Origin of the sequence: Streptomyces sp. HPF1205 (assembly GCF_020400825.1) — a bacterium.
GTDB lineage: Bacteria > Actinomycetota > Actinomycetes > Streptomycetales > Streptomycetaceae > Actinacidiphila.
In genome coordinates this window covers 1-112,820 of record NZ_JAINVH010000021.1, presented here as the reverse complement: position 1 = coordinate 112,820, position 112,820 = coordinate 1, and the positions used below count along the sequence as shown (strand labels likewise).

Here is a 112,820-nt window from a genome sequence, read left to right as displayed (position 1 = left end):
TGACGACCTCGGCCTTGCCGTCGCCGTCGTAGTCGTAGACCTGGAACTGCGTGTAGTGCGCGCCGGAGCGGATGTTGCGGCCCAGGTCGATGCGCCACAGCCGGGTGCCGTCGAGCTTGTAGGCGTCGATGTAGGTGTCACCGGTGTAGCCGGACTGGGAGTTGTCCTTGGAGTTGGTCGGGTCCCATTTGAGGACGAACTCGTAACTCCCGTCGCCGTCCAGGTCGCCGACGCTCGCGTCGTTGGCCGCGTAGGTGTACGAGACGCCGTCCGGCGTGGTGCCCCCGGCCGGCGGGGTGATCGGCACGTCGTGGTAGCCGTTCGCGAAGGAGACCGACGCCGGGGAGTCCGCCTGCTCGGTGCCGTTCACCACGGCCCGTACGGTGTACGAGGCGCCGGCGGGGGCGCCGCTGTCCGTGTAGTCGGTGGCGCCGGTCAGCGGCGAGGAGTTCAGCTTCACGCCGCCGCGGTAGACGTTGAACGCCACGTCGTCCGGGTCGGTGGCCAGCCACCTCCACGACACCAGGTTCCCGCTGCCGCTGCGCACCGAGATCACGCCCCGGTCCAGTTTCTCCACCTGCCGGCCCTGTCCTGGCGTGGGCGTCCCGGTGCCACCGGACGTCGTGCCGGAGGTGGACCCGCCGCTCGTCGACCCACTCGTCGACCCACTCGTCGACCCGGTCGTGGTGCCGGACGTGGAACCCGAAGTGGTGCCGGAGGTGGATCCGGACGTGGTGCCGGACGTCCCGCCGCTCGTCGTGGCGCTGCCCGTGCACAGCGTGCCGTTGAACGTGAACGACGACGGCACGACCGGCTGCCCGGAGCCGGGCACCGAGCCGTTGAAGCCGAAGGTCACCGAGGCGCCGGAGGCCACCGAGCCGTTGTAGCTCAGGCTCTTGGCCGTGACCTGGGTGCTGCCCGTCGTCACGTCCGCGTTCCACGCCTGCGTGACGGTCTCCCCGTCGCCGAAGGCCCACTGCAGCGTCCAGCTCGACACGGCGTCACCGAGGTTGGTGACCTGCACGTTGGCGCCGAAGCCGCCGGACCAGGTGCTGGTGATCGAGTAGTCGACCCTGCAGCCCGCCGCCGCGGCGCCGGCCTGCTCCTGGACGGCCCAGGTCGCGCCGACCGCGATGAGCCCGCCGATCGCCAGCCCCGCCACCGGGCGCAGGGACCGCCTTCTGCGGTGTTGCATCGTCATGTAGGTCCTCCAGAGGTGGGGGGAAGTGACCTCACAGTGGTGACACACAGTAATGGGAGCGCTCCCACCACTGGTGCACCATGAATTCAGATTTCCACCGGCACCGTCAACCGCTGTGCCGCGGTCGGCTCGGCGATTTTCGGCGGCGCCCGGCGTCTCCGGGGTCCCCGGCGTCCCCGGCGTCCGCGGCGTCCCCGGCGTCCGCGACGGAGGGGTGGGCGAGGACGGCACGCGTGGCCTGCGTGACCGGCCGCTCAAGCTCCCCGACGGCACGCACCGCGCAAGGGGGTAACGGGAGCGACCCCGGGAGCGGGAACAATTCCGGCGATTTTCCGGCTTTGGGCCGGTATGGCGGTATGTGGTGAGGAACGCGAGGAAGCGCACCGGCCCCCACGACGCGCGGGACGGGCGGGACGGCGCATCGGCCGCCGGGCCCTGCCGCCGGCGTGGCGGGAGCCCTCGGGGCGCGCCCGGCTGGGTGTCTTCCTGTTCTCGGCCGCGCTGATCGCCGGTGTTCCGGTGGCGGACGCCTTCCTGCCGGGCGACATCCACCTCGCCCACATGCTCGTGGTGCCGGTCGCGCTGGTGGCCGCGTTCACGGGTCCGCGCACCGGCGCGGTGACGGCCCTGCTGGCGGTGCTCGCCCTGACCGCCGCCGGGCTCGAACGCCACACGCTGGGCACCGAGAGCGTGCTCGTGGAACTGGGATCCCTGGTGCTGCTGTCCGTACTCCTGGTGATCTTCGGCCGGCTGCTCGCGCGACTGCGGCGGGTGTCCGACGTCACGCAGGGCGTCGTCCTGCGTCCCCTGCCCGCGCGGGCGGGCCACGTGTCCATCGCCGCCGAGTACCTGGCGGCGGAGAGCGCCGCGCGGCTGGGCGGCGACCTGTACGCGGTGGCACGTACCTCGAACGCCACCCGCCTGCTGATCGGCGACGTGCGCGGCCACGGCCTCGGTTCCCTCGGCGACACCGAAACGGTGCTGGGGGCGTTCCGGGCCGCCGCCCACCGGCAGGAGCCGCTGCCCGAGCTCGTGGCGTGGCTGGAGAGCAGCGTCCGCTGGGGGCTGGCCGAGCACCGCGGGGACGCCGGGGACGCGGAGGACGCCGGGGAGCGCTTCGCCACCGCCGCGATCGTCGAGATCCCGGACGGCGAACCGTACGTACACCTGATCAACTGCGGCCACCTCCCGCCGCTGCTGCTGCGCGGCGGCGACGCGCGGTACCTCGACACCGAGGATTCCGCTCCTCCGCTCGGCCTGGGCGGGCTGGTCGACACCGCGTACACGGTCAGCTCCTTCGACTTCCGCCCCGGGGACCGGTTGCTGCTCTACACCGACGGCGTCACCGAGGCCCGCGACCGGCACGGCGCGTTCTACCCGCTGCTGGAGCGGGCGCGTGTGTGGGCCGCCGACCACTGCCCGGAGCCCCTGCTCAAGGCGTTGACGGCCGACCTGCTCACCCACGCGGCCGGGCGGCTGCGCGACGACGTGGCCGTGGTGGCCCTGCGGCGCGAGGCGGCGGCCGTGACCGGCTGACCGGGCCGCCGGGCGCGTACGCGCGCGGCCGGGCCGACGTCCGGCGAGTATGACCCCCCGCTCCCGGCCGGTACGGGGGCGCGGCACGCGGTCGGCGGGTACGGCCACGCCGCCCCGCCCCGCCGCCGCTTGGCGGGACCGAGCCGGGGCAGACGTCGACCATGGACCACAGTCCGAGTGACGCGCGCGACCCGGCGTTCGTGCTGGGCGGCGGCGGCGCCTTGGGGGCGTACGAGGTGGGGATGCTGAAGGCACTGTTCGCGGCCGGGGTGCGGCCCGGCCTGGTGCTGGGCACGTCCGTCGGGGCGATCAACGGGGCGGCGGTGGCGGCCGAGCCCTCGCAGGCCGCGGTCGGCCGGCTCATCGACCTGTGGACCGGGCTGGGCCGGGCCGGAGTGTTCGCGGGGTCCTTCGTGGGACGGGTGTCCACCGCCGTGCGCACCCGCACCCACCTCTACGCCCCCACCCCCCTGCGGGACCTGCTGGAGACGCATGTGCCGGTCGCCCTCATCGACGATCTGACCGTCCCCTTCCAATGCGTGGCGGCGAGCATCGAGCACGCCGCCGAGCACTGGTTCGACAGCGGTCCGCTGGCCGACGCCGTGCTCGCCTCGTCCGCCGTGCCCGGCCTGCTGCCGCCGGTCGGCCTGGACGGCGAGCACTTCGTGGACGGCGGCCTGGTCAACAGCATCCCCGTGGGGCGGGCCGTCGCGCTGGGGGCCAGCGAGATCTTCGTCCTCCAGGTGGGCCGCATCGAACGGCCGCTCAGCCCGCCGCGGCGGCCGTGGGAGGTGGCCACCGTGGCGTTCGAGATCGCCCGCAGGCACCGGTTCGCCCGCGACATGGCCGACCTGCCGGCGCACGTCACGGTGCACGTCCTGCCCAGCGGCGCGGCCGCCGCGGAGACCAGTGGCACCCTCAGCCAGTTGCGCCACCGCGCCTTCGGCCAGACCGCGCAGCGCATCGAACGCGCCTACACCGCCTCCTCCCGCTACCTCGACAGCGCCCTGGACCTCGCGGACGGCCCGGCGTGAGCGGCCCGGCGGGGAGCGGGCCGCCCGAGGGAGGCCCGGCGGAGAGCGGCCCGGCCGCCCCGGGCGGTGCGGGCGGCGTCGCGGGGCGGCCCGGCCCGAATGGCGGGCCGGCCCGGCCCGGCGGCGTCGCGGACCCGGAGCGGCGGGGACGTACCTGGCGCACGGCGGCGGCCTCGGTGGGGAGCGCGCTCGTCACGACGGCCCGGCGGACGGCCACCACCGCGCTGGTCGTCGCGCTGCTCCCGGTCACGGCGGCCCTCCTGCTCCTGGCCGCCGTCGTCGGCGCGCCCGTCCTCCTGGTGTCGGGCAGGCCCCCGCGGCCGGTGCGCATCGCCTGCTTCCTGCTCGTGTACGTCACGGTGGAGATCGCGGGGCTGGCGGCGGCGGCCGCGCAGTACCTGCGTGATCCTTTCGGCGGGCCCCGCGCCCGGCAGCGGCGGGCGGAGCGGGCGTACGGACTGCTCGCGTCGCTGCTGGGCGTGCTGCGCCGCGCCGCGGAGCGGCTGTTCGGCCTCGAGACCGAGGTGACGCCCGCGCTGCCGGCGGCGGACCGGCGGCCGGACGTCCCGTTGGTGGTCCTCGTCCGGCACGCGGGCCTCGGCGATTCCTTCCTGCTCCTGCAGTTGCTGCTCACCGAGGCCGGGCTTTTGCCGCACACCGTCCTGAAGGGCGCGCTGCGCGTCGATCCGTGCCTGGACGTCCTGCTGAGCCGGGTGCCGCACTGCTTCCTGCCGCCCGCCCGGGGCACCGCGAAGGGGGCCGTGGCCGCGCTCGCCGCCGGGCTGCGGGCGGGAGACGCGCTGGTGCTGTTCCCCGAGGGCGGCAACTTCACCCCGCGCCGCCACCACCGCGCCGTCGCCCTGCTCTACCGCCGCGGCCAGTACCGGCGTGCCGCGCGGGCGGCGCGGCTGCGCTACGTGCTGCCGCCGCGGGACAGCGGAAGCCTCGCGGCCCTGGCCGCGGCCCCCACCGCCGACGTGCTGTTCGTCGCCCACTCCGGTCTTGACATGATCACTTCGGCGCGTGCGGCCTGGACGAGTCTCCCGTTGCGGCAGCCGGTCCGGGTCCACTGGTGGCGGGTCGGGGCCGCGGACATCCCGCGGGGCGACGAGGCCCGCGGCGAGTGGCTGATGAGCCAGTGGGAACGGGTGGACCGGTGGGCGGCCGCGCACGCCGCCGCGGACACCCCCCACGTATGACGGCAGGCGGCCGGCAGCCGGGCGGCGCGCGACGCGGACCGGAGGACGGCACTCGCGGGACGGCGCTCCAGGGACGGCGCCGGGACGGGACCGCTCGGGCGAACTCGCGCCGGGCGCGGCGCCGACGCCGGCGTCAGCCGGCGGCGGGGAGGCGGGAGAACCAGTCGATGGTCATCGCCAGCCCCTTGTCGACGTCGACGACCGGCTGCCAGCCCAGTGCCGAGCGGGCCAGCCCGATGTCGGGCCGGCGCAGGCCGGGATCGTCGGCGGGCCGGTCCACGAAGGCGATGGGCGACGCCGAACCGCACAAGGCGCGGATCCGGCGCGCCACGTCGAGGACGCTCAGCTCGACCGGGTTGCCGATGTTGACCGGCCCCGGATGCCCGCTCGCGGCCGCGGCGAGGATGCCGCTGACGGTGTCGTCGACGTAGCACAGGGACCGGGTCTGGCTGCCGTCCCCCGCCACCGTGAGCGGTTCGCCGGCGAGTGCCTGGGTGATGAAGGTCGGCACCGCCCGCCCGTCCTTGGGCCGCATCCGCGGACCGTAGGTGTTGAAGAGCCGGACGATGACGGTGTCGACGCCCAGTGCCGCGCGGTAGGCCGTGGTGAGCGCCTCGGCGTAGCGCTTGGCCTCGTCGTACTGGCTGCGCGGGCCGACCGGGTTGACGTTGCCCCAGTACGTCTCGGGCTGCGGGTGGACCAGCGGGTCCCCGTAGACCTCCGAGGTGGAGGCGAGCAGGAAGCGGGCGCCCTTTCGGTGGGCGAGGTCCAGGGCGTTCGCCGTGCCGTGGGAGCCCGCCCTGAGCGTCTCCAGGGGATGGCGGGCGTAGTCGTGCGGCGAGGCGGGCGAGGCGAGGTGGAAGACCAGGTCCACCGGCCCCGGCACGTCGAACGGCTCGCTGACGTCCCTCAGGTCCAGTTGGAAGCCCGCGTCGCCGGACCGTGCGGCTATGTTGCCGATGCTGCCGGTGAGCAGGTTGTCGACGCACACCACCTCCGTGCCCTCTTCCCGCAGCCGGTCGCACAGGTGCGACCCGACGAAGCCGGCGCCGCCGGTGACCACCGCGCGGCGTGCTCTCCAGTCGCCGTCCATGTCCGCCTCCTCCGTGTCCGTCTCCGCCGTGTCCGTCTCCGCCGTGCCCTTCTCCCCCGTGCCCTTCTCCCCCGTGCCCTTCTCCCCCGTGGTCGCGCCGCGCATGTGGTCAGGACTCCCGCAGCGAACGGCCGGTCCTGCTCAGGAACACGTCGTCGAGCGTCGGGCGGTGCAGCTCGATGGTCTGCGGCTCGATGCCGACGTCGGCCAGCGCCCGCATGATCTGCGGTATGGCGGTCTCCCCTGCGTCCACCGACAGCCGCAAGCCCCCGTCCTCGCGTACGTCGGCCGACCGCACACAACGCTGCTCGGCCAGCACCCGGGCCGCCTTGTCGGTGTCGCCGGTGACGCCGACGGTGACCACCTCGCCCGCGATCTCCCGCTTCAGGCCGGTGGGAGTGCCCTCCGCCACGATGCCGCCGCCGTCGATGATGGCGATCCGGTCGCACAGCGCGTCGGCCTCGTCGAGGTAGTGCGTGGTCAGGAAGACGGTCAGGCCCTCGGCCCGCAGCCGGCGGATCTCGTCCCACATGTGCGCGCGGCTCTGCGGGTCCAGGCCCGCGGTGGGCTCGTCGAGGAAGAGGACCTTGGGGCGGTGGACGACGCCGAGGGCGATGTCCACCCGCCGCCGCTGGCCGCCGGAGTACGTACGGCAGTGGCGGTCGCCGTACGCGGTCAGGTCGAAGGCGTCCAGCGCCTCGGCGGCCCGGCGCAGCGCCTCCGCCTTGCCGATGCCGTACATCCTGGCCTGCATGACCAGCTCCTCACGGGCCGTCACGTCGTCCCAGGTGCCGCCGCCCTGGGCGACGTAGCCGATGTTCCGGCGGACCGCCGCCTGCTCGCTGCGCAGGTCGGCCCCGGCGACGACGGCGTCGCCGCCGTCGGGCGGGAGCAGGGTGGCGAGCATCCGCAGGGTCGTGGTCTTGCCCGCGCCGTTCGGGCCCAGGAACCCGAAGATCTCGCCGCCGGCGACGGCCAGGTCGAGGCCGTTCACCGCGTCGACGGTGGCGGCCTTGCGGCCGCGCCCGGTCCTGAAGGACTTCCGCAGTCCGCGGGTCTCGATCATCAGGGCGTCCTTGTCGCGTAGGGGGAATCGCCGGTCACGGGTCAGCGCACCGAGCGGGCGAACAGGCGGGCGGACCAGGCCAGTGCGAGCAGGGCCACGGCGGCCATCAGCCCGAGGCCCTGCCAGACCGAGTCGTCGGCGGCGTGGCCCGCGAACAGCGCGCGCATGCCGGTGACGGCGCGGCTGTAGGGGTTGCCGTCGGAGGCCCGGCGCAGCCAGACCGGCGCCAGGGCCAGCGGCAGCAGCGTCCCGGACAGCAGCATCAGCGGCTGCGCCACGTTGTTCACCACCTGGCCGAGCGTGTTGGGGTCGGTCACCTTGAGCGCGATGCCGTACGACAGGGCGGCGCTGCTGAGGGTGACCAGGGCGAGCAACGCGTAGGCGAGCAGCAGGTCCTGGATCCGGACGAACACCCCGAGCGGCATCGCCAGCAGGGTGAGGATGGCCGCCTGGACGACCAGGACCAGCACGTCGCGCAGTGCCCGGCCGAGCAGCAGCGCCACCCTGCTGACCGGGGTCACCCGGGCCCGCTCGATGACGCCCGAGCCGAGTTCGGCGAGCAGGCCGAACCCGACGTACAGACCGCCGCCGAGGGCCAGGGCGACCAGCATCCCGGGCACGTAGACGCGGTAGGCGTCGGTCATCGAGTCCGCGCCCATGGAGGCGAGCGCGGGCTTGAGCAGCGGCGCGAACAGCGCCAGGTACACGACCGGCTGGGCCACGCCCAGCACGATCGACAGCGGTGACCTGGCCATCAGCAGGATGTGCCGCTGGAGCACCAGCCAGGTGTCGCGGAGGGTCTTCACTGTCATCCCATTCCTTCGAGGTGCCGGGCCGCGGCCGCCGCGCCGCCCGCGGCGGCGAACGACTCGCGGATGCGGTGCGCCGCGCCGCGGTAGGACGGGTCGTCGAGCACGGCCAGCAGGTCCTCGCGCAGCGGCTTCGGCCGCACGCTCGCGAAGCGGACCCGGCGGCCTGCGCCGGCCGCCACCACCTGGGCGGCGTTGATGGGCTGGTCGCCCTTGATCGGCGCGACGACGAGCGGCACGCCGTGGGCCAGCGCCTCGCAGACGGTGTTGAGTCCGCCGTGGGTGACGACCGCGTCCAGACGGGGCATCAGTTCCAGTACGGGCACGCGGGACCGGACCAGGATGTCGCGGGCGGGCGGCTCCGGGATCGCGCCGTCGGGTGCCACCACGATCGCCTGGACGCTGTCGCGCAGCGGGCGCAGCGCCTCGACGACCCGCGCGTAGAACTCGCCGGCCAGGTCCATCGACAGGGTTCCCACGGTGACCAGGACATGACGGCGGGCGGGGTCGAGCCAGTCCCACGGGAACGAGGTGTCCGCGGGCCGCGGGGCCAGCGCGGGGCCGACCAGGACGGCGTTGTCCGGCCATTCCAGCGGACCGGTCAGGGCGCTGCCGGTGAACGCGATCAGCAGGTGCGGGGAGAACCGCAGGTCGTGCGGCGGCTGCCCCGGCATGCCCGCCGCGGTCCACATCATCGCCATCCGCTCGTGGATCCACGCCTCCACCTTGGGCAGCGCGCGGTAGGGGCGGGTGAGTTCCATGGTGGTCGGCGCCATGCTCGCCCAGGGCAGCCCGGCCCGGTGCGCGGCGATCGCGCCCGCGACCGCGTGCTGGTCCACCGCCATGACGTCGGGCCGGAAGGCGGCGACCGCGCGCTCGATGCCCGGCAGCGTGACCTTCGCGTGCGGAACGATGTAGCCGTCCCACCGCGACTTCGCCGCGGCCATCCCGCGGTCGGCCTGGCCGCGGTGCGCCCGCAGCGGGATCGGGGCGATCGCGGCGCCGGGGCCGAGCACCGGCCGCAGGAACGACTCCGAGCCCGCCCACAGCACCTCGTGTCCGCGCCGCACGAGTTCCGCGGACACCGCGGCGAGCGGGTGCACATGGCCGGTCAGCGGGAGGCTGACGAAGAGGTAGCGGGTCATCGGGCACCGTCCGCGGCCGGCGTCGCGCCGTCGCCGCGGGCCGCCACGTAGGCGGCCACCTCGCCGACGGTCAGGGCGATGATCCGGTCGATGTCGAGTCCCGCCACGTACGCGACCAGGTCGATCCGCTCCCCGTACCGCCCGCGCAGCGCCAGGCTCCAGGCGGCCAGCTCGTGGCTCTCCACCAGCAGGTCGCCGTCGACGCGCGTACCGGCGTCGACGCGGTCCAGCCAGGCGTCGTCCTCGCCCACGACCTCCCGCAGCAGGTCGGCGACCGGACGGATCAGCGCGGCGGCGGGCGGTACAGGCGATACGGGTGCGGCGGGCGCGGCGCCGGGCGCGGTCGAGGCGGGCGCTGCGGGACCCCCGGGGGCGCCCCGGCCCCCTGGCGCGGCCGCGCCGGCGATCACGGCGTCCGGTCCGCTCGCGGCGCGCCGCCCCGGCCCGGCCCGGGCGCCGGCTTGACGGCCCGCAGCGCGCCGTAGGTGATGACGCCGGTGTCGAAGCCCTTCTTCATCAGCGGACCGGCGTGGAAGAAGCCCAGGACGTCCACCCCGCGCTCGCGGGCCAGGTCCCGCATCACGGACCTGCCCTGTTCGTACCGCCGGATCTGCGCGAAGGCCGGGTCCCAGGAGTTGGCGACGGCGCCGCTCCAGTCCACCGAGGCGACGTCGGCGAACCCTGCGGCGCGGGCCAGTTGTTCGTGCTCGTCGAGGGAGGAGAAGCCCGGCATCACCTGGTGGCGCAGGATCTGCTCGACCAAATCCCGCTCCGCTTCGTCCAGTTCGCCCGTGCGGACCGACCAGGTGGCCACGGCCAGGATCCCGCCGGGTGCCAGCAGGCGCAGCGCCTCGGCGAAGAAGGCCGCCCGGTCGGGGATGTGCATCAGGCTCTCCAGCGCCCAGACCACGTCGAACGCCTCGTCCGGGTAGCCGGTGGCGAGCGCGTCGAGGCGGTGGAAGCGGGCCCGGTCGGCGACGCCGGCGTCCCGCGCCTTCTCGTTGGCGCGGGCCGCCTGCCGGGCGCTCAGGGTGATGCCCTCCACCGCGCAGCCCATCGGCCCGGCCAGGTGCAGTGCCGGGCCGCCGATCCCGCAGCCGACGTCGAGGACCCTGGATCCGGAGGGAACGCCGGCGAAGGCGACCAGTTCGCGCACCAGCCGGTCGGTGGCGGCGTGCCGGTCCGCCCCGTTGACGCCGGGAACCTCGCCCGGATCCCAGAAACCGTGGTGGACGTGCTCTCCCCACAGGTCCTCGTACAGGTCAAGGGTGATGTCGTAATAGCGTGCCACGGCCGTATTCAGGCCGGATTCGGTCCCCGATTCCACTGACAGCCAATCTCCTCGAAATTGGGCATGCAAAAGAAGGCATGAATGCGCGATACGAATGCAGCACAAACCGAGCCCGCGGCCCGGCGGGCTCCATACATGACTGGCCTGTTCCACACGAGGGCATGCCGGCGCAAAACTGTCACCGGGGAAGTACACGGAAGAGCCGGCCGCGCACGCGGCCGTGGAGAAAAGGGAGCCGGCGGGCCGAGGAGGCGGCGAGGGAGGGCACCGGCAGGTGGTTCCGTGCTTCGGAAAGACAACTCACAGCCGGGTCACGGCAGTTGCCATTCGCCGACATGCTAGCGAGAGAACTGATCCGGCGTCAATCCGAGAAAATGTGAGGCGCGTGTGACCAGTCGATACCCGTGGGATTCAGGAGAAGTATCGAACCGCGTTCCCTGCAGGACTTGACAGCAGGCAATTAAGCGCTGAAAGCTCGGCATCGGGAATTCAGCCCGGCTCTTTTGATCACACCCCCGAGGAAGAGGGTCCTGATTCTTCATGAAGGCTGCCTCCGCAACATCGCGAAATGGCCCGGGACCGCCGCCCGTCGACCCCTCCTGGGTCGACGAGGTACTCCTCGGGGGCGCCGGCGCCGAGCCCTGCCTGTTCTTCGACGAACCCGTCACCAGGGACGGATTACGCCGGCTGGTGGCACGCCGCCAGGACGAGCTGGCCGACGCCGGCCTGCGCCGGGGCGGATCGGCCGCGCTGTGCCTGGCCCCCTCGCTCGCGCTGGTCGCCAACCTGCTGGCGGTGTGGCGCATCGGGGCGCGGGCCGCGCTGCTCGACCACCGGCTCACCCCGTTCGAGACCGACCGGGCACTGAGCCGGCTCGCGCCCCAGGTCGTGGTGTCGGCCCCGCCCGTCGGCGGCGGGCCGGCCCGCGGTTTCCACGACCAGCGGGAGAGCGTGCGCCGCCACCCCGGCGGCCGGCCCGCCGAGACCGCGCACGCGCTCGTGCAGCTCAGCTCCGGCTCGACCGGCCCCGCGAAGATCATCGGGCGTACGGCGGCCGACCTGATCGCCGAGATCGACAGGTACGCGCGGATCGACGGGGTGCCCCGGGCCGGCGAACGCATCGTCTCGATGGCCTCGACGGTCCACGTCCTGGGCCTCGTCGGCGGGCTGCTGCACAGCCTGCACGCCGGCGTGCGGCTCGCCTTCCCGCGGCGCGTGACCGGCGAGGGCATCCTGTCCACCGTGGCGGCCGGTCCGGAACCGACCACCCTGCTCGGCGTCCCGTTCCACATCGAACTGCTCACCTGGGTCGCGGACCCGCCGCGCCTGCCGCAGCTCACCGGCATGACCACCGGCGGCGAGCTGGTCAGGACGCAGGTGCACGAGGCCTTCACGGACCGCTACGGCGTCCGGCTGGGCAGCATGTACGGGATGACCGAGGTCGGCGTGATCGCCACCGACCTGTTCGGCGAGCACCGGCCCGCACTCGCCCCGGCGCCCGGCATCACCGTGACGGAAGTCGGCGGTGAGCTGCGGATCGCCAGGGAGCAGTCGCCCTACCTCGGCGCCGGCGACCCCTCGCGCTGGGCCGACGGCTGGCTGCGCACCAAGGACGGCGGCACCGTCGACCCCGACACCGGGCTGGTCCGCGTCCTCGGCCGACTGGACTCGCAGGTGTCGATCGGCGGCCTGAAGGTCGACCTCACCGAGGTCGAGCACACCATCGCCGCCCTGCCCGAGGTGGCGGACGCGGTCGTGGTCTTCGGCACGTCGATCGAGGCGTACGTCGTACCGCGCGAGGGCGCCGGCCCGGCCGCGATCGAGGAGCGGCTGGCGGAGCGGCTGGCGGCCTGGAAGCGGCCCCGCCTGCTGCACCTGGTCGACCGCCTGCCGCGCACCGCCACCGGAAAACTGGTCCGTGACCCGGCCGTCCTGCGGGACGCCGGCCAGGGGCCGCACCGACCGTCCGATCAGGAACCGGCCCACCTGAAGGGGAGCCCCCGAGATGTCCACTGACGAGATCCGCGCGTTCGTCCTGGAGTCGCTGACCGAGATGAACTACAGCGTGGCCGATGTCACCGACGACACGCCGCTCGGCCCGGCCGGCGTCGACCTGGAGTCGCTGGCGCTGGCCGAGCTCGGCGTCCGGGCCGAGGAGCGCTTCGGCGTCCGGTTCGACGACGACGAGGCCGAACTGCTGGGCACCATGACCGTGGGCGAGTTCACCGCGGCGCTCGCCGCGCGCATCGCGTCCGCGCCGGCCGCGGGCCACTGAGCATGCGGCCCGTACCCGACCGCGCGGAGATCGTCGCGATCCTCGCCGACTTCGGCGGCCGCCCGCCCGAGCAGGTCCCCGAGGGCATCGACTCGATGGAACTGGCCTGGCTCGTCCACCGGATCGAGCAGCGGTACGGCGGCCGCGTGGACGACGAGGCCATGGAGCGGATGACCACGGTGACCGGCGTGCTGGAGGTCCTGGCCGAACTCCCCGCGCAGCCGGACGTCTCCGGTCCGCGGGCGCCCGGGTCCGGCGTGCCGGCCCCGCCGTCCGGCGCGGACGGCGGACCACACGACCATGCGTGAACGACCCCCCGAGGAGGGGAGCGGGATGGCGTCGACCGCCCGCCGCGGGCCCGGCTCCGTCGTCGTCACCGGGGCCGCCGTGCTCAGCGCGTTCGGCGAGGGCGTCGGCCCGCTGCTGTCCGCCGCGCTGGACGGCCGGCCCGCCTTCGCGCCGGTGCGGCGGTTCGCCGTCCCCGGCGGGCGGACCGGCTGGGCGGCGACGCACCCCGGCGCGCCCGTGCTGGCCGACGAGCTGACCCGGGCGATCGGCCACGCCTGCGACCAGGCGGGCCTGTCCGCGGCGCGGCTCGCGGACTGCCCGCTCCACCTGGCGGTGCACGGCGACCCCGCCCTGCCCCGCGTACCGGAGGGGGAACGGCGGGCGCACGGCGCGGACGCGTTCGCCCGCTCGGTCGCCCGGCGCGGCGGCCTGGCCGAGGCGGCGCGCGTCTACACCTCGGCGTGCGTGGCGTCAAGCACGGCGGTGGCCGACGCGGCCGCCGCGATCGCCCGCGGACGGGCCGACCGGGTCGTGGTGGCGGCCGGCTACCTGGTCGACGCCGACCAGTTCGCGGTCTTCGACGCCGGCCGCGCGCTCGCCCGCGACGGGCGGGTGCGCCCGTTCAGCGCCGGCCGCAGCGGGCTGCTGCTGGGCGACGCGGTGGTCGCCGTGGTGGTGGAGTCGGCGACGGCCGCCCGGGAACGGCGGGCCCGGCCGCTGGCCCTGCTGGCCGGCTGGGGCCGGGCGGGCGACGCCCACCACGTCGTCAGGCCGCGGCCCGACGGGGACGGGCTGGCCCGCGCGATCACGGACGCCCTGCACCGCGCGGGGCTGCGGCCGCGGCGGATCGGCTACGTCAACGCGCACGGCTCGGGTTCCGCGGCCGGCGACGCGGCGGAGTGCGCCGCCCTGTACCGGGCCCTGGGAGAGACGGCCGCCACCGTACCGGTGAGCTCCACCAAGTCCGTGCACGGCCAGGCCCTGGAGGCCGGAGCCCTGCTGGAACTGGTCGTCACCATGTCGGCACTGCGGGCCGGCAGGCTCCCCGTCAACGCCGGCTGGCTGGGCCCCGACCCGGACTGCCCGCTCGACCTGGTCCTGGACCGGCGCGCGGACACCGCGGCCGAGTACGGCCTGAGTCTGACCACGGCCTTCGGCGGGGCGAACACCGCGCTCGTGGTCGGCACGCCATGACCCGGACGGCGCCGGCGGGACCGGGCCCGCGCACCGCCACCTCCACGTCACCGTCGACGGCCGCACCCGCGAGCCCGTCGACGTCCCCGTCGGCCGCAACGTCCCCGTCCCCGGCGGCCGCACCGTCCCCGCCCCCGGCGACGTCGCCGCCCCTGCCCGCGTCCCCTCCCCCGTCCGTCTCCTTGACCGGACAGGCCGAGGCCGCGGGGCTGCGGGCCGTCTGCGCCGCGGCGTGGCCCGAGTCGGATGCGGACCGTGTGCCGCCGCCGATCGCCGGGTTCGTGGTGTCCTCCTTCAGCCCGCTCGCCGCGGAGACGGCCCGCCGCTGCCTGGAGCGCCGGCCCGTACCCCTGCCCGGCGCGGCGGCGGACTCCGCGGTCACCGCCGTGGTCGTGGTCAGCGCGCTGGGCGACCTCGCGGGCGCGGTGCACGTGGCCGAGGTCACCGACAGCGGCGGCCGGCCGGGACCGCTGCTGTTCTTCCAGGCCGTGCCCAACGCCGTCGCCGGGCACGTGGCCGCCCGCTGGGGGCTGACCGGACCGGTGGTGTGCGTCGGCGACACCGGCGCCGGGCTTGAGGTCGCGGCGCTGCTGATCGAGGACGGCGACGCCGACGAGGCGCTGCTGGTCCGCGTCGACCAGGCCGCGACCGCCGCCGGGCGCGACCGCGCCGCCGCCGTACTGCTGCGTGCCCCGACGCCGGCGGACGGGCCGCCGCGGCGCGGCCCACGACCACACGACCACGAGGGAGGACAGCCGTGACCGGTACGCGGACGGCGCACGCGGGACGAGCGGACGTCGTCATCACCGGGATGGGCATGGTGACGCCGGTGGGCACCAGCGCCGCCGACGTGATGACGGCGGTGTGCGAGGGCCGGTCGGGGCTGAGCCGCCCCCCGGCCGGCGGCCCGCTGGACGGCTGCCTGGAGGTGGCCGCCTTCGCCCCGCCGATCGACCCCGCTTCCGTCCTGGCCGGCCCCGAAGCCCGCGTGGTGGACCGCTACATCGTCATGGCGTTGCGGGCCGCGGCCGACGCGCTGGCCGACGCTGGGCTGGAGGTGGGCCGGGACGTCGACCCGTACCGGATCGGGGTGATCCTGTCCGGGACCGGCGGCCTGGCCACCCTGGAGGACCAGGTCGTCACCAGGACGCGGCGCGGGCGGCTGGGGGTCAGCCCCTACCTGCTGCCGGGGATGCTGCCCAACATGGGGGCGGCCCGCGTCGCCATCCGGCACGGCATCCGCGGGTACAGCTCCTCGATCGGCACCGCCTGCGCGGCCGGGGCCCAGTCCGTGGGGGAGGGACTGCGGCTGCTGCGCGCGGGCGAGGCCGACGTGGTGGTGTGCGGGTGCAGCGAGGCACCGCTGTTCCCGACGCTGGCGGACACGTTCGGCAACGCGCGGGTGATGGCCCGCGGCTGGGCCGACGACCCGGCGGGCGCCAGCCGCCCGTTCGACCGCCGCCGCAACGGCCTGGTGCTGGGCGAGGGCGCCGGGGTGCTCGTGCTGGAGCGCGCCGAGCACGCCGACGCGCGCGGCGCCGCCGGGTACGCCGGGGTGCTCGGCTGGGGCGCGACGAACGACGCCCACCATCCCACCACCCCGCACCCCGACGGCGAGGGCGCGGCCGCGTGCATGCGCCGGGCCCTGGCCGACGCGGGGCTGGAGCCGGCGGACATCGGCTACGTCAACGCGCACGCCACCGGCACCAAGGCGGGCGACCGCGCCGAGGCCCTCGCCATCCGCCGGGTCTTCGGTGACCGCTGCCCGCCGGTCAGCGCCACCAAGGCGGTCACCGGGCACATGCTCGGCGCCTCGGGGGTGGTCGAGTCGGCGGTCTGCGCGCTGGCGCTGCGGCGCGAACTGCTGCCGCCGACCCACAACCTGGACGATCCCGACCCCGCCTGCGACCTGGACCACATCCGCAAGAGCCCGCGCCCGGCGCCCGGGATCAGCCACGCCCTGTCGAACTCGTTCGGGTTCGGCGGCCACAACGTCAGCGTCGTCTACGGCCTGCCGGGCACGCGGCTGTCCCGCGCGGTCTGACAGCACCGAGTCATCGACAAAGGAGCGGCAATGGACTACCTCGGCATCGATCATGTCGAGTTCTACGTGGGTGACGCGCGCCAGGCGGCTTTCGTCCTGTGCTCCGCGTTCGGGTTCCGGCTGCTGGGGCAGGGCGGCCCCGAGACGGGCCTGCCCCGGCAGCGCAGTCTGCTGGTGGGCCAGGGCGAGTGCCGGGTGCTGCTGACCTCGGGCCTGGTGCCGGACCATCCGGCCGTGGAGTACGTGTCCCGGCACGGCGACGGCGTGGCCGCGATCGCGCTGGGCACCCGCGACGCGCGGGCGGCCTACGCCGCGTCGGTGGCCGGCGGCGCGACCGGGATCGAGGCACCGCGGGTGTACGCGGGCGGCGGCGCCACCGTGGTGCGGGCCACCGTGTCCGCGTTCGGCGACGTGGTGCACCGCCTGGTCGAACGGGACGGCGACGGTGGGGAGTTCCTGCCCGGCGTCATCGCGATGCTCGACGTGCCGCCGCCGGCGCAGCCGGAGCCGCTGCTGGCCGTCGACCACGTGGCGGTCTGCCTGGAGGCCGGGACCCTGGACGCCACGGCGAAGCACTACCGCACGGCGTTCGGCTTCGACGTGATCTTCGAGGAGTACATCGAGGTCGCCGACCAGGGCATGTTCTCCCAGGTGGTGCAGAGCCCGGGCGGCGGCGCCACACTCACCCTGATCGAGCCGGACGCGAGCCGCTCCCCCGGCCAGATCGACGACTTCCTGGCCTGGCACGCCGGTCCCGGGGTCCAGCACGTGGCCCTGAGCTGCCGGGACATCGTCTCGGCGGTGGACGACCTCACCGCCAGGGGTGTCGGGTTCGCGCCCACCCCGGAGAGCTACTACACCCTGCTGGACGGGCGGCTGGGCGTACCGGACCTGCCGGTCGGCCGGCTCAGGCCGCGGGGCATCCTCGCCGACCGCGACCACTGGGGCCTGATGTACCAGATCTTCGCCCGCTCCCTGCACGTGCGGCGCACGTTCTTCTGGGAGCTGATAGAGCGTCACGGCTCGCGCACCTTCGGCACCAGCAACATCCCCGCGCTCTACGAGGCCAAGGAGAGGGAGCTCGCCGCCGCGCGCGCGACCAGTGAGGCGGGATTGCGATGACCACGGCCCCGACCCTGCGGTTCACCCTCACCGAGGACGAACTCGCCCTCCTGCCGGACGACGACGAGGTGGCGTTCTACGCCGAGCACGGCTGGTACCTGACGAAGAAGCTGCTCACCGACGCGGAGGTCGACGCGCTCACCGCCGCGAGCGACCGGTACTACGCGGGTGAGCGCAGCCGTACGCTCCCGGTCCGCCCGCCGCGGCTGGCCGCCTGGCAGCCCTCGGACGGTCCGGTCCAGCGGCACAACGACTACGTCCACTACGAGAGCGACCCGATCGCCCAGGTGCTGCGCAAGCCCCTGATCGGCGCGGTGGCCGCCCGGCTGGCCGGCGCGCAGGAGATCCGGGTGTTCCAGTCGACGCTGATCCTCAAGCCGCCGGTCGCCGCGGAGCCCAGCAACATCGTGCCCTGGCACTTCGACAAGCACTACTGGGCCACGTCCACCTCCGAGCGGATGCTGACCGCGTTCATCCCCTTCCACGACTGCGACGAGGAGATGGGCACGCTCACCGTCGTCGACGGCAGCCACCGCTGGCAGGAGACCGGCCGCGACGACTCGATGACCAGGCACTTCGCCGAGCGCGACAAGGACGAACTGGAGCGGGTCCTGGCCGCGAACGCCGCGTACAACAACGCCGCCATCCGCAAGGTGCCGCTGGTCATCCCCAAGGGGCACATGAGCTTCCACCACTGCCTGACCTACCACGGCAGCGGCCCCAACCGCAGCGACCGGCCCCGCCGGGCGATCTCGTTCCACCTGCAGGACGGCGGCAACGAGTACCGGGCGTACACCCTGCGCGGCGGCGGCCGGGCGGAGTACAACCACGACGTCCTGGTCCGGCGGCTCCCGGACGGCAGGCCGGACTACGCGGACCCCGCGTTCTGCCCCGTGCTGTGGCGTACGGACCCGGCGGGCGGCCGTGGCTGAGGCGGCCGCCGACGCGGTCGGCCTGTACCGGACCGTCGCACTGATCCGCGAGTTCGAGCGTCGGGCGGTCGAACTGGTGCGCGCCGGAGTGATCCCCGGCGGCATCCATCCCTGCACCGGCCAGGAGGCGGTCGCCGCGGGAACCTGCGCGGCGCTGCGGTCCGACGACGTGATCACCAGCACGCACCGGGGGCACGGGCACGTCCTCGCCAAGGGCGCCGACCCGGCGCGGATGATGGCCGAGCTGGCGGGGCGCACCACCGGGCTGAACCGGGGCCGCGGCGGCTCGATGCACGCGGCCGACTTCGGTGCGGGGGTCCTGGGGGCCGACGCGATCGTCGGCGCGGCCGTGCCGATCGCCGCCGGCGCTGCCTGGGCGCTGCGCCGGGCGGGCTCCGACCGGGTCGCGCTGACCTATTTCGGCGACGGCGCGGTCAGCCAGGGCGTGGTGCTGGAGACCTTCAACCTGGCCGCGCTGTGGCGGGTCCCGGTCGTCCTGGTGTGCGAGAACAACGGCTTCGCGACCTCTATGCGCACCGCCGACGCGGTGGCCGGCTCGATCCTGGGCCGGGCCGAGGCGTTCGGCATCCCGGCCGCCTCCGTGGACGGGATGGACCCGCAGGCGGTGTTCGCCGCGACCGCCGAGGCCGTCGCGCGGGCCAGGTCGGGGGCGGGCCCCTCCCTGCTGGAGTGCGTCACCTACCGCTTCGACGCCCACCACACCTGGGAGCACACCGCGCGCCCCCGCTACCGCACGGACGAGGAGGTGGCCGCGGGGCGGTCCCGCGACCCGCTGGAGATCCAGGGGGCGCGGATCGCGGCGGCCACCCGCGCCGCGGTCGACGCGCGAACCGCGGCCCTGGTCGAGGAGGCGGTACGGTTCGCCCTCGCCGGCCCGCGGCCCGACCCGGAGACCGCCCTTGACCACCTGTACGCCACGGGCACGCGTCCCAGGGCGGGGGCTCTGTGATGCCGAACCTCTCCTACCTCAAGGCGCTGAACCGCGCCATCGGCGACGAGATGGAACGCGATCCGGCCGTGTGCGTGCTCGGCGAGGACGTCGGGGTGGCCGTGACGAACGCCACCGCCGGCCTGCTGCGCCGCTTCGGCCGGGACCGGGTGCTGGACACGCCCATCTCCGAGCAGGCGTTCACCGGGTTCGCCACGGGCGCGGCGATGGCCGGGATGCGCCCGATCATCGAGTTCCAGATCCCGGCGCTGCTCTTCCTGGCGTTCGAGCAGATCGCCAACCAGGCGCACAAGCTGTCGCTCATGACGGGCGGCCAGACCCGGGTGCCCGTGACCTACCTGCTGCCTGGCTCCGGCTCGCGGGAGAGCTGGGCGGGCCAGCACTCCGACCACCCGTACAGCCTGTTCGCGCACGTCGGGGTGAAGACCGTGGTCCCGGCCACCGCCTCGGACGCGTACGGGCTGCTGGTGACGGCGATCCGGGAGGACGACCCGGTCGTGGTCTTCGCGCCGGCCGCGGCCCTCGGATACCGCGAGGACGTCGACTTCGCGGCTCTGGCCCCGGTGCCCCTGGGAGTGGGGCGGGTGCACCGCGCCGGGACGGACGTGACCGTCGTGGCGGTCGGGCACCTCGTGCACGACGCTCTGGCGGTCGCCGAGGAGCTGGCCGGATCGGTCTCCGTCGAGGTCTTCGACCCGCGTTCGCTGCACCCCTTCGACTGGCGGGGGCTGGCCGCCTCGCTGGAGCGCACCGGGCGCCTGGTCGTCGTCGACGACTCCAACCGGTCGTGCGGCATCGGCGCGGAGATCGTCGCCACGGCGGCGGAGGAGATGCGCCTGACCGCGCCGCCCCGGCGGGTCACCCGCCCGGACGGGGCCGTGCTGCCCTTCGCCCGGGAGCTCGACCTGGCCTGCCAGCCCACCCGGTCCCAGCTGCGCGCGGCGGTCGAGAAGGCGGCCGGCCGCGGATGACGACTCTTCCCCACCCGGACGGCAAGGCGATACGAAGGAGGACCGCGTTGAGCGGCACCAACATCAGGGCGCGGCTGGCCGCCGACCCGCAACTGGGCGCGGGCAACGTCCTGTCCAGGCTCTTCGAGCACGGCGCCGATCCGGCGGGACCCGGCGCCACCTTCGACGTCCCGGTCGACGGGTATCCGGCGTGGCGGGACCTGACCCTGGGCGAGCTGCGCGAGCGCGTGACGGCCAGGGCGGCCTGGTGGCACGACCAAGGCATCGTCCCGCGCGACCCGGTCGCCGTGTACGTGTCGGGCTCCGCCGACTGCATGCTGAACTTCATGGCGCTGACCTGGCTCGGCGCGATCCCGGCGCTGATGAACCAGTACCTTCCCGGCGACGTCGCCGCCGACTACATCCGGCGGCTGCGGGCCGTCGCCCTGGTGACCGACCCCGAGCACCGCGGCCGCCTGGCTGGCCAGGACCTGGGCCTGGCCGTCCACGCGGACGCGGCGGAGGTCGGCACCGCGGACCCGCTGCGGGCCCCCGCGGCCTACCGCCACCACGCCGACGACCCGATCGCCATCACCCACTCCTCCGGCACCACCCGGATCCCCACCGCGGTCGTGCACTCCAGCGCGAGCCTGTTCGCGGCCACCCGGCTGTTCCGGCTGTCGGCGCCGCGCGCCCGGGGCACCGAGCGGATACTCAGCGCGCTGCCCGCCGCCCACGCCGCGGGCATCTCGGCGCTGAACATGGCGCTGTGCTTCCGCAGCGACCTGCTGTTCCTGTCCACCCAGAACGACGCGGCCGCCGTGCTGGACGGCATCGAGCGCTGGAAACCGACGGGCGTCTTCGGCTTCGCCGCCACGTGGGCCCAGTTGGCCCGCCACGACCTGGACGCACGCGACCTGGACTCGGTGGCGCTCTGGTTCAACACCGGCGACTGCGCGCACGAGCCGCACATCCGCCGCCTCGTCGCGGTCGGCTCGCACGAGACGGTCACCCGCGAGGGCGTCCGGCGGACCCCCGGCTCCCGCTTCGTCGACGGCCTCGGGTCGACCGAGATGGGCCACTCCGCGTTCCACATCACGCACAGCGCCGGCACCGAGCGGTACGGGCGGTGCGTCGGGGTGCCGCACGGCTTCGCCGAGGTGGCGCTGCTCGACACCGCCACCGGCCGCGAGGTCCCGGTCGGCGAGGTCGGCCACCTGGGGCTGAAGGCGCCGACACTCGCCCCCGGGTACTGGAACGACTCGGGCGCCACCTACCGCGCGCGGTTCAACGGCTACTACCTCACCGGCGACCTGATGTACCGGGACGAGGAGGGCTACTACTTCCACGTCGACCGGGCGGTCGACGCCGTCGACCTGGGCGGCGAGTGGCTGTACACGGCGATGTCGGAGGAGCGCGTCCTGGCCCGCTGCCCCGACGTGCACGACTGCACCGTGGTGTCGGTGCAAGTCCACGGCCGGGTGGTCACCGACGTCCTGCTGGCGCTGTACCCGCAGGCCGATCCGGCGGCCGACCGCACCGACGCGGTCCGCGCCGCGCTGACCGAGGCCGCGGCGGCGACCCTGCGCAGGGTCGTCGTCGTCTCCGAGGCCGACCTGATCCTCGGCCCGACCGGCAAGGTCCGCAAGTTCCTGATGCGGCAGCGGCACCGCGCCCAAGCGGCGGTGGTCTGAATGAGCGTGCGTGACGAGCGGCCGGTCGCCGTACCGCCGGTCACCGAGCGGGTGCCGGTCGACTTCGCCGGGGACGGCTCGGGCGTGGACGAGATGTCCTGGGGGATGTGGGAGATCTGGCACGCGATGCGGGCCCAGCGCAGCTCGCTGCCGCTGGGCGGTGTGGCGCCGCTGGCCCCGGGCACGAGTGTCGCGGACGTGGCGGAGGAACTGCGCTATCTGATGAGCCGCTTCCCCTCGATGCGCACCCGGCTGCGGTTCGACGCCTCGGGGCGGCCCACGCAGGAGCTCTTCTCCGGCGGCCGGACCGCCCTGGACGTCTACGACGCCGGGGACGCCGATCCGGCGGAGGTCGCCGCGGCAGTCGAACAGCGCTACCGGGAGGTCGAGTTCGACTACGCCGGCGAGTGGCCGGTACGGATGGCCGTGGTGCGGGGCGGCGACGGCCGGCCCACCCACCTGGTCAGCATCATGAGCCATCTGATCGGCGACGCGGCGGGCGGGGCGATCATGCTGCGGGAGGTGAAGGCCCGCCGGACCGCGCCGGTCACCGGCATGCAGCAGCTCGAACAGGCCCGCTGGCAGCGCTCGCCGGCGGGGCAGCGGCAGAACGACCGGGCCCTGCGCCACTGGGAGGCGGTGCTGCGAGCGGTCCCGGCCCGGCAGCTGCCCGGTCCCGTGGACCCGCGCAGCCCGCGGTACTGGGAGGCCGAATTCCGTTCGCCGGCGCTGAACGCGGCCCTGCCGGTGATCGCGGCGCGAACGGGCGCCGACATGTCCACGGTGCTGCTGGCGCTGTTCGCGCTGGGGCTGAACCGGGCCACGGGGATCAACCCCGTGGCCATCCGGCCGATCGTCAACAACCGTTTCCGGCCCGGCCTGGCGGACGTGGTGTGCATGGTGGCCCAGGCCGGGGTCTGCGTCCTCGACGTCGCGGGCGCCACCGTCGACCAGGCGGTCGAACGGGCCGGGCGCGGCGCCCTGTCCGCGTACAAGTACGCCTACTTCCATCCCGAGGGGCTGCGCGAACTGATCGCGCGCGTCTCGCGGGAGCGCGGCGAGGACGTCACCGTCGGCTGCTTCTTCAACGACCGCAGCACCCACGAGCGGCCACCGGACGGGGCGGGGCCGGGCGGGGCGGTGTCAGGCGGGCCGGTACCGGACGGGCCGGGAGACGCCGGGCAGGACGGGGCCGGGCAGCATGAGGCCGGGCTGGAGGAGCCCGGGGAGCAGGGGCAGGAGGACGCCGGGCAGGACGGGCCCGGGCAGGCGCGCACGGTGGGCGGCGCCGCCGGCTTCCGCTGGACCGTCCGGCACGACGGCCCGGGCGACCGGCTGTTCGTCACCGTCGTCGACGAGCCCGGCGGCCCGCGGTTCGAGGTGCGCGTCGACACCCATTACCTGCCTCCCGCCGACGCCGAGGCCTTCGCCCACGCCATGGAGGCGGCCGCCGTCGAGGCCGTCCGGCCCGCCCGGCCACCCGTACAGCCGCCCGTGGAATCACCCGACCGGCCTCCCGTCCTGCCCGCCGCCGCGCCGCCGAGCCCGGTCCGGTGACCGCGCTGATGGCCGTGGCCGCCTACCTGCCGGACGACGGCGTGCCGATCGAGGAGCCGGCCGGGCAACTCGGGCTGACCGCGATGCAGGTCAAGGTGTTCCGCCGCTACCACGGGCTCGCCCGGGTCGCCCGCGACCCTGGCGGCGGCCTGCTCGACCTGCTGCGCGGCGCCGTCGCGGCCCTCGAACCCCTGCGCGGGCTCGAACACCGGGTCCGGTACGTGCTGCACGCCCGGACGTTCCCCACCGTCGTGCCCCACCCGCACCAGCCGGTCCTGCGGCTGTGCGAGGAGTACGGGCTCGGCCACGCGGACGTGTTCGCCGTCGGACACCACGCCTGCGCCTCCGGGCTGCTGGCCGTCGACGCCGCAGGGCGCCTGCTCGACGCCGACGGCGACCCGGACGGCCTCGCCCTGGTCCTGGCCGGTGAGAAGGCGTTCACCGGCGAGGCGCGGATGGTCGCGGACACCTCGTTCTTCGGCGAGGGCGCCTCGGCCTGCCTGGTCGCCGCCTCGGGGGAACGCGACCGGCTGCTCTCCTACGCCACCGACCTGCGCGGCGAGTTCGACACCGACGCGCACGACGTCGCGCTGGAGTTCCAGCGGGTGTACGCCGACGCGCTGGCCGCGGCGATCCGGTCCGCCGTCGCGCGGGCCGGGCTGACGATGGAGGCGATCGGCCTGATCCTGCCGCACAACGTCAACCGCCCGGCGTGGCGCCAGGTCTGCCGCACCCTCGGCTACCCGCTCGAACGCGTCGTCCTGGACAACGTGGCGAGCGCCGGCCACGTGTTCTGCGCCGACACGTTCCTCAACTACCGCACGGCCCGGCAGCGGGGACTGCTGCGGCGGGGCGAGCCCTACGTGATGGCGGCCGCGGGCGCCGGGCGCGGCGCCGCCTTCTCGGCCATGGTCCTCGCCCACTGACCCGGTCCGCGCCGACCGGCGCCAAGCCACCGCACCGAAAGGATCGACGAATGACGGACCAGTACACCGCCCCGCCCGCGGCGGACCCCGCTGCGCGCGAACGGCTGGTGGAGGCCATCAGCGAGCTGCTCCCGCGGGTCCTGGGACGCGAGGTGACGGGGACCACGGCCGACACCGGCCTGATGGACGCCCTCGGCCTGAGCTCGACCACCGGCCTGGAACTCGTCCTGGAGCTGGAGGAGCGCCTCGACGTGGAGATCAGCGTCGAGGACCTCGGCCGCGACGACTTCCGCACGGTCGGCACGCTCGCCGACTACGTCGCGGGCAACCTGCTCACGGAAGAGTGACGATGCGCACCTTCGTGCCGCACCACCCCGGCGGCGACGTGCCCGCCGGCTGGGGACTGCGCCGCGCCGCGCGCCTGGACTTCCCCGAGCCCGCGGCCCTGTCCCGCGACCCGGAGCACGGCGAGCGGCTGCGCGTCTACCTCACCGACCTGCTGCGCCCGTACGGACTGGGACTGGACGACGGCGCGCCGGCGCGCGGCGGCCACTCGTACGCCGACATGGCCGAGGAGCTGATCCGCCTGGCCGTCCCCGCGGGCGAGTCGGTGGACCTGCTCGTCCTGGCGTACCGCGTCCCCGACATCACCCCGGGCCGCGCCACGGCGACCTACCTGAGCCATGTCTGCCCCGGCGTGCCGATGGCGTTCGCCGTCAGCGACCAGGGCAACGCCGCCGCGTTCACGGCGCTGCGGCTGATCCGCGCGTACGCCCGCGACGCCGGAACGCGGCGCGCCCTGCTGCTGGTGGTCGAACAGCCCGCGCTGCCCTACGATCCCGGCGTCCCGGTCGCGGTGCCCGCCGTGGCCTGCGGCGTGGCGCTGCTGTTCGGCGAGCGGCGACCGGGCGAACGGCCGGTCGGGCTCGGCCCGGTGACCACGCGCGCCGGCGCGGGGCCGCGGGTACTCGCCGCCGGAGCCGGCGAGCTGATCGGCGGCGGCCCCGCCCCGGTCACGGTGGTCCTCGCGGCGGCGCCGGCCGCGCGGGTTCCGGCGTTCCCCGGTGTGCGCAGGCTGCGGACCGCCGACGCCGGGCGCCCCTTCACGGGCGTGTGGTGGGAACTGGCCGGCGAGCTGGCCCGGCCGGACAAGGCGCCGCGGCGCCTTGTCCTGGCCGATCACGACGCGCGGCCGCGGCACCTGTGCCTGGCGGTGTTCGACGCGGGCGCGCAGGAAGGTGCCGACGCGGGCGCGGACACGGGGGTCGACGCCGGGGTCGGTACGGCCGCGGGCCGGAGCGCGCGGTGAACGCCCCCGTACCCCCGGCTCCCCCGGCTCCCCCGGCTCCCCCGCTGAGCGTCGAGGACTACCGGCGCTCGGCGCGGGCCCGGCTCGACGACCGGGTCTGGGACTTCGTCGAGGGCGGCGCCGAGAGCGAGCGGACGGTCCGCGCCAACCGGCGCGCGTTCGGCCGGGTGACGCTGCGTCCCAGGGTGCTGGTCGATGTCTCGCACTGCGACACCGGCACCGAGCTCCTCGGGGCCCGGCTGCGCACACCGGTCGCGGTGGCGCCCACCGCCTACCACCGGCTGGCGCATCCCGACGGGGAGGCGGCCACCGCCCGCGGCGCCGGCGCGGCCGGGGCGCTGTACGTGGTGAGCATGTACGCCAGCCGCACGCTGGAGGACATCGCCGCCGAGGCCGCGGGACCGCTGTGGATCCAGCTCTACTGGCTGCGCCGCCGCGAGGTGCTGGCCGCTCTGGTCGACCGGGCGGCGGCGGCCGGCTGCCGCGCTGTCGTGCTGACCGTGGACGCGCCCCGGCTGGGCCGCCGCCACCGGGACGCGCGCAACGCCTTCGCGATCGGTCCCGGGGTCCGCGCCGCCAACCTCGACCCGGCCCTGATGGCCTCGGCCCACCGGCCCGACACCGGGCGCTCGGCCCTCGCGGCGCACGCCGCGCAGGCCGTCGACCCGTCGGTGACCTGGTCCGACCTGGCCTGGCTGCGCGAGCGCAGCGGCCTGCCGCTGGTACTCAAGGGCGTGCTCACCGCGCAGGACGCCGTCCTCGCGGTGCGGCACGGCGCGGACGCGATCGTGGTGTCCAACCACGGCGGCCGGCAACTGGACGGCGCCCCGGCGAGCCTGGACGCGCTGGCCGAAGTGGTGGACGCCGTCGCGGGCGCCTGCCCGGTGCTGGTGGACGGCGGGGTCCGCGGCGGCACCGACGTGTTCGCCGCCCTCGCGCTGGGCGCCCGCGCGGTCCTGCTGGGCCGCCCGGTCCTGTGGGGGCTGGCCGCGGACGGCGCCGAGGGCGTGGCAGGGGTGCTGAGGCTCACGACCGAGGAACTCGAACACACCATGGCGCTCGCGGGGCGGCCCGACCTGGCGTCGATCGACGGGTCGGCGGCGGTCCTCAGGGCGGACGGATGAGGGCGGACGGATGAGGGCGGGAGGACGGGGCGCATGACGACGGTCCGGCTGGCACGCGAGGACCTGCACGTATCGGTGTCCGACCCGGAGTCGGCGTCGATGAACTTCCTCAACGAGATCGCCGCCCGCTTCCCCGACGCCATCGCGCTCGCGGCGGGACGGCCGTACGACGGCTTCCACACCACCGACGACCTCGACAGGTACCTGCGGACCTACCTGGCCCACCTGGAGGGCCTCGGCCTCACCCACGAGCAGCGGCAGCGCCAGTTGCTGCAGTACGGGCGGACCAACGGGTACCTCGGCGACCTGATCGCCCGGATGCTGCTCGTGGACGAGGGCATCGAGGTGCCCGAGCGCGCGGTGATGGTCACCACCGGGTGCCAGGAGGCCATGGTGATCGCGCTGCGCGGCCTGTGCGCCGGGCCGCGGGACGTGGTCCTGGCCGTCGAGCCCTGCTACGTGGGGCTCACCGGGGCGGCCCGGCTGCTGGGCATCGACGTCGTGCCGGTGCCGGAGTCGGCCGACGGGCTCGACCCGGGGACGGTGGCGGCCGTCGCGGACGCGGTACGGGCCGGCGGACGGCGGCCCCGGGCGCTCTACCTGGTGCCCAGCTTCGCCAACCCGTCCGGGACCTCCATGCCGGTGGCCGCCCGCCGCCGCCTGCTCGACGTGGCGGAACGGGCCGGCCTGCTGATCCTGGAGGACGATCCGTACGGGCTGTTCGGGCTGGACGACGAGCGCCGCCCCACGCTGAAGGCCCTGGACACCGGGCAGCGGGTCGTCTACCTCGGCTCGTTCGCCAAGTCCTGCTTCCCCGGCGCGCGGGTGGGCTTCCTCGTCGCGGACCAGACGGTGGTGGGCCCCGGGGGCGGGCGCACGCTCCTCGCGGAGGAGCTGTCGACGGTCAAGAGCCTGCTGACCGTGAACACCTCACCGGTGGCGCAGGCGCTCGTCGGCGGGTTCCTCGTCGAGGCCGGATGCAGCCTGCGGGCCGCCGGCAAGGAGAAGACCGCGTTCTACCGCCACAACATGCGCACCCTGCTGGACGCGCTGGACAGGTGGTTCGGCGCGGACCCGGGGGTCCGCTGGAACACGCCCGCCGGCGGATTCTTCGTCGTGGCCGACGTCCCGCTGACCGCCGACGAGCGGATGCTGGAGACCTCCGCGCGCGACTACGGCGTGCTGTGGACCCCGATGAGCTTCTTCTACGGCGGCGGTACCGGCGACAGGGGCCGCCGCTCGATCCGGCTGTCGTGCAGCGCCCTGGAACCCGCGCTCGTCGAGGAGGGCGTGCGCCGCCTCGCCGCGTTCGTCGCGGACCGGTCCGAGCCCGGACGGCCGGGTCCGGGGGGTCCGCGGTGAGCGGGGCGCCGTGGCCGGACGGGCCGGCGGACTCGGTCCAGGTGTGGCTGGTGCCGGACCAGCGGTCGGAAAGGGTGCTGGCGGAGCTGCTCGCCGTACTCGACGCCGGTGAACGGCTGCGTGCCGACGCGTGCCGGTCGGCCGACGCGCGGCGCAGGTTCGTGGTCGCGCACGGCGCCCTGCGCCACATCGTCGCCGGACACCTCGGGATCCCGGCGGCGCGGATCCGCTGGCGGCGCGGGCCGCACGGCAAGCCGCACCTGGCCGGCCGCTGGAGCGGGACACAGGTCAACCTCTCCCACTCCGGCGAGGTCGCCATGGTCGCGGTCACGGCGTCGCGCCGGGTGGGCGTGGACATCCAGCGCGTACTGCCGCACGTGGACGGCGCCGCGATGGCGCGGCGCTACTTCCCGCCCGAGGAGGCCCTGCTCGTCCGCGCGGCGCTCGACCCGGCGGAACGCGCCGACCGGTTCGCCCGGCTGTGGGCCCGCAAGGAAGCCCTGGTCAAGGCACACGGCTGCCGGCTGACGCAGGGGCTGCGCATCCCGGTGACCGGTCCGGGATGCGCGGTGGCCGAGCCCGCCGGGGCGGTTGCCGGCCCGCCCACGACGGACCGGGGCACGACGGACCGGGGCACGACGGACCGGGGCACGACGGCGCCGGGCGACGGCACGACGGCCCGCGCCCCGGGCACGGCGGCCGGCCCGCTCGCGACGGCCCTCGGGCCCGGCGTCACGGCGGACGGGCGGACGGCGAGTCCCCGTACGGAGGACGCCTGGTCGCGGGACTACCACCTCACCGACGTCGACGCACCGCCCGGTTACCGCGCGGCCGTCGCGCTGGCCGGCCCGGCCGGCTACCGGGTCACGTGGCACCGGTGGACCTGGCCGGGCCCGGCACCCGCCGATCCGGCGCCCTGACTCCCGGCACCGACACCGACACCGACCCGACGCGACCCGACGCGACCCGACCACGACCCGACCCGGCCCGACACGCCCCGGCCCCGACGACCTGCGTCCGCGCCATCGCCAGAAGAGGAACCGCATGCCCCTCGACCCACAGATCCAGGCCCTGCGCGAGCAGCGCGCCCGCGGCGGCGACGCCCCCCTGTACACCCTCTCGGTGGAGGAGGCCCGCGCGGCCGACCTGGCCTCGATCCGGGCATCGGCCGGCAAGCCGCGCCCCCTGTACGAGGTCACCGACGGCCGGCTGCCGGGGCCCGGCGGCGACCTGCCGGTCCGCGTCTACCGGCCCGGCCCCGAGCGGCCGCTTCCCGCGCTGCTGTACCACTTCGGCGGCGGGTGGACCCTGGGCGGCATCGACACCTCCGACGCCTTGTGCCGGACCCTGGCCGAGGAGATCGGCTGCCTCGTCGTCGTCGTCGGGTACCGGCTCGCTCCCGAGCACCCGTTCCCGGCAGCGGTGCACGACTGCTACGCGGCCCTGCGGTGGGTCGCCGGGCACGCCCGGGAACTCGGCGCCGATCCGGCCAGGCTGGCCGTCGGCGGCGACAGCGCGGGAGGCAACCTGGCCGCCGCGGTCACCCTTCTCGCCCGCGCCGACGGCGACATCCGCCTGGCCGGCCAGCTCCTGGTGTACCCGAACACCGACCAGTCGGCGGACGACGCCTCGATGCGGGAGAACGCCGACCCCTTGCTGTTCAACCACCGTTCGGTGGCGTGGTACGCGGGTCACTACCTGGCCGCGCCCGAGGACGCGGCCGATCCGCTGGCCTCACCGCTGCGGGAGCCCGACCTGAGCCGGCTGCCGCCGGCGCTGGTCATCACGGCGGAGTACGACCCGCTGCGCGACCAGGGCGAGGCGTACGCCCGGCGGCTCGCCGAGGCCGGGGTGCCGGTCGAGCTGAGCCGCTACCCGGGGATGGCGCACGGCTTCTTCACCATGGCGGGCGAGGTCGACGCCGCCAGGACCGCCAACCTCCAGGCGGCGGACCACCTGCGGCGGTGCTTCCGGCTGCCGTGACGGGGCCGGGTGCGGGCCGGGCGGCCGGCGGCCCGCTCAGGCGACGTCGATCACGACCTTGCCGCGGGCGGAGCCGCTCTCCACGACCGCGTAGGCGTCGGCGACGTCGCCGACACCCGCGTCGTTCACGTTGCCTGCGAGGGTGAAACGCCTGGCGTCCAGCAGCGGCTTGAGCGCGCCCGCGTCGGCGAGGGCGGCGGCCTCCCGCATGATCTCGCCGTGGTGTTCGCGTCCGCGTCCGGTCAGCAGCGGCAGCAGGGTGAAGACACCGGAGTAGGTCGCGCCGCGGAAGGACAGCGGCGCGAGGCCGTGGGTGCCCCAGCCCAGGGCGCTGACGACGTGTCCGGTGTAGGTGCGCACCGCCTTGAAGGAGTCGTCGAGGACGGAGCCGCCGACGGTGTCGAAGACGACGTCGAAGCCCTCGCCGCCGGTGTGCCGGGCGACGTACTCCTCCACCGGGGTCGTGGTGTAGTCGATCACGGTGGCCCCGAAGCGCTCGACCGTCTCCCGCCGCGCGGGCGACGAGGTGGCGAAGACCTCCGCGCCTCGGGCCAGGGCGATCTGCACGGCCACGTGGCCGATGCCGCCGGCCCCGCCGTGCACGAGGACCTTCTGCCCGGCACCGACCCGCGCCCGGTCCACCAGCCCCTCCCACGCCGTGATGACGACCAGCGGCAGGGCCGCGGCCTCGCGCGCGGTGAGCGAGGCCGGCTTGCGGGCGAGCAGGCGGGCGTCGACGGCCGCGTACTCGGCGAGCGAGCCCTGCACGTCGCCGACACCGCCCGTCATGCCGAAGACCTCGTCGCCGGGCGCGAAGCCGTCGACGCCGGGACCGGTCTCCTCGACGACGCCGGCCAGGTCCAGGCCCGGGACGGCCGGCAGCACGCGCCGGGCGTGGGCGGCCCGGCCGGCCCGGATCTTGGTGTCCAGCGGGTTGACGCCACTGGCCACGACCTTGACCAGCACCTGGCCAGGACCCGCGGTGGGTTTGTCGATCTCGCGAAGGACGAGCGGGGTGCCGAACTCCTCAAGGATCACTGCGCGCATGACACGCCTCTTTCTTTCCGTCGTTCAGGGTTTCTCAGGGTTTCTCAGGCTTGTCAGATTTGTCAGGCTTATCAGGTTTGCCGGGTCTCCCGGGCGGTCGCGGGGGTCGGCAAACGGCCGGAACGAGGCCGCGGGTCGCGGGCGCGGGTCCTGGAGCGCGGGCCCCGGGCCGCGGGCCCTCGTGCGTGCTCCCTTCGCGGTCAGGTGTGAGCGGCGACCATCCGGCGGGCCGCCGACTTCGCCCCTTCCACCACGGCGCGGTCCTGGAGCAGGCGCCCCGAGGCCAGGGCGCCGTCGATCAGGAGCCCGAGGTCGCGGGCCAGCCCGCCGGGGTCCGCGGCGCCGGCCCGCTCGGCCAGTTCGGCCAGCCACGCCTGACGGCGCTCCACGTGCCGCACGGTGAGGGCCCGGGCCCGCGAGTCGAGGTCCGCCTCGACCGCCGCGCTGACGAACGGGCAGCCGAAGAAGCCGTGCCGGTCGAAGGCGTCCGCCAGCGCGTCGAAGAGTCCGACGAGCTGCTCGGCCGGGCCGCTCCCGGCGCGCGCCGCGGCCTCCCGCAGTTGCGCCGTCCAGGAGTCGTCGGTCCGGCTCAGGTAGGCCGCGACCAGGTCCTCCTTGGTGCGGAAGTGCGCGTAGAGCGTCGACTTCGCCACGCCCGACGCGGCGATGACCTGATCCATGCCGACACCGCGCAGACCGTTCGCGTAGAACAGCTCGGCCGCGGCGGCGAGGATCCTCTCCTCGGACCGCGTCCTCCTCACTCGCGTGACCATGCTCCACCTCCTTAATCGAACAGACTAGTCCGTTTGATTAAGGAGGGCAAACACGCTCGGCGGTCGCTCGGCCGAACGAGGCGGGGCGGGACGGGACGCCGCAGAACCGGCCGGGCCGGGCGGGCCGGGCGGGGCCATCGGCGGCGGCACCGCTGGAAGGCGGCGCGCCCGCCGATAACCGGTCACATTTGCCAGGTCGGATTCCGTTTGTGAGGGAGCCGGGGAGCGGCACGGGAGGGGGCCCTGTGACGGGCGGGGCGCCGTTGCTCCCGTCCACGTGCCCCGATGTGCGTCAGGCACGCTCCCGGGCCGGTCCCGCGCAGGCCCGGCCGGGGCTTCGCGCGTGTCCGAAACCGTTGCCGGGCGGACGCCCGGCCCGCCCGCGCGGACACGCCCCCTTGCTGGTGCCGGGCACCGGCGTCAGCATGAGGGCAGCTCGGCTGTGTGGTCCGAGAGACCGTGTGGTCCGAGAGGGAATGCCGTCGCTGCCGGTGGAGCGGGGCCGTCGCTTCCGGGTCCCGAGGCGGACGCCGCCGGCACCGTCAGGGGTTGTTCTCTGCGCGTGCCCGGCCCGCCATCACCGACTGTGCGCGAACGCACGGCGCGAGGACCCCGCGCCGCCGTGGACCCCGTTCACCCCCAGGACGCCGACGTCCGGCACACGACCCAGGAGGCATACATGACCTTTGACGCCCTTGCCGCGCTGCGGCAGGCGGGGAACCCGGTCGATCTGCTGACAGCCGAGCAGCAGGACGTCCTCGCCCAGCTCACCGAGGAGGAGGTCGCGGTCCTCAACTCCGTCAGACTGCGGCTGGACGCCGTCTCGGACGCCGATGTGGAAGGGCACTCCACGGCCATCAAGTTGGCGTGAGATGGGCATCGGTCTCGGTATCCTCGGCCCGCTGCGGGTGCTGGAGGACGGTCGCCCGCTGGACCTCGGATCGCGGAAGCAGCGGATCCTGCTGGCCGCCCTGCTGTGCCACGCGAACGCGCGGGTGTCCTTCGACGCGCTGGTCGAGGCGCTGTGGGACGACGCGCCGCCGCGGACGGCGCGCAAGAACCTCCAGGTGTACGTCTCCGCGCTGCGCCGGCTGGTCAGCGCCGACCCCGGCTGGCGGATCAGCCACCAAAGCGGCGGGTACGTGCTGCACACCGGGGTCGGCGAGCTGGACTCGCTCGCCTTCGAGCGGCTGGCGCGATCCGGCTCGCTCTCCGAGGCCCTGGCGCTGTGGCGCGGCCCGGCGCTCGACGGCTACCGGGACATCCCGCTGATCGACGGCGCCGCCCAGCGCCTGGACCGGCGGTTCCTCGGGGTCTTCGAGGACTGGCTGGAGGCGGAGATCGCGGTCGGCGGCGGACCCGCCGCGATCGAGCGGATCACCGACATCGCCCAGCAGCACCCGTTCCGTGAGCGGTTGCGGATGCTGCAGATGACCGCGCTGTGCCAGGCCGGGCGCCGCTCCGAGGCGCTGGCGGTGTACGACGAGCTGCGCCGGGCGCTGGCCCGGGAACTCGGGCTTCCGCCGAGCCCGGTGCTGGCCCGGTTCTACCGCTCGCTGCTGCACGAGCCGCCGGCCGCCGAGCCGCGGCCCGCGGCTGCCGGCCCGCGGCGCGAGGCGGCACCGAACCTGCTGCCCTGCGACCCGCACGCCTTCACCGGACGGGCGGCGGCCACCAGGCACCTGGCGGACGCGCTGGCCCGGGGCGGCAACCGGCTGGCCGTGGTGACCGGCCCGCTCGGTACGGGCAAGACCGCCCTGGCGGTCCACGTCGCGCACCGGCTCGGCGACCACTTCCCCGACGGCCGATTATTCGTACGGCTGCGGGGAGAGGACGGAAGGCCCCGGCCCCTGGAGGACGTGCTGCGCCAACTGCTCGCCGCGGCCTCGCCCGGCCGGTCGCAGCCGCCGCACGGAGCCGACCCGCGGTGGGCCTGGCAGCTGTGGCTGACCGGCCGGCGGGCACTGGTCGTGGTGGACGACGCACGGCGGGAGTCCGAGGTGCGGCCGCTGCTGCCGGAGGTCGGGGAGAGCGCGGTCGTCGTGACCGCGCGGCCCCGGCTCATCGGTCTGGAGGGCGCCTACCGGCTCTGCCTGCCGTCCTTCACCGAGCAGGAGGCGGTGGAGTTCCTGGCCCGGGTGATCGGCGCCGACCGGGTCGGCTCGGACCGCGAGTCCGCCGGCCGCGTGGTGACGGCCGCCGGCCTGCTGCCCCTGGGGGTACGCCTGGTGGCGGACCGGCTGGCGTTCCTGCGCCACGTGCCCCTGCGCGAGTACGGCGCGCGGGTGGCCGACACCCGGGCGCTGCTGGACGAGTTGTGCGGGGGCGACCCGGCGGTCCGCGCCCGGCTCGCCCACTCGCTGGGCGACCTGCCCGAAGCGGCGCGCCTGGCGGTGCTCCGGCTGGGGATGCTGGCGCAGCCGGTGTTCACCCTCGCCCAGGCCGCCGGCGTCCTGCGCTCCGACCCTGACGCGGTGGTACGGGTGCTGGAGAACCTCCTGGAGGCCGGCCAGCTCACCGTCCCGCACGTGGAGCGGGTCGCGGACACCGTCCGCTACGAGATGCCGGCGCTGTCCTACGCGTACGCCAGGGAAATGGCGTTCGGCGCTCCCGAACACGCGACCGGCCACCCGGCGCACGGCCTCACCGGCCTCGTCGACGCGCCCGTGCCGGACCGCGTACCGGTACCGAACCGCTGACCCCGGAGGGCCGCGCACCCCGGCGGGCCGCGCACCCCGGCGGGCCGCCGACCGCACGGTGCCCGAGCGTCGCGCCCGCCCCGGCCCGTCGTACCGCCATGCCCCGCGGCGCCGGGCCGGCGCCTTCCGCTTCCGCGCCCGGAAGGTCGCACAACGCCCGGAACGCCCCGGGGCGCCGTGGGCGGCGCTCACCCGGGGGCGGCCGGTCGTCATACCGATATCAAACCGGCGGCCAGTCGGCGCCATACCGGGAATTCCCAGTATTTCCCCTGGACCGGCGTAGCAGGCGCCGCCACCCGAAGGAGGACACCATGCCCGAGGACATCAACCCGGAGACCGAGCCCGAGACCTCGGAAGAGGACGTCGAGGTCGTCGCGCACGGCGAGGGCGAAGAAGCGGTCGAGTCCGGCTGTGTCATCAACAACAGCAAGGCACTGTGATCGGGCGCGTCCAGCCATGACCGACCGGGCCGTCCGGCCGCCGGCACATGTCGCCGGGGGACGGACGGCCCGCTCGCCGCGGCCCGTCGGGGGCCGCGGCCGCAACCCGCCAGGAGGGAGCGCCGGGTGACCGCCGCCGAGCCGTCGCACCGCACGGACCCGCCCGGCCCCTCCGACCCCTCCCGCCCCTCCGACCGCCCCGCCCCGGAGGGACCGTGAACATCCTGCTGTGCCCGCTCAGCGACGGCGGCTACCTCTATCCGGCGATCGCGGCGGGGCTCGAACTGCGCGCCCGCGGCCACCGGGTCCACGTGCTCGGCCGGTCCACCGCCGCGCCCGTCGCGGCCGAGGCGGGCCTGCCGTTCGCGGCCGCGGAGGACTTCGGAGGACGGCGGGCCTTCTCCGCCACCTGGTGGGGTGTCACGGGAGCGGCGCAGTACCGGGCGGTGCTGCGCGCCGCCCGTGAGGTACGGGCCGACCTGCTGGTGACCTCCGTGCTCTGCAACGGGGCGCTGCTCGCGGCCGAAACGCTCGACATCCCCGTGGCGGTCATCGGGCTGTCGGTCCACCTGTGGACCTACCGGGCCGGCGGGGCCGGTGAACCGCCCCTCGGCCGGAGCCGGGAGAACCGGACCCACGAGTCCCTGAAGCTGTACGCGGCGGTGCGCGAGCAGGCCGGTCTGGCGGGACGGCCCGCCCGGTGGCCGGACGATCCGCTGCTGGGCGACGCCCTGCTGCTGCGCGGCGACCGGGAACTGGAGTACCCGAGTGCGGTGCTGCCCGCGCGGGCGCACCAGGTCGGGCCGCTGGCGTGGGAGCCCGCGGCCGACCCGGGCGAACTGGCGGCGATAGGTGCGCGCCTGGCCCGCTCCGGAAAGCCCCTCGTCTACGTGCACCTGGGCCGCTTCTTCGGCGGCGGCACGCCCTGGCCGCGGCTGAACGCCACGTTCACCGGCGGCCCGTTCCAGGCCGTGGTCGAGCAGGGGCGGTCGACCGATCCGCGGCCGGATCCCGGCGCCGACATCGTGCTGGTGCGCAAAGCCTGGCTGGGGCCGCTGGTCGACGCGGCCGGTCTGGTGCTGACCAACGGCACGTCCGCGCCGGTACTGGCCGCGCTGCTGCGCGGCCGTCCGCTCGGGGTCTCGCCCAACGGCTCCGAGCAGCCGCTGCTGTCCGGGGCGTGTCTGCGGGCCGAAGTGGCCGTGCGGGTCCCGGCGACGGCGGGGCCGGACCCCGCCGGGCTGCTGCGATCGGCCTGGCAGGACGAGCGGCTGCGGCGGCGCGCCCGCGAACTGGGCCGCCGGCTCGCCGCGGCCGGCGGGGCTGCCCGCGCGGCCGATGTCATCGAGCGGGTGGCCCAGCCGCCGGCAATCTCGAGGGAGGACCATGAGTACTCGATCGGCCGACTCTGACACGGCGCTCGTGGACGGGCTTTCGGCGGGCGCGCTGCGGTGGATCCGCTCGCGTTCGCCCTACCTCGACTCCCCGTCGGGTCACGCGGAGCTGCCGGCGGTGCCGCGGGCCAAGGCGCTGCTGCAACTGGCCCTGCTCCTGCGCTGCTGGGAGAGGACCGGGCACGCGGACCCCGGTCCCGACGAGGTGCGCGCGACCGTCGAACGCGTGTGGCGCAGCCCCCGGTACCCGCGCCGGCTCGGCCTCGATCCGCGCTACGCGCAGCCGTTCCAGCTCATGTACGCGGCGCTGGCCCCCGCCGGGATCACCGGCAGCCCGTACCCGGCGGTCCTCGCCCGGCTCGCGGCCGACGGCTTCCTGACCCCGCGCCGCAAGTCCCCGTACCTGCACCTGGAGACCAGGTACTACGCCGATCTCGCGGGGGTCGCCCACCAACTGCACTCCTACCGCGAGCTGTACGAGGCCAGTGTGCTCGCCCGGCACGACGGCGACGGGCCGGTGGCGGACCTGGACGTGTGCGAGGTGACGCACACCGTCTTCTACCTCAGCGACTTCGGTTTCCGTGATCCCGGCCTCGCGGGCGAGGAGCTGAAGCGGGCCCGCCGGCTCGTGCACCGGCTCACCGACCTGTGCGTGGGCCGCGGCGAATGGGACCTGACCGGCAAGCTCGTGCTCGCGCAGCTCTGCCTGGGCGCCGATCCGCTGCGTACGCCCTCCGGTGCGGCGGGCCTGCGGTTGCTCGCCGGGGCCCAGTCGCCCGGCGGCGCGATCCCCGGACGGTCCGCCGGACGGCGGGCCGCCGCGGCGGAGGACACCGTGGAGTTCTTCCGGGAGGCCTACCAGGCGACGCTGGTGGCGGCGCTGACGGCGGTGATGGTCTCGTACGCGCGGACGGGCGCGGGAACGGACGGCGCGGTGGGCGCCGATGGGCGGCACCTGACGGTACGGGGGGCGCGGTGAACCGGGTGGCGGACGACATCGCCGCGGGCGCGCGGATCCTGCGGGGCGAGCGCAACTGGTGGTTCCTGGGTCCCGGCGGTGGTGTGGCGCGGCTGCGCGCCGGACACGTGAGCGCGGACGGGACGCTGCGGCCGGACGCCGAGCGGCGGCTGCGCGAGCACGGGCTGCTGTCCGCCGCGCCGCCGAGCACGTACTCCCTGACGGTGCTCACCAGCACCCACTGCAACCTGGGGTGCGGTTACTGCTTCCAGAACACCGGGCAGGACGCGGCGGACGGCAGCCGCCCGCCGCGGATCCCCCGGATCCGCCTGACCTCCCGAACCATCACCTCCATCCTCGACTTCACCGACCGGCAGATGGCGGCCGCCGGCCTGGACAAGCTGCGTGTCCTGCTGTTCGGCGGGGAGCCGCTGCTCAACCCCCGCGGCTGCGTCGAACTGCTGGAGCGGGCCGCCGACCACGGCATGACGTCCGCCTGGATGATCTCCAACGCCACGCTGCTCACCCCGGCGCTGGCCGCCCGGCTGGCGGGCCTCGGGCTGGAGTCCGTCCAGGTCACCTTCGACGGAGACCGGCCGGACCACGACCGGATCCGGGTCGTGCGCGCGGACGGCGGCGGCACCTTCGACACCATCGTCGGCAACATCGTGCGGGCCTCGCAGGCGGCCCCGCTGCGGTGGATCCTGCGGGTGAACGTCTCCCAGGAGACGTACCAGGGGGTCGACGCGCTCATCGACCGCCTCGCCGGGGCGCTCGACCCCGGCCGGTGCGCGCTGTACTTCGCGCAGGTCGGGGACGTCGGCGTCGGGTACGGCAACGACCTGCCGCACTCCGGTGACGTGTCGGCCCGCTTCTCCCGGTGGCAGCGCCGGGCGCTCGACCTCGGCTTCACCGTGACCCGGCCGCAGGCCCACCGGCCGTGCGCCACCTGCGGGTACGGCGACGGCCGCTACGGCGCGGTGGTCAGCGCCGACGGGACGCTGTCGAGCTGCTGGGAGACCGCGGGCAAGGACGACTGGCAGGTCGGCACGGTCACCGGCGGGTACCTGCCGGACACGCCGGACCGGCAGCGGCGGTGGATCGGCTGCGAGGACCTGTACCGGCGCGGCGAGGACGCCCGGACGCTCGCGGCGTTCCACGACACCGTCGACGCGGCACTGCTCGACTACCTGGACGAGACGGGGCGCCTGTAGATGGGATCGGACCTGGACCGGTTGTCCACCGGCACGCTCGACTGGCTCGGGCGCCACCTCGACTACTTCGACCCGTACGCGGCCGGCGGCCGGTCGTCCGCGCACGGGAAGGCGAAGGCGGCTCTCGAACTGGCGCTGCTGCGCCATTGCTGGGCCCGGCTGGACGCCGGGGACGATCCGCGTCTGGGCGAGGCGACCGCCCTGGTCCGCGACGTCTGGCGGCACCCGGACTTCACGCGGCTGATCACCGCGGACCCCGAGTACGCCGCCCAGTACGCCCTGGTCTGCGCCGCGCTCGCGCCCGAGGGGACGCAGGACGCCCCGTACCGGGCCGTGCTCGCCGGGCTGACCGGCGACGACCTGTCACCGCACGGCAAGTCGCCGTACCAGCGGCTTGAGACCCGCTACTACGCGGACAAGGCGGGAGTGCCCCACACCATCGAGCCCTACGGGGAGCTCGTCGAGCGGAACGTCCTCGTGACGCTGCCCGCCGCGCTCGCGCGGCGCGCGCGGGAACAGCCCGGCGACGGGCACGGCGGCGACGACGGGAGCGCTGCCCCGGTCAGCATCCCGGAGGCGTACGCCGTCACGCACTCCAGCTTCTACCTCAGCGACTTCGGCAGGACCGCGCCCGGCCTGTCCGACGACGCCCTCGCGGCCGCGGCCGGGCTGGTCCGCCGGATGCTGGAGCACTGCGTACGGCGCCACTGGTGGGATCTGGCCGCCGAACTCGTCATGACGCAGGTCTGCCTGGGGATCGAGCCGCTGCGCACGCCGTGGGGCGCCGCCGCCGTCGCGTGCCTGGCCGGGGCCCAGCTGCCCGACGGGGCGATCCCCGGGCGATCGCCCGCCACCAGCGCGACGGCGGCCGACCCGGCCGGGGTGTTCTTCGCGAAGGCGTACCACACCACCTTGGTGACCGCGCTGATGTCGCTCCTTCTCGTCTCCTCGGCGCGTGCCTCATGACGCGCCGGCTGGTCCTCATCAACCCCGCCTACACGCGGCTGTGGTTCGGGCAGGCCGTCTCGTTCGTCGGGGACGCCGTGTTCAGCACCACCCTGGTGCTGTGGGTGGCCACCGAGCTGGCCAAGGGCAGGCCGTGGGCGCCGCAGGCGGTCAGCGGCGTCGTGCTGTCGACCGGCGCCGCCGTGCTGCTGGTGGGCCCGATAGCGGGGGTCTTCGTCGACCGCTGGGACAAGCGCCGGACCATGCTGCGCACCGAGGTGCTGCGCGGCGGGCTGGTGACGGCGCTGGCCGCGGTCTCCTTCCTCCCGGCCCACGACCTGGCCATCGGGGTGTGGCTCGCCCTGATCTACCTGACGGTGCTGGTGCTCAACGCGGCGAGCCAGTTCTTCTCCCCCGCGCGTTTCTCGGTCATCGCCGAACTCGTCACCGGCGAGGCCGACCGCGCGCGGGCGGCCGGCATCGCCCAGGCGACCGCCCAGACCGCCTGGATCATCGGGCCGCCGCTCGCCGCGCCGCTGCTGTTCGCCGTCGGCCTGCAGTGGGCGCTGCTGTTCAACGCCTTCTCCTACCTGGTGTCGTACCTCGCGATCCGCTCGGTGGACGTGCGCACGCCGGCTCCGCCCGTCCACGAGGACCGGCCCGGCGCCCGGCGGCCCGGCCTGGTGCACGACTTCGTAGAGGGGCTGCGCTTCTTCCGCGGCAACCGGTTCCTGGTCGCGCTGCTGCTGCTCGCCGTGATCGGCCAGCTCGGCATGGGCGCCCTGAGCACCCTGAACGTCTTCTTCGCCACCAGGAACCTGCACGCGTCCGCCCACTTGTACGGGTACCTGGGCATGGCGATGGGCATCGGCGGCATCGCGGGAGCGCTGGCGGCGGGCCGGGTGGTGCAGTGGATCGGCGCCCGCCGGACCACCTGGATCGGCCTGCTGGTGAGCGGCGGCCTGCTGGTCCTGTACTCCCGTCAGGGCGACTTCCCGGTCGCCCTGGCGCTGCTGTTCGTCTTCGCCGTCCCGCTCACCATGCTCAACACCGCGATGTCGCCGCTGCTGCTCGCCGCGACCCCCAGCCAGTTCCGGGGCCGGGTGGTCGCCGTGTTCTACCCGGTCACCGAGCTGGCGTCGATGCTCGCCGCGGTGGCCTCCGGCTGGCTCGCCGGCAGCGGCCTGCGCGACCTCACGGGCTCGGTGGCCGGGGTGCGGTTCGGTCCGATCGACACGATCTTCACGGCGTCCGGGCTCGTCGTCGTACTCGCCGGCGTCTACGCGCGCCTCGCCCTCCCCGACCCCGACGCCGAGCCGCCGGCCGCCGCCGCGCCCGGCCCGGCGCCGGCCGAACCCACCCTGGAGGGCACCCAGTGAGCTGTTCCGCGTGCGGCCGGCGGACCGCGGCGTCGGACCGGTTCTGCGCCGGCTGCGGCGCCCCGCTGTCCGCCGGCGCCGCGCCGCGCGAGACCCGCAAGAAGGTGTCCATGCTGTTCCTGGACATCGTCGGGTCGACCGCGCTGGCCGAACGCCTCGACCCGGAACCGCTGCGGCAGGTGATGGACCGCTACTTCGCGAGCTGCGGGGCCCGTATCGCCGAGCACGGCGGGGCGGTGGAGAAGTTCATCGGCGACGCCATCCTCGCCGCCTTCGGCGCCACCGTGGCCCACGAGGACGACGCGGTGCGCGCCGTGCGCGCCGCCACCGGGGCACTCGCGGCCCTTGCCGAACTGACCGCGGAACTCAGCGCGGAGTACCAGGTCAGGCTGGAGGCGCGGGCCGGCATCTGCACCGGTGACGTCGTGGTGATCACCGGTCCGGGGGACGACTTCCGGGTGATCGGCGACTCCGTCAACACCGCCAGCAGGCTGCAGACGGCCGCCGGGCCGGGCGAGGTGCTGCTGTGCGCCGACACCGCGGCGATGGTGCGCTGGCGGGTCGGCGTCGAACCCGTCGCGCCGCTGCGGCTGAGGGGCAAGGCGCGGCCGGTGGCGGCCTGGCGGGTCACCGCCCCCGAACCGGCCGCCGACACCCCGGAGCCGACCCCCTTCATCGGCCGCGGCGACGAACTGGAGGAACTGCGGCGCAGCCTGCGCAGGACCCGGCAGCGGCGGCAGGTCTGCCTGGCCACGGTGCTCGGCGTGCCGGGGATCGGCAAGTCGCGTCTGGTGCGGGAGTTCCTGTCCGCGCTGCCGGACGAGGAGGTGACCGTACTGAGCGGGCGCTGCTCCGCCTACGGCCGGGGGATCACCTACCGGCCGCTGGCGGAGATGCTCGGCTCGCTCCCGGGGGGCCGGCCGGCCCTGTCCCGGCTCCTGGCGGAGGACGCCGGGCCGGACGGCGGGACCGGCCCGGCCCACGGCCTGGCCGCGCGCACCCTCGGCACCGTCGTGGACCGCGACGGCGACGCCGCCCAGGTCGGTGTCGAGGACATCGCCTGGGCCACGCGGTACCTCCTGGAGGTCCTGGGACGCTCCCGGGCCGTGGTCATGGTCTGGGAGGACCTGCACTGGTCGGAGCAGACGCTGCTGGACCTCATCGACGACATCGCGACCTGGCTGCACGACGTTCCCGTCCTGCTGCTGTGCGTCGCCCGCCCCGAACTGCTGGACGCGCGCGCCGCCTGGGGCGGCGGGAAACCCTGCGCGATGACGCTGGAGCTGGGCCCGATGACCGCCGAGCAGACCGCGGAGCTGGTCGCCCAGCTGGCGCTGCGGGGCGACGTGTACCCGCAAGGTCAGGACCACGCGGACCAGCAGGACCGGCAGGAGGTCAGCGGCTGGGTGGCCACGCTGTGCGACGGGAACCCGCTGTTCGCCGAGCAACTCATGGACGTCGTCGCCGAGTCCGCCCCCGGCGCCCAGATCCCGCCCACCATCCAGGCCATGCTGGGCGCCCGCCTCGACCAGTTGCCCGGGACCGAACGCACCTTGCTGGAACTGGCCGCCGTGATCGGCCGGGAGTTCACCCGGGACCTGCTGCGGGTGATGGCCGAGGCGGACGGCATCGGCCGCGCCGCGGCCGACGAGGCGACGGCCCGGCTGGCCCGGCGGCGCGTCTTCGAACGCGACCCGGCCGGCACGTACCGCTTCGCGCAGGCCCTGCTGCGCGACACCGCCTACGAGTTCACCCCGAAGGCGCGCCGCGAGCGGTGGCACGACTTCCTGGCCGCGTGGTTCGTCCGGGAGCAGCCGCGGGACGGGATGTCCGTGGCGTACCACGTCGAGGCCGCCTTCCGCCTGCGCCGCGAGCTGCGGCCGGGTGACCCGCGGCTCCCGGCGCTGGCCGGCACCGCGGCCGACACCCTGATCGCCGAGGGGATGGGCGCGCTGGCCCGCAAGGACCTGCCTGCGGCCGTCCAGTTACTGGAGCGCGGACGCGAATTGCTGCCCGGCGGCGACGCCCGCCACACCGCTCTGGCGCTGCACCTGTGCGACGCCGGGCTGTGGCTCCAGGACGGCGACCGGTGCCGCGCCGCGCTCGCCGCGGCGGAGGCCGCGCTGCCCGGTGACGTCCGCAACGCGGCCACGTGCGCGGTCCAGCGCGGGATCGTCTCGCTGCGGCTCGGCCTGGCCTCCCCCGACGCCGTGGCCGCGGACGCGGCGGCGCTGACCGAGCGGCTGGAGCGCGACCCCGGCGACGACCTGAGCTGGTGCCGGCTGCACCAGCTGCGGGCCCATCTGGAGCTGGCCCAGGAGCGGGCGGCGGTCGCGGAGTCCTCGCTGCGGCTCGCGCTGTCCAGGGCCGGGGCGATGTCCGACTCCTACGAGGAGGACCGGCTGCTGTGCGCCATCAGCGAACTGGCGCAGTGGGGGCCGACGCGCGTGGCCGACGGGCTGGAGCTGTGCGCCATGCTCGGCCACCGGTTCGCCGCCGACCGGGTCCTGCTCATCCCGGTGCTGGTGGCCCGGGCGCACCTGGAGGCCCTCGGCGGGGACGTCGAGGGCGCGCGGCGCACCCTGTCGGGCGCGCTGACGTACTCCCGCGACATGCACGCCGACCTGGCCGACGCGGTGGTGCTGGACGCCTCCGGGTTCGTGGAGTCGCTGGCCGGCGCCCACGACGCGGCCGAGACGCGGTACCGGCAGAGCCTGGGCGTGCTGCGCACCGCGGCGCACGCCCCGGACACCCGCAGCACGGAAGTCGCCATCGCCAGGGAGCTGTTCCTGCAGGGCCGGGTGGCGGCCGCCGCCGCCGAACTGGACCGGATCGGCCGGGACGACGGGACGACGGGCCCGCGGGCGCGGCTGGGAGCGGCGGCGCTGCGCGGCCGTATCGCGTCCGCGCGCGGGCACCACGACGAGGCGGTCGCGGCGGCCACGGCGGCGCGCGCGCTGTGCGACTCCTCCGACGACCTGTGCCTGACCGGCGAGGCGGTCTTCGACCTGGCGATCGTGCTCAGGGCGGCCGGGATGACGCGGCGGGCCGCCACCGAGGGGAGCGAGGCGCTGCGCAGGTTCGAGGCCAAGGGCGCCGCGCTGCCGGCCGAACGGGTCCGCTCCTGGCTCGCGGCGGGCGGGCGGACGCGGGCCGGTGGCGCCGGTGACTGACGCCCCGCCCTGGCGCAGGCCGCCGCGCGACCACTTCCCGGGGGTGCCCGCGTGGAGCATGCCGGTGTCCGCGATGCCGCGCGAGCCCTTCGGTGTCAGCGGGACCGGCCCGGTCACGCCCGAGTGGGCCTGGGGCGGCGCGGACGGTTCCGGCGTGCGCGTCTGCCTGCTCGACAGCGGTGTGGAGGCCGGGCATCCGCTGGTGGGCGACGTCGACCGCGCCATGGACGTGACCAAGGGCGAGGACGGCGAGTTCGCCGTCACCCCCATGGAGCCGGGTGACACGGCGGGCCACGGCACGGCCTGCGCGAGCGTGATCCACTCGGTCGCCCCGGGTGTGTCGCTGACCTCGGTCCGCGTGCTGTCCGGCGGCAAGTACGGCAGCGGCGGCGCCCTGCTGGCCGGACTGGCCTGGGCGATCGAGGAGGGCTACGACGTCGTCAACATGAGCCTGTCGACGACGAAGGCGGCGTTCCGGGAGGGCCTGCGGGACCTCGCCGACGCCGCGTACTTCCGGCGCTGCGTCATCGTCGCCTCCGCCCACAACATGCCGGTGCGCAGCTACCCGTGGCCGTTCGCCTCCGTCATCTCGGTGGCCAGCCACGACAGTCCCGACCCGATGACCTATTACTACAACCCGTCGCCGCCGGTGGAGTTCTACGCGCGCGGTGTGCGGGTGCCGGTGGCCGGGCCGGGCGGCCGCACGCTGCTCAGCACCGGCAACAGCTTCGCCACCCCGCACATCTCCGGCATCTGCGCGCTCATCCTGAGCAAGCACCGCTGGCTCACGCCGTTCCAGCTCAAGTCCGTGCTGTACCTGACCGCGCGGAACGTGGCCGCGGGCGGGGTGCCCGACGTGCCGCCGGTGGACGGGGCGCCACCGGGGGACGGGGCGCCGCCCGGGCCCGGCGTACCGCCCGTGTCCGGCCTGCCACCCGTATCCGACGTACCCGATGGAGGTGTTCGTGCCGACTGACGCGGCGCACAGTGCCGACAACCCCAGCAGCAGACTGCTGCAGTCGATCGTCGAGGTCGCGCGCAGCGTCTTCGGCGCGGCCGCCACGTCCGTGCTCCTGGTGGACCGGGCGAACGGCGACCTGGTCTTCGAGGCGGTCGCGGGCGAGGGCGAACAGCACCTCGTGGGAACGCGCTTCCCCGCCGGGACCGGGATCGCCGGCTGGGCGATGGCGTCCGGCCAGCCGCTGGTGATCGACGACGTGGCCGGAAGTCCCCGGTTCGCGCGGGACGCGGCCGAGTCCACCGGCTACGTACCGCGCAGCATCATGGCCGCCCCGCTCATCTGCGACGGCGACTGCGTCGGCGTGCTGGAGGTGCTGGACCGCGACAGCCGGCCGCGGTCCGACCTCGGCGACATGGCCTCGCTCGGGTTGCTGGCCACCGAGATGGCGGCGGTGCTGGAACTCATCGTCCAGCTCCGCTCGCGGGAGGCCGCCGCCGGGGACGGCACCGGCGCCGGGGGCGGCGCCGGTCGCCCGGGCGCGCCGGACCGTTCCCCGCGGGTCGACCCGTCCCTGCTGGGACGCGTGGCCGAACGCCTGCCCACGGCCTCCGCGCAGGTCGGCGCGACGGTGACCAAGCTCCTGGTGATGGCCGACGAGCTACTGGCCGCCGGCGACGGCTGACGGCGGCGGGTACGGGTGACGGGTGACGGATGACGGCGATGGCTGACCGCGATGGATGACCTCGACGCTGACGGAGCCGCGAACGGGGACGACGACAGGGACGGCGACGCGGACGGCGACGGCCGGGACTTCCTGGCCCAGCTCTCCGACCCCGCCCGGTCGTTCGACGTCCGGCCCCGGCCCGTCCCCTGCGTCCTGCTGCTCACCCGCACGAGCGACGCCGACGTGGACCCGGTACGGCACCTGCTCGCCGGCGAGGGCATCCGGTCGGTCCGGCTGAACGCCGACGAGATCGTGGCCACCACCGGCCTGTCCGTCGCCCCGGACGGCCGGACGGTCCGGCTGGGCGGCCGCCGGCTCTCCCCCACCGTGACCTGGATCAGGCACTTCTCGCCGGCCGCGATCGAGGGCGGCGCGGACGCCGCCCGCGCCGCGTTCCAGCGGGAGTCGTGGCAGGCCGCGGCCGTCCAGTTGGCCGCGGCCTCCGGCACGGCGATACACCTGCCCCGCCCGGACCCGCTCTCCCAACTGCGCCTGGCCCGCCGTCACGGGGTCGCGGTGCCGCGCACGATGCTGACCACCGACCCGTACGACGCCGTGGCGCGGTTCGACTGCCCGCGGCTGGTGGTCAAGGCGGCCCACCACCATTTCGTCGAGCCGGCGCCGGGCCGGCTCGGCGGCGTCTTCCCGGTGGTGGTCGACCGGGACCGGCTGTCCGCCGCCGGTCCGTGCCCGGGGCCGCCCGTCGTCGTGCAGGAGTACGTCGAGCACGAGGCGGAGCTGCGCGTCTACCACGTGGCGGGGCGGATCCACACCTTCCGGATCGGCAAGGAGTCGCCCGCGTCCCTGTGGACCGATCCCGACGGGGTCGAGGTCCGCGCGCTGGCGACACCGCCGCGGGTGGCCGCGGCCACCAGGACCCTGGCCGCCGCCATGTCCCTGCGCTACGCGGCGTTCGACTTCCTGGTACGGCGCGGCGCCCCGGTGTTCCTGGAGGCCAACGCGGACGGCGACTGGCGCTGGGTCGAGCGCAAGGCCCGTACCACCCGCGTCACCGCCGCGGTCGCCGGCATGCTGGCAGGCCTGCACCGCATGGCGCTCGCCGGGCCCGGCCGGGTCGAGCTGCTCGGCTTCCTCCTCAAGGGAGCGGGTCGGACGGACCGAGACCGTGGACCGTCGTGAGCTCGGTCAGTCCGCAGACGGTCAGCACCGGGCCGAGCAGGGCGGTGGCGACGACCTCGATCCGGTCGGCCCGCAGGAGCAGCACGCTCAGCCCGGCGCTGTCGAGGTACTCCACGCGGCTGAGGTCGACGACCAGGCGGCCGGGGGCGCCGTTCAGCGCCTCGTCGGCCGCGGTGGCGAGCGCGCCGCAGTTGGTCATGTCGACCTCGCCGACGGCGGTCAGGAGGGGGGAGCCGTCCGGGCGGTGATGGGTGGTCAGGGTCAGCGGTGTGGTCATGGCGTAATCCTGGTGCGCATCGCGACGGTGGTGCCGTCGGGTCCGGGGGTGACGGTGACGCTGTCCATCAGGGCGCGCATGAGCGCGATCCCGCGGCCGCGGTGCGGGCTGGCACCGGGCAGCGGGGGCTTCCAGCGGCCGGTGTCGGCGACGGTCAGGCTCAGGCCGTCCGCCAGCAGTTCGGCTCGCAGCCGGATCGTGTCGCCGGGGGTGTCGCGGTGGCCGTGTTCCACGGAGTTGGCGCAGGCCTCGCCGGCGGCGACCAGCACGTTCTGCACGGTCTGCGGCGGCAGGGCGCACTGGTTCAGCCAGGTGCGCAGGGCCTTGCGGACCGGCGCGAGCCGGTGCGCCTCGGCGGGGAAGGCGACCCGCAGGGGCGCCGGGTGCCGGTAGAGCAGCAGCGCGACGTCGTCGTCGTATCCGCCCGGCGGGCTCATGCGCTCCATCAACCCCGTGGCCAGCTCCTCCACCGGGGCGTCGCGGCCCTCCAGCACGGCGGCGACGGCCTGGCCGATGCCTTCGCTCAGCGGCCGCCTGCGGCGTTCGACCAGGCCGTCGGTGTAGAGGAGCAGGGTCGCCAGCGGCGGCACGGTGTGCTCCGCGCACGGGCGCGAGTCGCCGTCGCGCACCGCGAGGGGGGTGGAGCGTCCCTGGTCGAGCAGCGCGGCCGTGCCGTCGGGGGCGACCAGCACGCCGGGCGGGTGGCCGGCGCTGGAGTACAGCAGGTGGCCGGAGCCGGGGTCGAGGACACCGCAGAAGACGGTGGTGCACACCGCGCCCGGCACGCCGGCGGCGAAGCGGTCCAGGGCGACCAGGACCCGGTCGGGGCTGGGGTCCTGGAGCAGCAGCGCGCGGCAGGCGCTGCGCAGTTGGCCCATCACGGTGGCGGCCCGCAGGCCGCGGCCGACGCAGTCGCCGACGACGATGCCGATGCGCCCGTCGGGCAGGGCGACGGTGTCGTACCAGTCGCCGCCGACCTCCAGCGGCCGGGCGGCCGGCTCGTACCGGACGGCGAACCCTTCCGGCAGGTCCGCCGGGCCCAGGATGGCGCGCTGCAGGGCCAGGGCCGTCTCACGCTGCTGGTCGATCTGGTGGGCGCGGGACAGGCCCTGCGCGAGATGGCCGGCCAGCAGCGACAGCAGGGTCAGGTCCTGCTCGGTGAACGGGCGCCGCCCGCCGAGGTCGAGCCACAGCGCCATCGGGCCCCGGGGGTGCTCCAGGGTGACCGCGGTGCCCCCGGCCACGTCGGTGGCGGGTGTCAGCGAGGGGCCCTCGCACAGCGCGGTCAGCGCGGCCCGGCGCTCCTCGGGCAGGGCGTCCCAGGTGCCGCCGGGATCGGTGCCGGTGACTTCCGGCGGGCCGCTTGCCGGGAAGACGACGGCCGTGCAGCACCGGGCGTCCCACAGCGCCCGCAGTTCCTCCACCGCGCCGTCGAGGGATTCGGCCGTGCTGGCGGCCCGGGTCAGGCGGACGCTGAGCGCCGCCACCGCCGTCTCGCGCCGGATGGCGTGGTGCTCGGCCGTCACGTCGCGCAGCGTGCCCACCACCATCCGCCGCCCGGTGTCCGGGTCGCGGACCTCGGCGAGGCTGGCGGACACCCGCAGCCGGTGGCCGTCGCGGTGGATCGCGGGCAGCGTGCGGCCGGCCTTGCCGTGCTCCCGCACCTCGGCGAAGACCTCCGCCACCTGCCGGCGCGCCTCCGGGTCGCCGGCCGCGTCCGGCCACCAGGGCTGCGCCGGGGCGTACGGCAGGCCTTCCGGCCCGAAGCCGAGGATCTCGGCGAACGCGGCGTTGACCTCGACGACGGCGCCGTGCTCGTCGCAGACGAAGAACGCCTCCTGCAAGGAGTCCACCAGGGCGCCGCGCCAGCGGGCCTGGTGCGTGCGCAGCCGGGCGAGTTCCACGGTGGCCCGTACCCGGGCCAGGAGTTCGGCGGCGGAGAACGGCTTGACCAGGTAGTCGTCCGCGCCGGCGTCCAGGCCCTCGATGGCCGCCTCCTGGCCGGCCCGCGCCGACAGCAGCAGGGCCGGCACGCTGGCCGTGCGCGGGTCGGCGCGCAGGGCGGCCACCGTCCGCAGGCCGTCGAGCCGCGGCATCATCACGTCGGCCACGAGCAGGTCCGGGGTGTGGTCGCGCACCGCGTCCAGCGCGGCCCGGCCGTCGCCCACGGCGCGGACCCGGTGGCCGGCGCCCTCCAGCAGGCGGGTGAGGTAGTCGCGCATGTCGGCGTTGTCGTCGGCGACGAGCACGTCGATCGGGCCGCCGCGGACGGCCGCCCCGGCCGGCGGTCCGGCGGCGGGGTCCTCGTCGCTGCCCGCGGCGCCCTCGCCGCCGTTGGACGTGCCGGGCAGCGCGCGCAGGGCCTCCTCGACGAACGGATCGGCGACGGACGAGACCACCCGCGCGCCGTCGCCGGGACCGGGGGCGCCGGACGCCGGTTCCGCGGGGCCGTAGGGCAGGCGCACGGTGAAGACGGTGCCCTCGCCCTCGCGGCTGTCGGCGGTGATCGTGCCGCCGTGCAGGGCGACGAGCTCCTTGACCAGTGCCAGGCCGATACCGCTGCCCTCGTTGGAGCGCGCGCGGGCCGTCTCGACCCGGTGGAACCGCTCGAACAGCCGCGGGATCTCCTCCTTCGGCACCCCGACGCCGGTGTCGGCGACGGTGACGACCGCGTGTTCGGCCTCGCCGCGCACGGCCACGCGTATGCGTCCGTCGAAGGTGAACTTGAGCGCGTTGCTCAGCAGGTTGAGGACGACCTTCTCCCACATCTCGCAGTCGAGGCGGACCGGCCGCGGCAGCGGGGGGCAGTCCACCTCGTACGCCAGGCCCGCCCGGTCGACGGCCGAGCGGAAGACACCGGCGAGTTCGGCGGTGACCGCCGACAGGTCGACCCGCTCGTAGCGGGTCCGCATCCGGCCGGCCTCGATGCGGGAGAAGTCCAGCAGGGTGTTGACGAGTTTGCCCAGGCGCAGCGCGTTGCGGCGGATCGTCTCCAGGTCCTCGCGCACCCGCGGGTCGGGGTCCGGCAGCCGGCCGAGCAGTTCCTCCGCGGGGCCCATGATCAAGGTGAGCGGGGTACGGAACTCGTGGCTGATGTTGGAGAAGAAGGCGGTCTTGGCGCGGTCGAGTTCGGCCAGTTCCTCGGCACGCCGCTGCTGCGCCCGGTAGCTGCGGCTGCTGCCGATGCCCGCGGCGAGGTGGGCGGCGACGAGTTCCACGAACCCGCGGCAGCCGTCGTCCAGCGGCCGGTAGCGGTTCACGGCCGCGACGAGGAACCCGTACGGCGTGCCGCCCTGCTGCGACAGCGGTACCACCAGGGCATGTGTCGGCGGCTGCCGCCTGCCGCCCGCCGGCAGCGCGGTGAAGGGCGGGCCGTCCAGCGCCACGACCGCGGACTCGCCCCTGGCCAGCTTCCCCACCGGCCAGACCGCGCCGGCCGCCCCGGCACGCAGCCGGGCCGGGGCCGCGGGGTGGCCGGGCGGGAGGGCCGTGGTGCCGGCGAGCCGGGCGCCGCCGTCCTCGTCGAACAGGTACGTCAGCGTGAAGGGCAGGTCCCAGGGGTTGCGTTCGAGCTGCCGGCAGGCGAACGCGAGCAGCTGCCGCTCGGTGCGTACCACGCTGGGGTCGGATCCCAGATCCCGCAGCGTGGCCATCCGGCGTTCGCCGACCACCCGCTCGGTGTCCTCGCTGACCACGCACAGCATGCCGACGACCGCGTCCGTCTCGTCGCGCAGCGGGCTGTACGAGAAGGTGTGGTAGGTCTCCTCCAGGTAGCCCGAGCGCTCCAGGAACAGCAGCAGGCCCTCGTCCCAGGTCGCCTGCCCCGTGCCGAGGACGGTCGCGACGCGGGTCTCCACGTCGTTCCAGACCTCGGCCCACACCTCGGCCGCCGGGCGGCCCAGCGCCCACGGGTACTTGCGGCCGAGGGTGTCCCGCCGGTAGGAGGAGTTGCAGAAGAAGGTCAGCTCCGGACCCCAGGCCATCCACATGGGGAACCGGGACGAGAGCAGGATGCTCACCGCCGTGCGCAGGCTCTGCGGCCACGTCCGCGGCGGCCCCAGCGGGGTCGCCGCCCAGTCGACCGCCGCGAGGTCCCGGCCGACCTCGTCGTCGGCGGCGAACACCTCCGAACCGTCCCCGGACACCCCGGAACCGTCCCCGGCCGCCCGCCGGCCCCGCCCCTCCTCGTTCCCCGCCACTCGTGCCCCTCCTCGACGCCCGCGACCGTGCTCACCGAACTGCTCCGCGGCACCCCGCGCGTGCCGCGCCCGCGGTACGCCCGCCGCTGCCGCCCGGATGACCGCTTCGTCCGCCGATGCCGGGAAGTGACGCGCGTAGGATACGTCTGCCCAGCGTTCGGCGGACAAACGTCGGCGGGCACGAGGCGGGAGGCTCCACGGTGACGGACAGCGGACGGCGGGCGGACCGGTGAACGACCCCGTACTGAGCGTCACCTCGGCGACGCATCCGGCCGGCCCCGCGCTCATCACGGCGGCGGGCGAACTGGACTACTCCAACGCTACCGACCTGGGCGAGGTGATCCGGGAGACGCCCTTCCCGCCGGCGGGGGTGGTGATCGACCTCACCGGGCTGCTGTACTGCGACTCGACGGGCATCACCGTTCTCGTCGCCGCCTACCAGCAGGCCAGGTCGGCGGGCGTCCCGCTGGCGCTGGCGGGCCTGAGCGGCGACCTCCAGCGGGTGTTCGGCATCGCCGGCCTGCACGAGATCTTCGACTCCTACCCGACGGTGGAGCAGGCCGTCGGAGCGCTCTGAGCCGCCTTCTCCACCGCCGGGTCCGGACCCGTGGGCGGCGCGCGCCATGCCGTAGAGTCTCCACTTCGGACGACGGAGACGACAGAGATGAGATCGAGGGGTGCACTGATGGCGCACGACGAGACGGACCGGCTGCTGAGCCTGTTGTCGGACAGCAAGGACGATTTCGTCGCGCAGTGGGTGCGCACCGTGACGTCCACGCTGGCCGGCCGCGTCACGCCGGCCGAGATCCAGCAGGACCTCGGTGAACTGTACGAGGCCCTGATGCGGGCACTGCGGGAGGGCGGCCTGGCCACCAGGAACGAGGCGTACGGGGAGGTCCGCAGCATGCTGACGGAGCTGTCCCGCACCCGCGCCCGGCAGGGGTTCAGCCCCACCGAGACCGCCATCGGCGTCTTCGCGCTCAAGGAGGTGCTGGAGCCGGCCCTGTCCGGCACCGCGGAGGTCACGGCGTACCTGCAGTTCGCGCGGGTGCTCGACGACCTCGGGCTCTACACCGTCGAGGCGCACGCCAAGACCCGCGAGGAGATCATCTCCGCGCAGGCCGAGCAGTTGCTGGAGCTGTCGACCCCGGTGGTGAAGCTGTGGAACGGCGTCGTGGGCGTGCCCCTGGTCGGCACACTGGACTCGGCCCGCACCCAGGTGGTGATGGAGAAGCTGCTGCAGTCGCTGCTGGACCAGAACGCCACCCACGCGATCGTGGACATCACCGGCGTCCCCTCGGTGGACACCCAGGTCGCCCAGCACCTGCTGAAGACGGTGGTGGCGGCCAGGATGATGGGCGCGGAGTGCACGATCTCCGGCATACGGCCCCAGATAGCCCAGACCATCGTGGCGCTGGGCATCGAGTTCGGTGACATCACCACGAAGGCGACCCTCGCGGACGCGCTGCGCCACGCGCTGCAGCAGATCGAGCAGAACAACGCGGCCGAAGCCGGGATCGGCGGGCCCGCGTGACCGACCGGGTACCGATCCTGAAGATCGGGGACGTGCTGCTGGTGTCCATCCAGGTCGACCTGGAGGACCAGATGGTGATGGACCTCCAGGAGGACCTGTCGCAGCGGATCGTCGACACGGGGGCCAACGGCGTCGTGATCGACATCTCCGCCCTGGAGATCGTGGACTCCTTCGTGGGCAGGATGCTGGCCACCATCGCCGCCATCTCCCGGGTCCTCGACGCGGAGACCGTCGTGGTGGGCATGCGGCCCGCCGTGGCCATGACGCTGGTCGAGCTGGGCCTGTCGCTGGGCGGCGTGCGCACCGCGCTCAACCTGGAGCAGGGCCTCGGAGCGCTCCGCCGTGCCCGGGCCGAGGGTCCGGTACGCCGGTGAGCACCGGCGTCGAGCCGGTCGAGGAGTCGACGGCAGAGGAATCGCCCATCGCCGCCAACGCCGACGTGGTCAGGGCGCGCCAGACCGTCCGGGCGCTCGCGCAGCAGGCCCGGCTGTCCCTGGTGGACCAGACGAAACTGGTCACCGCGGCCAGCGAGCTGGCACGCAACACCCTGACCTACGGCGGCGGCGGCACGATGCGGGTGAGCGTCGTCACCAGGGGCGTCAAGACCGGGGTGAAGGTGCTGTTCCGGGACGATGGCCCGGGCATCGCCGACCTCGACCTGGCGCTGACCGACGGCTGGTCGTCCGGCAAGGGCATGGGCCTGGGCCTCAGCGGCGCCCGTCGGCTGGCGGACGAGTTCGACATCGTCTCGGCGCCCGGCGAGGGCACCCAGGTCGTGGTCGTCAAGTGGGCACGATGACCCCGGCCTCGCCCGTCGAAGCGGGCGAAGTGCTGTGGCTGCGCAGCGGCGACGGACTGGCGGCGGCGGGACGGCGCGAGGCCGCCGTGCTCGCTCACCGGGCGGGACTGACCGACGGCCGCGCCGCCGACCTGGCGCTGGCGGTCACCGAGGCGGCCACCAACCTGCAGCGGCACGCGATCGACGGGGCACTGGCCCTGCGGGTGACCACCCAAGGCGCCCAGGCGGCAGTCGAACTGCTGGCGCTGGACAGCGGTCCCGGCATCGCCGACCTCGGTTCCGCGCTGCGCGACGGCTCGTCCACGGCCGGCACGCTGGGGGTCGGACTCGGCGCCATCCGCCGGCTCGCCGACACCTTCGCCATCCACACCCTGCCCGGCCGCGGCACCGGCCTGTACGCGCGCTTCGCGGCCCCGCCGGGCGGCGGCCCGGAGCCGGTCCCGGCCGCCGAGGTCAGCGGCCTCACCCGGCCGATCAACGGCGAGACGAGTTGCGGCGACACCTGGGCGGTACGGGAGCAACCGGCCGGTGAGGGCCCGCCCCGCCTGCTGGTCATGATGTGCGACGGCCTCGGCCACGGTCCGCTCGCGGCCCGGGCCGGCGACGAGGCCCGGGTGGCATTCCGGGAGAGCCGGGCCGCCGAGCCGTCGCGGATCCTCGCCGACATCCATGCCGGGCTCAAGGGCACCCGGGGCGCCGCCGTCGCGGTGGCGCGGGTCGATCCGCGCGCCCGTACGGTGGCGCTGTGCGGGGCGGGCAACATCTCCGCCTTCGTCCTCGGCCCCGACTCCCGGCAGACCCTGATGTCCACGCCGGGCATCGCCGGGCACAACATCGGCCGCCCGCAGACCTACACCGCCGACCTGCCGCCCGGCCACGCCCTCGTACTGCACTCCGACGGACTCAGCGGGCGCTGGCTTCCCAAGCAGTTCCCCGGGCTGACGGCGCAGACACCGGCGCTGGTCGCGGCCCAGTTGCTGTGGCAGGCCGGCACCCGCCGTGACGACGCGGGCATCGTCGTGGTGAAGGTGCCGTCGTGAACCCCGCCCCGCGGGTCCCCGGCGACGACCCGCTGTCCGTCCTGTCGCTGGCGGTCGCCGGCGAGCGGGAGCTGCTGGCCCTGCGCAGGGACTGCCAGGTGGCCTGCCGGCTGCTGGGCATGTCGGAGCCGGAGACCGTGCGGCTGGCCACGGTGGTCGGCGAGATCGGCCGGGACCTGCTGGGCGCGCGCGGGCTGACCGGCCGCCTCGTGCTGGTCGACGGGGAACGGCCGCGGATCACCGCCGTGTTCGGCTGGTCGGGCGGCAGGCGTCCGGCGAAGGGGGCGGTCGAGGCGGCGCGCCGGCTGCTCCACACCGTCCATTTCGACGAGGAGCCGTTTCCCCGCGTGATTCTTGGGCAGCCGCTTCCCGGGACGACTCGGCCGCTCCCGGAACGGGCCGCGGGAGTACGTGAGGAGTTGATGGGACTGGGCGGCGTGAGCATGGGCGAGGAACTTCGGAGCCAGAACCACGATCTGCTCGCCGCCCTCCAGGAGGCCCGTGCCCAGCAGGAGGAGCTCCAGCGGCTCAACCAGGAGCTGGAACAGACCAATCAGGGCGTCATGGCCCTGTACGCGGAGCTGTCGAGCGAGCTGGAGGCCACCAACAGCGGCGTCGTGGCGCTGTACGCCGAGCTGGAGGAGAAGACCCGGCAGCTGAGCCTGCTCAACGAGGCCAAGACGCGCTTTTGGGCGAACGTGAGCCACGAGCTGCGTTCCCCGGTCAATGGCGTCATCGGGCTGACCCGGCTGCTGCTCGCTCCGGACGCCGACCCCCTCACCGAGGAGCAGCGGCAGCAGATCCAGATGATCGCGTCGTCGGGCAGCACCATGCTCGCCCTGGTCGAGGAGCTCCTGGACGTCGCCAAGGCCGAGTCGGGGCGGCTGGAACCCGAGCTGGTGCCGGTCGACCTGCGGATGCTGCTCCACCAGTTGCGCGGCACGCTGCGCGCCACCACCGGGCCCGGTGTGGCGCTGGTCATCCCCGACGACCACGACCGGGCGCCGATCGTCACCGACGAGGTGATGCTCACCCGGATCCTGCGCAACGTCCTGTCCAACAGCCTGAAGTTCACCGAGAGCGGCGAGGTCCGCCTCACGGTCGAGCACAGCGAGGAGGCGGGCCGCCCGTGGTGCGCCTTCACAGTCTCCGACACCGGCATCGGCATTCCGCTCGACGAACAGGTGCGGGTCTTCGAGGAGTTCTACCAGGTGCGCGGCTCCCACCAGAAAGCGCGCTCCGGCACCGGGCTCGGGCTGCCGTACGCGCGCCGGCTGACCGAGCTCCTCGGCGGCCGGATGACGCTGGACAGCGAGCCCGGCGAGGGCACCCGGGTCGTGATCCGGATACCCGCGGGACCGCCCGACTCGCGGTCCGCCGGCGAGGAGGCTCCCGTTCCGCTCCACGTGGAGCGCCTGGTGGTCGTCGACGACGACCCGGCCTTCCTGGTGTCGGTCCGGCCGGTGCTGGCGCAACTGGCCCGGGAGGTCACCGACGTCGGCGACAGCTCCGAGGCCATGGCCACGATCCGGCGCAGCCGCCCCGACGCCGTCCTGCTGGACCTTTCCATGCCACCGCCCGACGGGTACCAGTTGCTGGCCCTGCTGGCCGAGGACCAGGAGCTGAACCGCGTGCCCGTGATCGTGCTCTCCGCCGACAGCGGCCCCGGCCTGGACGCCTCACGGCTGGGTCACGCCCAGGCCGTCCTGGGCAAGACGCATCTGTCGGCGGCGCGGCTGGCCGACATCCTGTCACCGGTGCTCGGCACCTCCCCCTCGCCGCGGCTGCACGGCGCGGAGGAGCGGTGACGCCCGGGCGGGCCGGCTCCGACGCCGGCGCGCGTGTGCTCCTGGTCGACGACAATCCCACCAACCGCTACGTCCTGGGCACGTATCTGCGCCGGGCCGGGCACGAGGTGCTGGAGGCGGAGGACGGCGGCGGCGCCCTCGCGCTGCTGCGCGAGGCGTCCGAGCTGCCCGAGGTGGCGGTGATAGACGTCCGGCTGCCCGACATGACGGGCTTCGAGGTCTGCGAGGTCATCAAGGCCGACGAGAAGACGGCTGCGCTGCCGGTCATCCACGTCTCGGCCTCGGCGATCAGCGTCACCGACCGGGCGCAGGGCCTCAACCGCGGCGCCGACGCCTACCTGACGGAGCCCGTCGCCCCGAACGAGCTGGTGGCGACGGTGGCGGCGGCGCTGCGCTACGCGCGGGCCCGGCAGCGGGCCGAGACGCTCGCCGCCCGGCTGACCGAACTCAACCGCGCCACGCTGGACTTCTACCACGCCGAGGACGTGGCGGAGTTGGCCGCCAGGGCGGCGTCCGGCGCCGGCCGCATCTTCGGTACGCCGGCGCTCGTGGTGGTCCGCACCGCCGAGGACGGGCTGGTGCAGGTCGTCGGCACGCGGGACGGCGGAGCGCGTCGCCTGCCCGGTCCGCCGACGCGGTTCGCCCGCGAGGTGATGCGCCTGCAGGGACGTGACGAGGCCGGTGTGCGGATGGAGGTGGTGCCGGCCGGGCGCCTGGCCGGCGAGGACCCGCTGACCGGCGGCACCCAGGCGCTGGCCGTCGCCTCGGCGCGGGTGAAGGGCACCGGGTCGGCGGCGGGTGTCGTCCTTCCGCAGGAGGCGCTCGGCGGCGACGACCACGAGGTGCTGACGCAGCTGGCGCACGCCTGCGCGCTGTCGCTGGAGGCCCTGCGCTCGTACCGGGAGGAACACGCCCTCGCGCTCACCTTGCAGCGCACCTTCCTGCCCGTCTCGCTGCCCTCCACTCCGCTCGCCGAGCTGGCCGTGCGGTACCTGCCCGCGAGCCAGACCGCGGAGATCGGCGGCGATTTCTACGAGGCGCTGCCCGTGGACGGCGGGCTGCTGCTCGCGGTGGGCGACGTGGCCGGTCACTCGCTGGACGCCGCCGTGGTCATGGGGGAGCTGCGGCACGCGCTGCGCGCCTACGCACTCGAAGGGCACGCCCCGCACGACATCCTGTCCCGCCTGGAGCACCTGCTGCTCCAGGTCGACTCCCCGGTCGGGGCGACGCTGTGCGTGGCCCTGGTCGAGGAGTCGGGGCGGGCCCTGCAGGTGGCCAACGCCGGCCACCTGCCGCTGGCCGTGCGGGACGGCGGCGGGCAGACGCGTTTCGTGCGCGAACACGGTCCGATGCTGGGCCTCGGGCTGTCCCATCCGCCGTCGGTGCGTGTCCCCGTCGGTCCCGGCACGCACCTGGTCATGGTGACCGACGGCCTGCTGGAACGGCGCGGGGGCGACCTGGACGAGGCGATGGACCGGATGGCCCGGGTGCTGACCGGCGCGCCGCCGGACCTGGGGGACGTGGAGGACGTGTGCGAGCTGCTGCTGAACCACTTCCCGCCGGACGGCAACGACGACATCGCCCTGCTGACCGCGCGCCTGCGGTGACGGTGCGCGGCGCCGCCCGCCCGCGGTCTCAGCGGATCCGCTGGACTGCGACCATGGCCACGTCGTCGCCGCGCGGGGCCACCAGGTGCCGGTCGAGGTCCTCCGTGATCGCGGACAGCAGGTTCTCGCCCTCGCGCGAGGTCCACTGCCGCAGCCGCTCGGCGAGCGGGTAGAACTCCCCCGCCGCGTTGCGCGCCTCGATGACGCCGTCGGTGTAGAGCAGCAGGATGTCGCCGACGTCCATGTGGTACGTGCCGACGGTGTGGGTTTCCCGGGCCAGGTCGCCCAGGCCCGGCGGCAGGGCCGGTTCCTGCTGGTCCAGCGCCCTCACCTCGCCGTCGTGGACGAGCAGCGGCACCGGGTGGCCGAGGTCGACGATCCGGAGCGTTCCGCCGTCCGGCGAGATCTCGGCCGTGACGGCGGTGGCGAATCCCTCCAGGCCCGTCGGCGCCGGTGCCGCCTCGTGCGTGCCGTTCGCCGGCCGGGAGCTCGCCAGCGCGATGTCGCCGATGTCCTCGCGCAGGCTCCTGTCCAGCCAGCCCGGCAGCCCGGCAACGGGCACACCTGTGCGGGTGGCCCGCCGGAACGCCCGGACCAGGGAACTGCCCAGCTCGATGGCCGACAGCCCCTTGCCTTCCGCGTCCCCGACGAGGATCCGGGCGCCGCCGTCGGCGGTGGGCAGCGCCGCGTACACGTCGCCGCCGACGGCCGACTCCTTGTCGGCGGCCAGGTACGTCGAGCACACACGTACCGGCCCCACCCGGTCGGGCAGGGGCTTGAGCAGGGTCCGCTGGGTGGTGGCGGTGACCCATCTGGACTGGGCCAGCTCCTTCTCGCGCCGCTGGCGGACCATCGCCGCCGCGACCGAGGTGGCGCTGATCACCACCACGGTGGTGATCTGGACGGGGAAGTTCTCCGTACCCAGCTGCCGGTTCTCCTGGGCTGCCAGGACCACCCCCGCGACGGTGACGACGGCGACGACCAGCACCTGGCCGGGGCCGAGGAACACCGCGCACAGCGCGGGCACGCCGACCATGAGCCCTCCGATGCGGATCCCCGGGCCGCTGGCCACGTCGATCACCAGCAGCAGGGCCACCGCCACCAGGGCGGCCACCATGCCGCCGCGTTGGGACCGCATCCGCAGCGACGATGGGAGACGTCCCCGGAGCCGACCCGTCCGCATAACCTCAAACGTACCGCCGGGTGCGCCGCCCCACCCTTCGGCCGCCCCGCGGCCGGCACCGCCGGCCCGGCCGTCACCGCTCGGGAACCAGGCTCCGGGAATCAGTCTTCGGGAAAGACGAGTCCGGCGTCCACGCCCTCGGCGAGCAGGAAATACCCCAGGAAGGTCACGCCGTCCTCCCCCGCGTCGAAGCGCGCGATGCGCACGCCCTCCGGCTCGTAGAACACGTCGCCCGGCCCGAGCAGGGTCTCCGGTTCGCCCTCGATCCGGTAGACGGCGGAGCCCGTCTCGATGCTGCCGAAGACCGGGCCGTTGTGGACGTGCAGGCCGGAGGCGTGGCCGGGCGCGATGGTGATCCGCCGGATCTCGACGCGCCGGGTGGCCAGCGGCCGGGGCAGCGCCTGGTCCATGACGATCACCCGGCTGATCGGCGCCCCGTCCGCCGGTGGCTGCGGCTGCGGCTGCGCGGCCTCGTGGCCGGCGTGCTCGGTGCGGACGTCGCCGGTGGCCGGCTCGGAGGGGGCGGCGCCGTGAGGAGCGCGGGATGTGGACATGGCTGCGTGGTTCCTTCGATCTCGTGGGCGGGCCTGCGGTCGGCGGAAGGCACGGCACCGATCGGGACGGGCCGGCGGCGGCCCGGGGCCCTGTCTGCCGGCGCTCGTGCCCGTGCTCGTGCTCACGCTTCCGCGGCTCCGGCGACGACGCGCCGAGGCGTCCGGCCGTTGCGCGAGGCCACCGTACACACTAGTAGGTACAGAACCGGAAGGAAAGCCCCCGCCGGCGGCCGCCCGCCCGCGTGGACCGGGACCCGGACCGGCGCCGGTCAGCGACGAGCGCCGCCGCCCGGCGGCGGCTGCTTCGCGGACATCGCCGTGAGCACGCGAAGGGCGGCCGTGCCGGTGTACGCCAGCAGGTCGATCGGCGGGCGCGCCCAGCGCTCCACCGTGCGGCGCACGGCGGGATCGACCTCGATGGTGATCCGCACGTACCTGCTGCTCAGCGTCGCCGTCCTGGGAGCGTGGGGCTGGGGGGCGGCCTGGTCCCGCCTCAGGGCCGCGCGGTAGGTGTCCCTGCGCTGGTTCATGCGCTTTCCTGACGTTTGACGAGTTCGTATCCGAGGTCCATGTACGCCGTTCCCCGCACGCGGACGGGACCGCCGAACGACTGGGAGTACAGGTCCAGGCGCGCGATCTGTGTGTCGAGGACGTCGAATCCGCGTTCCGCGAGCACCTCCCGCGCGTCGGAGTCGGGGCCGGTACGGGTGGCGTCGGGGCGGTTGGTGCGGTTGAGCAGCACCGCCGTGCGGGCCGGCCGGGCTCGCAGTGACTGCACGTCGCTCATGTCGTTGCGGATGGGGGCCATCCGGTCCAGTTCGATCGGGGCCGGGGTGACCGGCACGACCCACTCGTCGGCGTGCCGCATGACGCTGCGGGCGATGCGCGCGTGGTCTTCGAGTTGCGGGGCGTCGAGGACGACGGCCTGCCGCTCGCCGAGGAAGTCGTCGATGCGCCGGTGCGCGTCCCCGACGGGGAGCGCGACCACGGGGAAGGGGAAGCCGCCGGCCAGTTCGCTCCAGCGCAGCGCGGAGCCGGCGGGGTCGGCGTCGACCAGCAGCGGGGGCAGCCCCAGTTCGTGCAGCGCGTGGGCCAGCCAGACCGCGCTCGTGGTCTTCCCCACGCCGGGCTTCAGATTGACGAACGCGCAGCTCAGCAACACGGCGCCACCGTACGCGGCGCGGGGCGCGCGACGCCGTCGGCGCGCGCGGGAACCGCCCGGTCGGGGTCGGAGGATGACCCGTGTGGCCGCTCACCGGCGGCGAGGACCCGGCTCCCGTCCGGCCGGAGCCGTACGGGAGCCGGGTTCGCACGTGCCGTCAGCAGTACACGTAACTGCGGTGGCTGTTGCTGTACGCGCACACGTCGACCCGCGTGCCCGTCGAGCGGCGCAGGGTCGCGGTGTCCTTGTCGTTGTTCCACACGTACCAGGAACGGCCCTGGTAGCGGTTCAGGGCGGTGTTCCCGCCGCGGCCGGTGTGGACGTACACGCTCTTCCCGGCGCCGAGCCGGTACGAGCCGAACCTGTAGGTGTGGCGGCTCGCGTCCGTGAGCGTCCAGCCCGTGAGGTCCGCCGACCGGGTGGTCGAGTTGGTGATCTTCACCCATTCGGCGTTCAGGCTCGCGTTGGAGCCGGTGTCGGATCCCGGGCTGTTGTAGTAGATCTCCGACAGGTGCACGGATCCCGCGGCCTGCGCGGGCCCGGCGGTGGCCAGACCCAGTGCGGCGACGGCCGTGGTCAGACATGCGGCAGCGACTGCCGTGAAGCGATGCAAGGTACCCCCCTGGCATGAACCGGACCGTCTTCGTCCGGCGAGAGCGTCATCCTATGGGAGCGCACGCCACCCGTCCGGGAAAAGTCGGATAAAAGCAGTCCGGTTCGTGGGAAGGGCGCCGCCGCGGGGTTTACCGCTCCAGCAGGGCGTCGACGAGGCGCCCGAAGACGAAGCGGCCGGCGAGGGCGGTCACCCGGTCCAGTGCCCGCGGCACACCCCGCACCCGTACGTCCTCGCGCCAGCGCACGAGCGATCCGGGTCCCCCGTCCCGGTTCGGCAGTACGTCGATCTCGGCCCAGCCGGTCACCGCGCGTCCGGTCTTCTCCAGCCGGCAGTGCGTGCCCGGCCGCCAGGCGGTGACCCGCATCGGATCCTCGAACCCCAGCCGCCCGAGGCCGGTGCGGGCGACGACGACCGTGCCCGTGCCGGACGGCGGCGCGCCGCGCACGGTGATCCGGGTCAGCGGCACCGCCTCGGCGTGCCGCTGCCAGTCGGTCAGCCGCCGCCACGCCTCGGGGGGCGGCAGCGGCGTCGAACGCTCGATCACGAACAGGCCCACGCCGCCACCATAGGCCCGCGCTCGTCGCCCGGCCCACCGCGCCGCCCGGCCCGGCCGTGTCCGCCCGTGTTCGGGCCGACCGCCCCCGTCCCGGCCTCCTCAGTGCAGGATCTTCTCCTTCGCCCGCTCGAACTCGCTGTCCGAGAGGGCTCCCCTGTCGTGGATCTCGCTGAGCCGGGCCAGTTCGTCGACGTGGCTGCGCTCCTCGGGGCCGCCGGCCGCGGTCCGCCGGACGTAGGCGTCGAACTCCTCCCGCTGCTCCCTCGCGTGGCGTGTCTCGCGGGCGCCCATGTCCTTGCCGCGTACCACCAGGTAGACGAAGACGCCCAGGAAGGGCAGCAGGATGACGAACAGCAGCCAGCCCGTCTTGGCCCCGCCGCCGAGCGTGTCGTCGCGGAACAGGTCCGCGATCACCCTGAAGAGCAGGAACAGCCACAGCACCCACAGGAAGACCCACATGACCGTCCAGAAGGCGCCGAGCACCGGGTAGCTGTAGGCGAGGGGGACCGGCGTGGACATGGTGTCTCCTTTCTCCCCACGGCCGGGCCGGGAGCCGGTGGCCGCCGGTCCGGCCGTGGACCATCCATCCCCCACCAGCCAAGGCCCCGGCGCCCTGACGGGGTAGAGCCATCAGGCCCAGCCGTTCGTCCCCTCCGGCCCGCCGCGGCCGGGGAATCGGGCGGGCCCACGACCGGCCGCGGCGAAGCCGCCGTTCACGTCCCCGCGACCTGCTCGATGTCCACGTCGAGGAAGTGGGCCGAGCAGGAGATGCACGGGTCGTGGTTGCGGATGGCGCGCTCGCACAGCGGCGCCAGGTCGGCCTCGGACGGTGTTCCGCCGGCCAGAGCGGTCTCCACGAGGACCCGCAGGTCCTCCTCGATCGCGCCCTGGTTCTGCGCGGTCGGCGGGACGAGGCGGGCGTCGGTGATGCGGCCCTCGCCGTCGAGGGTATAGCGGTGGTAGAGCAGGCCGCGCGGTGCCTCGGTGGCCCCGTGCCCCGTCCCGGCCCGGGGCGGTACCTCCACGGCCGGGCGCGCCGGGGGCTCGTACGTGTCGATGATCCGCAGGGCCTCCTCGACGGCGTACAGGACCTCGACGGCCCGGACGACGATGCTCCGGTACGGGTTCGCGCACACCTCCCCCAGCGTCCCGTCCCCCGCGGCGAGCGGCGGGTCGCTCAGCCCGGCCTCCCGCGCCGCCTGCAGGGCGAGGGGGGAGAGCAGGTGGCCGCTGACGGCGTAGCGGGCGAGGGAGCCGGTGAGGTGCCTGCGGCCGTCCAGCCGCGAGTGCAGGGCCGTGGAGTGCGGGACCTGCTCCTCGGTGACGTGGTCGCAGAAGTCGCGCACGGGGAAGCGGTACGGCGGCAGGCCGCGGTCGGCGGGGATGACGGTGGGTTCGCCCGACTCGATGGCGTAGGTCCCGGGGGCCGCCAGGGCGAGCAGGTCGGCGTCGCAGCGGGCGTCGGGGAAGTCGAAGCCGGCGACCCAGCGCACGGTGTCCCAGGCGTCGTCGAGGGCGGTGCGCAGGAGTTCGGCGAGGGGCCGCAGCTCGGACCGCGCGGGTGCGCGGTGGAAGCCGCCGAGACGGACGTTGACCGGGTGGATGGACCGGCCGCCGAGCAGTTCCATGACGGCGTTCCCGGCCCGTTTCAGCCGCAGCCCTCGTTCGACGTGCTCGCGGTGGGCGCGGGCCATGCCGATGACGTCGTCGTGGCCGAGGAAGTCCGGGGCGTGCAGGAGGTGGATGTGCAGCGTCTGGCTCTCGATCCACTCACCGCAGTACAGCAGCCGGCGCAAGGCGGCGACCGGGCCGTCCACGACGGCTGCGCACGCGTCCTCGACGGCCCGGCAGGCGGTCGTCTGGTAGGCGACCGGGCAGATCCCGCACACGCGGGAGGTGATGTCGACCGCCTCGCCGTGGGCGCGGCCGCGCAGCAGGGCCTCGAAGAACCGCGGGGCCTCGTAGATCCTCAGGTGCGCCTCGGTGACGGCGCCGTCGTGGATCCGCAGCCGCAGCGCGGCCTCGCCCTCGACGCGGGTGAGCGCGGGCATCGGCACGACGCGGGAGACGGTGGAGGACGGGGTGGGCCCGGTCACGTCCGGTCCTCCTTCGCCGCCGCCTGAGCCGCCTCCACCGCGCTGAACGCGGTCACGTTGAAAGTGTGCAGGAACCGCCCGACGTCCTGGTCGCTCATGCCGTCCTCGCGCAGGACCGGGACGAGGGCCCCCAGGTTGGTGGTCGCGGCGGGGCCGAAGCAGCCGTAGCAGCCGCGCCCGTAGGTGGGGCACAGGGCGCCGCACCCGGCGTGGGTGACCGGCCCGAGGCAGGGGGTGCCGTGTGCGACCAGGACGCAGACGTTGCCGCGCCGCTTGCAGGAGAAGCACACGCTGTGGTCGGGGATGCCGGGCCTGCGGCCGGCGAGGAAGGCGGTGATCACCTCCAGCAACTGGCCCCGGTCGATGGGGCAGCCGCGCAGCTCGAAGTCGACCGGTACGTGCGCGGAGATCGCCGTGGAGGTCGCCAGTGTCTCGATGTAGTCGGGGCGGGCGTACACCGTCTCCAGGTACTCCCGCGCGTCCGCGTGGTTCCTGAGGGCCTGGATGCCGCCGGCCGTGGCGCAGGCGCCGATGGTCACGAGGTGCCGGGACCGCTCCCTGACCCGCCGGATGCGCTCCGCCTGCTCGGGCGTGGAGACGGAGCCCTCGACGAGCGCGAGGTCGTACGGGCCGGGTTCGACGTCGCTGGAGGCCTCAAGGAAGTGGGCGATCCGCACCTCCCCGGCGAGGGCGAGCAGTTCGTCCTCGCAGTCGAGCAGGGTGAGCTGGCAGCCGTCGCAGGAGGCGAACTTGAACACGCCGAGCCGGGGCCGGGCGTGCCCCGTGGAGGCGGCGGTGTCGGTCATCTCACAGCTCCCGTACGGTGAGCAGCGGTTCGGCCAGGTCGTAGCCGACGACGGGTCCGTCGCGGCACAGCAGGAGGGGCCCGAGCTGGCAGTGGCCGCAGTGGCCGGTCGCGCAGCGCATGTTCCGCTCCAGCGAGATACGGACGCGGTCCGCGCGCACCCCCCGGTGGGTCAGCTGGCGGGCGGTCGCGCGGATCATGACCTCGGGGCCGCAGACGAACGCGGTCGTGCGGTCGGGGGCGAACCGCGCCTCGCCGAGCAGAGCGGTGACGACGCCGACCCGCCCGGTCCAGCCGTCACGCGGCCGGTCGACGGTGACGGCGCCGAACGGCCGCCGCCAGGTGGGCGACTCGGCGCCGTACAGCAGGTCGTCCGGTGTCCGGGCGCCGGCCAGGACGTTCAGGCGGCCGTACGCGGCCGGCTCGGCCAGGACGGCGTCGATGACCGGGCGCAGCGGGGCGAGCCCGATGCCTCCGGCGACGACGAGCAGGTCGTGGCCGCGTGCGGCCGGAAGGTCCCAGCCGGTGCCGAACGGGCCGCGTACGCCGACCGACGCGCCCACCGGCAGGCCGCACAGCGCGCGGGAGACGGCGCCGGCCGCCCGGACGGTGTGGGTGAGCCGGCCGTCCGCGGCCGTGCGGGACACCGAGAGGGGGATCTCGCCGACGCCGAACGCGTACACCATGGCGAACTGGCCGGGCGCGAAGGGCGGCAGGGGCGCCCCGGCGGGCTCCAGCTCGATCGTGACGGTGTCGGCGGTCTCGCGGTGCCGGCGCACGACGCGGTACGGGCCGGGGACGAGGGTCATGAACGGGGTCCGACCGTCTTGGGCCCGTAGAGGTCGAGCAGCCGGGTCCGGGTCGCGCGCAGGCGGTGCCCGATCGTCTCGGCGACGAGGCCGACGAGCGCCAGACCGAACGGCGGCTCGGCCGCGCACAGGTCGAGGACCGGCCCGGCCTCGAACTCCCAGGCGCTCACCGGGCCGCGGGTCTCGGCCCCGAGGTGCCACTGGTGCGGCGGGCACAGCCACGACCAGCCGACGAGGCCGCCCGGGCCGACGGTCTCGACGACGACGGGGCCGCGGCCGGGGATGTGGATGTCGAGCGCGACCTCGCCCGTGCGGATGATCCAGAACCGGTCGGCCGCCCCGCCCTCCTCGAACAGGCGGACGGACCCGGGACGGTGCACCTCGTGTGCGAGGCCCATCAGCCGCTCCCGGTGCTCCGCCGGCAGCGACGGGAGGATGCCGGGACCGTGCTCGGTGCCGCCGCGGGCGGTCATCGCGCGGTGCCCTTCGCCGTCGCCTCCCGGTGCAGGGCGTGGGCCTCCTCGGTGAGGTCGATGCCGGTGGGGCACCAGACGATGCACCGGCCGCAGCCGACGCAGCCGGAGCTCCCGAACTGGTCGTGCCAGGTGCCGATCTTGTGGGTGAGCCACTGGCGGTAGCGGCTGCGGGCACTCGCGCGGACGGATCCGCCGTTCAGGAGGGTGAAGTCCAGGTCGTAGCAGGAGTCCCAGCGGCGCCAGCGCTCGGCGTGGTCGCCGGTCAGGTCGGTCACGTCCTCGGTGGTGGTGCAGAAGCAGGTGGGGCAGACCATGGTGCAGTTGCCGCAGCTCAGGCAGCGGGCGGTGACGTCGTCCCAGCGGTCGGCCTCCAGGGTGTCGCGCATCAGGGCGCGCAGGTCGACCGGCGGCATGGACCGGCCCATGTGCTCGGCGGCCCCGCGGACGGCCGCGGCCGCCGCGGTACGGGTGGCGTCATCGGCGTCGCCGCGCGGGAGTTCGGCGAGGACGGCGGCGCCCTCCTCGCTCCCGCTGCGGCACAGGAAGCGGTGGCCCGCCTCGTCCAGCACCTCGGTGAGGGCGAGGTCGTATCCGCCGTCGACGGCCGGGCCGGCGTCCATGGAGACGCAGAAGCAGGTGGCGCCCGGCTCCGTGCATTCGGCGGCGACGATGAAGGCGCCCGTGCGGCGGGAGCCGTAGGCGGGGTCCGGGAAGCGACCGCCGGTCATCACCCGGTCCAGGACGCGGATCGCCCGCAGGTCGCAGGCCCGCACCCCGAGGAACGCGTACGACACGGCGGGCGGCTCCTCCTCGCGTACGGTCAGCTCTCCGGAGGCGTCCCGGTCGGCCGTCCACTGCCGGACGCGCTGGGGGTGCAGGAACGACTTCCAGGACTGCGGTCCCGCGCTGTGCGCGAAGACGGCGCCGTCGCGGCGCCGGCGGATCCGGTACCGGCCCGCCTCCAGATCGACTCCCCAGCCGTGCGGCAGGTCGTCGGCCGACTCCAGTTCGGCGAGGACGATGGCGCGGTCCCGTACCGTGGGGCCGATCACCGTACGTCCGCGCTCGCGCAGGACACGGACCAGGGCGTGCAGACCGTCGCGGTCCAGTACCGCCTCGCTCCGCCCGTTCGGGGGTGTCCCGGCGTCCCCGGGGTGCGTCATGCTCGTTCCCTCCGCCCGGCCTGGTGGCAGCTACGGACCAGTTGTGGGCCGGCACGGGCCGGCTACGGACAAGCTCTCAGGTGAGGGCGCGTCAGCTCGGGTGGCCGTCCGGCGTGTCCCCCGAGGGGAACCGGATCGGCCGCCCCGTCGCCTCTGTGCCGGGCGGTGCCGTGCCGGTGAGGTCGTCCTCGACGCGCCCGGCCAGGGCCCGCGCCGCGTCGGCCACCGCGGGCGTCAGGCCGGTGCCCAGGGACCGGTCGGCGCCCTCGACCGCGTAGACGACGAGACGGCGGGGGCCGCGCCCGAGGACGTGGGCGAGGCGCACCGCCTCGGCCAGGCCGAGGCCGTGGGTGCTGTGCCGCGCCGCGAGCCGGGGCACGGCGTCCGGGAGCGGGCACCAGCGGTGGACGCGCCCCGGACGCGGGGAAGGGGGGAAGCAGGCGTCGACGACGACCGCCAGAGCGGCGTTCTCCCACAGCCCGATCAGCCGGCCCGGATCCCCGTCGCACGTGTGCACCGCGGTCCCCGCGGGCAGCGGGAGGGTGGCGGACCGCTCCCGCACCAGTTCCGCCACGACCGGTCCGACGCCGTCGTCGCGCCGGAACCCGTTGCCGATCCCGATGACAACCGCACCGGCGGACGCCGTCACCCCTGCCCCTCTCCAGGACCCGCACGTCTCCGGCACGGGCAGCACGCGGCTCGTCGAGGCGCGGCGGACCGTACGGCGGGGAACGGACCGAACGGAACGAGCGGACCGAACGGACCGAACGGACCGAACGGACCCGTACGGCAGGACCGCGGCCTGCGCCCGTTCGTCCCCTCAGTGTCGGCGGGAGTGCGGGGAGAGCCGCCGGCGACACGCGACCGCACCCTCCGGGCGGCCCAGTGCGGCCCAGTGCGGCCCGGTGCGGGCCCGCGCGGCCCGGTGGTGCGGCTCAGCCCGCGCGGGCCGGGGCCAGAGGGCGTGCGGTGCGGGCCTCGGGGGCCTGCTCCGGGTGGCCGGCCGCCGCCGGCTCGGGCCGGGCGTCGGCGGATTCCAGCCGCAGCATGGCTTCCTCGTCCGCGGTGCCGGGGACCGCCTGGTAGACCACCATCCGCTGGCCTCCGGTCCTGGCCAGGCGCATGACCTCGTAGGTCAGCGTCATCCGCCCGACCGCCGGGTGCCGGAAGGTCTTCTGCCCGCCACCGCGCTCGCAGACGTCGTACCGCTCCCACAGCCGTGCGAACTGCGGTGATTTCAGGGCAAGTTCGTCGACGAGCGCGGCCAGTTCGGGGTCGGCCTGGTCCGCCCCCGCGACCGCCCGCAGGTGGGCCACCGAGTTCGCGACCGTCTCCTCCCACGGTTCGTAGAGCACCCGGCCCACCGGGTGCAGGAAGAGATAGCGCGTCAGGTTGCGCTGCCGCTCGGGCCAGTCCCAGATGCCGGGCAGCAGCCGCTCGGCGGGCGGGTTCGCGGCCAGCAGGTGGTTGTAGCGGCTGACCACGTACGCGGGGAGCGGGCGGACCGACTCCAGCATCCGCAGCACCGAGTCGCGGACGGTGTGGTCGGCGCAGGCCGGCAGCTCGGAGAGCCGGCCGGAGGCCAGCTCCGCCAGCTCGTGGAGGCGTTCGTACCCGTCACCGCGCAGCCGCAGCGCGCGGCCGAGGGCGTCGAGGACGGCGGGCGAGGGGTTGGTCTCCCTGCCGCGCTCCAGGCGGATGTAGTAGTCGACGCTCACCCCGGCCAGCGCGGCCAGCTCCTCCCGGCGCAGCCCTGGCGTGCGGCGCAGCCCCGCCCCGGCCGGCAGGCCCACGTCCTGGGGGCGCACCTGCGCCCTGCGCGCCTTGAGGTATCTGCCGAGTTCGGTGCCCCGCCCGTCCGCTGCCGCCATCCACCCATTGTGGCAGGCGGGCCGGGAACGGTGGGGGGCCGTGTCAGGGCCTGGAACGCGGCACCCGGGTACGGCGCGGTCTGCCGGGCGGCCGCGCGCCGCGGAAGAGTCTGCCGTGCGGCGGGAGGCGTGCCCGCCGGAGCCCAGGGGGTGCTGGACACCGGGCCGCGGCTCCGGTCGGCACGCCGCCCGCCCGGTTCCACCGAACACCGTCAGACGTACCCGCTTCCCTCGGAGGTCACCGTGCCCGTCGCCCCTTCCCCGTCAACGTCCGCGGCCCCTGGCGGCGTCCGGGCCCGTGACCGTACCCACGCAACGCGGGCCCGCATACGTGGGACGCGGGCTCGTGCCCTCGGGACGCGGGCCCGGCCCGACGCACCGCCCGCGGGGGCGCCGCCGCGGCACACGGGCGTCGCCCTGGTGGCCTCGCTGCTCGGCTTCACGGTGATCACCATCGACGTCTCGGCGGTGAACATCGCGCTGCCCTCGATCCGTGACTCCCTGAGCGGGGGGATGGCCGGGCTGCAGTGGGTCGTGGACGCCTACACCCTGATGTTCGCGGCCCTGATGCTCTCCGCCGGCGCCCTCGCCGACCGCGCCGGCGCCCGCCGCGCCTACGCCTGGGGGGTGTGCGCCTTCACCCTGGCCTCGCTCGGCTGCGCGCTCGCCCCCGGCATCGGTGTGCTGGTCGCCGCGCGGGTGGCGCAGGGCGGAGCCGCCGCGGTCGTCATGCCCGCCTCGCTGGCGCTGATCCGGCAGGCGTACGACGACGCGCGGGCGCGCGCCCGGGCCATCGCGCTGTGGACGGTCGGCGGGTCGGTGGCGATGGCGGCGGGGCCGGTGCTGGGCGGACTGCTCACGGACACGGCCGGCTGGCGGGCGGTCTTCCTGCTCAACCTCCCGGTGGGGGTGCTGATCACCGCCCTGCTGGTCCGGGTGCCGCGGTCACCGCGTCGGCCCGCGGCGCTGGACGGCGGCGGCCAGGTCACTGCCGTACTGGCGCTGGCCGGACCGGCGTTCGCGGTGATCGAGGGCGGGCACCTGGGCTGGACCAGCGGCCCCGTACTGACCGCGGCCGCGATCGCCGTCGCGTCCGGTTGCGCCTTCTTCCTGGTGGAGGCCCGGCACCCGCGGCCCATGGTCCCGCCGGGCATGCCGGCGAACCGCGCGGTGAGCGTCCCGCTCGTGGTCGGTTTCGCCCTCAACGCCGCCTTCTACGGCGGGATCTTCCTGCTCGGGCTGTACTACCAGCAGCTTCGCGGCATGTCGGCGATCGGGGCGGGGCTGATGTTCGTCCCGATGTCGGCGGTGGTGACGGCGACCAACCTGGTCTCGCCCCGGCTGGCGGAGCGGATCGGGCGGCGGCGGGTCATCGTGACCGGGCAGGTGATCTTCAGCGCGGCGATGCTGACCATGCTGCCGCTGGCCGCGCACACCGCGCTGTGGCTCGTGCTCGTCCTGCTGCTGCCGCTCAGCGTCGGCGGGGCGCTCACCGTGCCCGCGCTGACCGCGCTGCTGATGGACGCCGTGCCGGCGGAGCGCACGGGCACCGCCTCGGGCCTGCTCAACTCGCTGCGCCAGACGGGCGGCGCGCTGTCCGTCGCCGTCTTCGGCAGTCTCCTCAACGGCCCCGGCGGCGCCTTCAGCCTGCCGGGCATGCGCGTGGGCCTGCTCGCGGCCGCCGCGCTCCTGCTCTGCACGGCCGTCCTGTCCCGCCTGCTGCTGCCGGCCCGGTGACGATCCGTCCGGGCCGGCGTCCGGCCGTCCGCGGTGACGCGCGCGGTGGCCTGCGGGGCTGCCCGCGTCAGGTACCGGGCGGTCCGCCGCGGGGGTACTTGGCGAGTATGTCCCGCAGATGGGCCACGAACGTGAGGGACTCGTCGTGCTCACGCTGCCAGACGTTGCGTCCGAAGATCAGCCCGGTCGCGCCCGCCTCCATCGACTGGCGTGCCTTCTCCAGCATGGCCTCGTCGCCCGCCTTCTCCCCGCCGGAGACCAGCACCAGGGTGCGGTTGGCCGACCGCACCACCGCGTCGATGGCCTGCTGGGGGGAGAACTCGTGGCGGTAGGCCTCCTTGACCCCGGACATCTTCTCCGGGTGGGGGAAGTTCACCTTGACCATGTCCGCGCCGAGTTCGCCGGCCGTGCGCGCCGCGTAGTCGACGGCGTAGAAGGAGTCCTTGCCGCCCTTCGCCTCGATCGCGGCGCCGCGGGGATAGGCCCACACGATCAGCGGCATCCCCAGCCGCTGGGCGTCCTCCCGCACCTGCCGCAGCTGCCGGAAGTCCGTCTCCTGGGCGGGGCTGCCGACGTACAGCGTGTAGCCGACGGCGTCGGCGCCGAGCCGGACCGCGTCGGCCACCGACGCGTGCAGCGGCGACAGAGCCTCGGCGTCGGAAGGGATGTCGGTCTTCCCGTTGAGCTTCAGGACGAGCGGCACCTCGCCTGCGAAGTCCCAGTAGAACTTCTCGGCCAGCCCGATCTGCAGGACGATGCCGTTGAACTGCCCCTCCAGCGCGAGCCTGATGATGTACGCGGGGTCGCTCACCGCGGGGTTGGCGGCGAAGTCGCGGGGGCCGTGCTCCAGCCCGTGGTCGTACGGCAGGAAGATCGCGGTGCCGTTGCCCAGGCCGTGCTGGTGGAGGATCCGGTTGAGGCGGGTCTTCTTCCCCGTGCCGAGCCCGGCGCCGCTGATGCCTTTGCCTGGTTGCCTCGTCATGCCGCAAGCGTCACACAGGGCGCGAAGCTCACAGCAGGGTCCATTGGGCCCCATTCCGGGACCGAACGGGATGTTCGGGACACCTCCGGCCGCCCGTCCCGGGTGGTGGCGCCGAGTGGGGGATTCCACAATGGTCACCGGGGGTGACCGCGCCCGGTGGCAGTGCCGCCGGAGGGCCGGGCGCCGTCGGGAGGCCGGCAGGACCGTTCGGCCGCCGGCCCGGACGCGGCGCGGCGACGGCGACGGCGACGGCGGGAAGGAGCGCACGATGACCCGCAGCGTCGTGGCCGGGATCGACGGATCCCACGAGAGCCTCGTCGCCGCCGAGTGGGCCGCCCGGGAAGCGGCCCTTCGCGGCCTCGGACTGCGCCTGGTGCACGCCGCGCCGCCCGCCCCGGACCACGACCGCGCCGAAGCGGCGGCCGCGTTCTCCTGGGCGCGGTCGGGCCAGGACCTGCTCGACCGCGCCGAGGCCCGCCTGGCCGTGCTCCATCCCCATGTGGCGGTCACCGGCGCACAGGTCGCCGGGCCGGCCGCGGCCGGCCTGCTCGCGGCCTGCGAGGGCGCCGCGCTGCTCGTCGTGGGGGCACGAGGGGACGGCGGGTTCGACGGCCTCGTGGTGGGCGCGACGGCGCTGGCCGCGGCGAGCGGCGCCTCCTGCCCCGTCGTGGTGGTGCCGGCGGAGGCCGCCGTGCCCGAGCCGGAGGTCGTCGTGGGCGTCGGCGCGCGGCACGCGGCGGGGCCGGCCGTGGACTTCGCCTTCCGCGCCGCCCGGACGAGCGGCGCCGCGGTGCGTGCCGTGCGCGCGTGGACCCCGCCCGGCGTCTCGCCGCAGGCCGTCCTCGGGGTGCCGGAAGAGGACCGGGGCACGTGGGAGGACGAGGAGGTCCAGCGGCTGTCCGACGTGCTGCGGACGTGGCGGGAGACGTACCCGCACGTCGCGGCCCGGCCGGACGTCGTGCTCCTGCATCCGGCGTACGCGCTGGTCCGCGCCTCGCGGCGAGCCGATCTGCTGGTCCTCGGCCGCGGCCCGGGCCCGCGCCCGCACACCCCTCGGCTCGGCCCGGTCGCCCACGCCGTCCTGCACCACGCGGGCTGCCCGGTGGCCGTCGTGCCCGGCGCGTACGCCTGAGGCGTCACGTACGCGTACGGCGTCGCGTACGCGCGCGAGGCGTCAGGTGCCGAAGAACACGTCGAACTCCGCGTACAGGTCCTCCGGGACGCGTTTGGTCGCCTTCGTCGCCTCCGCGAGGGGGACGCGTGTGATGTCCGTGCCGCGCAGGGCCGTCATCGTGCCGAAGTCGCCGTCCTTGACCGCGTCCACGGCGTGCAGGCCGAAGCGGGTGGCCAGCCACCGGTCGTAGGCGCTGGGTGTGCCGCCGCGCTGGATGTGGCCGAGGACGGTCGTGCGGGCGTCCTTCTCGGTGCGGCTCTCGATCTCCCGGGCCAGCCAGTCGCCGATCCCGGACAGGCGGACGTGCCCGAAGGCGTCGCGCGACTCGTCCTTGACGACCATCTGCCCGGCTTTGGGGACCGCTCCCTCCGCCACCACCACGATCGGCGCGTAGTTGATCTCGAAGCGGTTCTCCACCCAGGAGCAGACGCGGTCGACGTCGAACTCCACTTCCGGGACGAGGATGACGTTCGCGCCACCGGCGACGCCCGAGTGCAGCGCGATCCATCCGGAGTGGCGCCCCATCACCTCGACCACCAGCGTGCGCTTGTGGGACTCGGCGGTGGTGTGCAGGCGGTCGATGGCCTCGGTCGCGATGCCCACGGCCGTGTCGAAGCCGAAGGTGTAGTCGGTGCCGCCCACGTCGTTGTCGATGGTCTTGGGCACGCCGACCAGGGCGACCCCCGTGTCGGCGAGGGCGGCGGCGACGCTGAGGGTGTCCTCACCGCCGATGACGACGAGCGCGTCGACCCTGTGCGCCGCGAGGGTGTCCTTGATGCGCTCGACCCCGTTGTCGAGCCGGAGGGGGTTGGTGCGCGAGGAGCCGAGGATCGTGCCGCCGAGCGGGAGGATGCCGCGCACGGCCGGGACGTCCAGGGGCACCGTGACGTCGTTGACCGCGCCGCTCCAGCCGTCGACGAATCCGACGAACTTCCAGGCGTACTCCTGCGCGCCCTTGCGTACGACGCTGCGGATCACCGCGTTGAGACCGGGGCAGTCACCGCCTCCGGTCAGCACTCCTACCCGCATGGCTGCTCTCCCTCGGATGGGATCCCCTTTCAGCTTGGACCCATATGACGCGCGGCGCACGGCCTCCTGACCTCCCCTGAGGTGCGGCCCCGCGCCGCCGCGGCGATGGTGGGAGGAGGGGGCCGAGCGTGACCGGGCAGGTGGGTGATGAGCGAGGAAGCGACGTCCGCCCCGCGGATCGTGGTGGGGGTCGACGGCTCCGGACAGTCCAAGGCGGCCCTGCGCTGGGCGGTCGCCCAGGGGAAGCTGACCAGGGCGGTGGTCGAGGCGGTCATCGCCTGGGACTTCCCGACCTCCTGGTACGGGCTGGCCCCGCCGACCGGCACGGGCCCCGGCGACTACGAGACGCAGGCGCGCCGGATCCTGGACCGGGCCGTCGACGAGGCACTCGGCCCCGGTCCGGGGCGGCCGGTCGACCTGCGCCCCGTCGCGGTCCAGGGGCACCCGGCCCGCGTCCTGATCGACGCCGCCGCGGGAGCGCGGCTGCTGGTCGTGGGGAACCGGGGCCACGGCGGGTTCGCCGAGGCCCTGCTGGGCTCGGTCGGCCAGCACTGCGTGCAGCACGCCCCCTGCCCCGTCGTCGTCATCCGCGGCTCCGGCGAGGTCACGTGACCGGGGACCGTCCCGTGCCGTACGCGCCGCGGGAAGCCAAGGGCAACAGCGGTCAGGAGGGACGCCATGAAGCGACGGACACCACAGCAGGCTCCTGAGATCGAGGTGCGGACCAGGGGGCAGATGCCGCCGGGCACCGAGGACTACGCGCTCGACAAGGTGGGCGCGTTGTTCGACCGGACCCGCGAGCCGGTGCTGTTCGCCCGTGTGCGGCTGACCCACCAGGCCGATCCGGCGGTGGACCGGCCGGTGATCGCCCAGGCCAATCTGGACGTCAACGGCCGCCCGGTCCGCGCGCACGTCGCCGCCGCCACCGTCACGGAGGCGGTCGACGTGCTCCGGGACCGGCTCGCGGCGCGGCTGGAGAGCCTGGCGGAGCACGACGAGGCACGCCGCGAGAGAGGACCGGGTGGGGGGCCGCACGAGTGGCGGCACGGCGACGAGCCCGCCCGGCGTCCCGACTGGTTCCCGCGCCCGCCGGAGGAACGCAGGGTGGTACGGCACAAGTCCTTCTCCCTGGCCCGCGAGACGCCCGACGAGGCGGCCTTCGAGATGGAACTGATGGACTACGGGTTCCACCTGTTCACCGACCTGGACACCGGCGAGGACAGCGTGCTGTACCGGTCCGGCCCGACCGGCTACCGCCTGGCCCGCACGCACCCGGGCGAGGAGAGCGTGAGCGGCACGGCCGTACCGATCACGGTCAGCGACCTGCCCGCTCCCCGGATGACCGTGGCGCAGGCCAAACGGCGGCTGGACCTCACCGGATACCCGTTCGTCTTCTTCGCCGAGGACACCACCGGACGGGGGAACGTCCTCTACCACCGATACGACGGCCACTACGGCCTCATCACCCCCGCCGACTGACGGCCGCGCCCCGTGAGGAGGAGGGACCGACCATGATCACCGGGGTGGCGCCCCGCGGCCGGTGCGTGCCGCGCGGCGTGTCCGAACGAGCGCGGTGACGGCCGCCCGCCGTCGCGACGGCCGGGCGGGACGGCGCGGCCCGAGGGGTCCGCGGCCGGCGGGACGGCGTACGAGGGGTGGCGCGGCGCCGGCGGGGCGCGCCCCGGAGCGCTTCCTTCCCGTCGTCCTGGGCCTCGCCATCGCCTTCGCGATCACGACGGTCGACCCGCTGGTGCTCAGCTTGAACCTGCCGGACATCACCCGCTCCCTGCACGTGCCGCCCGACCTCGTCGGCCTGCTCAGCGGCGCGTCCACGCTGGTCGTGGCCGCCGCCGTCCTCGCGGTGGGCGGCCTCGCGGACGCCTACGGCCTCAAGCGGCTGCTGGTGATCGGGCTCGTGGCGAACGCGGTCGTCAACCTGCTCGCCGCCCTCTCCCCCGGATACCGGTTCCTGCTGGCGACGCGCCTGCTCGACGGTCTGGCGCTGGCCGTCCTGATCGGGGTCAGCCTGGCGCTGCTGAAGGCGTCCGTGCCGGAGCGCAGGCGGCCGCTGGCGATCGGCGTCTTCATGGCCGCGGAAATGGTGCTGTGCGGGGTGACCCCGACCGTCGGCGGGTGGGTGGTTGAGACGGTCGGCTGGCGGTGGCTGATGCTGCTGGCCCCGGTCATGTCGCTGACCGCCCTCGCGCTGACGTCCCGGTACGTGCGCGAGCCGCCGGTCGGGAGCCGTCACCGGCTCGACGTGGCGGGCGTCTGCCTGGTCGGCGTCACCCTTCTCGCGCTCGTGGTCGGCGTCGCCCATCTGCAGAACGGTGCCGGGCGGGCCGCGGCCTGGCTGCCGCTGGTGGTCTGCGCGGCGGCGGCCGCCTTGTTCGTCCGGCGCGAGCGGCGCGCCCCGGAGCCCGCCGTGGACCTCGCGCTGTTCCGCGGCGCCGCCTTCACCGTCGCGCTGCTGGCCGGATGGGTGCTCAACTTCCTGTGCTCCGGCTTCAGCGTCGTGCTGGCGCAGTTCGGCAGCGTGGTGCTGTCGCTGTCCCCGCGCGCGATCGGCCTCCTGTACCTGCCCGGGACACTGGCGGTCGCGGGGGCGGTCGTCCTGGCCGGCCGGCTGGTCGGCACCCGTACGCCCGAGCCCGTCATGATCACGGGCCTGCTGGTGATGGCCGCCAGCGGTGTGCTGATGGCGTGCACCGCGAAGCCCTCGATGGCGCTGTGGCTCCTGGTGCTGGCCACCTGGCTGCTCAACCTGGGATCACTGGTGACGGCCACCGCGGTCTCCGAGACCGTGCTGGCGCACGCTCCGCCCGGCAGGTCCGGCGCCGTGGCCTCCCTGCAGCCCGCGGTCGGGATGACCGGCTACGCGCTGGGGCCCTCGGTCCACCTCCTGCTGCTGAACCTCTTCTTCCAGCGGCGGTGGCTCGACGACGCCAGGGACCGCGGGGTGTCGGTCGCCACGGCCCAGCAGGCCGTGGACGCCGAGCGCAGCGCCATGGCGCACAGTCCGGGCGCCGCCGGGTACGACCCGAACCTGCTCCGCCAGGCTTCCGGGCTGCGTCTCGACCTCGACTTCAGCGACGCCCTGCGGCTGACCATGGCGACGGTCAGCGTCCTGCCGCTCGCCCTGGCGGCGGGCGCGTACCTGCTCGCCCGCCGCCGCCCGCGTACCGCGCCCTGACGCGCCCGTGCCCTGGCCCGGGTCCGGGGACGGCTCCCGGGCCCGGGTCAGGCGCCGGCCGCGCCGCGGACGACGGCCACGGGGCAGTGCGCGTGGTGCAGGACGGCCTGGCTCACCGATCCCAGCAGCAGCCCGGCGAACCCGCCGCGTCCTCTGGCGCCGACCACGAGGAGCTGGGCGTCGCGGCTCGCGTCGATGAGCGCCGGCCGGGTGGCGGCGCGCAGCGGCCGGCGCTCGACCCGCACATGCGGGTAGCGCTCCGCGCAGCCGGCGACCGCCTCGGCGAGCAGGCGCTCCTCGTCCTGCGCGAGCATCCCTGACCCGTAGGCGTAGGGCGCCGCGGGATCCTCCGGCGGCTGGGGCACCGGCACGTTCCAGGTCGTCCACGCGTGCAGCGCCACGAGGCCGGTCCCGCGCAGGGACGCCTCGTCGAAGGCGAAGGCGACCGCGTCCTGGGCGGCCGGGGAGCCGTCGACGCCCAGGAGTACCGGTCCCGTGCCGTCCTGCCGTCCCCGCACCACCAGCACCGGGCAGCGGGCGTGGGCCGCGAGGGCGACCCCGGTCGATCCCACCAGCAGCCCGGTGAAGGCACCCGTTCCCCGCGACCCGACGACCACCAGTTGCGCGGCCCGGGACTGCCCGGCCAGCACGGTCAGCGCGTCGCCCGCCACCACGGCCCGCGAGACCTCCACGTGCGGCGCGGCGGTACGGGCGCGGTCCACCGCACGCGCCATCAGAGGACCGGTCAGGGCGTGCATGTCGGCGTCGGAGAGGGGCGGCAGCGGCCCGCCGACCGGGTAGTGCAGCACCGGCCAGGTGAAGGCGTGCACCACCCGCAGACCCGTGCGGCGCCGCCGGGCCTCGACGGCCGCCGCCGCCACGGCGTCCAGACTCGACGCGGAACCGTCCGTACCGACGACGACAAGGCTGCCCACGGTTGCCTCCCGCCTGCGCGCTCACCCTCAGGCTCCCTTCGCCGCCGCCCGCGCGCCACTTGGAGGGCGTTACGGCGGGCCCGTCTAGGGCGAGGGGCGCGGGACGGTGACGACGGGGCAGCGGGCGTGCAGGACCGCGCCCTGGCTGACGGACCCCAGCAGCATGCCGGGGAAGCCGCCGCGGCCGCGGGACCCCACGATCAGGCCGAGGGCGTGCTCGGACTCCTTGGTGAGGACCTCGACCGGGTGACCCGTCACGACCTCGTGGCGCACGTCCACGTCCGGATACGCGGCGGTGCGCCCGGCCAGCGCCTCGGACAGCAGCCGCCGGCTCTCCCGGAAGTCCGCGGCGTCGTCGCAGCCGGGTACCGGCGGCAGCCGCACGTACAGGGCCCGCAGGCGCGCGCCGCGCACCGCGGCCTCCTCGAAGGCCCAGTCGACGGCGGCCGCCGAGTGCGCGCTGCCGTCGACGCCGACCACGAGGAACGCGGGCCGCTCGCTGACGTGCTCCGGTTCGGGGACGACGACGACGGGGCAGCGGGCGTGGGCCATGAGCGGCAGGGCCACGGCGGCCGAGGTGAACCGCTCCTGGAAGGCGCTCAGGTGCCATGAGCCGAGCACGACCAGGGAGGCGTCGCGCGCCCGCTCGTGCAGGACCCACTCCGGATGCCCTTCGGCCAGCACCGCGGACACCCGCGCCCCGGGGCGTCGGGACGCGACGAAGGCCACCGCCTCCTCCAGCAGGAGGTTCCCCGCGGCGCGCAGGCCCTCCTGCCACCGGTCCCAGGCCGGCTGCCCGGTGGCCGGGCGGTAGCCGGGGGGTACCTCCATGGCCAGGACCAGCAGCAGCGGCAGGTGCCGCCGGTCCGCCTCGTCGGCGGCCCAGGCCAGTGCCGCGCGCCTGCCCGGGTCGGGGTCGACGCCGACGACGATGGGTGGGCGTCCTTCCGCACGCGTCATAGCCGGCTCCATGGTGTCGATGGACCGCCGCAACTCCTCGTGGCGCCCACCGGACACCGGTCTTCGTGCCCGGCGCCGCGGGACGGGCGGGATCCGCCGGGCAGGGCTACAGGCCCTTGGCGAGCAGGATCTCGTGGGCCAGGCGCGCGCCGCGCGCCGGCTCCTGCGGCGACGTCTCCTGCGAGGGGACGGCCTCCAGCCCGCGGGCCAGCGCGCGTACGGCCTCGGCCAGCGTCGCCACCTGTGCTTCGAGCCGGCTGAGCCGGGTGTCCACACCGGATACGGCGGCGGGTCCGGGGGTGTCGTTGTCAGCCATGTGCGGATCCTTGCGGTGCGTGACGGAGTGACGCTACGCGGCTCGGTAGCCGTCGGCGGTAGGCGCGGACGCGCCTTTTCCACACATATCGCCTGCGGCGTGCCCGCGCATGTCCGGCGGCCGGGGCCCGGCGGAGGGCGCCCGGCGGCGGGCGGGACCCGGCAGGGGGCTCGGGCACGCGCGTATCCTCGGGAAGTGGCACCGGCGGTCGCGCGCCGTCCCGGCGACCGCGTCGTCGCGGAGGGCGAGCACCCGGCCGTCGTGCGGCAGTCGGAGGGAGAAGCCGATGCGCGCACACGTCGGAGACTGGATCGTGGTGGAGTCGCGTCACCTGGACGGACCCCGCCGCCGGGGTCGGATCATGCGGCTGGAGCATCCGGACGGCACGCCGCCTTACGTGGTGCGCTGGATCGAGAACGACCGGGAGACGGTGTTCTTCCCCGGCCCCGAGACGCACCTGGAGACCGGCCACGGGCGCGACGCGCGCGGGCACGCCTCCGCGTAGGGCGCCGTCCGGCGTGGTCCCGTCGCCCCCGCGCCTCGTACTCCCGTGCCCCGAATTGCGGGCCGGTGCGCGGCGGAGGAGCGTGAAGACGAGGAGAGAGGTGAGCCCTCATGGCCAACGACGTCACGCGCAGGCGTCCCCGGTGGCTGCCGGAGCTGCTGGAGGACTTTCCGTGGGAGATCCACCTGCCCGGCGGTGAGCACGTGATCCGGGTGGAGGAGTCCACCGAGGAGGGGGCGTACGTGGTGCGGGCCGAGCTGCCCGGCCTCGACCCCGCGGAGGACGTGGAGATCACCGTGCAGGACAGGGTGCTGACCGTGCACGCCGAGCGCTCGGAGGAGGAGCGTACGAAGCACCACTCGGAGTTCCGCTACGGCTCCTTCACCCGCTCCGTCCAACTGCCGGCCGGTGCCCGGGAGGACGACATCACCGCCGCCTACGACAAGGGCATCCTCACGGTGACGGTGCCCCTGGCCGAGGCCGGGAAGGAACCCCGCAAGATCCGCGTCGGCGCGGGCGGCTGACGCCGGCCGCCCCGCGTCCCGGCGGGCGCGGACCGGGGGACGCGGAGCCCCGGCGTCCCCGGCGGCGTGGAGCCCGGCGGCCGACCGCCCGGGTCGCGACCGGCACGGGAGGCCGCCAAGGATGGGAGTCACCGGTGCCTGGATCCGACACCCTTCAGTACGCCAAGCCGGAAACGCTGTTCGACCGGGACGCGGAATGGGACGCGCTGGCGGCGTTCGCCGGCGACAGACGGCCGGAACCCGGCCTCGGGGTGGTGTCGGGCCGCCTCCGCCAGGGCAAGACGTACCTGCTGCAGAAGCTCACCGCCGAGACCGGCGGCTTCTACTTCGCCGCCCAGGAGGCCGCCCCGGTCGAGTCCCTGCGGCGGCTCGGGGAGGAGTTCGCCCGCTACAGCGGCGACGGCCCGCCGTCCCACTGGCGCGGCTGGGAGGACGCTGTCGACGCGCTGCTCGCGCTGGGCGGGCAGCGGCCGCTGCCCGTGGTGATCGACGAGTTCCCCCACCTGGTACGGCAGAGCCCGGAGCTGCCCTCGGCCATCCACCGCGCCTTCCAGCGGATACGCGCGCGCGGCACGGACGGCGGCAGCCGCACCCGGCTGCTGCTGTGCGGGAGTCCCCGTCCGATCATGAGCAGGCTGTTCGGCGCCTCCTCGCCGCTGCGGGCCCTGGCCGACCTGGATCTGACGGTGCGGCCGCTGGACTTCCGGCAGGCCGCGCGGTTCTGGGGCACGGCCGACCCCCGCCTGGCGCTGCTTGTGCACGCCGTGGTGGGCGGCAGCCCCGCGTACCGGTGCGCCTACGTGGGGGACGACACCCCGGGTGACGAGCGCGACTTCGACGCCTGGGTGTGCCGCACCGCCCTGAACCCCGGCCTGCCGCTGTACCACGAGGCGGATCACCTGCTGGACGACGAGGCGGGGCACAACGGTCACGACCTGTGCCATTCGGTGCTGGGGGCCGTCGCCCTGGGATTCCCGACGGAAGGCGCGGTCGCGAAATACCTCGACACCCCGCTGGGCGACCTGTCGCGCTGCGTCGAGGCGCTGCGGGAGTCGGAGCTGCTGGAGGTCGGGCCCGACGCGTTCCGGCCGAAGGTGCACCGCCTGCAGATCGGCGAGCCGCTGCTGGCCTTCGAGCACGCGGTCACCCGGCCGCACCGCTCGGCGCTGGAGCAGGGTACGGCCGCGGACGTCTGGCGCAGGGCCCGTACCGTGTTCCACCAGGCCGTCATGGAGCCGCACTTCGCCCTCGCCTGCCGGGAGTGGGCGGCGCGGTTCGCCTCCGCGGCGACCTTCGGGGCGCCGCCGGCGTCGGCGGCCCACGGCTGCCTCGACCGGCCCGGGCGGCGGGCCGCGCTGGACGCCGAGGTCGTGGTGCGGGGTCAGGGGGAACCCGGGAGGGCGCCGCTGCTGTCGGTGGGCGTGGCCCGCTGGAACGAGGTCATGGACCTGCACCACCTGGAACGGATCCGGCACCTGCTGACCCTGCTCGCCACGCGCGGGGAGGACATCACGCACGCCCGCCCGGCCTGCTACAGCGGAACCGGCTTCAGTCCCGGGCTGCGCGCCGCCGAGGAGCAGGGCGACGTGGTCCTGGTGGACCTGGACCGCCTGTACCGCGGTCGATGAGCCTCGCGGCCGGCCGGTGGTCCGGGCGCCGTGCGTTCCGCCTCAGGCGGTCGGCTCCGCGGGCCGTCCCGGCTCCGCCTCCTGATCCCCGGCCGACGGCGGGTAGTGGCGGGCCGCGTTGACGACCCTGGCGAGTTCGGCGAGCTGGACGACGAGGTAGCAGAACAGGTCGTCGAAGGAGACCATGCCCACCAGCCGCCCGTCCTGGGTGACGGGCAGGTGCCGCGTGTCGATCGAGCGCATGGCCATCAGCGCCTCGGGAACCGTGAGGTCGGCCTCGACGGTGACGGGGTCGCCGGACATGACGGCCGCGACCCACTCCTGCGGCGGCAGCCCGCGGCCCATTCCGCGTACGGCCAGGTCGCGGTCGGTGACCACGCCCACCACGCGATCGTCGTCCACCACGGGCAGCGCTCCCACACCGGCGCCGGCCATGTGCCGTGCCGCCGTCTCCAGCGTGGCTTCCGGCGGGACGCTGACCGGGGGTGCGCTCATGGCGTCTCGTATCCGCATGTCGTGCCTGCCTTCCTGTTCGGCATCGGTACGGTGCGGCGGAGGCCGGGGGCGGCCCGCCGGTCCGCCGCCGTCACGTCCGGCCCGCCGGCGGGGCGCGCCGCACGAGCAGGTCCGCGCCGGCGCCGAGGGTGGTGAGACTCGGGTAGTCGTCCTCGTCGAGCCGGCAGCCCGAGCGCGCCGAGAGCTCCTCGACGAAGGACAGGAAGTCCAGCGAGTCCATGTCGAGGGCCTGCCGGAAGTCCGTGTCCGGCCCGATGGCGCCGAAGTCGGCGTCGGGAACGATGCCGGTGAGCACGTCCTTGAGCAGTGCCGTCGCCTGTTCGGGGTTCACAGTTCCTCCGGTTTCTGCGCCCACGCGTCCAGGGCCGTGAGGAAGCGGGCGCCGGTGGCGCCGTCGCTGGCCCTGTGGTCGGCCGACAAGGTGGCGGTGACCACCGGCCGGACGCCGAGCAGGCCGTTCACCGCCCAGGGACGTTCGACCACGCGGCCCAGGCCCACCAGCGCCACCTGCGGCGGGTGGATCACTCCGAACACGGCCTCGACGCCCTGGTCGCCGAGGTTGGTCACGGTGATGGTCGCCGACGTGCTCTCCGATGCCCTCAAGCGGCCGCCGCGGGCCCGCGCGACCACGTCCCGCAGCCGCGCCATCAGGTCGGGCAGCGGCAGCTCGGCGGCGTCAAGGATGGCCGCGGAGACCAGTCCCCCGCCGCGCAGGGACACCGCGACGCCGAGGTGGACCGAGGGAGCCGCGTCGAAGCCGTCATCGGTCCAGAAGCCGTTGAGTTCGGGCACCTGGCGGGCGGCCAGCGCCGTGGCCTTGAGCAGCACCGCCGTGGTCAGCAGCCGCCGGCCCACGGGGAGTTCGCGGTTGCGCTCGCGCAGCCACGCGACGGCCGTGCCGAGGTCCACGGTGGTGGACAGGTAGTAGTGCGGGATCTCCCGCTTGGCCCGTGCCATCAGGTCGGCGGTGGTGCGGCGCATGTCCGCGTACCGCTCGGGACCTTCCCTCCCGCCGCCCTCGCCCCCTGCGGCGGCTTCGCCCGCACCCTCTGCCGCGCCTTGTGCGGCGGCTTCCCCCGCACCCTCTGCGGCGCCCTCGCCCGCGCCCTTTCCCGCGCCTTCGCCGCCGCCCGCGGCCCCGCCCTCACCCGCGGCCGCGGCGCGCACGTCGCCGGCGCGTACCGCCCCCTCCCGGCCGCTGCCTGTGAGGGAGGCCAGGTCGATCCCCTCCTCCTCCGCGAGCCTCCTGGCCAGGGGGGTGGCTCGCACCCGGCCCGTGCGGCCCTCCTGCCGATCTCTCCGCCCTTCCCGCCCTTCGCGCCCTTCCCGCCCCCGCCGCCCCGGCTTTCCGGTGCCGGACAGGGCGACCGCCTCGCGCTCGACGTCGGCGCGGGTGACCCGCCCGCCGGAGCCGGTCCCGTGGACGGCGGCGAGGTCCACCCCGGCGTCTTCCGCCAGGTGGCGTACGAGCGGTGTCGAGGTCACGGCCCGCTCCCCCGCGGCGGGTTCCGCCGGGGCCGGCGGCGGCCCGGCGGGTCCGGGTTCCGGGGCCGCAGGAGCCGCAGGAGCCGGTTCGGCCGGCGGCCGTGCGGGGCGGCCGGCGGGCGTCTCGGGCGCCCCCTTCGCGGAGATCACGGCCAGCGGAGCCCCGACCGGCACGGTCGTGCCCGCGTCGACCAGCAGCCGGTCCACGGTCCCGGTCTCGAAGCACTCCACCTCGATCGCCGACTTGGTGGTGTCCACGACGGCGACGATGTCGCCCTTGCGCACTTGGTCGCCGGGGCCGACGAGCCACTCGACGAGCGTGCCCTCGGTCATGTCGGCGCCCAGCGCGGGCATGGTGAACTCGCCCATGTCACCCCACCGCCTCGCGTGCCGCCTCGGCGATGCCGTCGGGCTGCGGCAGCGCCGCCTCTTCGAGTTGCGCCGCGTACGGGGTCGGCACTTCCGCTCCGCACACCCGTGCCACGGGGGCGTCGAGGTCGTAGAAGGCCTGCTCGGTGATCCGGGCGGCCACTTCCGCCGACAGCCCGGCGGTCCGCCAGCCCTCGTCGACCACGACGGCCCGGTGAGTGCGCCGCACCGACTCCATGACCGTGGCGTCGTCCAGCGGGCGCAGCGTCCGCAGGTCGACGACCTCGGCGTCGACGCCCTCCTCGGCCAGCCGGTCCGCCGCCTGGAGGGTCTTGCCCAGCGAGCCGCCGTGGGTGACGAGGCTGACGTCGGTGCCGGACCGCCGGACCGCGGCCGTGTCGAGGTCCACAGGACCGCTCGCGGGTTCCACCTCGCCGGAGACGTTGTAGAGGGAGCCGTGCTCGAAGATCACCACCGGGTCGGGGTCGGCGAGGGCGGGGGCGAGCATCCAGCGGGCGTCGCCGAGCGTCGCGGGCGCCAGTACGCGGATGCCGGGGATGTGGGCGTACCAGCCCTCCAGGCTGTGCGAGTGCTGGGCCGCGAGCCTGCGGCCCGCGCCGGTGCTCATCCTGATCACCAGCGGTACGGACACCTGGCCGCCGGACATGTGCAGCAAGGTCGCCGCGTTGTTCAGGATCTGGTCCAGGGCGAGCAGGCTGAAGTTGACGGTCATGATCTCCACGATCGGCCGCAGCCCGGCCATGGCCGCTCCGATGCCCGCGCCGGTGAACGCCGACTCCGACAGCGGGGTGTCGCGCACCCGCTCCGGGCCGAACTGGTCGAGGAGGCCCAGGCTGACGCCGAAGGCGCCCCCGTAGCGGCCGACGTCCTCGCCCATGAGGAGGACGCGGTCGTCCGCGGCCATCGCCTCCCGCATCGCCTCCCTGAGCGCCTCGCGGTAGGTCGTGCGGGCCGGGCCGGCCGCGGTCGTCGCGCCGGCCGCCGTCATGAGGCCGGCTCCGCCGGGGTGGTGACGTACGTCAGCAGGTCGGACACCGGTTCCACGCCGCCTTCCTCCGCCGCCGCGAGGGCCTCGTCGAGTTCCGCGGCGACCTCGTCCTCCAGCCGTTCGAGGTCCGCGTCGGTGAACCCGTCCCGCGCGCGCAGCACGTCGGTGAACAGGGTGATCGGATCGCGCTGCCGCCAGCGTTCGATCTCGGCCTTGTCGCGGTACAGGTCCGGGTCGTACATCGAGTGCGCGCGGAAACGGTACGTGCGCAGCTCCAGGAACACCGGCCCACCCGTGTCGCGGACGGCCCGGGCGGCCTTGCCCGCGGCCCGCTCGACGGCGAGGACGTCCATGCCGTCCACCGCCCAGGCGGGCATGCCGTAGGAGGCGGCCCTGGCGGCCAGGTCGACGTGGGCGTGCTCGCGGGTGAGCGGGGTGCCCATGGCGTAGAGGTTGTTCTCGCAGACCAGCAGCAGCGGGAGGTCCCACAGGGCGGCGAGGTTGGCGGTCTCGTGGAACTCGCCCTCGGCGAAGGCGCCGTCGCCGAACATGCAGCACGTCAGCGCGTCCTCGCCGCGCAGGCGCTGGGCCAGGGCCAGTCCCGCGGCGACGGGCAGGCCGCCGGCGACGATGCCGTGGCCGCCGTAGAACCGGCGTGAGGTGTCGAACAGGTGCATGGACCCGCCGCGGCCCCTGCTGCAGCCGGTGACCCGGCCCAGCATCTCGGCGAGCACCGAGGCGGCGGGCAGGCCGCGGGCCAGGGCGTGGCCGTGCTCCCGGTACGAGGTCACCACCGCGTCGTCGGCGGTCAGGGCGGCGAACACCCCGGCCGACACGGCCTCCTCGCCGACGCACAGGTGCACGAAGCCGCGGATCCGGCCGGCGCTGTACAGCTCCACGCAGCGTTCCTCGAAGCGGCGGATGCGCAGCATCTCGCGCAGCAGGCCGCGGCGGTGGTCGGTGCCGGCGTCCGCCGCGCGTGCCCCGCCGGCCCGCGTGCCCGCCTCGGGCGCCCGCGGCCCGGGGCGCGCCTTGGTGGCGGGCGTGGCGCGTCCGCCGCGGTCGGCGGCGCGGTGCGGCCGCTCGGTGCGCGTGCTCATCGGGCCTCCTCAAGAGCGGAGACGTCACCTTCCGGCAGGCCCAGTTCGCGGGCGCGCAGCAGCCTGCGCATCACCTTGCCGCTGCGGGTCTTGGGAAGGTGCTGGTCGAAGACCACCTCACGCGGCGCCATGGCCGGGCCGAGCCGGCGCCGCGCGAAGGCGGTGATGTCACGGGCGAGAGCGGTGTCCGCCGTGAAGCCGGGCCCCAGGCTGACGAACGCCTTCACCACCTCGCCGGCCACCGGGTCGGGACGCCCGATGACGCCGGCCTCCACGACGGCGGGGTGCTCCATGAGGGCGCTCTCCACCTCGAACGGGCCGATCAGGTGGCCGGCGGACTTGATGACGTCGTCGGCCCGGCCGACGAACCAGAACCAGCCGTCGGCGTCGCGCCGGGCGATGTCGCCGCTGAGGTACCAGCCGTCGGCGAAGCACCGCCGGTAGCGCTCCTCGGCGTCGAGGTAGCCGCGGAACATGGAGGGCCATCCGGCGCGCAGCGCGAGTTCCCCTTCCGCGTCCGGGTCGTCCAGCACGCGCACCCTGCCCGAGGTGACGCGGGCCCGCCCGTCCGGGCCGCGCTCCAGGACCGCGGCCTCCACCCCGGGCAGGGGCCGCCCCATGGAACCCGGCCTGATCGGCGCACCCTCGACGTTGGCGATCATGACGCAGCCCGTCTCGGTCTGCCACCAGTTGTCGTGGACGGGGAGTCCGAGGACCTCCTCGCCCCAGCGGACCGCCTCGGGGTTCAGCGGCTCGCCCACGCTCGCGACGAAGCGCAGCGCCGACAGATCGTAGGACCTCGGCAGGTCCGGCGGGCTGCCCCGCGGGCTGGCGCGCATGAGCATGCGGATCGCGGTGGGGGCGGTGTACCAGACGTCGACCCGGTTGCGCGCGAGGATGCCGTACCAGCGGCGGGCGTCGTACTCGCCGGCGTCCACCACGGTGGTCACGCCGTGCGCCAGCGGAGCGCTGATCCCGTACGAGGTCCCGGTCACCCAGCCGGGGTCGGCGGTGCACCAGTAGACGTCGTCGGGGCGCAGGCCCAGCGCGGACGCGCCCGTCGCGTAGTGCGCCACCACCGCCTCGTGGACGTGGACGGCGCCCTTGGGCGTGCCGGTGGTGCCGCTGGTGAAGTGCAGCAGGGCCATGTCCTCGGGCGAGGTCGCGGGGATCACGAAGCCGTCCGCGGCCCGCTCCAGCAGCGCCTCGAACGGCGAGGTGCCCGGGGGGCGGCCCTCGCCCACCGTCAGCACGTGCCGCAGGTCGGGCAGCCGGTCCCGCTGGGCCGCCACCTTCCGCTCGTACAGCTCGTCCGTCGTCACCAGGACGCTCACCCGGCCCAGCCGCAGCCGCTCGGCCACCGGCTCGGGGCCGAACGCGGCGAACAGCGGGCACAGGACGGAGGTGTTCTTCAGCGTGCCCAGCACCGTGACGTACAGCTCGGGGCAGCGGCCGAGCAGCGTCGCCACCCGGTCCCCCCTGCCGACGCCGAGGGCGCGCAGCCCCGAGGCGAACCGGCCGCTGAGGCGGGCCAGCTCCGCGTACGTGACCGTCGTCACCGACAGGTCGGCGGCCACGCAGCGCAGGGCGGCCTTGTCGCCCCGGCCCGCCGCGACATGCCGGTCGACGGCCTCGTACGCGATGTTGAGACCGCGGCCGTCCGGCAGGCCGTCCAGACGCTCCCGCGCCCACTGCCACGAGTGGGGGCCGGCCGGTGTGCTCTGCGCGGGGCCGGGTTCCGGGCGCACGGCCCCGCCGGACACCTTGTTCACAGCGATCCCCTCTTGGTCGGTTCTCGGTCGGTCCTTGGTAGGTGCTGGATCCGGGAGGCCGTCCGGGGGGCCCGGCGGCCGGACCGCGGCCGGCGTTCGTCACCGCTCACCGGTGGCCGCGGGGGGACTTGGCGGGCGGCACGGGCGCGGAAACGTCCTCCGGGCGTTCCCGGCCCGACGGCGGCGGCGCCGTCCGTCCCCGGGGGCACCCGCCGTCCCGGTCACCGCGGAACCGCTGATTCCGCTGATTCCGCGTCCTTTCCATGCTGCGTCCGCGGGCGCGGTCCTGCGAATCGGTCGCCGCCGTGCCGCGCGGCCCTGCGGCGACGAGGGGGTCGGCCGTACCGGTGGCCCGGGTCGCACGGCCCTACCGCCGGGCCGGCTTCCGGACGAACGTGGGCAGCGTCGGCAGGCCGGCGTGGACGATGCGGCAGGTGACCCGCGATGGCATCTCACGAAGGACACTCCCACCGCGCGTGGACCCGCTCCGTGCCGACGGGCGCGGCGGAGGGTGACAATCCATTGCGCCGGGGAGTCGACCGGACGCAGACCTGGGCGGGGCGCGCCCTGGCGGTCCTGGCCATCCTGCTGCTCCCGCTGGCCGCCCTCGCGGCGGGAACGGCCACCCATCAGGCGTCGATGCACACGGTGCGGGTCCAGGCGGCGACCCGTCACCACGCGGTGGCGACGACGACGGCGGCCGCCCCGCGGACGTTCGACGCCATCCGCGTCCATGTGCCGGTACGGGTGGCCGGCACACCGCAACCCGCGCCCCCGGCCACCGCCCTGGTCGCGCCGGGCACCCCGGCCGGCGCCCCGGTCGCGGTGTGGGTCGACAACCGCAGCGGCCGGGTCGTGCCCCCTCCGAAGTCGCCGTCGGCGAGCACCCACGAGGCGGTCTGGGCCGCCACCGGGGCCGCGGTCGCGGCCGGCGGCCTGGTCTGGCTGCTGTGGCTGGTCGTGCGCCGGGTGGCCGGCTGGTGGCGGGTCGCCCGGTGGCAGGCGGAGTGGAGGCGCGTGGAACCCCGCTGGTCGGCCCGCTTCGACCGCGGCCCGTGACCGGCCCGGCCCAGCGCGGGGCCGGCCCGGTCACGCATCCCGCGCGCCGGAAGACCGACCGGTCCGGCCCACACGCGGGAACGGCCGGTCATCCTGGCTGGTCAGGGGCAGGTCCGCGCCGCCCGGCCCGGGGACGACCCGACCGTCACGCATCCCGCGCGCCGGAAGACCGACCGGTCCGGCCCACGCGCGGGTGGCCGTGGCGGCGGTGGTCCCGGCGCCGGGTCACCGACGGTGGGCGCCCGCCCGGCGGCGGCGTACGGCGTCCTCGTGTTCCGCCTGCTCCAGGGCGAGTTCGGCGTCGGCGAGCCGGGCCGTCAGCCGGGGGATCCAGTGGTGGTCCAGGGCGCGCAGGCGGTGCCGGGTGCGGTCCAGTTCGGCTCCCACCAGGTGCGCCGCCGTCCGTGCGACCGCGCAGGCGGCCGCGGCGCGCACCGCCGTCCGGAAGGCGGCCTCGGCGTGGGCCAGCGCGGTGTTGGCGGGGTCCGCCTCGTGCGCGCCGCGCGGCGCGTCCCGGACGCCGGCGTCCGCGGGGTGCCGTACGCCCATGGACGTCGTCCAGGTCACGGTCACCTCGGCGCGCGCGGCGACGGCGGCCTTCTCCAGGGCGCGTTCGCCGCCCAGCAGGAGACCGCGCAGCAGCCAGGACTCGGCCTCGGCGAGGGCCTCGCGCCAGGCGTCGCGCGCCGCCTCCTCCCGGGCCGTCAGCCGTTCGTGATGGTCGCGCAGGACGTGCAGTTTGCGTTCCAGCAGGGCCGCTCCGCGGGTGGCCACGTCCAGGCTGTGCCGCAGCCGCAGCCGCCCGGCGCGGCCCGGCTGGGCGTCCTGGCGCGCCGTCATGCCGCGCCTCGGGCGTCGAGCAGGTCGGCCGGCAGCATGGACAGTTCGCCGCGGGGCAGGCCGAGCAGGAGGTCCCAGGCCAGGTCGAGGGCCGCGGCCAGGGGGCGGTTCTCGTCGGGGCGCTGGTCCAGGAACCGGCGGGCGAAGGCCGCGTCGAGCTCCAGGTAGCGGTGTTCCGTGGCGCCCAGCGACGACTCGCCGATCAGGTCGGCCAGTTCGCGCACCTGCCGGGCCCGGGCCAGGGCGGCCAGCAGCTGGGCGGCGACGTCGAGGTGGTCGGCGCGGGTGCGGCCGGGGCCGGCGCCCTTGCGCATCAGCCGGGACAGGGAGGACAGCGGGTCCACCGGCGGGTACACCCCGCGGGCGTGCACCTCCCGGGACAGGACGATCTGCCCCTCCGTGATGTAGCCCGTCAGGTCGGGCACCGGGTGGGTGATGTCGCCCGCGGGCATGGTCAGCACCGGCACGACCGTGACGGAGCCGGGCCGGCCGCTGATCCGCCCGCAGCGCTCGTAGAGCGAGGCGAGGTCGCTGTAGAGGTATCCGGGGTAGGCCCGCCGGGCGGGGACCTCGCCGCGCGCCGCGGACACCTCGCGCAGTGCCTCGGCGTACGCCGTCATGTCCGTCATGATCACCAGGACGTGCCGGCCACCGCCGAAGGCGAGGTCCTCGGCGACGGTGAGCGCGATGCGCGGGGTGAGGATGCGTTCGATGACCGGGTCGTCCGCGGTGTTGAGCAGCAGCACCAGTTCCCCGGCCTCCGCCCGCTCGGCCAGGGCCTCGCGTACGAACGCGGCGTCGGCGTGGGTCAGCCCCATGCCGGCGAACACCACGCTGAACGGCTCGCCGCCGCTGGTCGCCTGCGCCGCCATCTGGACGGCCAGCTCCAGGTGGGGCAGGCCCGCGGCGGAGAACACGGGCAGTTTCTGGCCCCGGACCAGGGTGGTGAGCACGTCGACCGCTCCCACCCCGGTGAGCACCGGCTCGGCCGGGGGGTCGCGCCGTACCGGGTTGATCGGGGCCCCGGCCACGGGGGCGGTCGACGCGCCGAACACCGGCGGGCCGCCGTCGATCGGCTCGCCCCTGCCGTTGCAGGTCCGGCCCAGCCAGCCGGGGCCGACCGGGACGCGCAGCGGGCTCCCGGCGAAGGCCACCCGTGAACCGGTCAGTTCCATTCCGGCGGTCCCCTCCAGCACCTGCACCACGGCCAGGTCGCGGTCGACCTCCAGCACCAGGCCGTGGCGCCGCTCACCCGAGCCGAGCGTGAGGCGGACGAACTCGTCCCAGCCCACCCCGGACACCGGGCCCACCACGGCGAGCGGACCGCGCAGCTCCCGCAGGCCGGTGTACTCGATCTCGCCGAAGGCCGTCATCGCAGCTCCCGCAGTACGGCGTCCCGGCCGGCGGCCACTGCGGCGGTGTCCTGCGGGCCCGCGCTCTCCCGGGCCCTGGTCAGCGGCGTGAAGTCGGCGGCCTCCAGCCGGTCGGCCGGTGTGCCCGCGTCGGCCAGTTCCCGGCAGCGCGCCACGACGTCCAGTACCGCTTCGGCCAGCGCCGCCGACTTCCGCGCGGAGCAGTAGGCGTCGTGGGGCGAGAGCGCGCTCTGCTGGAGGAACCCCTCGCGGACCAGCCGGCCGCCGAGTACGGTGACGCGCTCCTGGGCGGGCAGGGCGGTGACCCCGACGAGTTCCACCAGGTCCGCGAGCCGGTCGGCCTCGGCCAGCAGCGCGGTGACCCGCTCCCGGCGGCCGGCCCAGTCCGGGTCGCCGGCCCGGGCGTGGGCGGCGCCGAGCACGCCGGCGTCCCTGGAGAAGGAGCCCGACCAGGACACGGCCGGGTAGTGGCGGGCGTAGGCCAGGTCGCGGTCGAGCGACCACAGGCAGCGCACGAACCGCTCGGTGTGCGCCGTCACCGGTTCGGCCAGGTCGCCGCCCGGCGGGGACACCGCGCCGAGGATCGTCACCGAGCCGGTGTCCCCGCCCAGGGTGGTCACCGCCCCCGCCCTCTCGTAGAAGGCGGCCAGCTGCGAGGCGAGCCCGGCCGGGTAGCCCTCCTCGGCGGGCAGTTCGCCCATCCGGGAGGAGAACTCGCGCAGCGCCTCGGCCCAGCGGGACGTGGAGTCTGCGATGACCACGGCGTGCAGTCCCATGTCCCGGAAGTACTCGGCGACCGTGACGCCGGTGTGAATGCTCGCCTCGCGGCCCATCATCGGCATGTTCGAGGTGTTGGCGATCACCACGGTCCGCTCCAGCAGCCGCCCGCCGGTCCGCGGGTCGTCCAGCCGCGCGAAGTCGGCGATGACGTCGGCCATCTCGTTGCCGCGCTCCCCGCACCCCACGTAGACGATGACGTCGGCGTCGCACCATTTGGCGATCTGCTGGAGCAGCATGGTCTTGCCGGTGCCGAAGCCGCCGGGCACGGCGACGGTGCTGCCGCGCGCGACCGGGAAGAGCAGGTCGATGGCGCGCTGGCCGGTGTGCAGCGGGTCGCGGGCGTCGAGGCGCGCGCGGGTTGGGCGGACCCCGCGCACCGGCCAGTCCTGGCCCATGCGGACCTCGGTCCCGCCGACCACCGCCAGGACCGCGCCGGCCGGGTAGCGCCCTTGCGGCGCCAGCTCGCGGACCGGCCCCGAGCACCCCGGCGGCACGAGGACCCGCAGGTTCACGGAGAGGTCCACGATCCGGCCGAGGCTCGCGCCCGGCTCCGCCCGGCCGCCTTCCGCCGCCTCGGGCACGAAGCGCCACTCGCGCCGTTCGCGGCCTGCCATGGGGGCACCGGAGCGTTCGCCTTGACCGTGGGCGGACAAGCGGTCGCCGGCCGCCGCCAGCGGCCTGAGCAGCCCGTCGAACACGCCGCCCAGCAGCCACGGCCCGAGCGCCGCGTGCAGCGGACCGCCCGGCACGCCCACCGGGTCGCCGGGCGCCAGACCTCCGGTGTATTCGTACGCCTGCGCCGTCACCACGTCGCCGTCGATCGCCAGCGCCTCCCCCGGCAGGGCGGACGGGCCGAGGAGGACCAGGTCGTTCATGGCGACACCCGCCGGGCGGGTCAGCGCCACCAGGGGACCGGCCACCCGCAGGACGCGGCCGCCGTCCGGCACCTCCCGGCCCGGCACCCGCACGTCGTCGGGAGCCACCCCGCCCGTCACCTGCCCGCCGTCCGGCGCCTCCCCGCCCGGCACCTCCCGGCCCGGCGCCCGCACGTCGTCGGGACCATCTCCGTCCGCCACCCGCCCGCCGTCCGGCGTCTCCCCGCCCGGCACCCGCCCGCCGTCCGGCGCGCCCCCGTTCCGCGCCTCCCCGTTCAGGGCCGCCACAGCCGCTCCACCCCGGCGCCGAAGGCGTCCAGCGCCCTGGCCGCCAGGGCCGGGACGCCGAGGTCGACCTCCCGCCCGGGCGCGACCGCCCTCACCCCTCCCGCGGGGTGCTCGCTCGTACGGGCCTCCGGGCCGAGCAGCGCCCCGGCCCTGGCGGCCAGCCGGGCCCGCGCCGAGGGGTCCGCGGCGTACAGCTCCCCCACCCGGACGGTCACCAGCCGGGCGAAATCGGCGTGGATGCCGCCCATGGCGGCGAGCCGGGCCGCCGCGGCCTCGCGGCGGGCCTGTCCGACCCGCGCGGCGAAGTCCGCCTTCCCGTCCTCTGCGCCTTGGCGGCGGGCCAGGTCCGTAACGGCCTCGGCCTCCTCCCGCGCGGCCCGCAGGGTCCGGTCGGCTTCCTCACGGGCCCGGGCGAGCAGCGCCTCGGCGTCGGCCCGGGCGGCGCGCAGCAGCTCGTCCCGGGCGGGTTCCAGGGCGGCGTCCGCTCCGGTCTCCTGGGCGCTCACGGGGGCATCACCACGACCAGCGGCGATTCCCGGTCCGGCGCGGGCGCGCCGAGCGCCGCCGCGGCGGCCGGTGTGACGATGACCAGGCCGACGCCGGCCGGCAGCCCGTCCCAGGCCTGCCGTACGGCCTCCGGGCGCTCGGCCACGAGCACCTCGACGCCGGCGAGGGCGAAGCCGGACACCCGGGTCCGCTCGCCGATGGCGACCACCGCGCCGCCGGTCATGACTTGCCGATCAGCAGGATCGCGACCACCAGGCCGTACACGGCGATCCCTTCCGCCAGGCCCACGATGACCAGCGCCCGGCCGAAGAGCTCGGGGCGTTCGCTGAGCGCCGCGATGGCCGCGGCGCCGGTGTAGGCGACCGCGATCGCGGCGCCGATCGACGCCCCCGCCACGGCGATGCTCGCCCCGATCAGGGCGGAGCCGGAGTTCGATCCGCTCGCCGCCGCCGCGGGCGCCGCCGCCCGCGCCGGACTGTCCAGCGCCGTCACCAGCAGGGCGAGGGCCGCGCCGAGCAGCACCGCGTTGGCGCCGAGCAGCCAGCGCAGCGGGGCCCGGCCGCTCCGCCGCGCGAGCAGGCGCACGCCGCCGATCACGGCGGACAGGGCGGGCAGTGCGATCAGCCAGGCGGTCAACGCGTCACCTCCAGGTGCCGGACGGGCAGTGACCAGGGCCGGAACGGGCGGCCGAGCGTCACGAAGAGCCGGGAGAAGAGCTCGTAGTACTCCAGGCGCAGGGCCTGCACGCCCGCCGTCAGCGCTTCGAGGGCGAACGTCAGCGCGTTGCCGATCACGAACAGCGCCACCGCGGCGGCCGCCGCGGCCGCGCCGCGTCCCCACAGCGCGGTCGTGCCGTGCCAGACGACCTGGCCGAGCGCCGCGTGCGTCAGGCCGAAGGCGGCGAGGCGGGCGAAGGAGACGGTGTTGGCGAAGACCCTCACCACCGCGTCGAACAGCTGCACCCCGGTCTGGGCCGCCCCGGCGGGTCCGCGCGCCCCGAGGGTGTACGTACCGGTGCCGATCAGGGCGAGACCGGCGGCGCAGAGCACCAGGCCGGCCACGACGAGCGCGGGAAGGCGCAGGTACCCGCCGCCCACGGCCAGGCCGAGCCCGGCCCACAGCGCCAGCCCGGCGACACCCGACACCGCGTACAGCGCCGTGGCCGGGCCGCCCTCGCGCCGCCGGTTGACCGCGCCCGCCAGGTAGGCCAGGCAGATCAGGACGGCTCCCACTCCCACCGCCGCCGCCAGCAGCCGCCCGGGGCTGTCGAGGGGATCGAGCCACAGCACCGGGAGCACTCCGGTCGGCCCGAAGAACTCCCCGTAGGCGAGTCCCGCCAGCGTGGCCGCCGCCCCGGCCGCGGCCACGAACGGCCACAGCGGCCGCAGGCGCGCGAGGACGCGGGGCCGCCCGGAGCGGATCAGCAGCGCGGCGAGCAGCAGTACGGCGCCGTGGCCCGCGTCGCCGAACATCATGCCGAACATGACGACGTAGGCGACGCCGACCGGCCAGGTCGGGTCGAGATCCGCGTAGGGCACGGTCCCGTAGGTGGACACCAGGGGGGTGAACGCCCGGTGCACGGGGCCGGTGTCCCGCAGCCGGGTCGGCGGACCGACCCCGCGGGGGGCGGCGAGGGGCACGACCGAGCCTCCGGCGGCCGCGAGGCGCCCGCTCAGGTCCCGTACCTCGTCGGCCGGACACCAGCCGGCCACCGCCGCCAGGTCGCCGCGTCGCACGGCGCCGGCGACGCGCTGTTCCAGCTGTGCCTCGCCGGCCAGCAGGTCGAGGTCGCGGGCCCGCGCGAGGGCGCCCGGGTCCGGCCGCTCGGCGGCCAGGGCCGGCCCGCCGTCCTCGCGGTCCGCCATGTTCCGCAGGAGGCGCGTCGCCGGCCCGGGGGGCGCCTCCTCGTCCAGGTCGACTTCGACGCAACCGGCCTCCGCCACCCGTACGAGCACGTCACGCAGGGTCCGCTCGGGGGCCACGATCGCCACTCGCCGCATGCGGACCGGGGTGAGCCGGTCAGAGGGCCGCATCGAGCACCTCCAGAGGGGCCTCACCGTGCCCGGCCGCCTGCAGCGCGGCCCGGACCCGCCAGGCGTCGGCCGACAGCGCCGCCACCGCCCCCACGACGGGCGCCGGGCCGTATCCGGTCGACCCGGTCGCCCGCAGCAGGTCGCGGCCCTCCCGGTCGACCGTCGCCCACCAGCGTGCCTCGGCACGCCACAGGCCGACCGGGTCGGCGACGCCGTCCAGTGCCCAGCGTGCGGCCGGGCGCAGAGCGGACCGGAAGCCGTCGAAGGAGTCCGCCGCCACGGACCGCGGCCCCAGCAGCGCGTCGGCCCGCCGCAGGGCCGGCGCCGGCAGCGTCCGCCGTGAGACGAAGCGCACCCGGGCAACGAGCAGGGCGGCCCGGCCCGCCGCCCACCCCTCGGCGGGGGCGGCCGCGGCGGCGACCTGCGCGCAGGCGGCGAGCCGCAAGGAGACGGCCAGGGACGCCGGGTCCTCGCCGCCCGGGTCGCCCCAGGCCGAGGCTGCCAGGGCCGCTCGCAGCTCCCCCGGGCCGCGGGCGGCGCCCAGCCGGCCCCAGGCGGTGGCCAGCGCGCCCAGCCGGTACGGGTGCGGTGCCGGCTCGCCGCCGTACGACCGCAGCAGGTCCTCGGTGTTGGAGATCTCGAATCCGGCCGCCAGCGCCCGTAGCGCCCTCGCGCCCTGCCGGGGCAGCCAGCCCGCCAGCACCCGCAGGTGCCACAGCAGTGTCGCCGACACGGCGCGCTGCGCCTGCGCGAGGGACGCGTCGGGGAGCAGGAACCGCCGGTACGCGGTCGTGGACAGCCGCCGCAGGGCGGCGTCGAGGGACCGCGACGCCGCCAGGTCCCGCGCCTCCGGCGCGCCCAGGCACCGGGACAGCAGGGCCTTGGAGCGGCTGACCCCGGCGACCCATGCGGCGCCCACGGCTACGTCACCGCCCCGTCGGCCGCTCCTTCGGCCGCTCCTTCGGCCGCCCCGTCGGCCGCGGGCAGGGCGCGGCGCGCGACCTCGTCGACCATGCCGGGCATCCGGGCGGCCGCGCGCGCCCGCGTCTCGCGCACCTCGTCCTCGGCGGCCTGCCGCACCCTGGCGGCTTCCGCGGCGGCGGCCCGGCGTCCATCGGCCGCCGCCTCCTCCCGGATGCCGGGGGCGCGGGCGTGCGCGTCGGCGACGAGGTCCCGCGCACGGGCCGCGGCGTCCTGCCGGATCCGCTCCGCCTCCTGTTCCGCGGCCTTCCGCAGCCCGGCCGCCTCCTCCTGCGCCGGGGCCAGCCGGTCGAGGGAAGGGCCCAGTTCGGCGGCCAGTTCCGCGGCGCGGTCGGCGGGCACGCCGCCCGCGGCGGCACCCGGGGTGCCGGTGGGACGGAACCGCGCCAGGAAGTTCCGGAAGCTGGGCATGGAGGTCTCTTCCGCCGTCGGCCCCCGCGGTTCCCAGTGTCCACACGGCGCGACGGCTGTCACCCGGTGACGGGCCGTCCGCCGGATTCCGCAGGGCCATTCGGCACATGCGCCGGCCCGCCCGAGGGCGGACGATGAACAAAGGCGCGTCCCACGCCGGGCGGTCCTGGCCGGGGCTGTCCGGGAATGGCTGTCGGGGAGTGGCTGCCCGGGAGTGGCTGTCGGGGACAGGCCGGCCGGAGGGGGACGCGGGGACGAACCGCGGCGGGGCGCCGCGCCGCAAGGGCATACCGTCACAGGGGCAGGAGGCCGCCATGACCGACCGCGAATCCTTCTCCGCGGGCCGCGAGGCCCGCCGTGCCGCTCCCTCCACGCCATGGCGGCCGGACGAGGAGCACCGGCAGCGCATGCTGCAGCGCTACATCGGTGCGCTGGCCGTCCACTCGTCGAGCGGGACGGACACCAGGCGGCCGGCCGGGCCCGGCCGCACCGAGGGCGAGCTGCCCGAGCGCGGTCACGCCGAGCAGGCGCCCGCCGGGCCGCCGGCCGCCGCCCCCGCCCCGCCGCCGCCCCCCGTGCGCGTCCGGGACGTCATGGACGTACCCGCGGTGTCGGTACGGGACGAGCTACCGTTCCTCGACGTCACGCACGTCCTGGCCCGGGAGGACCTGGGCGCGGTGCCCGTCGTGGACGCCGAGGACCAGGTGCTGGGGGTGGTGTCGGTGTCCGACCTCCTGGCCAAGGCCGCCGTCGAGGCCGAGGAGCCACCCGCGGGACCCGTCGGCCGGCTCAGGGACCGCCGGGTGCGGGCGAAGTCCGGCGGCGAGAGCGCCGGGACCCTGATGACGTCGCCCGCGGTCACGGTGCGGCCGGGGACGACCGTCGCGGACGCCGCCTGGCTCGCCGCCCGCTCGCGGCTGAAGCGGATGCCCGTGACGGACCACGCGGGGCGCCTGGTCGGAGTGGTGCGCAGGGCGGCGCTCCTGCAGGCACTCGTACGCGACGACGACCGCATCCGCGAGGAGATCGAGACCCGCGTCATCGGGGACGAGTTCCGGCAGGTGCGGGACTCGGTCGAGGTCGACGTCCACGACGGCGTGGTCGACGTCCGGGGGCGGATGAGCGCCGACGGCATCCCCGAACTGCTTCGGGCCATCGGTGACGTGGACGACGTGGCGGAGGTGGTCGACCATCTGATCTCCGTCTGAGCGGGGTCGCTCCCCCGGTACACGCCAGAGCGAAAGGAACGCAGCTCATGACGCAGCAGAAGGCGGCCGCGCCCGGCCGCACCAGGACGTGGAACGTGCGGCTGGACATCTTCGAGGAGGACGAGGACAACACCGCCGTCCAGGCCATCCTCCGAACGGGTGACAACGAACTGGTCACCCGCACCACGGCCCGCCGCAACCCGCACGACAAGCCGGTCCCGGAGATCGGCGACGAGTACGCGGCCGGCCGGGCCCTGCTCGAACTCGGCCGGCGGCTCGTGGAAGCGGGCGCCACCGACGCCGAGGACAACGCGCACGGGTGAACGGCGCCGCGCGGGAGACGCCGGGCCGGCTCGTCGTCGGCCCGGCGTCGGCCCGGCCCGGCGGCGGGGAAGGCCGGGGCCGGGCACGGGACGGCGGGCCCCTGCCTGCCGGGGCCCGCCGAGGTGGGGGTGTGATCCGCAGACCCGAACGAGGTGGGGACCATGCTTCGTACCATCACCGCGGGAGTGGACGGCTCGCCCGAGAGCCTGGCCGCCGCGCGCTGGGCGGCGCGGGAGGCGGGCCGGCGCTGCATGCGGCTGCTCCTGCTGCACGCCGTGCCGGGCCGGCCCGGCGGGAAGACCGTCGCCACCCCGACCGATCCCGCACCGCGCACGGCCGGCAGGCACTGGGCGCCGGACGCCCTGAAGGAGGCGCTGACGGGCAAGTACCCGGACCTGCCGGTCGCCGTCCGGGAAGTCGTCGGCCGGCCCGTGCCTTGGCTGCTGGAGGCCGCGGAGCAGTCGGAGATGCTGGTCCTGGGGGCCCGCGGCTCCGGGGCGGCGGCCCTGCTGCCCGGCTCGGTCGCCCGCGCCGCCGCGCGCCGGTCACCGGTGCCGGTGGTCCTGCTGCACGCCGGCGAGCGGGAATCGGACGAGCACCAGCCGGACGCCAATGGCAATCCGTCGACCATGACGCCCAGTCGCGAGGTCGTCCTCGGAGTCGACGTCACCCGCCCCGACGACCGGGTCATGGAGTTCGCCTTCGACGCCGCCGCCCGCCGCGCGGCTCCCCTGCACGTCGTGCACGGCCCTGCGGGACGGCCCGCGGCCGAACCCGGGGGCGGGCCGGGCGAGGAGCCGGGCGACGGAGACGGCGGCCCGTACCGGGCCTTGGACGAGGTGCTCGCGCCATGGGCGGAGAGGTTCCCGCAGACCGACGTGATCACCGAGACGGTGGTCGGCGGCCCGGGCAGCCACCTGGCGGAGACCGCGTCGGACGCCTGCCTGCTCGTCATCGGCCGCCGCGGCCACGGGCCGCCGTTCGGTACGGGCTCCGTCTCGCGGACCGTCCTGCGCCGGACGGGCGTACCCGTCGCGATCGTCCCGCACGGCTGAGCGGGCCATGGGGCGCGAGCCGCGGCGGCGGTGCGGGGCCGCGGGGCGGGGAAGGGCCGGACGGGGGACCGACGGAGGGCGGAGCCGGGCGCCGCGAAGGCCGCGACCGGCTCGCCGGCGCCGGAACGCCGGCTGCCGCCACTCCCGCCGTGACCGGGGTGCGTACTGCGGTGGCGGGACCGTCCGCCGGCTCCTCCGTGGCCGTCGCCCTGACGGCGGATCCTGGACGTGGAAGCCGGGCGCGCCGTCCGCCGGGTGACGGCTCCGGTGCCGACGGCCCCGGAGGGTCCGGGCGATGAGACGTGACCGGCGGGGAAGGGAGCACGCGATGAGCACAGCGGCAGGTCGGGGCGCGGGCGCGGCGCCCCTCGGGCGCGGGGCGCGCGGGCGTCTCCTGGACGGTCGGCGCCGGGTCCCCGGTACATCGGGTACGGCCGCCCGGCCCCCGGGCTGAGGCCGAGGAACCCGCCCGCACGTGTCCGGCGGCCCGCGGCGTACCGAGCTCGGCGGACCCGCTCCCGGCGACGGGACGGGGGCCTCACGGTGGCCGCGTCGGGCCTGGTGGATCGTCGCGGGGCTCATTCTGGCGGGCGTGGCGGCCACGGCCGTGGTGAGGCGGCGCGAGGTGAGCGGGGCGTTCGGCCTGCTCACCCGGGCCGATCCCCTGCTGCTGGTCGCGGCGGCCGGGTGCGAGGTGGCGTCACTGCTGTGCTTCGCGGCGGTGTGGCGCTGGCTGCTGTACGCGGGCGGGGCGCGCTGGCCGCTGCGCCGGGTCATGGGCCTGACGCTGGGCGCGGGCGCGGTCGCGGGCATCCTGCCGGGCGGCGCCGTCTTCGCCGCCGCCTGGGCGTACCGGCAGATGCGGCGCAGGGCCGTCGACCCGGCGCTCGCCGCGGCGGTCCTGGCGGTGGCGGGGGCGCTCTCCGCGGCGGCCATCGGCGTACTCGGCCTCACGGCGCTGCTGGCCGCCGCCCCGTCCTCACGCGCGGTGCTCCTGCGCCCGCTGCTGGTCCTCGTGGCCGTACTGGCGCTGGCCGCGGGCGCGGCCGCCGTCCTGTCGCGGTCGGCCGCCGTACGCCGGACCGCACGGCGGCTGTGGACCGCGGCGGGCCGCCGCCACGAGCGGGTCCACTCCGTGCAGGACGCGCTGCAGCGGGTGTCGGAACAGGCGTGGAACCTGCGGCCGGGCCTGCGCCCGTGGCTGCTGCCCGCCGCGGAGGCCTTCGGCAACTGGGCGCTCGACCTGGCCTGCCTCGCGTTGTGCATGCGAGCGCTGAACGTGGCCGTCCCCTGGCCGGGGATCCTGGTCGTCTACGTGCTGACGCAGGTCCCCGCGGCTTTGCGGCTCACCCCCGGGAACCTCGGCGTCCTGGAGGTCGGACTGGCCGCGCTGCTCGCCGCCTACGGCCTGCCCGCGCGCCAGGCCCTGGCCGCCGCGCTGCTGTACCGCGCGCTGAGCTTCTGGGCGCTCCAGCCGCCGGGCTGGGTGTGCTGGGTGGCCGTCACCCTCCACGGCAGACGCCGCTGACCCCCGGAGACCGGGACCGACCCGTGCACCATTCGGACCGGACTTGGACCGGACCCGACCGGATCCGACCGGACCCGACCGAACGACGACCGGCCCGGACGGCCCCGACCGGCCCCCGCCGGCGGCGGCTGTCCTGCCGCCGGGGCGGAAAGCGGCGATGCTGGAGGAGACGGCCGCGCACCCGCGGCCCCTTGTCGCCGGTCCGCCGGGGCGGGAGGACCCCGGCAGGCCGCGATGTCGGAGGGAAACGGCGCAGTGATCACATCGGTTCGCCTGGGAGTCAGGCACTGGACCCGGTCGGCCAAGCCCGGGCCGCCGCGTGAGCCGCCGAAGCCGTCACCGCAGCCCGCGCCGCCGCTGTGGCGCTGGCTGCTGCCGCTCGTCGCGCTCATCGTGCTGATCGTCATCGTGGTCCGGTCGGTCCCGTCCGGGCGGACCCCCTCCCTGTCGTACACCGACTTCGTCGCCAAAGTGGGCGCCGGGCAGGTCAGGACGGTCGACATCAACGACAAGGGGGCGGTGAGCGGAACCCTCAAGAACGGCACCACGTTCACCAGCCGCATCCCCGTCGCGCTGGACACCAGCGGCCTCGAACGGCAGCTGCGGGCCGAGAAGGTCGACGTCACCGCCTCCCAGAGCTCCGGAGGAGGCGGCGGCGCGCTGGGCACGCTGGCCTTCTTCCTGCTGCCCCTCGTGGTCATCGGGGGTCTGTTCCTGTGGGCGGGACGCCGGGCGGCGCGGTCGATGACGGGCGGGGTCACGGCCATGGGCCGCTCCCGCGCCAAGATCATCGAGGCCGAGCGGCCGACGACCCGCTTCGCCGACGTCGCCGGCTACGAGGGGGTCAAGCAGGAGGTCAGCGAGATCGTCGACTTCCTGCGCAATCCGGAGCGGTACGCGCTGGCGGGCGCCAAGGGGCCGCGCGGCGTGCTCATGGTCGGGCCGCCGGGCACGGGGAAGACCCTCATCGCCCGCGCGGTGGCCGGTGAGGCGGAGGTGCCCTTCCTGTCGGTGACGGGGTCGGCCTTCGTGGAGATGTTCGTCGGGGTCGGCGCCTCCCGGGTCCGCGACCTTTTCGGCGAGGCCCGCAAACGCGCTCCCTCGATCATCTTCGTGGACGAGATCGACGCGGTCGGCGGGCGCCGCGGCTCCTCCCGGCTGGGCGGCAACGACGAACGCGAGCAGACCCTCAACCAGCTCCTGGCCGAGATGGACGGCTTCGACCAGAGCACCGGCATCGTCGTGCTCGCCGCCACCAACCGCCCCGAGTCCCTGGACTCCGCCCTGCTGCGGCCCGGCCGGTTCGACCGGCACGTCACCGTACCGCTGCCCAATCAGGCCGAACGGGCGGCGATCCTCGCCGTGCACGCCCGCGGCAAGACGTTTGCCGACGACGTCGACTGGAACGTCCTCGCCCGCGCCACGCCGGGCTTCTCCGGCGCCGACCTGGCCAACCTCCTCAACGAGGCCGCCATCAACGCCGTACGGGCGGGCGGTACCGTCATCGACGCGAAGGACCTGGACGACGCCCGGGACCGCGTGCTGCTCGGACGCCGGGAGACCTCCAACGCGCTGCTGCCGGAGGAACGGCACGCCGTGGCGGTGCACGAGTCCGGGCACGCGCTGGTGGCGGCGCTGTGCGAGCACGCCGACCCGGTGGCCAAGGTGACGATCCTGCCGTCGGGGCCGGCCCTCGGCGCCACCGAGCAGCTTCCCGAGGCCGAGCGGCACCTGTACACCGAGAGCTACCTGGCCGACCTGCTCGCCGTGCGGCTCGGCGGACGCGCCGCAGAACTGGTGGTCTTCGGCGAGGGCTCGACCGGCGCCGCCGACGACCTGGCGGGCGCCACGTCGATCGCCGCCCGTATGGTCCGCGAGTTCGGCCTGTCGCCCGCCCTCGGCCCGGTCGGATACGCCTCGGGGTCCCCGCAGGGCCTCGGCACCGCGACCACGGAGGAGAGTCTGCAGCGGCCCTACGGCGAGCGGACCCAGCGCGTCGTGGACGAGGAGACCGCCCGCCTGGTCGGACAGGCCGAGCACCGGGCCGTCGCCCTGCTGCGCGCCCACCGGCCGGCCCTGGAGGAGCTCGCCGGCCTCCTCACGGCCCGCGAGACGGTCGACGGCTCCGTCGTCCTGGACGTGCTCCACCGCCCGCGCGACACCCAGGCGCCCGCGGACTCCCGCGCCCCGGGCGGCCCCGGCACACCGGGCACTACCGGCGGCGCCTGACGGCCGGGCGGGGCCCGGCGCCGCGCCCGGCGGTACGGACCGGCACGGGCTCTCGGCCCCCCGGACAGGGACCAACGGCCCCGGGCCGGCGGGCGCCGGACGGTGGCAGCCTGACGGAGGGGGCGCGTCCGCCGCCGGCGGTCGCCGGTGGGGACAGGCGGCGTGCCGCTCGCCGCGCCGCCGCGACTGGAGTGCCTGACATGTCGAACGCGCGGATCACGGACCTGTACGAGGTGTCGATGGCGCACTCGTACCTCAAGGAGCGGATGACGGCTCCGGCGACGTTCAGCCTCTTCGTCCGGCGGTTGCCGCCCGGCCGGGGCTTCCTCGTCGCGGCCGGGCTCGAACCGGCGCTGGAGATGCTGTCGGGGCTGCGGATCGGCGCCGACGACGTCGAGGTCTTCGCCGCCGCGCTGGGGCGTCCCGCGGCCGACCTCGCGCCGCTGCTGGGGCTGCGTTTCACCGGGGACGTGCGGGCCGTGCCCGAGGGCCGGATCGTCCTGGCAGGGGAGCCGCTGCTGGAGGTGACCGCGCCGCTTCCCGAGGCGCAGTTCGTCGAGTCGTACCTGCTCAACCAGGTGTGCCACCAGACGGCGGTGGCGTCGAAGGCGGCGCGGTGCGTGATCGCGGCGGCGGGCCGGCCCCTCGTGGACTTCTCCCTGCGGCGCGACCACGGCGTCGACGCCGGTATGCAGGCCGCCCGGCTGAGTGCGATGGTCGGCTTCGCCGGGACGAGCAACGTGGCCGCCGCCGAGGTGTACGGGCTGCGCGCGGTCGGCACGATGGCGCATTCGTACGTCGAGGCCTTCGACGACGAGGCGGCGGCGTTCCGGGCGTTCATCGCGGCCCACCCGGGGCCGGTCACCTTGCTGGTGGACACCTACGACACGGCGGCCGGCGCCCGGACCGCCGCGCATGTGCTGCGCGACGCGGGGCTCGCCGAAGGGTGCGCGCTGCGGCTCGACAGCGGTGACCTGGCCGAACTGGCCGTGACCGTCCGGGGGATCCTGGACGCCGGCGGGCTGCCGGAGGTGCGGATCACCGCGAGCGGCGGTCTGGACGAGTACGCGCTCGACCGGCTGGTCCGCGCGGGCGCGCCGATCGACACCTTCGCGGTGGGCACGCTGGTCGGGGTGTCGGCCGACGCGCCGTACCTGGACGCCGCGTACAAACTGGTCGCGTACGACGGGCGGCCGGTGATGAAGCTCTCGGCCGGCAAGGTCACCGGGCCGGGCGCCAAACAGGTCTTCCGGGGGCCCGCAGTCCGTGACACCCTCGCGCTCGCGGACGAGCCCGCGCCGCCCGGGACGAGCCCGCTGCTGGAGACGGTGATGTCGCGGGGGCGGCGCCTGGGCGCACCCCGCCCGCTGGGCCGGGCCCGGGCCGCGTTCGAGGCCGACCTGGCCGAACTTCCGCCCGAGGCACGGCTCGTGACCGACCCGCGGCCCCCGCGGCCGACCGGCTCCGAGCCGCTGCGCGCGCTCGCCGAGACCACCCGCGGGCGCATCGAGGCACGGCTGCGGGACACGGCCGGCCGGCCGGACACCGCCCCCGCCGTCAGCTCTCCTGCGGGACGACCGCGACCGGGCACGCGGAGTGGTGCAGGACCGCGTGATTGACCGCGCCGAGCTGCATGCCGACGTTTCCGTGCCGCCGGTGCGCGCCGACCACCAGGAGGTCGCTGCGCGCGGAGGCGTCGAGCAGCGCGTCGCGCGCGCGTCCCTCGACGGTCTCGCGGCGCACGGTGACCTTCGGGTAGTCGTGGGCCACGGACAGCAGGGCGTCGCCCAGCGCCCGTTCGGCGTCGTGCCGGTGGGGGTCCGAGGCGTCGCCGGTCAGGTGACCGGTGCCCAGTTCGCGGGCCGGGCGCCGCCACGCGCCGACGGCGAGCAGCTCCGCCTCGCGCACGTGCGCCTCGCGTGCGGCGAACGCCGCGGCGGCCTCGGAGCCGCCGTCGGGGTCGACGCCCACCGTCACGGACGAGAGTTCGCCGCGCACGTTGGCCTGTGCGCCCCGGACGACGACGACCGGGCAGGTCGCGTGGGCGGCGACCTGGAGGCTGGTCGACCCCAGCAGCATGCCGGTGATCCCGCCCCTGCCCCTGGTGCCGACGACGACGGCGAAGGCGTCCGCGCACTCGCGCAGGAGCGCGTCGGCGGGGGCGGCCGGCGCCAGCGCGGTGGACACCTCGACGCCGAGGGCGGCCTTGTCGGCCCGCTGCGCCGCGGAGGCGACGACGTGTTCGGCCAGCAGGTGCTCGGCAGGCGGTTCCGAGCCGAAGTCCGGGACCGCTCTCTCGTAGTGCTCCCACAGCGACCCGTGCACCAGCTTGACCGGCACACCGTGGCGCGCGGCCTCGGCGAGCGCCCAGTCGAGCGCCGCCAGGCTGGAGTCCGAGCCGTCGATGCCCACGATCAGCGGTTTCCTCATGGCTGCACCGCCTTCCGGAGGTCGTGATCCGTGTCTCCCTCTCACCGTCGCACGCCTGGGCGGGGGCGGCATCAGGACCCGGACGGCCCCGTCCGCGGGCCGTACGGACCCGTGGACGGCCCCGGTCAGCCCCTGCCGGCCGGTGGCCGCGGCGCACCACAGTGGTACTGGCAGACACCGGGACGCTTGGGGAAACCAGGGGGAACACCATGAGGACCACCGCTCCGACCAACCTGTTCGCGGCGCTGCCCGCACCGGGTCGCGACCGGCTGCTGGACCTGGCGCAGGAGGTCGGCTTCCCCGCCGGCACCCGGATCTTCGAGGAGGGGGAACCTGCCGACCGGTTCTGGGTGATCCACACCGGCTCGGTCGTCCTGGACGCCTCCGTGCCCGAACACCCCTCCGCGCCGGTGGAGATCCTCAGCCCCGGCGACCTGCTCGGCTGTTCATGGCTGTTCCCGCCGTACAGCTGGCACCTGGGCGCCGAGGCGCAGTGCGACGTGCGCGCCTGGGAGTTCGACGCCACCATCGTGCGCGCCCTTTCCCGCGCCGACCTGGAGTTCGGCGAGGCCCTGGCCCGGCGGGTCGCGCAGATCATCGCGCACCGCATGCAGAGCGCCCGCAAGAGGCTGCTCGACCTGTACGGCCCGCCCGGCGGCACGCCCGTGCCCTGACCCGCCCGGGCCGCGGAACGGCCCTGCCCCGACGCCCGTGCCGCGGGCAGCCGGCCCGGGACCGTTGCACGACTTTCCGCCCTGACGTGCGCCGACCGGAAGGAGGGCCCGGCGATGACCGGAGGCCCGCACATCGTCCGTGACGTGATGACCGCGGACGTGGTGTCCGTGGACCGGGACACGCCGTTCAAGGAGCTGGTCCGCCTGCTGCGGCAGCGCGGCGTCAGCGCCCTGCCCGTGGTCGGGGCCGACGGCCGCGTCGCGGGCGTGGTCTCCGAGGCGGACCTGCTGCCGAAGGAGGAGTTCCGGGACAGCGACCCCAGCCGGCTGACCCAGATGCGCCGCCTGGACGACATGCTGAAGGCCGGCTCGGTTCTCGCCGCCGACCTGATGACGGCGCCCGCCCTCACCGTGGCGGAGGACGACACCCTCTCCCGGGCCGCGCGCGTCATGGCCGGGGCAAAGGTCAAGCGGCTGCCGGTGGTGGACGCCGACGGCCGCCTGCGCGGCATCGTCAGCCGCGGTGACCTGCTGAAGGTCTTCCTCAGGGAGGACGAGGACATCGCCGAGGAGGTACGCCGCGAGATCGTCGGCTACGTCTTCCCCGGCGAGCCCTCCCCCGTACGCGTCGCGGTCGCCGACGGCGCGGTCACGCTCAGCGGCCGGGTCGCCGACACCGCGCGCATCCCGGTCGCGTCCCGTCTGGTGCGCTCCGTGGAGGGCGTCGTGGACGTGCGCTGGGACCTCGACCGTCCCGCGGCCGACCACGGGGAGCCCGCGGTGGCGGAGCCGCGGTCCTGAGCCGGGGGCCGGGAGCCCGCGGGCCGCGGGGCGGTTCCCCATAACGCCCCATTTCGCCACTTTCGCACCCTTTTGCGGGCATCGGGCCGCGGCCCGATACTGAATCCGTGACGGCCAGGCGGTGGCAGTTCTGGGTCGACCGCGGCGGCACCTTCACCGACATCGTCGCCCTGCGGCCGGACGGCACGCTGCTGACGCACAAGCTGCTGTCGGACAACCCCGCGTACTACCGCGACGCCGCCGTGGCGGGCATCCGGCGCCTGCTGGGCCTGGCCGAGGGCGAGGAGGTGCCGGCCTCGCTGGTGGACTCGGTACGGATGGGCACGACCGTGGCCACCAACGCCCTGCTGGAACGCGGCGGCGAGCGGGTGGTCCTGGTCATCACCCGCGGCTTCGGGGACGCCCTGCGCATCGGCTACCAGAACCGGCCGCGCATCTTCGACCGCGAGATCGTCCTGCCGGGGCAGCTGTACGAGCGGGTCGTCGAGGTGGACGAGCGCATGGCCGCCGACGGCACGGTGCTGCGGCCCCCGGACCTGGTCCGGCTGGAGGCCGACCTGCGCGCGGCGTTCGAGGACGGTATCCGCGCCGTGGCCGTGGCGTGCCTGCACAGCCACCTGCACCCGGCGCACGAGCGGGCCGTCGGCGAACTCGCCGAGCGGATCGGCTTTCCGCAGGTGTCCCTGTCCGGCGAGGCGAGCCCGCTGGCGAAGATCGTGCCGCGCGGGGACACGGCGGTCGTCGACGCCTACCTCTCCCCCGTGCTGCGCCGCTACGTCGGCCGGGTCGCGGACGAGGTCGGCGGCGTGCGGCTGATGTTCATGCAGTCCAACGGCGGCCTGGCCGAGGCGGGGCACTTCCGCGGCAAGGACGCCGTGCTGTCAGGGCCGGCCGGCGGCATCGTCGGCATGGCGCGCATGTCGCGCCTGGCCGGCTTCGACAAGGTGATCGGCTTCGACATGGGCGGCACCTCGACCGACGTCTCGCACTACGCCGGCGCCTACGAGCGGGTCTTCACCACCCAGGTGGCCGGGGTCCGGCTGCGGGCGCCGATGCTCGACATCCACACGGTCGCGGCCGGGGGCGGCTCGGTCCTGCACTTCGACGGCAGCCGCTACCGGGTCGGCCCGGACTCCGCCGGCGCCGCCCCCGGACCGGCCTGCTACCGCGCCGGCGGCCCGCTGACCGTCACGGACGCCAACGTGATGCTCGGCCGCGTCCAGCCCGGCCGTTTCCCCGCGGTGTTCGGGCCGGGCGGCGACCAGCCGCTGGACGCGGGGATCGTACGGCGGAAGTTCGCCGAACTGGCCGGAAGGATCCGCGCGCGCACCGGCGACACCCGCTCCCCCGAGCAGGTCGCCGAGGGCTACCTGCGGATCGCCGTCGCCGGCATCGCGGGCGCCGTCAAGCGCATCTCGGTCCAGAAGGGGCACGACGTCACCCGCTACGCCCTGACCACCTTCGGCGGCGCCGGCGGCCAGCACGCCTGCGCCGTGGCCGACTCCCTCGGCATCCGCACCGTCCTGGTGCCGCCGATGGCCGGTGTGCTCTCGGCGCTGGGCATCGGCCTGGCCGACACCACCACCATGCGGGAGCAGTCCGTCGAGGTCCCACTCACCGCGGACGCCATGCCGCGCGTACGGGAGGTGGCCGCGCGGCTGGAGGACGCCGCCCGCGCGGAGCTCGCCGACGAGGGGGTGCCCGCCGGCAGCGTCAGGACCGTCTGCCGCGCCCACCTGCGCTACGACGGCACCGACACCACCGTGACGGTCGAACTCGCCGGTCCCGAGGCGATGAGGACCTCCTTCGAGGCCGGCCACCGGCGCAGGTTCTCGTTCCTGATGGACCGGCAAGTCGTCGTCGAGGCGCTGTCGGTGGAGGCGGTCGGCCTCACCGAGCAGCCCGACCTCGCCCCGGCCCGGCAGCCCGTACCGTCGGACGGAACCGCGGCGGACGGAACCGCGGCGGACGGAACCGCGGCGCACGGGAACGAGGCGGACGCCGTGCGGATGTACACGCGGGGCGCGTGGCGGGACGTGCCGCTGCTCCGGCGCGAGTCCATGCGGCCCGGGGACGCGGTGACCGGTCCCGCCGTCGTCACCGAGGCCAACGCCACCACGGTGGTGGACGACGACTGGCAGGCGACGATGGGGGCGGAGGGCCACCTGCTGATGCGCCGCGTGACCGTGCCCACCGGGACGCGGGTGAGCGCCGAGGCCGACCCGGTGATGCTGGAGATCTTCAACAACCTCTTCATGTCGATCGCCGAGCAGATGGGTGCGCGGCTGGAGGCCACCGCCCAGTCCGTGAACATCAAGGAGCGGCTCGACTTCTCCTGCGCGCTGTTCGACCCGGCGGGCGACCTCGTCGCCAACGCCCCGCACATCCCGGTGCACCTGGGTTCGATGGGCAGCAGCGTCAAGGAGGTCATCCGCCGCCGCGGCGCCGCGATGAAGCCCGGCGACAGCTACGCGGTCAACGACCCGTACCACGGGGGCACCCACCTGCCCGACATCACCGTGATCACGCCGGTCTTCGGCGCAGGGGCGGGCGCCGGCGCGGACCCGGGCGGCCGGGAGATCCTCTTCTACGTCGCCTCCCGCGGCCACCACGCCGAGATCGGCGGGCTCAGCCCGGGATCCATGCCGGCCGGCAGCCGCCGGATCGAGGAGGAGGGCGTGCTGTTCGACAACTGGCTGTTGGTCGAGAACGGCCGCTTCCGGGAGCGGCGGACGCACGCGCTGCTCACCGAGGGCCGGTATCCCTCGCGCAGCCCCGAGACGAACCTGGCCGACCTGCGCGCCCAGGTCGCGGCCAACCGCAAGGGCGTCGAGGAAGTGGCCGCGATGATCGAGCACTTCGGCCTCGACGTGGTGCAGGCGTACATGCGGCACGTCCAGGACAACGCGGAAGAGGCCGTGCGCCGCGTCATCGACGCGCTCAGCGACGGCTCGTGCGTGTACGAGACCGACTCCGGGGCGGTGATCCGCGTCCGGGTCGCCGTGGACCGCGCCGGCCGTGCCGCGACCCTCGACTTCACCGGCACCTCCCCGCAGCTCGACACGAACTACAACGCGCCGGCGTCGGTGACCACGGCGGCGGCCCTGTACGTCTTCCGCACCCTGGTGGCCGACGACATCCCGCTCAACGACGGCTGCCTGCGCCCGCTGCGCCTCGTCGTCCCCGACGGCTCGATGCTCGCCCCCCGCTTCCCGGCCGCCGTGGTCGCCGGGAACGTGGAGACCTCGCAGTCGGTCATCGGGGCCCTGTACGCCGCGATGGGCGTCCAGGCGGAGGGCTCGGGAACGATGAACAACGTCTCCTTCGGGAACGAGCGGCACCAGTACTACGAGACCGTGGCCTCCGGTTCCGGGGCGGGCCCGGGCTTCCACGGGGCGTCCGTCGTGCAGACCCACATGACCAACTCCCGCCTGACCGACCCGGAGGTCCTCGAATGGCGGCATCCCGTGCTCGTGGAGGAGTTCGCGGTGCGCCGCGGCAGCGGCGGCGCGGGGCGGTGGCACGGCGGCGACGGGGCCGTCCGCCGGATCCGCTTCCTCGAACCGATGACGGTCAGCACCCTGGCGAGCCACCGCCGGGTCCCGCCCTACGGCATGGCGGGCGGCTCGCCGGGCGCGCTCGGCTCCGCGCGCGTCGAACGCGCCGACGGCACCGTTACGCACCTGGCGGGCAGCGACAGCGTGCCGGTGGGCGCGGGCGACGTGCTGGTGGTCGAGACCCCGGGAGGCGGCGGATACGGCGCGCCCGCCTGACCGCGGCGCACGGACCGGGACACGGATTGGGACACGGGCTCGGACCGGGGTACGGACCTGGACTCCGTCCGGGGTACGGACCGGGGGGCGCCCGGCGGGCACGGGGGCGGCGGCGCGCCTCCGGTCACGTACGGTGCCGCCCCCACTGCGGGCCGACGACCGCCCACTCGCGGTCCAGGCCGGCGGCGCGCCGCCGGTCCAGGACGCGGTGCGCGACGGCCCAGCCGCCGCCTCCGATCAGGGCGGTGCCCGTGGCGGCCGCGGTGCCGTAGATGACGGCGAGGGCCCGGTCCCGTTCCGGGTCGACAGGAGAGTCGCGCAGGGCGCCGGTGGTGTCGAGCCAGATCGTGGTGCGGCTGCCGGCCGGGCTGCCGGGCGCCACCAGCGCGTCGCCCGCGTGGGGACGACCCACGGCCGCGACCCAGGTGACCGCGGCGCGGACCTGCCGGGAGCCGGCTCCGGCGGTGATCGCGGGCGGCGCGTCGCGGGTGAGGGTGGCGGACGTCCGCTGCCATCCGATGGGCGGGTGGGGGGCGTGGGCCATGGTGGCCAGTCCCGCGCCCACGCCCGCGGCGGGCGCCCCCACGGCCAGCAGCAGGCCGGCGGCGAGCAGCGCCCACGCCTCGATCCGGTCGGTGCCGCGCTTGAGCGGATTGCGCCGCCAGCGCCAGAGCCTCACGCTCGTACCCATGGCATACCCCCTCGCAGGTCCTCGTCTCGACGGTCCCAGGGCCGTCCCGCCCCGGACAGGGGCCGACGGGGCGGCGCCCGGGGCCGGACGGGACGCGTACGAGGGGCCGGGGGGCCCGTTCGGCCCTAGTGGCGGCGCGGGAGGGGGCGCGATGCTCGGACTGCGGCCGGACCGCGCGTGGGCGCCGGTCCGGCACGAGCGGGCGGCACGCGACAAGGAG

At 75.4% G+C, this 112,820-nt stretch carries 106 protein-coding genes (1 of these 106 running past the window's edge); 59 read left to right on the top strand and 47 right to left on the bottom strand.

The features are described from left to right. A protein-coding gene (locus K7G61_RS23370; RefSeq protein WP_225848907.1) for a cellulose binding domain-containing protein crosses the window boundary here: on the bottom strand, positions 1-1,201 show its 5' portion. 1,163 nt of this gene lie to the left of the window's left edge; 1,201 of the gene's 2,364 nt are visible here — the first part of the coding sequence; its start codon is at positions 1,199-1,201; the stop codon falls past the left edge of the window. A 348-nt stretch (positions 1,202-1,549) separates the two neighbouring features. Between K7G61_RS23370 and K7G61_RS23365 the strand changes: the two genes are divergently transcribed. The 3 genes from K7G61_RS23365 (at position 1,550) to K7G61_RS23355 (ending at position 4,970) form a co-directional block, all read left to right on the top strand. Beyond that, a complete protein-coding gene (locus tag K7G61_RS23365) occupies positions 1,550-2,737 on the top strand; it encodes a PP2C family protein-serine/threonine phosphatase (protein WP_225848906.1) in 1,188 nt (395 codons plus the stop codon). A gap of 161 nt (positions 2,738-2,898) precedes the next feature. Continuing rightward, positions 2,899-3,771 (top strand): patatin-like phospholipase family protein, encoded by an 873-nt coding sequence (locus K7G61_RS23360; protein WP_225848905.1) that lies wholly within the window; start codon positions 2,899-2,901, stop codon positions 3,769-3,771. A 176-nt stretch (positions 3,772-3,947) separates the two neighbouring features. Continuing rightward, on the top strand, positions 3,948-4,970 hold the full coding sequence (locus tag K7G61_RS23355; protein ID WP_225848904.1) for a 1-acyl-sn-glycerol-3-phosphate acyltransferase: 1,023 nt from the start codon (positions 3,948-3,950) through the stop codon (positions 4,968-4,970). Between the two features lie 133 nt (positions 4,971-5,103). Here K7G61_RS23355 and K7G61_RS23350 read toward each other — a convergent pair whose 3' ends face one another. The 6 genes from K7G61_RS23350 to K7G61_RS23325 all read right to left on the bottom strand — a co-directional run bounded on the left by K7G61_RS23350 (position 5,104) and on the right by K7G61_RS23325 (position 10,374). After that, positions 5,104-6,063, bottom strand: a complete 960-nt coding sequence (locus K7G61_RS23350; RefSeq protein ID WP_225848931.1) for an NAD-dependent epimerase/dehydratase family protein — start codon at positions 6,061-6,063, stop codon at positions 5,104-5,106. A gap of 109 nt (positions 6,064-6,172) precedes the next feature. Then, positions 6,173-7,129 carry an ATP-binding cassette domain-containing protein gene (locus tag K7G61_RS23345; protein ID WP_225848903.1) on the bottom strand — a complete coding sequence of 319 codons (957 nt, stop codon included), beginning with the start codon at positions 7,127-7,129 and terminating at the stop codon, positions 6,173-6,175. A gap of 41 nt (positions 7,130-7,170) precedes the next feature. Further along, positions 7,171-7,941: an ABC transporter permease gene (locus K7G61_RS23340; RefSeq protein ID WP_225848902.1), complete on the bottom strand. Its 771-nt coding sequence runs from the start codon at positions 7,939-7,941 to the stop codon at positions 7,171-7,173. Next, positions 7,938-9,083 (bottom strand): glycosyltransferase, encoded by a 1,146-nt coding sequence (locus K7G61_RS23335; protein WP_225848901.1) that lies wholly within the window; start codon positions 9,081-9,083, stop codon positions 7,938-7,940. The genes K7G61_RS23340 and K7G61_RS23335 overlap by 4 nt, the downstream gene beginning before the upstream one ends. Further along, a complete protein-coding gene (locus K7G61_RS23330) occupies positions 9,080-9,493 on the bottom strand; it encodes a hypothetical protein (protein WP_225848900.1) in 414 nt (137 codons plus the stop codon). Before K7G61_RS23330 ends, K7G61_RS23335 begins: the two co-directional genes overlap by 4 nt. Beyond that, positions 9,490-10,374 carry a methyltransferase domain-containing protein gene (locus K7G61_RS23325; protein WP_308190683.1) on the bottom strand — a complete coding sequence of 295 codons (885 nt, stop codon included), beginning with the start codon at positions 10,372-10,374 and terminating at the stop codon, positions 9,490-9,492. Before K7G61_RS23325 ends, K7G61_RS23330 begins: the two co-directional genes overlap by 4 nt. A 540-nt stretch (positions 10,375-10,914) precedes the next feature. Between K7G61_RS23325 and K7G61_RS23320 the strand changes: the two genes are divergently transcribed. The 19 genes from K7G61_RS23320 (at position 10,915) to K7G61_RS23230 (ending at position 30,104) form a co-directional block, all read left to right on the top strand. Then, positions 10,915-12,390 (top strand): class I adenylate-forming enzyme family protein, encoded by a 1,476-nt coding sequence (locus K7G61_RS23320; protein ID WP_225848899.1) that lies wholly within the window; start codon positions 10,915-10,917, stop codon positions 12,388-12,390. Next, positions 12,380-12,649, top strand: a complete 270-nt coding sequence (locus K7G61_RS23315; RefSeq protein WP_225848898.1) for an acyl carrier protein — start codon at positions 12,380-12,382, stop codon at positions 12,647-12,649. The genes K7G61_RS23320 and K7G61_RS23315 overlap by 11 nt, the downstream gene beginning before the upstream one ends. Positions 12,650-12,651: 2 nt before the next feature. Next, positions 12,652-12,957 (top strand): acyl carrier protein, encoded by a 306-nt coding sequence (locus K7G61_RS23310; RefSeq protein ID WP_225848897.1) that lies wholly within the window; start codon positions 12,652-12,654, stop codon positions 12,955-12,957. Then, positions 12,950-14,131 carry a beta-ketoacyl synthase N-terminal-like domain-containing protein gene (locus K7G61_RS23305; RefSeq protein ID WP_225848896.1) on the top strand — a complete coding sequence of 394 codons (1,182 nt, stop codon included), beginning with the start codon at positions 12,950-12,952 and terminating at the stop codon, positions 14,129-14,131. The genes K7G61_RS23310 and K7G61_RS23305 overlap by 8 nt, the downstream gene beginning before the upstream one ends. 182 nt (positions 14,132-14,313) lie before the next feature. After that, positions 14,314-14,892, top strand: coding sequence for a hypothetical protein (locus K7G61_RS23300; RefSeq protein ID WP_225848895.1), 579 nt, complete (start codon positions 14,314-14,316; stop codon positions 14,890-14,892). Continuing rightward, entirely contained in the window at positions 14,889-16,175 is a 1,287-nt protein-coding gene (locus K7G61_RS23295) for a beta-ketoacyl synthase (RefSeq protein ID WP_225848894.1), read from the top strand. Before K7G61_RS23300 ends, K7G61_RS23295 begins: the two co-directional genes overlap by 4 nt. A 30-nt stretch (positions 16,176-16,205) precedes the next feature. Next, positions 16,206-17,297, top strand: coding sequence for a 4-hydroxyphenylpyruvate dioxygenase (gene hppD, locus K7G61_RS23290; RefSeq protein WP_225848893.1), 1,092 nt, complete (start codon positions 16,206-16,208; stop codon positions 17,295-17,297). Beyond that, positions 17,294-18,229, top strand: coding sequence for a phytanoyl-CoA dioxygenase family protein (locus K7G61_RS23285; protein WP_225848892.1), 936 nt, complete (start codon positions 17,294-17,296; stop codon positions 18,227-18,229). Before hppD ends, K7G61_RS23285 begins: the two co-directional genes overlap by 4 nt. Next, positions 18,222-19,199, top strand: a complete 978-nt coding sequence (locus tag K7G61_RS23280; RefSeq protein WP_225848891.1) for a thiamine pyrophosphate-dependent dehydrogenase E1 component subunit alpha — start codon at positions 18,222-18,224, stop codon at positions 19,197-19,199. The genes K7G61_RS23285 and K7G61_RS23280 overlap by 8 nt, the downstream gene beginning before the upstream one ends. Continuing rightward, the gene (locus K7G61_RS23275) at positions 19,199-20,170 is read left to right on the top strand and encodes an alpha-ketoacid dehydrogenase subunit beta (protein WP_225848890.1); all 972 of its coding nucleotides are present in this window, start codon (positions 19,199-19,201) and stop codon (positions 20,168-20,170) included. Before K7G61_RS23280 ends, K7G61_RS23275 begins: the two co-directional genes overlap by 1 nt. Beyond that, positions 20,167-21,843: a class I adenylate-forming enzyme family protein gene (locus K7G61_RS23270; RefSeq protein ID WP_225848889.1), complete on the top strand. Its 1,677-nt coding sequence runs from the start codon at positions 20,167-20,169 to the stop codon at positions 21,841-21,843. Before K7G61_RS23275 ends, K7G61_RS23270 begins: the two co-directional genes overlap by 4 nt. Then, positions 21,844-23,400, top strand: a complete 1,557-nt coding sequence (locus K7G61_RS23265; RefSeq protein ID WP_225848888.1) for a condensation domain-containing protein — start codon at positions 21,844-21,846, stop codon at positions 23,398-23,400. It begins immediately after the preceding gene. Then, on the top strand, positions 23,397-24,326 hold the full coding sequence (locus tag K7G61_RS23260) for a 3-oxoacyl-[acyl-carrier-protein] synthase III C-terminal domain-containing protein (RefSeq protein WP_225848887.1): 930 nt from the start codon (positions 23,397-23,399) through the stop codon (positions 24,324-24,326). Before K7G61_RS23265 ends, K7G61_RS23260 begins: the two co-directional genes overlap by 4 nt. Positions 24,327-24,376: 50 nt before the next feature. Next, entirely contained in the window at positions 24,377-24,673 is a 297-nt protein-coding gene (locus tag K7G61_RS23255; protein ID WP_225848886.1) for a phosphopantetheine-binding protein, read from the top strand. 2 nt (positions 24,674-24,675) lie between these two features. Beyond that, positions 24,676-25,635, top strand: a complete 960-nt coding sequence (locus K7G61_RS23250) for a hypothetical protein (protein WP_225848885.1) — start codon at positions 24,676-24,678, stop codon at positions 25,633-25,635. After that, the gene (locus K7G61_RS23245; RefSeq protein WP_225848884.1) at positions 25,632-26,759 is read left to right on the top strand and encodes an alpha-hydroxy acid oxidase; all 1,128 of its coding nucleotides are present in this window, start codon (positions 25,632-25,634) and stop codon (positions 26,757-26,759) included. The genes K7G61_RS23250 and K7G61_RS23245 overlap by 4 nt, the downstream gene beginning before the upstream one ends. A gap of 33 nt (positions 26,760-26,792) precedes the next feature. Then, positions 26,793-28,121: a PLP-dependent aminotransferase family protein gene (locus K7G61_RS23240; RefSeq protein WP_225848883.1), complete on the top strand. Its 1,329-nt coding sequence runs from the start codon at positions 26,793-26,795 to the stop codon at positions 28,119-28,121. Continuing rightward, positions 28,118-29,041 carry a 4'-phosphopantetheinyl transferase superfamily protein gene (locus tag K7G61_RS23235; RefSeq protein ID WP_225848882.1) on the top strand — a complete coding sequence of 308 codons (924 nt, stop codon included), beginning with the start codon at positions 28,118-28,120 and terminating at the stop codon, positions 29,039-29,041. Before K7G61_RS23240 ends, K7G61_RS23235 begins: the two co-directional genes overlap by 4 nt. 124 nt (positions 29,042-29,165) lie before the next feature. Beyond that, a complete protein-coding gene (locus K7G61_RS23230) occupies positions 29,166-30,104 on the top strand; it encodes an alpha/beta hydrolase (protein ID WP_225848881.1) in 939 nt (312 codons plus the stop codon). Positions 30,105-30,140: 36 nt separating this feature from the next. Here the strand turns inward: K7G61_RS23230 and K7G61_RS23225 are convergent, their stop codons facing one another. Both K7G61_RS23225 and K7G61_RS23220 read right to left on the bottom strand, forming a co-directional pair. Continuing rightward, positions 30,141-31,151: a zinc-dependent alcohol dehydrogenase family protein gene (locus tag K7G61_RS23225; protein WP_225848880.1), complete on the bottom strand. Its 1,011-nt coding sequence runs from the start codon at positions 31,149-31,151 to the stop codon at positions 30,141-30,143. A 200-nt stretch (positions 31,152-31,351) separates the two neighbouring features. Beyond that, on the bottom strand, positions 31,352-31,924 hold the full coding sequence (locus K7G61_RS23220; RefSeq protein WP_225848879.1) for a TetR/AcrR family transcriptional regulator: 573 nt from the start codon (positions 31,922-31,924) through the stop codon (positions 31,352-31,354). 679 nt (positions 31,925-32,603) lie between these two features. Between K7G61_RS23220 and K7G61_RS23215 the strand changes: the two genes are divergently transcribed. From K7G61_RS23215 to K7G61_RS23165, 12 genes are all read left to right on the top strand, one after another. Continuing rightward, positions 32,604-32,795 carry an aroma-sacti cluster domain-containing protein gene (locus K7G61_RS23215; protein ID WP_225848878.1) on the top strand — a complete coding sequence of 64 codons (192 nt, stop codon included), beginning with the start codon at positions 32,604-32,606 and terminating at the stop codon, positions 32,793-32,795. Between the two features lies 1 nt (position 32,796). Next, positions 32,797-34,623, top strand: coding sequence for a BTAD domain-containing putative transcriptional regulator (locus K7G61_RS23210; protein WP_225848877.1), 1,827 nt, complete (start codon positions 32,797-32,799; stop codon positions 34,621-34,623). Between the two features lie 311 nt (positions 34,624-34,934). Then, entirely contained in the window at positions 34,935-35,063 is a 129-nt protein-coding gene (locus tag K7G61_RS36560; RefSeq protein WP_263984730.1) for a hypothetical protein, read from the top strand. 215 nt (positions 35,064-35,278) lie between these two features. Beyond that, the gene (locus tag K7G61_RS23205; protein WP_225848876.1) at positions 35,279-36,475 is read left to right on the top strand and encodes a glycosyltransferase; all 1,197 of its coding nucleotides are present in this window, start codon (positions 35,279-35,281) and stop codon (positions 36,473-36,475) included. Beyond that, entirely contained in the window at positions 36,450-37,436 is a 987-nt protein-coding gene (locus K7G61_RS23200; protein WP_225848875.1) for a hypothetical protein, read from the top strand. The genes K7G61_RS23205 and K7G61_RS23200 overlap by 26 nt, the downstream gene beginning before the upstream one ends. Then, positions 37,433-38,629 carry a radical SAM protein gene (locus K7G61_RS23195; protein WP_225848874.1) on the top strand — a complete coding sequence of 399 codons (1,197 nt, stop codon included), beginning with the start codon at positions 37,433-37,435 and terminating at the stop codon, positions 38,627-38,629. The genes K7G61_RS23200 and K7G61_RS23195 overlap by 4 nt, the downstream gene beginning before the upstream one ends. Further along, positions 38,630-39,595 carry a hypothetical protein gene (locus K7G61_RS23190; protein ID WP_225848873.1) on the top strand — a complete coding sequence of 322 codons (966 nt, stop codon included), beginning with the start codon at positions 38,630-38,632 and terminating at the stop codon, positions 39,593-39,595. It abuts the gene before it with no gap. After that, positions 39,592-40,953, top strand: a complete 1,362-nt coding sequence (locus K7G61_RS23185) for an MFS transporter (RefSeq protein ID WP_225848872.1) — start codon at positions 39,592-39,594, stop codon at positions 40,951-40,953. The genes K7G61_RS23190 and K7G61_RS23185 overlap by 4 nt, the downstream gene beginning before the upstream one ends. After that, positions 40,950-44,126 carry an AAA family ATPase gene (locus tag K7G61_RS23180; RefSeq protein WP_225848871.1) on the top strand — a complete coding sequence of 1,059 codons (3,177 nt, stop codon included), beginning with the start codon at positions 40,950-40,952 and terminating at the stop codon, positions 44,124-44,126. The genes K7G61_RS23185 and K7G61_RS23180 overlap by 4 nt, the downstream gene beginning before the upstream one ends. After that, positions 44,119-45,102 (top strand): S8 family serine peptidase, encoded by a 984-nt coding sequence (locus tag K7G61_RS23175; RefSeq protein ID WP_225848870.1) that lies wholly within the window; start codon positions 44,119-44,121, stop codon positions 45,100-45,102. Before K7G61_RS23180 ends, K7G61_RS23175 begins: the two co-directional genes overlap by 8 nt. Next, positions 45,092-45,769, top strand: coding sequence for a GAF domain-containing protein (locus K7G61_RS23170; protein WP_225848869.1), 678 nt, complete (start codon positions 45,092-45,094; stop codon positions 45,767-45,769). Before K7G61_RS23175 ends, K7G61_RS23170 begins: the two co-directional genes overlap by 11 nt. Before the next feature lie 51 nt (positions 45,770-45,820). Continuing rightward, entirely contained in the window at positions 45,821-46,951 is a 1,131-nt protein-coding gene (locus K7G61_RS23165; RefSeq protein ID WP_225848868.1) for a hypothetical protein, read from the top strand. Here the strand turns inward: K7G61_RS23165 and K7G61_RS23160 are convergent. Together K7G61_RS23160 and K7G61_RS23155 are read right to left on the bottom strand one after the other, a co-directional pair. Further along, entirely contained in the window at positions 46,908-47,228 is a 321-nt protein-coding gene (locus tag K7G61_RS23160; RefSeq protein WP_225848867.1) for an STAS domain-containing protein, read from the bottom strand. The genes K7G61_RS23165 and K7G61_RS23160 overlap by 44 nt on opposite strands. Further along, on the bottom strand, positions 47,225-51,217 hold the full coding sequence (locus K7G61_RS23155) for a SpoIIE family protein phosphatase (protein WP_225848930.1): 3,993 nt from the start codon (positions 51,215-51,217) through the stop codon (positions 47,225-47,227). Before K7G61_RS23155 ends, K7G61_RS23160 begins: the two co-directional genes overlap by 4 nt. Before the next feature lie 439 nt (positions 51,218-51,656). On the opposite strand from K7G61_RS23155, the gene K7G61_RS23150 reads away from it, so the two are divergent. From K7G61_RS23150 to K7G61_RS23120, 7 genes are all read left to right on the top strand, one after another. After that, entirely contained in the window at positions 51,657-52,004 is a 348-nt protein-coding gene (locus K7G61_RS23150) for an STAS domain-containing protein (protein ID WP_225848866.1), read from the top strand. 87 nt (positions 52,005-52,091) lie between these two features. Further along, complete coding sequence (locus tag K7G61_RS23145) at positions 52,092-52,961, top strand: STAS domain-containing protein (RefSeq protein WP_374204212.1); 870 nt, start codon at positions 52,092-52,094, stop codon at positions 52,959-52,961. Continuing rightward, a complete protein-coding gene (locus K7G61_RS23140) occupies positions 52,958-53,335 on the top strand; it encodes an STAS domain-containing protein (RefSeq protein WP_225848865.1) in 378 nt (125 codons plus the stop codon). The genes K7G61_RS23145 and K7G61_RS23140 overlap by 4 nt, the downstream gene beginning before the upstream one ends. Further along, complete coding sequence (locus tag K7G61_RS23135; protein WP_225848864.1) at positions 53,332-53,760, top strand: anti-sigma regulatory factor; 429 nt, start codon at positions 53,332-53,334, stop codon at positions 53,758-53,760. The genes K7G61_RS23140 and K7G61_RS23135 overlap by 4 nt, the downstream gene beginning before the upstream one ends. Next, positions 53,757-54,800, top strand: coding sequence for an ATP-binding SpoIIE family protein phosphatase (locus K7G61_RS23130; RefSeq protein WP_225848863.1), 1,044 nt, complete (start codon positions 53,757-53,759; stop codon positions 54,798-54,800). The genes K7G61_RS23135 and K7G61_RS23130 overlap by 4 nt, the downstream gene beginning before the upstream one ends. Continuing rightward, positions 54,797-56,608 (top strand): ATP-binding protein, encoded by a 1,812-nt coding sequence (locus K7G61_RS23125; protein WP_225848862.1) that lies wholly within the window; start codon positions 54,797-54,799, stop codon positions 56,606-56,608. Before K7G61_RS23130 ends, K7G61_RS23125 begins: the two co-directional genes overlap by 4 nt. Next, the gene (locus tag K7G61_RS23120; protein WP_225848861.1) at positions 56,605-58,215 is read left to right on the top strand and encodes a fused response regulator/phosphatase; all 1,611 of its coding nucleotides are present in this window, start codon (positions 56,605-56,607) and stop codon (positions 58,213-58,215) included. The genes K7G61_RS23125 and K7G61_RS23120 overlap by 4 nt, the downstream gene beginning before the upstream one ends. 28 nt (positions 58,216-58,243) lie before the next feature. On the opposite strand, the gene K7G61_RS23115 is transcribed toward K7G61_RS23120, so the two are convergent. The 14 genes from K7G61_RS23115 to K7G61_RS23050 form a co-directional block, all read right to left on the bottom strand. Then, entirely contained in the window at positions 58,244-59,353 is a 1,110-nt protein-coding gene (locus tag K7G61_RS23115; protein ID WP_225848860.1) for a PP2C family protein-serine/threonine phosphatase, read from the bottom strand. 146 nt (positions 59,354-59,499) lie between these two features. Continuing rightward, the gene (locus K7G61_RS23110; protein WP_225848859.1) at positions 59,500-59,952 is read right to left on the bottom strand and encodes a cupin domain-containing protein; all 453 of its coding nucleotides are present in this window, start codon (positions 59,950-59,952) and stop codon (positions 59,500-59,502) included. A gap of 269 nt (positions 59,953-60,221) precedes the next feature. Then, positions 60,222-60,482, bottom strand: a complete 261-nt coding sequence (locus tag K7G61_RS23105; RefSeq protein WP_225848858.1) for a hypothetical protein — start codon at positions 60,480-60,482, stop codon at positions 60,222-60,224. Next, positions 60,479-61,114, bottom strand: a complete 636-nt coding sequence (locus K7G61_RS23100) for a ParA family protein (protein ID WP_225848857.1) — start codon at positions 61,112-61,114, stop codon at positions 60,479-60,481. The genes K7G61_RS23105 and K7G61_RS23100 overlap by 4 nt, the downstream gene beginning before the upstream one ends. A 157-nt stretch (positions 61,115-61,271) precedes the next feature. Beyond that, positions 61,272-61,727, bottom strand: a complete 456-nt coding sequence (locus K7G61_RS23095; RefSeq protein WP_225848856.1) for a lamin tail domain-containing protein — start codon at positions 61,725-61,727, stop codon at positions 61,272-61,274. 130 nt (positions 61,728-61,857) lie between these two features. Then, positions 61,858-62,286: an SRPBCC family protein gene (locus K7G61_RS23090; protein ID WP_225848855.1), complete on the bottom strand. Its 429-nt coding sequence runs from the start codon at positions 62,284-62,286 to the stop codon at positions 61,858-61,860. A 99-nt stretch (positions 62,287-62,385) separates the two neighbouring features. Then, positions 62,386-62,805 carry an SHOCT domain-containing protein gene (locus tag K7G61_RS23085; protein ID WP_225848854.1) on the bottom strand — a complete coding sequence of 140 codons (420 nt, stop codon included), beginning with the start codon at positions 62,803-62,805 and terminating at the stop codon, positions 62,386-62,388. A 194-nt stretch (positions 62,806-62,999) separates the two neighbouring features. After that, on the bottom strand, positions 63,000-64,337 hold the full coding sequence (locus tag K7G61_RS23080) for a Ni/Fe hydrogenase subunit alpha (protein ID WP_225848928.1): 1,338 nt from the start codon (positions 64,335-64,337) through the stop codon (positions 63,000-63,002). Between the two features lie 41 nt (positions 64,338-64,378). Beyond that, a complete protein-coding gene (locus tag K7G61_RS23075; RefSeq protein ID WP_225848853.1) occupies positions 64,379-65,188 on the bottom strand; it encodes an oxidoreductase in 810 nt (269 codons plus the stop codon). Between the two features lies 1 nt (position 65,189). Then, the gene (locus K7G61_RS23070) at positions 65,190-65,996 is read right to left on the bottom strand and encodes an FAD/NAD(P)-binding protein (RefSeq protein ID WP_225848852.1); all 807 of its coding nucleotides are present in this window, start codon (positions 65,994-65,996) and stop codon (positions 65,190-65,192) included. After that, positions 65,993-66,469: a cyclic nucleotide-binding domain-containing protein gene (locus K7G61_RS23065; RefSeq protein WP_225848851.1), complete on the bottom strand. Its 477-nt coding sequence runs from the start codon at positions 66,467-66,469 to the stop codon at positions 65,993-65,995. The genes K7G61_RS23070 and K7G61_RS23065 overlap by 4 nt, the downstream gene beginning before the upstream one ends. Next, positions 66,466-67,635, bottom strand: a complete 1,170-nt coding sequence (locus K7G61_RS23060) for a 4Fe-4S dicluster domain-containing protein (RefSeq protein WP_225848850.1) — start codon at positions 67,633-67,635, stop codon at positions 66,466-66,468. The genes K7G61_RS23065 and K7G61_RS23060 overlap by 4 nt, the downstream gene beginning before the upstream one ends. 91 nt (positions 67,636-67,726) lie before the next feature. Continuing rightward, entirely contained in the window at positions 67,727-68,284 is a 558-nt protein-coding gene (locus K7G61_RS23055) for a hydrogenase maturation protease (RefSeq protein WP_225848849.1), read from the bottom strand. Positions 68,285-68,570: 286 nt separating this feature from the next. After that, on the bottom strand, positions 68,571-69,506 hold the full coding sequence (locus tag K7G61_RS23050; RefSeq protein WP_225848848.1) for a helix-turn-helix domain-containing protein: 936 nt from the start codon (positions 69,504-69,506) through the stop codon (positions 68,571-68,573). A 420-nt stretch (positions 69,507-69,926) separates the two neighbouring features. Here K7G61_RS23050 and K7G61_RS23045 point away from each other — a divergent pair, with 420 nt between their 5' ends. After that, the gene (locus K7G61_RS23045) at positions 69,927-71,243 is read left to right on the top strand and encodes an MFS transporter (RefSeq protein WP_225848847.1); all 1,317 of its coding nucleotides are present in this window, start codon (positions 69,927-69,929) and stop codon (positions 71,241-71,243) included. 67 nt (positions 71,244-71,310) lie between these two features. Here the strand turns inward: K7G61_RS23045 and K7G61_RS23040 are convergent, their stop codons facing one another. After that, a complete protein-coding gene (locus tag K7G61_RS23040; protein ID WP_225848846.1) occupies positions 71,311-72,225 on the bottom strand; it encodes a class I fructose-bisphosphate aldolase in 915 nt (304 codons plus the stop codon). Between the two features lie 268 nt (positions 72,226-72,493). Here K7G61_RS23040 and K7G61_RS23035 point away from each other — a divergent pair, with 268 nt between their 5' ends. Next, positions 72,494-73,357: a universal stress protein gene (locus K7G61_RS23035; protein WP_225848845.1), complete on the top strand. Its 864-nt coding sequence runs from the start codon at positions 72,494-72,496 to the stop codon at positions 73,355-73,357. Between the two features lie 42 nt (positions 73,358-73,399). Here the strand turns inward: K7G61_RS23035 and K7G61_RS23030 are convergent, their stop codons facing one another. Further along, entirely contained in the window at positions 73,400-74,428 is a 1,029-nt protein-coding gene (locus tag K7G61_RS23030; protein WP_225848844.1) for a 6-phosphofructokinase, read from the bottom strand. A 147-nt stretch (positions 74,429-74,575) separates the two neighbouring features. Between K7G61_RS23030 and K7G61_RS23025 the strand changes: the two genes are divergently transcribed. The 3 genes from K7G61_RS23025 to K7G61_RS23015 all read left to right on the top strand — a co-directional run bounded on the left by K7G61_RS23025 (position 74,576) and on the right by K7G61_RS23015 (position 77,621). Beyond that, positions 74,576-75,040, top strand: coding sequence for a universal stress protein (locus K7G61_RS23025; RefSeq protein WP_225848843.1), 465 nt, complete (start codon positions 74,576-74,578; stop codon positions 75,038-75,040). A gap of 66 nt (positions 75,041-75,106) precedes the next feature. After that, entirely contained in the window at positions 75,107-75,907 is an 801-nt protein-coding gene (locus tag K7G61_RS23020) for a sigma 54 modulation/S30EA ribosomal C-terminal domain-containing protein (RefSeq protein WP_225848842.1), read from the top strand. 61 nt (positions 75,908-75,968) lie between these two features. Next, a complete protein-coding gene (locus K7G61_RS23015) occupies positions 75,969-77,621 on the top strand; it encodes an MFS transporter (RefSeq protein WP_308190682.1) in 1,653 nt (550 codons plus the stop codon). A gap of 47 nt (positions 77,622-77,668) precedes the next feature. On the opposite strand, the gene K7G61_RS23010 is transcribed toward K7G61_RS23015, so the two are convergent. The 3 genes from K7G61_RS23010 to K7G61_RS23000 form a co-directional block, all read right to left on the bottom strand. After that, a complete protein-coding gene (locus K7G61_RS23010; RefSeq protein WP_225848840.1) occupies positions 77,669-78,556 on the bottom strand; it encodes a universal stress protein in 888 nt (295 codons plus the stop codon). A gap of 84 nt (positions 78,557-78,640) precedes the next feature. Beyond that, positions 78,641-79,516, bottom strand: coding sequence for a universal stress protein (locus K7G61_RS23005; protein WP_225848839.1), 876 nt, complete (start codon positions 79,514-79,516; stop codon positions 78,641-78,643). A 106-nt stretch (positions 79,517-79,622) separates the two neighbouring features. Then, entirely contained in the window at positions 79,623-79,832 is a 210-nt protein-coding gene (locus K7G61_RS23000) for a hypothetical protein (RefSeq protein WP_225848838.1), read from the bottom strand. 286 nt (positions 79,833-80,118) lie between these two features. Here K7G61_RS23000 and K7G61_RS22995 point away from each other — a divergent pair, with 286 nt between their 5' ends. The 3 genes from K7G61_RS22995 (at position 80,119) to K7G61_RS22985 (ending at position 82,489) form a co-directional block, all read left to right on the top strand. Then, a complete protein-coding gene (locus tag K7G61_RS22995) occupies positions 80,119-80,337 on the top strand; it encodes a DUF1918 domain-containing protein (protein WP_225848837.1) in 219 nt (72 codons plus the stop codon). Between the two features lie 110 nt (positions 80,338-80,447). Beyond that, positions 80,448-80,861, top strand: coding sequence for an Hsp20/alpha crystallin family protein (locus K7G61_RS22990; RefSeq protein ID WP_225848836.1), 414 nt, complete (start codon positions 80,448-80,450; stop codon positions 80,859-80,861). A gap of 134 nt (positions 80,862-80,995) precedes the next feature. Continuing rightward, positions 80,996-82,489, top strand: a complete 1,494-nt coding sequence (locus K7G61_RS22985) for an ATP-binding protein (RefSeq protein ID WP_225848835.1) — start codon at positions 80,996-80,998, stop codon at positions 82,487-82,489. 42 nt (positions 82,490-82,531) lie between these two features. Here K7G61_RS22985 and K7G61_RS22980 read toward each other — a convergent pair whose 3' ends face one another. The 6 genes from K7G61_RS22980 to acsA all read right to left on the bottom strand — a co-directional run bounded on the left by K7G61_RS22980 (position 82,532) and on the right by acsA (position 88,716). After that, positions 82,532-82,984, bottom strand: a complete 453-nt coding sequence (locus K7G61_RS22980; protein ID WP_225848834.1) for a CBS domain-containing protein — start codon at positions 82,982-82,984, stop codon at positions 82,532-82,534. 91 nt (positions 82,985-83,075) lie between these two features. After that, entirely contained in the window at positions 83,076-83,336 is a 261-nt protein-coding gene (locus tag K7G61_RS22975) for an acyl carrier protein (RefSeq protein WP_225848833.1), read from the bottom strand. Continuing rightward, positions 83,333-84,859 (bottom strand): dihydrolipoamide acetyltransferase family protein, encoded by a 1,527-nt coding sequence (locus tag K7G61_RS22970; RefSeq protein WP_225848832.1) that lies wholly within the window; start codon positions 84,857-84,859, stop codon positions 83,333-83,335. Before K7G61_RS22970 ends, K7G61_RS22975 begins: the two co-directional genes overlap by 4 nt. Position 84,860: 1 nt before the next feature. Further along, positions 84,861-85,868: an alpha-ketoacid dehydrogenase subunit beta gene (locus tag K7G61_RS22965; protein WP_225848831.1), complete on the bottom strand. Its 1,008-nt coding sequence runs from the start codon at positions 85,866-85,868 to the stop codon at positions 84,861-84,863. Beyond that, complete coding sequence (pdhA, locus tag K7G61_RS22960; protein WP_308190681.1) at positions 85,865-86,968, bottom strand: pyruvate dehydrogenase (acetyl-transferring) E1 component subunit alpha; 1,104 nt, start codon at positions 86,966-86,968, stop codon at positions 85,865-85,867. Before pdhA ends, K7G61_RS22965 begins: the two co-directional genes overlap by 4 nt. Next, complete coding sequence (acsA, locus tag K7G61_RS22955; protein ID WP_225848926.1) at positions 86,965-88,716, bottom strand: acetate--CoA ligase; 1,752 nt, start codon at positions 88,714-88,716, stop codon at positions 86,965-86,967. The genes pdhA and acsA overlap by 4 nt, the downstream gene beginning before the upstream one ends. Before the next feature lie 468 nt (positions 88,717-89,184). Between acsA and K7G61_RS22950 the strand changes: the two genes are divergently transcribed. Then, positions 89,185-89,799, top strand: coding sequence for a hypothetical protein (locus K7G61_RS22950; RefSeq protein WP_225848830.1), 615 nt, complete (start codon positions 89,185-89,187; stop codon positions 89,797-89,799). 225 nt (positions 89,800-90,024) lie between these two features. Here the strand turns inward: K7G61_RS22950 and K7G61_RS22945 are convergent, their stop codons facing one another. Genes K7G61_RS22945 through K7G61_RS22905 form a run of 9 tightly spaced genes read right to left on the bottom strand, consistent with a single transcriptional unit; the run spans position 90,025 to position 97,887 of the window. Then, the gene (locus K7G61_RS22945) at positions 90,025-90,639 is read right to left on the bottom strand and encodes a V-type ATP synthase subunit D (protein ID WP_225848829.1); all 615 of its coding nucleotides are present in this window, start codon (positions 90,637-90,639) and stop codon (positions 90,025-90,027) included. Then, positions 90,636-92,012 (bottom strand): V-type ATP synthase subunit B, encoded by a 1,377-nt coding sequence (locus tag K7G61_RS22940; RefSeq protein WP_225848828.1) that lies wholly within the window; start codon positions 92,010-92,012, stop codon positions 90,636-90,638. The genes K7G61_RS22945 and K7G61_RS22940 overlap by 4 nt, the downstream gene beginning before the upstream one ends. After that, positions 92,009-93,955, bottom strand: a complete 1,947-nt coding sequence (locus K7G61_RS22935) for a V-type ATP synthase subunit A (protein WP_225848827.1) — start codon at positions 93,953-93,955, stop codon at positions 92,009-92,011. The genes K7G61_RS22940 and K7G61_RS22935 overlap by 4 nt, the downstream gene beginning before the upstream one ends. Further along, on the bottom strand, positions 93,943-94,461 hold the full coding sequence (locus K7G61_RS22930; protein ID WP_225848826.1) for a hypothetical protein: 519 nt from the start codon (positions 94,459-94,461) through the stop codon (positions 93,943-93,945). Before K7G61_RS22930 ends, K7G61_RS22935 begins: the two co-directional genes overlap by 13 nt. After that, a complete protein-coding gene (locus K7G61_RS22925) occupies positions 94,458-94,685 on the bottom strand; it encodes a V-type ATP synthase subunit F (RefSeq protein WP_225848825.1) in 228 nt (75 codons plus the stop codon). The genes K7G61_RS22930 and K7G61_RS22925 overlap by 4 nt, the downstream gene beginning before the upstream one ends. Then, on the bottom strand, positions 94,682-95,098 hold the full coding sequence (locus tag K7G61_RS22920) for an ATP synthase subunit C (RefSeq protein ID WP_225848824.1): 417 nt from the start codon (positions 95,096-95,098) through the stop codon (positions 94,682-94,684). Before K7G61_RS22920 ends, K7G61_RS22925 begins: the two co-directional genes overlap by 4 nt. After that, positions 95,095-96,495 carry a V-type ATPase 116kDa subunit family protein gene (locus tag K7G61_RS22915; RefSeq protein WP_225848823.1) on the bottom strand — a complete coding sequence of 467 codons (1,401 nt, stop codon included), beginning with the start codon at positions 96,493-96,495 and terminating at the stop codon, positions 95,095-95,097. The genes K7G61_RS22920 and K7G61_RS22915 overlap by 4 nt, the downstream gene beginning before the upstream one ends. After that, positions 96,482-97,414 (bottom strand): hypothetical protein, encoded by a 933-nt coding sequence (locus K7G61_RS22910; RefSeq protein ID WP_225848822.1) that lies wholly within the window; start codon positions 97,412-97,414, stop codon positions 96,482-96,484. The genes K7G61_RS22915 and K7G61_RS22910 overlap by 14 nt, the downstream gene beginning before the upstream one ends. A gap of 2 nt (positions 97,415-97,416) precedes the next feature. Further along, positions 97,417-97,887 carry a DivIVA domain-containing protein gene (locus K7G61_RS22905; RefSeq protein WP_225848821.1) on the bottom strand — a complete coding sequence of 157 codons (471 nt, stop codon included), beginning with the start codon at positions 97,885-97,887 and terminating at the stop codon, positions 97,417-97,419. Between the two features lie 314 nt (positions 97,888-98,201). On the opposite strand from K7G61_RS22905, the gene K7G61_RS22900 reads away from it, so the two are divergent. The 6 genes from K7G61_RS22900 to K7G61_RS22875 all read left to right on the top strand — a co-directional run bounded on the left by K7G61_RS22900 (position 98,202) and on the right by K7G61_RS22875 (position 105,850). Then, positions 98,202-99,095: a CBS domain-containing protein gene (locus K7G61_RS22900; protein ID WP_225848820.1), complete on the top strand. Its 894-nt coding sequence runs from the start codon at positions 98,202-98,204 to the stop codon at positions 99,093-99,095. 47 nt (positions 99,096-99,142) lie between these two features. Then, positions 99,143-99,418 carry a dsRBD fold-containing protein gene (locus K7G61_RS22895; protein WP_225848819.1) on the top strand — a complete coding sequence of 92 codons (276 nt, stop codon included), beginning with the start codon at positions 99,143-99,145 and terminating at the stop codon, positions 99,416-99,418. 162 nt (positions 99,419-99,580) lie between these two features. Continuing rightward, entirely contained in the window at positions 99,581-100,474 is an 894-nt protein-coding gene (locus K7G61_RS22890) for a universal stress protein (protein WP_225848818.1), read from the top strand. Between the two features lie 475 nt (positions 100,475-100,949). Further along, positions 100,950-102,002 (top strand): flippase-like domain-containing protein, encoded by a 1,053-nt coding sequence (locus K7G61_RS22885; RefSeq protein WP_374204210.1) that lies wholly within the window; start codon positions 100,950-100,952, stop codon positions 102,000-102,002. A gap of 255 nt (positions 102,003-102,257) precedes the next feature. Then, positions 102,258-104,231 (top strand): ATP-dependent zinc metalloprotease FtsH, encoded by a 1,974-nt coding sequence (ftsH, locus tag K7G61_RS22880; protein ID WP_225848817.1) that lies wholly within the window; start codon positions 102,258-102,260, stop codon positions 104,229-104,231. Between the two features lie 200 nt (positions 104,232-104,431). Further along, positions 104,432-105,850: a nicotinate phosphoribosyltransferase gene (locus K7G61_RS22875; RefSeq protein WP_225848816.1), complete on the top strand. Its 1,419-nt coding sequence runs from the start codon at positions 104,432-104,434 to the stop codon at positions 105,848-105,850. Here K7G61_RS22875 and K7G61_RS22870 read toward each other — a convergent pair. Beyond that, complete coding sequence (locus tag K7G61_RS22870; RefSeq protein WP_225848815.1) at positions 105,789-106,661, bottom strand: universal stress protein; 873 nt, start codon at positions 106,659-106,661, stop codon at positions 105,789-105,791. The genes K7G61_RS22875 and K7G61_RS22870 overlap by 62 nt on opposite strands. 209 nt (positions 106,662-106,870) lie before the next feature. Between K7G61_RS22870 and K7G61_RS22865 the strand changes: the two genes are divergently transcribed. The 3 genes from K7G61_RS22865 (at position 106,871) to K7G61_RS22855 (ending at position 111,909) form a co-directional block, all read left to right on the top strand. Then, complete coding sequence (locus K7G61_RS22865) at positions 106,871-107,335, top strand: Crp/Fnr family transcriptional regulator (RefSeq protein ID WP_225848814.1); 465 nt, start codon at positions 106,871-106,873, stop codon at positions 107,333-107,335. A 114-nt stretch (positions 107,336-107,449) separates the two neighbouring features. Then, positions 107,450-108,136, top strand: coding sequence for a CBS domain-containing protein (locus K7G61_RS22860; protein WP_225848813.1), 687 nt, complete (start codon positions 107,450-107,452; stop codon positions 108,134-108,136). Positions 108,137-108,243: 107 nt separating this feature from the next. Then, complete coding sequence (locus K7G61_RS22855; protein WP_225848812.1) at positions 108,244-111,909, top strand: hydantoinase B/oxoprolinase family protein; 3,666 nt, start codon at positions 108,244-108,246, stop codon at positions 111,907-111,909. Between the two features lie 124 nt (positions 111,910-112,033). Here K7G61_RS22855 and K7G61_RS22850 read toward each other — a convergent pair whose 3' ends face one another. Then, positions 112,034-112,600 carry a hypothetical protein gene (locus tag K7G61_RS22850; RefSeq protein WP_225848811.1) on the bottom strand — a complete coding sequence of 189 codons (567 nt, stop codon included), beginning with the start codon at positions 112,598-112,600 and terminating at the stop codon, positions 112,034-112,036. Between the last annotated feature and the right edge of the window lie 220 nt (positions 112,601-112,820).

What these genes read in the sequence shown, in the direction of transcription:
- K7G61_RS23365 (WP_225848906.1), top strand. Translation starts at nt 1,550, where the DNA reads ATGGCGGTATGTGGTGAGGAACGCGAGGAAGCGCACCGGCCCCCACGA.
- K7G61_RS23360 (WP_225848905.1), top strand. Translation starts at nt 2,899, where the DNA reads ATGGACCACAGTCCGAGTGACGCGCGCGACCCGGCGTTCGTGCTGGGC.
- K7G61_RS23350 (WP_225848931.1), bottom strand. Translation starts at nt 6,063, where the DNA reads ATGGACGGCGACTGGAGAGCACGCCGCGCGGTGGTCACCGGCGGCGCC.
- K7G61_RS23345 (WP_225848903.1), bottom strand. Translation starts at nt 7,129, where the DNA reads ATGATCGAGACCCGCGGACTGCGGAAGTCCTTCAGGACCGGGCGCGGC.
- K7G61_RS23340 (WP_225848902.1), bottom strand. Translation starts at nt 7,941, where the DNA reads ATGACAGTGAAGACCCTCCGCGACACCTGGCTGGTGCTCCAGCGGCAC.
- K7G61_RS23335 (WP_225848901.1), bottom strand. Translation starts at nt 9,083, where the DNA reads ATGACCCGCTACCTCTTCGTCAGCCTCCCGCTGACCGGCCATGTGCAC.
- K7G61_RS23320 (WP_225848899.1), top strand. Translation starts at nt 10,915, where the DNA reads ATGAAGGCTGCCTCCGCAACATCGCGAAATGGCCCGGGACCGCCGCCC.
- K7G61_RS23315 (WP_225848898.1), top strand. Translation starts at nt 12,380, where the DNA reads ATGTCCACTGACGAGATCCGCGCGTTCGTCCTGGAGTCGCTGACCGAG.
- K7G61_RS23310 (WP_225848897.1), top strand. Translation starts at nt 12,652, where the DNA reads ATGCGGCCCGTACCCGACCGCGCGGAGATCGTCGCGATCCTCGCCGAC.
- K7G61_RS23305 (WP_225848896.1), top strand. Translation starts at nt 12,950, where the DNA reads ATGCGTGAACGACCCCCCGAGGAGGGGAGCGGGATGGCGTCGACCGCC.
- hppD (WP_225848893.1), top strand. Translation starts at nt 16,206, where the DNA reads ATGGACTACCTCGGCATCGATCATGTCGAGTTCTACGTGGGTGACGCG.
- K7G61_RS23285 (WP_225848892.1), top strand. Translation starts at nt 17,294, where the DNA reads ATGACCACGGCCCCGACCCTGCGGTTCACCCTCACCGAGGACGAACTC.
- K7G61_RS23275 (WP_225848890.1), top strand. Translation starts at nt 19,199, where the DNA reads ATGCCGAACCTCTCCTACCTCAAGGCGCTGAACCGCGCCATCGGCGAC.
- K7G61_RS23270 (WP_225848889.1), top strand. Translation starts at nt 20,167, where the DNA reads ATGACGACTCTTCCCCACCCGGACGGCAAGGCGATACGAAGGAGGACC.
- K7G61_RS23265 (WP_225848888.1), top strand. Translation starts at nt 21,844, where the DNA reads ATGAGCGTGCGTGACGAGCGGCCGGTCGCCGTACCGCCGGTCACCGAG.
- K7G61_RS23255 (WP_225848886.1), top strand. Translation starts at nt 24,377, where the DNA reads ATGACGGACCAGTACACCGCCCCGCCCGCGGCGGACCCCGCTGCGCGC.
- K7G61_RS23250 (WP_225848885.1), top strand. Translation starts at nt 24,676, where the DNA reads ATGCGCACCTTCGTGCCGCACCACCCCGGCGGCGACGTGCCCGCCGGC.
- K7G61_RS23240 (WP_225848883.1), top strand. Translation starts at nt 26,793, where the DNA reads ATGACGACGGTCCGGCTGGCACGCGAGGACCTGCACGTATCGGTGTCC.
- K7G61_RS23230 (WP_225848881.1), top strand. Translation starts at nt 29,166, where the DNA reads ATGCCCCTCGACCCACAGATCCAGGCCCTGCGCGAGCAGCGCGCCCGC.
- K7G61_RS23225 (WP_225848880.1), bottom strand. Translation starts at nt 31,151, where the DNA reads ATGCGCGCAGTGATCCTTGAGGAGTTCGGCACCCCGCTCGTCCTTCGC.
- K7G61_RS23220 (WP_225848879.1), bottom strand. Translation starts at nt 31,924, where the DNA reads ATGGTCACGCGAGTGAGGAGGACGCGGTCCGAGGAGAGGATCCTCGCC.
- K7G61_RS23215 (WP_225848878.1), top strand. Translation starts at nt 32,604, where the DNA reads ATGACCTTTGACGCCCTTGCCGCGCTGCGGCAGGCGGGGAACCCGGTC.
- K7G61_RS23210 (WP_225848877.1), top strand. Translation starts at nt 32,797, where the DNA reads ATGGGCATCGGTCTCGGTATCCTCGGCCCGCTGCGGGTGCTGGAGGAC.
- K7G61_RS36560 (WP_263984730.1), top strand. Translation starts at nt 34,935, where the DNA reads ATGCCCGAGGACATCAACCCGGAGACCGAGCCCGAGACCTCGGAAGAG.
- K7G61_RS23200 (WP_225848875.1), top strand. Translation starts at nt 36,450, where the DNA reads ATGAGTACTCGATCGGCCGACTCTGACACGGCGCTCGTGGACGGGCTT.
- K7G61_RS23190 (WP_225848873.1), top strand. Translation starts at nt 38,630, where the DNA reads ATGGGATCGGACCTGGACCGGTTGTCCACCGGCACGCTCGACTGGCTC.
- K7G61_RS23185 (WP_225848872.1), top strand. Translation starts at nt 39,592, where the DNA reads ATGACGCGCCGGCTGGTCCTCATCAACCCCGCCTACACGCGGCTGTGG.
- K7G61_RS23165 (WP_225848868.1), top strand. Translation starts at nt 45,821, where the DNA reads ATGGATGACCTCGACGCTGACGGAGCCGCGAACGGGGACGACGACAGG.
- K7G61_RS23160 (WP_225848867.1), bottom strand. Translation starts at nt 47,228, where the DNA reads ATGACCACACCGCTGACCCTGACCACCCATCACCGCCCGGACGGCTCC.
- K7G61_RS23155 (WP_225848930.1), bottom strand. Translation starts at nt 51,217, where the DNA reads ATGTGGATGGCCTGGGGTCCGGAGCTGACCTTCTTCTGCAACTCCTCC.
- K7G61_RS23145 (WP_374204212.1), top strand. Translation starts at nt 52,092, where the DNA reads ATGAGATCGAGGGGTGCACTGATGGCGCACGACGAGACGGACCGGCTG.
- K7G61_RS23130 (WP_225848863.1), top strand. Translation starts at nt 53,757, where the DNA reads ATGACCCCGGCCTCGCCCGTCGAAGCGGGCGAAGTGCTGTGGCTGCGC.
- K7G61_RS23115 (WP_225848860.1), bottom strand. Translation starts at nt 59,353, where the DNA reads ATGCGGTCCCAACGCGGCGGCATGGTGGCCGCCCTGGTGGCGGTGGCC.
- K7G61_RS23110 (WP_225848859.1), bottom strand. Translation starts at nt 59,952, where the DNA reads ATGTCCACATCCCGCGCTCCTCACGGCGCCGCCCCCTCCGAGCCGGCC.
- K7G61_RS23105 (WP_225848858.1), bottom strand. Translation starts at nt 60,482, where the DNA reads ATGAACCAGCGCAGGGACACCTACCGCGCGGCCCTGAGGCGGGACCAG.
- K7G61_RS23085 (WP_225848854.1), bottom strand. Translation starts at nt 62,805, where the DNA reads ATGTCCACGCCGGTCCCCCTCGCCTACAGCTACCCGGTGCTCGGCGCC.
- K7G61_RS23080 (WP_225848928.1), bottom strand. Translation starts at nt 64,337, where the DNA reads ATGCCCGCGCTCACCCGCGTCGAGGGCGAGGCCGCGCTGCGGCTGCGG.
- K7G61_RS23075 (WP_225848853.1), bottom strand. Translation starts at nt 65,188, where the DNA reads ATGACCGACACCGCCGCCTCCACGGGGCACGCCCGGCCCCGGCTCGGC.
- K7G61_RS23070 (WP_225848852.1), bottom strand. Translation starts at nt 65,996, where the DNA reads ATGACCCTCGTCCCCGGCCCGTACCGCGTCGTGCGCCGGCACCGCGAG.
- K7G61_RS23065 (WP_225848851.1), bottom strand. Translation starts at nt 66,469, where the DNA reads ATGACCGCCCGCGGCGGCACCGAGCACGGTCCCGGCATCCTCCCGTCG.
- K7G61_RS23060 (WP_225848850.1), bottom strand. Translation starts at nt 67,635, where the DNA reads ATGACGCACCCCGGGGACGCCGGGACACCCCCGAACGGGCGGAGCGAG.
- K7G61_RS23050 (WP_225848848.1), bottom strand. Translation starts at nt 69,506, where the DNA reads ATGGCGGCAGCGGACGGGCGGGGCACCGAACTCGGCAGATACCTCAAG.
- K7G61_RS23040 (WP_225848846.1), bottom strand. Translation starts at nt 72,225, where the DNA reads ATGACGAGGCAACCAGGCAAAGGCATCAGCGGCGCCGGGCTCGGCACG.
- K7G61_RS23035 (WP_225848845.1), top strand. Translation starts at nt 72,494, where the DNA reads ATGACCCGCAGCGTCGTGGCCGGGATCGACGGATCCCACGAGAGCCTC.
- K7G61_RS23030 (WP_225848844.1), bottom strand. Translation starts at nt 74,428, where the DNA reads ATGCGGGTAGGAGTGCTGACCGGAGGCGGTGACTGCCCCGGTCTCAAC.
- K7G61_RS23025 (WP_225848843.1), top strand. Translation starts at nt 74,576, where the DNA reads ATGAGCGAGGAAGCGACGTCCGCCCCGCGGATCGTGGTGGGGGTCGAC.
- K7G61_RS23020 (WP_225848842.1), top strand. Translation starts at nt 75,107, where the DNA reads ATGAAGCGACGGACACCACAGCAGGCTCCTGAGATCGAGGTGCGGACC.
- K7G61_RS23005 (WP_225848839.1), bottom strand. Translation starts at nt 79,516, where the DNA reads ATGACGCGTGCGGAAGGACGCCCACCCATCGTCGTCGGCGTCGACCCC.
- K7G61_RS23000 (WP_225848838.1), bottom strand. Translation starts at nt 79,832, where the DNA reads ATGGCTGACAACGACACCCCCGGACCCGCCGCCGTATCCGGTGTGGAC.
- K7G61_RS22995 (WP_225848837.1), top strand. Translation starts at nt 80,119, where the DNA reads ATGCGCGCACACGTCGGAGACTGGATCGTGGTGGAGTCGCGTCACCTG.
- K7G61_RS22990 (WP_225848836.1), top strand. Translation starts at nt 80,448, where the DNA reads ATGGCCAACGACGTCACGCGCAGGCGTCCCCGGTGGCTGCCGGAGCTG.
- K7G61_RS22980 (WP_225848834.1), bottom strand. Translation starts at nt 82,984, where the DNA reads ATGAGCGCACCCCCGGTCAGCGTCCCGCCGGAAGCCACGCTGGAGACG.
- K7G61_RS22970 (WP_225848832.1), bottom strand. Translation starts at nt 84,859, where the DNA reads ATGGGCGAGTTCACCATGCCCGCGCTGGGCGCCGACATGACCGAGGGC.
- K7G61_RS22965 (WP_225848831.1), bottom strand. Translation starts at nt 85,868, where the DNA reads ATGACGGCGGCCGGCGCGACGACCGCGGCCGGCCCGGCCCGCACGACC.
- pdhA (WP_308190681.1), bottom strand. Translation starts at nt 86,968, where the DNA reads ATGAGCACGCGCACCGAGCGGCCGCACCGCGCCGCCGACCGCGGCGGA.
- K7G61_RS22950 (WP_225848830.1), top strand. Translation starts at nt 89,185, where the DNA reads ATGGCATCTCACGAAGGACACTCCCACCGCGCGTGGACCCGCTCCGTG.
- K7G61_RS22945 (WP_225848829.1), bottom strand. Translation starts at nt 90,639, where the DNA reads ATGACGGCGCGCCAGGACGCCCAGCCGGGCCGCGCCGGGCGGCTGCGG.
- K7G61_RS22940 (WP_225848828.1), bottom strand. Translation starts at nt 92,012, where the DNA reads ATGACGGCCTTCGGCGAGATCGAGTACACCGGCCTGCGGGAGCTGCGC.
- K7G61_RS22925 (WP_225848825.1), bottom strand. Translation starts at nt 94,685, where the DNA reads ATGACCGGCGGCGCGGTGGTCGCCATCGGCGAGCGGACCCGGGTGTCC.
- K7G61_RS22915 (WP_225848823.1), bottom strand. Translation starts at nt 96,495, where the DNA reads ATGCGGCCCTCTGACCGGCTCACCCCGGTCCGCATGCGGCGAGTGGCG.
- K7G61_RS22905 (WP_225848821.1), bottom strand. Translation starts at nt 97,887, where the DNA reads ATGCCCAGCTTCCGGAACTTCCTGGCGCGGTTCCGTCCCACCGGCACC.
- K7G61_RS22900 (WP_225848820.1), top strand. Translation starts at nt 98,202, where the DNA reads ATGACCGACCGCGAATCCTTCTCCGCGGGCCGCGAGGCCCGCCGTGCC.
- K7G61_RS22895 (WP_225848819.1), top strand. Translation starts at nt 99,143, where the DNA reads ATGACGCAGCAGAAGGCGGCCGCGCCCGGCCGCACCAGGACGTGGAAC.
- K7G61_RS22890 (WP_225848818.1), top strand. Translation starts at nt 99,581, where the DNA reads ATGCTTCGTACCATCACCGCGGGAGTGGACGGCTCGCCCGAGAGCCTG.
- K7G61_RS22875 (WP_225848816.1), top strand. Translation starts at nt 104,432, where the DNA reads ATGTCGAACGCGCGGATCACGGACCTGTACGAGGTGTCGATGGCGCAC.
- K7G61_RS22870 (WP_225848815.1), bottom strand. Translation starts at nt 106,661, where the DNA reads ATGAGGAAACCGCTGATCGTGGGCATCGACGGCTCGGACTCCAGCCTG.
- K7G61_RS22865 (WP_225848814.1), top strand. Translation starts at nt 106,871, where the DNA reads ATGAGGACCACCGCTCCGACCAACCTGTTCGCGGCGCTGCCCGCACCG.
- K7G61_RS22860 (WP_225848813.1), top strand. Translation starts at nt 107,450, where the DNA reads ATGACCGGAGGCCCGCACATCGTCCGTGACGTGATGACCGCGGACGTG.
- K7G61_RS22850 (WP_225848811.1), bottom strand. Translation starts at nt 112,600, where the DNA reads ATGGGTACGAGCGTGAGGCTCTGGCGCTGGCGGCGCAATCCGCTCAAG.